The sequence below is a fragment of the Terriglobus albidus genome (assembly GCF_025685425.1).
Lineage (GTDB): Bacteria > Acidobacteriota > Terriglobia > Terriglobales > Acidobacteriaceae > Terriglobus > Terriglobus albidus.
The window spans coordinates 1-115,343 of the sequence record NZ_JAGTAS010000058.1; the positions used below are offsets into that span (position 1 = coordinate 1).

Annotated in this window: 95 protein-coding genes and 1 pseudogene (1 of these 96 running past the window's edge); 45 read left to right on the top strand and 51 right to left on the bottom strand. The window is 57.7% G+C overall.

Translation table 11 applies throughout. The annotated features are described in order from the left end of the window. Window positions 1-132 (top strand): annotated as a pseudogene (locus tag OHL21_RS19290) (IS481 family transposase); the annotation flags it as partial. On the opposite strand, the gene OHL21_RS19295 reads toward OHL21_RS19290, so the two are convergent. Next, window positions 129-377: a hypothetical protein gene (locus tag OHL21_RS19295; protein ID WP_263418937.1), complete on the bottom strand. Its 249-nt coding sequence runs from the start codon at window positions 375-377 to the stop codon at window positions 129-131. The pseudogene OHL21_RS19290 and the gene OHL21_RS19295 sit on opposite strands and share 4 nt — an antisense overlap. A 10-nt stretch (window positions 378-387) precedes the next feature. Beyond that, on the bottom strand, window positions 388-2,163 hold the full coding sequence (locus OHL21_RS19300) for a sodium:solute symporter family protein (protein WP_263418938.1): 1,776 nt from the start codon (window positions 2,161-2,163) through the stop codon (window positions 388-390). Window positions 2,164-2,438: 275 nt separating this feature from the next. On the opposite strand from OHL21_RS19300, the gene OHL21_RS19305 reads away from it, so the two are divergent. The 7 genes from OHL21_RS19305 to OHL21_RS19335 all read left to right on the top strand — a co-directional run bounded on the left by OHL21_RS19305 (window position 2,439) and on the right by OHL21_RS19335 (window position 10,451). Continuing rightward, window positions 2,439-2,834, top strand: coding sequence for a response regulator (locus OHL21_RS19305; RefSeq protein WP_263418939.1), 396 nt, complete (start codon window positions 2,439-2,441; stop codon window positions 2,832-2,834). 129 nt (window positions 2,835-2,963) lie between these two features. Beyond that, window positions 2,964-5,015: a heme lyase CcmF/NrfE family subunit gene (locus tag OHL21_RS19310; RefSeq protein WP_263418940.1), complete on the top strand. Its 2,052-nt coding sequence runs from the start codon at window positions 2,964-2,966 to the stop codon at window positions 5,013-5,015. A gap of 17 nt (window positions 5,016-5,032) precedes the next feature. Continuing rightward, window positions 5,033-5,533 (top strand): cytochrome c-type biogenesis protein, encoded by a 501-nt coding sequence (locus tag OHL21_RS19315; RefSeq protein ID WP_263418941.1) that lies wholly within the window; start codon window positions 5,033-5,035, stop codon window positions 5,531-5,533. Beyond that, window positions 5,533-5,799 carry a hypothetical protein gene (locus OHL21_RS19320; RefSeq protein WP_263418942.1) on the top strand — a complete coding sequence of 89 codons (267 nt, stop codon included), beginning with the start codon at window positions 5,533-5,535 and terminating at the stop codon, window positions 5,797-5,799. The genes OHL21_RS19315 and OHL21_RS19320 overlap by 1 nt, the downstream gene beginning before the upstream one ends. A gap of 402 nt (window positions 5,800-6,201) precedes the next feature. Then, window positions 6,202-6,567: a VOC family protein gene (locus tag OHL21_RS19325; RefSeq protein ID WP_263418943.1), complete on the top strand. Its 366-nt coding sequence runs from the start codon at window positions 6,202-6,204 to the stop codon at window positions 6,565-6,567. 194 nt (window positions 6,568-6,761) lie between these two features. Next, window positions 6,762-9,026 carry a penicillin acylase family protein gene (locus OHL21_RS19330; RefSeq protein WP_263418944.1) on the top strand — a complete coding sequence of 755 codons (2,265 nt, stop codon included), beginning with the start codon at window positions 6,762-6,764 and terminating at the stop codon, window positions 9,024-9,026. A gap of 156 nt (window positions 9,027-9,182) precedes the next feature. Continuing rightward, complete coding sequence (locus tag OHL21_RS19335) at window positions 9,183-10,451, top strand: carboxypeptidase-like regulatory domain-containing protein (protein ID WP_263418945.1); 1,269 nt, start codon at window positions 9,183-9,185, stop codon at window positions 10,449-10,451. A 235-nt stretch (window positions 10,452-10,686) separates the two neighbouring features. On the opposite strand, the gene OHL21_RS19340 is transcribed toward OHL21_RS19335, so the two are convergent. Then, a complete protein-coding gene (locus OHL21_RS19340; protein WP_263418946.1) occupies window positions 10,687-11,706 on the bottom strand; it encodes a metallophosphoesterase in 1,020 nt (339 codons plus the stop codon). 96 nt (window positions 11,707-11,802) lie between these two features. Here OHL21_RS19340 and OHL21_RS19345 point away from each other — a divergent pair, with 96 nt between their 5' ends. The 6 genes from OHL21_RS19345 (at window position 11,803) to nrdR (ending at window position 16,574) form a co-directional block, all read left to right on the top strand. After that, window positions 11,803-12,657: a zinc metalloprotease HtpX gene (locus OHL21_RS19345; protein WP_263418947.1), complete on the top strand. Its 855-nt coding sequence runs from the start codon at window positions 11,803-11,805 to the stop codon at window positions 12,655-12,657. Window positions 12,658-12,909: 252 nt separating this feature from the next. Next, a complete protein-coding gene (locus tag OHL21_RS19350) occupies window positions 12,910-13,428 on the top strand; it encodes a DUF4149 domain-containing protein (protein WP_263418948.1) in 519 nt (172 codons plus the stop codon). A 75-nt stretch (window positions 13,429-13,503) separates the two neighbouring features. Continuing rightward, window positions 13,504-14,229 (top strand): ZIP family metal transporter, encoded by a 726-nt coding sequence (locus OHL21_RS19355; protein ID WP_263418949.1) that lies wholly within the window; start codon window positions 13,504-13,506, stop codon window positions 14,227-14,229. Window positions 14,230-14,277: 48 nt separating this feature from the next. Further along, the gene (locus OHL21_RS19360) at window positions 14,278-15,054 is read left to right on the top strand and encodes a lytic transglycosylase domain-containing protein (protein ID WP_263418950.1); all 777 of its coding nucleotides are present in this window, start codon (window positions 14,278-14,280) and stop codon (window positions 15,052-15,054) included. Next, on the top strand, window positions 15,051-16,088 hold the full coding sequence (locus tag OHL21_RS19365) for a lysylphosphatidylglycerol synthase transmembrane domain-containing protein (RefSeq protein WP_263418951.1): 1,038 nt from the start codon (window positions 15,051-15,053) through the stop codon (window positions 16,086-16,088). Before OHL21_RS19360 ends, OHL21_RS19365 begins: the two co-directional genes overlap by 4 nt. 18 nt (window positions 16,089-16,106) lie before the next feature. Continuing rightward, a complete protein-coding gene (gene nrdR / locus OHL21_RS19370; RefSeq protein WP_263418952.1) occupies window positions 16,107-16,574 on the top strand; it encodes a transcriptional regulator NrdR in 468 nt (155 codons plus the stop codon). A gap of 51 nt (window positions 16,575-16,625) precedes the next feature. Here the strand turns inward: nrdR and OHL21_RS19375 are convergent, their stop codons facing one another. The 8 genes from OHL21_RS19375 to OHL21_RS19410 form a co-directional block, all read right to left on the bottom strand. After that, window positions 16,626-19,070 (bottom strand): hypothetical protein, encoded by a 2,445-nt coding sequence (locus OHL21_RS19375; RefSeq protein ID WP_263418953.1) that lies wholly within the window; start codon window positions 19,068-19,070, stop codon window positions 16,626-16,628. 67 nt (window positions 19,071-19,137) lie between these two features. Further along, window positions 19,138-19,803: a phosphate signaling complex protein PhoU gene (gene phoU / locus OHL21_RS19380; RefSeq protein WP_263418954.1), complete on the bottom strand. Its 666-nt coding sequence runs from the start codon at window positions 19,801-19,803 to the stop codon at window positions 19,138-19,140. Between the two features lie 113 nt (window positions 19,804-19,916). Beyond that, complete coding sequence (gene pstB, locus OHL21_RS19385; protein ID WP_263418955.1) at window positions 19,917-20,675, bottom strand: phosphate ABC transporter ATP-binding protein PstB; 759 nt, start codon at window positions 20,673-20,675, stop codon at window positions 19,917-19,919. Beyond that, a complete protein-coding gene (gene pstA, locus OHL21_RS19390) occupies window positions 20,676-21,545 on the bottom strand; it encodes a phosphate ABC transporter permease PstA (protein ID WP_263418956.1) in 870 nt (289 codons plus the stop codon). Window position 21,546: 1 nt separating this feature from the next. Continuing rightward, window positions 21,547-22,542: a phosphate ABC transporter permease subunit PstC gene (gene pstC / locus OHL21_RS19395; protein ID WP_317889996.1), complete on the bottom strand. Its 996-nt coding sequence runs from the start codon at window positions 22,540-22,542 to the stop codon at window positions 21,547-21,549. 86 nt (window positions 22,543-22,628) lie between these two features. Continuing rightward, window positions 22,629-23,672 carry a phosphate ABC transporter substrate-binding protein PstS gene (pstS, locus tag OHL21_RS19400; RefSeq protein WP_263418957.1) on the bottom strand — a complete coding sequence of 348 codons (1,044 nt, stop codon included), beginning with the start codon at window positions 23,670-23,672 and terminating at the stop codon, window positions 22,629-22,631. Window positions 23,673-23,685: 13 nt separating this feature from the next. After that, window positions 23,686-25,032: a sensor histidine kinase gene (locus OHL21_RS19405; RefSeq protein ID WP_263418958.1), complete on the bottom strand. Its 1,347-nt coding sequence runs from the start codon at window positions 25,030-25,032 to the stop codon at window positions 23,686-23,688. Between the two features lie 9 nt (window positions 25,033-25,041). Then, window positions 25,042-25,740, bottom strand: coding sequence for a winged helix-turn-helix domain-containing protein (locus OHL21_RS19410; protein ID WP_147647706.1), 699 nt, complete (start codon window positions 25,738-25,740; stop codon window positions 25,042-25,044). Window positions 25,741-25,876: 136 nt separating this feature from the next. Here OHL21_RS19410 and OHL21_RS19415 point away from each other — a divergent pair, with 136 nt between their 5' ends. Both OHL21_RS19415 and OHL21_RS19420 read left to right on the top strand, forming a co-directional pair. Continuing rightward, the gene (locus OHL21_RS19415) at window positions 25,877-26,269 is read left to right on the top strand and encodes a response regulator (RefSeq protein ID WP_263418959.1); all 393 of its coding nucleotides are present in this window, start codon (window positions 25,877-25,879) and stop codon (window positions 26,267-26,269) included. Between the two features lie 10 nt (window positions 26,270-26,279). After that, window positions 26,280-28,052, top strand: coding sequence for an ATP-binding protein (locus OHL21_RS19420; protein ID WP_263418960.1), 1,773 nt, complete (start codon window positions 26,280-26,282; stop codon window positions 28,050-28,052). A gap of 228 nt (window positions 28,053-28,280) precedes the next feature. Here the strand turns inward: OHL21_RS19420 and OHL21_RS19425 are convergent, their stop codons facing one another. Together OHL21_RS19425 and hemW are read right to left on the bottom strand one after the other, a co-directional pair. Next, on the bottom strand, window positions 28,281-29,318 hold the full coding sequence (locus tag OHL21_RS19425) for a threonine aldolase family protein (protein WP_263418961.1): 1,038 nt from the start codon (window positions 29,316-29,318) through the stop codon (window positions 28,281-28,283). A gap of 6 nt (window positions 29,319-29,324) precedes the next feature. Further along, on the bottom strand, window positions 29,325-30,461 hold the full coding sequence (gene hemW, locus OHL21_RS19430) for a radical SAM family heme chaperone HemW (RefSeq protein WP_263418962.1): 1,137 nt from the start codon (window positions 30,459-30,461) through the stop codon (window positions 29,325-29,327). A 67-nt stretch (window positions 30,462-30,528) separates the two neighbouring features. Here hemW and OHL21_RS19435 point away from each other — a divergent pair, with 67 nt between their 5' ends. After that, window positions 30,529-32,484: an ABC transporter ATP-binding protein gene (locus OHL21_RS19435; protein ID WP_263419908.1), complete on the top strand. Its 1,956-nt coding sequence runs from the start codon at window positions 30,529-30,531 to the stop codon at window positions 32,482-32,484. Here OHL21_RS19435 and OHL21_RS19440 read toward each other — a convergent pair. The 6 genes from OHL21_RS19440 to OHL21_RS19465 are packed head-to-tail and all read right to left on the bottom strand — an operon-like array spanning window position 32,459 to window position 38,628. Then, window positions 32,459-33,625: a threonine synthase gene (locus OHL21_RS19440; protein ID WP_263418963.1), complete on the bottom strand. Its 1,167-nt coding sequence runs from the start codon at window positions 33,623-33,625 to the stop codon at window positions 32,459-32,461. The two genes, OHL21_RS19435 and OHL21_RS19440, sit on opposite strands and share 26 nt — an antisense overlap. A gap of 6 nt (window positions 33,626-33,631) precedes the next feature. Beyond that, window positions 33,632-34,192, bottom strand: a complete 561-nt coding sequence (locus OHL21_RS19445) for an NUDIX domain-containing protein (protein ID WP_263418964.1) — start codon at window positions 34,190-34,192, stop codon at window positions 33,632-33,634. Between the two features lie 7 nt (window positions 34,193-34,199). After that, a complete protein-coding gene (locus OHL21_RS19450; RefSeq protein ID WP_263418965.1) occupies window positions 34,200-36,344 on the bottom strand; it encodes a CocE/NonD family hydrolase in 2,145 nt (714 codons plus the stop codon). 20 nt (window positions 36,345-36,364) lie between these two features. After that, on the bottom strand, window positions 36,365-36,592 hold the full coding sequence (locus OHL21_RS19455) for a CDGSH iron-sulfur domain-containing protein (RefSeq protein ID WP_263418966.1): 228 nt from the start codon (window positions 36,590-36,592) through the stop codon (window positions 36,365-36,367). A 45-nt stretch (window positions 36,593-36,637) separates the two neighbouring features. Beyond that, window positions 36,638-37,141, bottom strand: coding sequence for a hypothetical protein (locus tag OHL21_RS19460; protein WP_147647698.1), 504 nt, complete (start codon window positions 37,139-37,141; stop codon window positions 36,638-36,640). 11 nt (window positions 37,142-37,152) lie between these two features. After that, entirely contained in the window at window positions 37,153-38,628 is a 1,476-nt protein-coding gene (locus tag OHL21_RS19465; protein WP_263418967.1) for a sigma-54-dependent transcriptional regulator, read from the bottom strand. 331 nt (window positions 38,629-38,959) lie between these two features. Here OHL21_RS19465 and rph point away from each other — a divergent pair, with 331 nt between their 5' ends. Both rph and OHL21_RS19475 read left to right on the top strand, forming a co-directional pair. After that, entirely contained in the window at window positions 38,960-39,688 is a 729-nt protein-coding gene (rph, locus tag OHL21_RS19470) for a ribonuclease PH (protein WP_263418968.1), read from the top strand. 152 nt (window positions 39,689-39,840) lie between these two features. Continuing rightward, window positions 39,841-40,851 (top strand): tagatose 1,6-diphosphate aldolase, encoded by a 1,011-nt coding sequence (locus tag OHL21_RS19475; RefSeq protein ID WP_263418969.1) that lies wholly within the window; start codon window positions 39,841-39,843, stop codon window positions 40,849-40,851. 109 nt (window positions 40,852-40,960) lie between these two features. On the opposite strand, the gene OHL21_RS19480 is transcribed toward OHL21_RS19475, so the two are convergent. The 3 genes from OHL21_RS19480 to OHL21_RS19490 form a co-directional block, all read right to left on the bottom strand. Then, on the bottom strand, window positions 40,961-42,487 hold the full coding sequence (locus tag OHL21_RS19480; RefSeq protein WP_263418970.1) for a SulP family inorganic anion transporter: 1,527 nt from the start codon (window positions 42,485-42,487) through the stop codon (window positions 40,961-40,963). 11 nt (window positions 42,488-42,498) lie between these two features. Beyond that, window positions 42,499-43,155, bottom strand: a complete 657-nt coding sequence (locus tag OHL21_RS19485) for a carbonic anhydrase (protein ID WP_263418971.1) — start codon at window positions 43,153-43,155, stop codon at window positions 42,499-42,501. Between the two features lie 112 nt (window positions 43,156-43,267). Beyond that, entirely contained in the window at window positions 43,268-43,678 is a 411-nt protein-coding gene (locus OHL21_RS19490; protein ID WP_263418972.1) for a hypothetical protein, read from the bottom strand. Window positions 43,679-43,890: 212 nt separating this feature from the next. Between OHL21_RS19490 and OHL21_RS19495 the strand changes: the two genes are divergently transcribed. Continuing rightward, the gene (locus OHL21_RS19495) at window positions 43,891-45,165 is read left to right on the top strand and encodes a POTRA domain-containing protein (protein WP_263418973.1); all 1,275 of its coding nucleotides are present in this window, start codon (window positions 43,891-43,893) and stop codon (window positions 45,163-45,165) included. 201 nt (window positions 45,166-45,366) lie between these two features. Here OHL21_RS19495 and guaA read toward each other — a convergent pair whose 3' ends face one another. The 6 genes from guaA to OHL21_RS19525 form a co-directional block, all read right to left on the bottom strand. Continuing rightward, window positions 45,367-46,980 (bottom strand): glutamine-hydrolyzing GMP synthase, encoded by a 1,614-nt coding sequence (gene guaA / locus OHL21_RS19500; protein WP_263418974.1) that lies wholly within the window; start codon window positions 46,978-46,980, stop codon window positions 45,367-45,369. A 45-nt stretch (window positions 46,981-47,025) separates the two neighbouring features. Further along, a complete protein-coding gene (locus OHL21_RS19505; RefSeq protein ID WP_263418975.1) occupies window positions 47,026-47,196 on the bottom strand; it encodes a hypothetical protein in 171 nt (56 codons plus the stop codon). A gap of 60 nt (window positions 47,197-47,256) precedes the next feature. Next, complete coding sequence (locus OHL21_RS19510; RefSeq protein WP_263418976.1) at window positions 47,257-48,174, bottom strand: hypothetical protein; 918 nt, start codon at window positions 48,172-48,174, stop codon at window positions 47,257-47,259. 191 nt (window positions 48,175-48,365) lie between these two features. Then, entirely contained in the window at window positions 48,366-50,870 is a 2,505-nt protein-coding gene (gene leuS, locus OHL21_RS19515; RefSeq protein WP_263418977.1) for a leucine--tRNA ligase, read from the bottom strand. 108 nt (window positions 50,871-50,978) lie between these two features. Further along, window positions 50,979-51,911, bottom strand: coding sequence for a hypothetical protein (locus OHL21_RS19520; RefSeq protein WP_263418978.1), 933 nt, complete (start codon window positions 51,909-51,911; stop codon window positions 50,979-50,981). Between the two features lie 191 nt (window positions 51,912-52,102). Then, entirely contained in the window at window positions 52,103-52,969 is an 867-nt protein-coding gene (locus OHL21_RS19525; protein ID WP_263418979.1) for a deoxyribonuclease IV, read from the bottom strand. A 77-nt stretch (window positions 52,970-53,046) separates the two neighbouring features. Between OHL21_RS19525 and OHL21_RS19530 the strand changes: the two genes are divergently transcribed. Next, the gene (locus OHL21_RS19530) at window positions 53,047-53,478 is read left to right on the top strand and encodes a DUF6526 family protein (RefSeq protein ID WP_263418980.1); all 432 of its coding nucleotides are present in this window, start codon (window positions 53,047-53,049) and stop codon (window positions 53,476-53,478) included. A 318-nt stretch (window positions 53,479-53,796) separates the two neighbouring features. Here OHL21_RS19530 and OHL21_RS19535 read toward each other — a convergent pair whose 3' ends face one another. The 5 genes from OHL21_RS19535 to OHL21_RS19555 form a co-directional block, all read right to left on the bottom strand. Beyond that, window positions 53,797-54,945: a diflavin oxidoreductase gene (locus OHL21_RS19535; RefSeq protein ID WP_263418981.1), complete on the bottom strand. Its 1,149-nt coding sequence runs from the start codon at window positions 54,943-54,945 to the stop codon at window positions 53,797-53,799. Window positions 54,946-55,209: 264 nt separating this feature from the next. Then, entirely contained in the window at window positions 55,210-55,728 is a 519-nt protein-coding gene (locus tag OHL21_RS19540) for a porin family protein (RefSeq protein WP_263418982.1), read from the bottom strand. Window positions 55,729-55,825: 97 nt separating this feature from the next. Continuing rightward, on the bottom strand, window positions 55,826-56,257 hold the full coding sequence (locus OHL21_RS19545; protein ID WP_263418983.1) for a hypothetical protein: 432 nt from the start codon (window positions 56,255-56,257) through the stop codon (window positions 55,826-55,828). Between the two features lie 96 nt (window positions 56,258-56,353). Further along, window positions 56,354-57,454: a 23S rRNA (adenine(2503)-C(2))-methyltransferase RlmN gene (gene rlmN, locus OHL21_RS19550; RefSeq protein WP_263418984.1), complete on the bottom strand. Its 1,101-nt coding sequence runs from the start codon at window positions 57,452-57,454 to the stop codon at window positions 56,354-56,356. 21 nt (window positions 57,455-57,475) lie between these two features. Beyond that, on the bottom strand, window positions 57,476-58,663 hold the full coding sequence (locus tag OHL21_RS19555; protein ID WP_263418985.1) for a phospholipase D-like domain-containing protein: 1,188 nt from the start codon (window positions 58,661-58,663) through the stop codon (window positions 57,476-57,478). A gap of 118 nt (window positions 58,664-58,781) precedes the next feature. On the opposite strand from OHL21_RS19555, the gene OHL21_RS19560 reads away from it, so the two are divergent. Then, window positions 58,782-59,849: a hypothetical protein gene (locus OHL21_RS19560; protein WP_263418986.1), complete on the top strand. Its 1,068-nt coding sequence runs from the start codon at window positions 58,782-58,784 to the stop codon at window positions 59,847-59,849. Here the strand turns inward: OHL21_RS19560 and OHL21_RS19565 are convergent. From OHL21_RS19565 to OHL21_RS19575, 3 genes are all read right to left on the bottom strand, one after another. Continuing rightward, window positions 59,844-61,694 (bottom strand): ABC transporter ATP-binding protein, encoded by a 1,851-nt coding sequence (locus tag OHL21_RS19565; protein WP_263418987.1) that lies wholly within the window; start codon window positions 61,692-61,694, stop codon window positions 59,844-59,846. The two genes, OHL21_RS19560 and OHL21_RS19565, sit on opposite strands and share 6 nt — an antisense overlap. Window positions 61,695-61,735: 41 nt before the next feature. Beyond that, window positions 61,736-62,542 carry a hypothetical protein gene (locus OHL21_RS19570; protein WP_263418988.1) on the bottom strand — a complete coding sequence of 269 codons (807 nt, stop codon included), beginning with the start codon at window positions 62,540-62,542 and terminating at the stop codon, window positions 61,736-61,738. Between the two features lie 111 nt (window positions 62,543-62,653). Beyond that, window positions 62,654-64,093, bottom strand: a complete 1,440-nt coding sequence (locus tag OHL21_RS19575; RefSeq protein WP_263418989.1) for a sensor histidine kinase — start codon at window positions 64,091-64,093, stop codon at window positions 62,654-62,656. A 17-nt stretch (window positions 64,094-64,110) separates the two neighbouring features. Here OHL21_RS19575 and OHL21_RS19580 point away from each other — a divergent pair, with 17 nt between their 5' ends. The 7 genes from OHL21_RS19580 (at window position 64,111) to kdpC (ending at window position 71,993) form a co-directional block, all read left to right on the top strand. Next, window positions 64,111-65,241: a universal stress protein gene (locus OHL21_RS19580; protein WP_263418990.1), complete on the top strand. Its 1,131-nt coding sequence runs from the start codon at window positions 64,111-64,113 to the stop codon at window positions 65,239-65,241. Next, the gene (locus OHL21_RS19585) at window positions 65,238-65,936 is read left to right on the top strand and encodes a response regulator transcription factor (RefSeq protein WP_263418991.1); all 699 of its coding nucleotides are present in this window, start codon (window positions 65,238-65,240) and stop codon (window positions 65,934-65,936) included. Before OHL21_RS19580 ends, OHL21_RS19585 begins: the two co-directional genes overlap by 4 nt. A gap of 64 nt (window positions 65,937-66,000) precedes the next feature. Continuing rightward, entirely contained in the window at window positions 66,001-67,416 is a 1,416-nt protein-coding gene (locus OHL21_RS19590; RefSeq protein ID WP_263418992.1) for a porin, read from the top strand. 115 nt (window positions 67,417-67,531) lie between these two features. Next, window positions 67,532-67,618 carry a K(+)-transporting ATPase subunit F gene (gene kdpF / locus OHL21_RS24575; RefSeq protein ID WP_399259268.1) on the top strand — a complete coding sequence of 29 codons (87 nt, stop codon included), beginning with the start codon at window positions 67,532-67,534 and terminating at the stop codon, window positions 67,616-67,618. Next, window positions 67,619-69,382: a potassium-transporting ATPase subunit KdpA gene (kdpA, locus tag OHL21_RS19595; RefSeq protein ID WP_263418993.1), complete on the top strand. Its 1,764-nt coding sequence runs from the start codon at window positions 67,619-67,621 to the stop codon at window positions 69,380-69,382. It begins immediately after the preceding gene. 11 nt (window positions 69,383-69,393) lie between these two features. Further along, window positions 69,394-71,430 (top strand): potassium-transporting ATPase subunit KdpB, encoded by a 2,037-nt coding sequence (kdpB, locus tag OHL21_RS19600; protein ID WP_263418994.1) that lies wholly within the window; start codon window positions 69,394-69,396, stop codon window positions 71,428-71,430. Window positions 71,431-71,441: 11 nt separating this feature from the next. Next, window positions 71,442-71,993: a potassium-transporting ATPase subunit KdpC gene (gene kdpC, locus OHL21_RS19605; protein WP_263418995.1), complete on the top strand. Its 552-nt coding sequence runs from the start codon at window positions 71,442-71,444 to the stop codon at window positions 71,991-71,993. Between the two features lie 165 nt (window positions 71,994-72,158). On the opposite strand, the gene OHL21_RS19610 is transcribed toward kdpC, so the two are convergent. The 3 genes from OHL21_RS19610 to OHL21_RS19620 form a co-directional block, all read right to left on the bottom strand. Next, window positions 72,159-73,256: an aldose epimerase family protein gene (locus OHL21_RS19610; RefSeq protein WP_263418996.1), complete on the bottom strand. Its 1,098-nt coding sequence runs from the start codon at window positions 73,254-73,256 to the stop codon at window positions 72,159-72,161. 145 nt (window positions 73,257-73,401) lie between these two features. After that, complete coding sequence (locus tag OHL21_RS19615; protein WP_263418997.1) at window positions 73,402-74,991, bottom strand: ribulokinase; 1,590 nt, start codon at window positions 74,989-74,991, stop codon at window positions 73,402-73,404. 7 nt (window positions 74,992-74,998) lie between these two features. Then, window positions 74,999-75,685 carry an L-ribulose-5-phosphate 4-epimerase gene (locus tag OHL21_RS19620; protein ID WP_263418998.1) on the bottom strand — a complete coding sequence of 229 codons (687 nt, stop codon included), beginning with the start codon at window positions 75,683-75,685 and terminating at the stop codon, window positions 74,999-75,001. A gap of 145 nt (window positions 75,686-75,830) precedes the next feature. Between OHL21_RS19620 and araA the strand changes: the two genes are divergently transcribed. Then, window positions 75,831-77,291 carry an L-arabinose isomerase gene (gene araA / locus OHL21_RS19625; protein WP_263418999.1) on the top strand — a complete coding sequence of 487 codons (1,461 nt, stop codon included), beginning with the start codon at window positions 75,831-75,833 and terminating at the stop codon, window positions 77,289-77,291. Window positions 77,292-77,325: 34 nt separating this feature from the next. Further along, window positions 77,326-78,402, top strand: a complete 1,077-nt coding sequence (locus OHL21_RS19630; protein WP_263419000.1) for a LacI family DNA-binding transcriptional regulator — start codon at window positions 77,326-77,328, stop codon at window positions 78,400-78,402. A gap of 127 nt (window positions 78,403-78,529) precedes the next feature. Here OHL21_RS19630 and OHL21_RS19635 read toward each other — a convergent pair whose 3' ends face one another. Both OHL21_RS19635 and OHL21_RS19640 read right to left on the bottom strand, forming a co-directional pair. Then, the gene (locus OHL21_RS19635; RefSeq protein WP_263419001.1) at window positions 78,530-79,921 is read right to left on the bottom strand and encodes a sensor histidine kinase; all 1,392 of its coding nucleotides are present in this window, start codon (window positions 79,919-79,921) and stop codon (window positions 78,530-78,532) included. Continuing rightward, entirely contained in the window at window positions 79,918-80,598 is a 681-nt protein-coding gene (locus OHL21_RS19640) for a response regulator transcription factor (RefSeq protein ID WP_263419002.1), read from the bottom strand. Before OHL21_RS19640 ends, OHL21_RS19635 begins: the two co-directional genes overlap by 4 nt. Before the next feature lie 358 nt (window positions 80,599-80,956). On the opposite strand from OHL21_RS19640, the gene OHL21_RS19645 reads away from it, so the two are divergent. Together OHL21_RS19645 and OHL21_RS19650 are read left to right on the top strand one after the other, a co-directional pair. Continuing rightward, on the top strand, window positions 80,957-81,307 hold the full coding sequence (locus OHL21_RS19645) for a hypothetical protein (protein WP_263419003.1): 351 nt from the start codon (window positions 80,957-80,959) through the stop codon (window positions 81,305-81,307). 116 nt (window positions 81,308-81,423) lie between these two features. Beyond that, on the top strand, window positions 81,424-84,930 hold the full coding sequence (locus OHL21_RS19650) for a TonB-dependent receptor (protein WP_263419004.1): 3,507 nt from the start codon (window positions 81,424-81,426) through the stop codon (window positions 84,928-84,930). A gap of 134 nt (window positions 84,931-85,064) precedes the next feature. Here OHL21_RS19650 and OHL21_RS19655 read toward each other — a convergent pair whose 3' ends face one another. Genes OHL21_RS19655 through OHL21_RS19680 form a run of 6 tightly spaced genes read right to left on the bottom strand, consistent with a single transcriptional unit; the run spans window position 85,065 to window position 91,247 of the window. Continuing rightward, the gene (locus OHL21_RS19655; RefSeq protein WP_263419005.1) at window positions 85,065-85,850 is read right to left on the bottom strand and encodes a ThuA domain-containing protein; all 786 of its coding nucleotides are present in this window, start codon (window positions 85,848-85,850) and stop codon (window positions 85,065-85,067) included. A 54-nt stretch (window positions 85,851-85,904) separates the two neighbouring features. Then, the gene (locus OHL21_RS19660; RefSeq protein WP_263419006.1) at window positions 85,905-87,101 is read right to left on the bottom strand and encodes an MFS transporter; all 1,197 of its coding nucleotides are present in this window, start codon (window positions 87,099-87,101) and stop codon (window positions 85,905-85,907) included. An 11-nt stretch (window positions 87,102-87,112) separates the two neighbouring features. Further along, window positions 87,113-87,886, bottom strand: a complete 774-nt coding sequence (locus tag OHL21_RS19665) for a 3-ketoacyl-ACP reductase (RefSeq protein ID WP_263419007.1) — start codon at window positions 87,884-87,886, stop codon at window positions 87,113-87,115. Window positions 87,887-87,888: 2 nt separating this feature from the next. Further along, entirely contained in the window at window positions 87,889-89,256 is a 1,368-nt protein-coding gene (locus OHL21_RS19670; RefSeq protein ID WP_263419008.1) for a glycoside hydrolase family 88 protein, read from the bottom strand. Between the two features lie 9 nt (window positions 89,257-89,265). Continuing rightward, window positions 89,266-90,078: a sugar phosphate isomerase/epimerase family protein gene (locus tag OHL21_RS19675; protein WP_263419009.1), complete on the bottom strand. Its 813-nt coding sequence runs from the start codon at window positions 90,076-90,078 to the stop codon at window positions 89,266-89,268. Then, the gene (locus OHL21_RS19680; RefSeq protein WP_263419010.1) at window positions 90,078-91,247 is read right to left on the bottom strand and encodes a Gfo/Idh/MocA family protein; all 1,170 of its coding nucleotides are present in this window, start codon (window positions 91,245-91,247) and stop codon (window positions 90,078-90,080) included. The genes OHL21_RS19675 and OHL21_RS19680 overlap by 1 nt, the downstream gene beginning before the upstream one ends. Window positions 91,248-91,353: 106 nt before the next feature. Between OHL21_RS19680 and OHL21_RS19685 the strand changes: the two genes are divergently transcribed. Beyond that, window positions 91,354-92,427, top strand: a complete 1,074-nt coding sequence (locus OHL21_RS19685) for a LacI family DNA-binding transcriptional regulator (RefSeq protein WP_263419011.1) — start codon at window positions 91,354-91,356, stop codon at window positions 92,425-92,427. A gap of 22 nt (window positions 92,428-92,449) precedes the next feature. Here OHL21_RS19685 and OHL21_RS19690 read toward each other — a convergent pair whose 3' ends face one another. Beyond that, window positions 92,450-93,634 carry a Gfo/Idh/MocA family protein gene (locus OHL21_RS19690; RefSeq protein ID WP_263419012.1) on the bottom strand — a complete coding sequence of 395 codons (1,185 nt, stop codon included), beginning with the start codon at window positions 93,632-93,634 and terminating at the stop codon, window positions 92,450-92,452. 115 nt (window positions 93,635-93,749) lie between these two features. On the opposite strand from OHL21_RS19690, the gene OHL21_RS19695 reads away from it, so the two are divergent. From OHL21_RS19695 to OHL21_RS19705, 3 genes are all read left to right on the top strand, one after another. Further along, on the top strand, window positions 93,750-94,415 hold the full coding sequence (locus OHL21_RS19695) for a Bax inhibitor-1/YccA family protein (RefSeq protein WP_263419013.1): 666 nt from the start codon (window positions 93,750-93,752) through the stop codon (window positions 94,413-94,415). Between the two features lie 341 nt (window positions 94,416-94,756). After that, window positions 94,757-96,859: an alginate lyase family protein gene (locus OHL21_RS19700; RefSeq protein ID WP_263419014.1), complete on the top strand. Its 2,103-nt coding sequence runs from the start codon at window positions 94,757-94,759 to the stop codon at window positions 96,857-96,859. Continuing rightward, window positions 96,774-97,961, top strand: a complete 1,188-nt coding sequence (locus tag OHL21_RS19705; protein WP_263419015.1) for a glycoside hydrolase family 88/105 protein — start codon at window positions 96,774-96,776, stop codon at window positions 97,959-97,961. The genes OHL21_RS19700 and OHL21_RS19705 overlap by 86 nt, the downstream gene beginning before the upstream one ends. A 9-nt stretch (window positions 97,962-97,970) precedes the next feature. Here OHL21_RS19705 and OHL21_RS19710 read toward each other — a convergent pair whose 3' ends face one another. Then, on the bottom strand, window positions 97,971-98,648 hold the full coding sequence (locus OHL21_RS19710; protein WP_263419016.1) for a LamG domain-containing protein: 678 nt from the start codon (window positions 98,646-98,648) through the stop codon (window positions 97,971-97,973). Between the two features lie 811 nt (window positions 98,649-99,459). Between OHL21_RS19710 and OHL21_RS19715 the strand changes: the two genes are divergently transcribed. Continuing rightward, window positions 99,460-102,879, top strand: a complete 3,420-nt coding sequence (locus OHL21_RS19715; protein WP_263419017.1) for a TonB-dependent receptor — start codon at window positions 99,460-99,462, stop codon at window positions 102,877-102,879. Between the two features lie 219 nt (window positions 102,880-103,098). Further along, window positions 103,099-105,126, top strand: coding sequence for an SWIM zinc finger family protein (locus OHL21_RS19720; RefSeq protein ID WP_263419018.1), 2,028 nt, complete (start codon window positions 103,099-103,101; stop codon window positions 105,124-105,126). Between the two features lie 30 nt (window positions 105,127-105,156). On the opposite strand, the gene OHL21_RS19725 is transcribed toward OHL21_RS19720, so the two are convergent. Both OHL21_RS19725 and OHL21_RS19730 read right to left on the bottom strand, forming a co-directional pair. Beyond that, on the bottom strand, window positions 105,157-105,957 hold the full coding sequence (locus OHL21_RS19725) for a Nif3-like dinuclear metal center hexameric protein (RefSeq protein WP_263419019.1): 801 nt from the start codon (window positions 105,955-105,957) through the stop codon (window positions 105,157-105,159). Continuing rightward, the gene (locus tag OHL21_RS19730; protein ID WP_263419020.1) at window positions 105,954-106,889 is read right to left on the bottom strand and encodes a Nif3-like dinuclear metal center hexameric protein; all 936 of its coding nucleotides are present in this window, start codon (window positions 106,887-106,889) and stop codon (window positions 105,954-105,956) included. The genes OHL21_RS19725 and OHL21_RS19730 overlap by 4 nt, the downstream gene beginning before the upstream one ends. A gap of 303 nt (window positions 106,890-107,192) precedes the next feature. On the opposite strand from OHL21_RS19730, the gene OHL21_RS19735 reads away from it, so the two are divergent. The 6 genes from OHL21_RS19735 to OHL21_RS19760 all read left to right on the top strand — a co-directional run. Next, entirely contained in the window at window positions 107,193-110,978 is a 3,786-nt protein-coding gene (locus OHL21_RS19735) for a TonB-dependent receptor (RefSeq protein WP_263419021.1), read from the top strand. 142 nt (window positions 110,979-111,120) lie between these two features. Further along, on the top strand, window positions 111,121-112,428 hold the full coding sequence (locus OHL21_RS19740) for an MFS transporter (protein ID WP_263419022.1): 1,308 nt from the start codon (window positions 111,121-111,123) through the stop codon (window positions 112,426-112,428). A 182-nt stretch (window positions 112,429-112,610) separates the two neighbouring features. Then, a complete protein-coding gene (locus OHL21_RS19745; protein ID WP_263419023.1) occupies window positions 112,611-113,351 on the top strand; it encodes an SDR family NAD(P)-dependent oxidoreductase in 741 nt (246 codons plus the stop codon). Between the two features lie 38 nt (window positions 113,352-113,389). Then, window positions 113,390-113,806 (top strand): secondary thiamine-phosphate synthase enzyme YjbQ, encoded by a 417-nt coding sequence (locus OHL21_RS19750; protein ID WP_263419024.1) that lies wholly within the window; start codon window positions 113,390-113,392, stop codon window positions 113,804-113,806. A gap of 175 nt (window positions 113,807-113,981) precedes the next feature. Beyond that, complete coding sequence (locus tag OHL21_RS19755; RefSeq protein ID WP_263419025.1) at window positions 113,982-114,971, top strand: glycosyltransferase family 87 protein; 990 nt, start codon at window positions 113,982-113,984, stop codon at window positions 114,969-114,971. 277 nt (window positions 114,972-115,248) lie between these two features. Continuing rightward, window positions 115,249-115,343, top strand: the start of a protein-coding gene (locus OHL21_RS19760; protein WP_263419026.1) for an acyltransferase family protein. Its footprint extends 1,153 nt past the window's final position; 95 of the gene's 1,248 nt are visible here — the first part of the coding sequence; its start codon is at window positions 115,249-115,251; its stop codon lies beyond the right edge, outside the window.

Here is a 115,343-nt window from a genome sequence, read left to right on the forward strand (position 1 = left end):
CAGCGAGCACAACACCTCAGACCATGGATCCATCAGTACAACTGGCACCGACCTCATGCTAGCCTCAATCAAGCTCCACCCATCAGCAGATCCGGCCTCAAAGACAACAACCTGTTGAGACACCACATCTAGTGCGGGTATTGCGGCCGCTCCCACGGCCGCGGATTCACCGGATCGTTCTTCCAGCTCTGACGCTTGCCCAGGTACCACATCACGGCGCCGAACAGGAACATGATGATTCCCCACTGCAGGTTCAGATTGTCGCCCAGCGACTTCTGATAGATGGCTGAGCCACGGGTGAAGAATCCATAGACGGTCATCAAGCCACCGGTCACAAGAAACATCAGGCCTAGCGGAAAACGGATATCGAGTCCCATGCGTTCCTCCTTATGCGAATACCAGGTTGAGAATCACCAGCAAGACCAGCACAGCGATCGCGAGCGATGCCGGCTTCTGCCACCAGGAGAGGTGCTCCTCCACCGGCTTGGGTGTGAGCGAATAGACCAGACCGACGAGTTCGGGTTCAGGCCGCGGCTTCGTCATCAGGCTGATGGCAACAGTCACCAGCAGATTGACGGAGAAGGCCACAATTGCGGTCCAGAAGTTCTGCGCCATGTCGCTCGGATAAGTGTGGACGAGCTTGATCCAGGCACCATGGAGGCCGGGAGCCGCATCCTGCGGCAGTGTCAGACCATGATGCAGCAGAGCTGCACCGGTACCCAGAATCAGACCGCTGAAGGCGCCGTGTCCGGTAGTCCGCTTCCAGAACATGCCCAGAAGGAAGGTGGCGAAGAGCGGCGCGTTCACAAAGCTGAAGACCAGTTGCAGCGCATCCATGATGTTGTTGAAGCTAGTCGCTGCGTACGCCGCACCGATGGAGAGCAGAATGCCGCCGACAGTCGCTATGCGTCCCATCATCAGATAGTGAGCATCGGTAGCGCGTTTGTTGATGTAGCTCTGATAAATGTCGTAGGTCCACACCGTATTGAAGGCAGTGACGTTGCCGGCCATACCTGACATGAAGCTTGCCAGCAGAGCGGTGAGTCCCAGGCCGAGGATACCGGACGGGAAATAATGGAGCAGCAGGGCCGGAATGGCAAGGTCGTAGTTATAGACCGGCTGCCCCTTATCGTCGAGCATCGGAGCTCCGCTGACCGGGTTTACCTTCTGCGGAATAATCCCGAGACTCGTTCCCGCAGTGCTGGCGCCGACGAGATGGTTTTGCGCGGCATGCTGCACCGCAGGAACGCTGACCGCGATCAGGCCGGGCAGGATAACCAGGAAGGGAAAGAACATCTTCGGGATGGCTGCGATCAGAGGAACGCGGCGGGCGCTCTCCTCAGAGTTAGCCGCCATGGCGCGCTGGACAACGAGGAAGTCCGTGCACCAGTAGCCGAAGCTGAGCACAAAGCCGAGTCCCATAACCAGGCCGAACCATTCCACGCCGAGCGGGTTGGTATTGGCATGGGTCATACCCTGCCAGGAATGCGTCATCGGACCAGGCAGACGCTGCTGAATTCCATGCCATCCGCCGACATTCTTCAAGCCCACCCAGACCAGCGGCGCAAAGCCGGCCACGATCAGGAAGAACTGAAGCACTTCGTTATAGATGGCCGACGTGAGTCCGCCCAGGAAGATATAGGCCAGCACGATGACGGCGCTGAGAAGGATCGAGACATGGAAGATGTACTGGTCGGGAATAATGCCGTGGAACAGACCCAACGTCTGAATCAGCAACGCCATGGCATACATGGAGATGCCTGAGCTGAAGACGGTCATGATGGCGAAGCTAAAGGCATTGACCGCCCGGGTCTTCTCATCGAAGCGCAGCCGCAGGTACTCCGGCACGGAACGAGCCTTTGAACCGTAGTAGAAGGGCATCATAAAGATGCCGACAAAGACCATGGCAGGGACCGCGCCGATCCAGTAGAAGTGGCTGGTGGCGATGCCGTATTTAGCGCCTGAGGCGCCCATGCCGATGACTTCCTGAGCTCCCAGGTTGGCAGAAATGAAGGCCAGACCGCAGATCCAGGCCGGAATGGAGCGACCGGCAAGGAAGAAATCGTTGCTGGTCCGCATGTAACGCTTCAGCGTAAATCCAATGCCGAGCACGAAAACGAAATAGACCAGCATAATCAGCCAGTCGATGAAGGTCAGGGTCACGTATGCAATCCAGTCCTGACGATTTTGGGCAACATCGTCATCGCGCTCATTCTAACCGGATTAGTGATATCTCACGGAAGCCCTTTCCTGCGGGTGTCGGCAACCTTACCAAGGGGAGGTGCATCGTACGTCGTTAACCAGGAGAGTTCGGCTGCGTCGCGTGCCACTCGGGCGCGGGATGACGGTCAGGCTAATATGAAGCTCGGAGTCTCCCAGCGATCAGGGGCCCACGAAAGATTGCAGTACTTATGCTTCATTTCCTGCCGAACAAACGTATGCAACCGACGGTTCTCTTGATTGACGACAACGCGGTCCAGGCAGCCACGCGGCAGACGATTCTGAAGCGTGCCGGCTACTTCGTCATCCCCGCCCTGAATCCGCAACGCGCATTGGAGCAGTTTCGAGCCAATGAGTTTCCCGCAGTCATCGACTTGGTGATTACGGATCACATCATGCCCGGCATGACCGGGGCGGAGTTTGTGCGCGAGCTTCGCACCTTTGCCCCGACCCTGCCTGTGCTGGTTATTAGCGGCATGGAAGAGGCGGAGGATGAATATGTGGACCTGAACGTGAACTTTCGTCTGAAACCACTTTTGCCGGATAACCTTCTGGCCAGCGTCCACCAACTCATCCATCCAGGTAATGGCGGCGAAAAACGCGATATCGCCTAGCTGGAACCGGTCGGGACCTGATCGTGACATGGCGGCCGACGCGCGATCTTCGGCCGATCAGTCCGCTAACCGCGCAACCTCATTGCCCGGCATGCCTCTGGCCTGAGAAAATGAGCGGTGGAGCCCTTCATGCCGCACCCCATGCCTACCTTTGGCAGTTTCTCCCTGCTGCTGGCCCTCGTGCTTGCTGTCTATTCCCTGGCTATGGGAGGGGCATCGCTCTGGCAGATGGCAACCGGCCGCGCCGGTCGCATCGCCCCTGAGCGCCTTTCAGAGACTGCCCGCCGCGCCGGCATCATGACCTTCGCCGCAGTCTCCTGCGCGGCCTTCGCCCTGGTATGGGCGGCATTCACCAATGACTATTCGGTGGCCTATATCCTCCACCACACCAACCGCGACCTGCATCCGGCGTACAAATTTTCTGCATTGTGGTCCGGGCAGGAGGGTTCGCTACTGCTGTGGAGCTGGCTGCTGGCTGCCTACGGTTTTGTCCTGCGCCTCCGCCATAAGGTCGACGTACGGCTGACTGCGCACGCCTCTACGATCCTGTCCGGTGTTCAGGTCTTTTTCCTGCTCCTGCTGGTCTTCGCCGCGCCGCCGTTCTCCATCCAGCCGGGCGAGATTCCCCCGGACGGCTTCGGTCTCAATCCCCTGCTGCAGTATCCGGAGATGGTGATCCATCCCCCGATGCTTTACCTGGGTTATGTGGGCTTCACCGTTCCGTTCGCCTTCGCCCTCGGCGCGCTGATCATGCGCTACCCCGGTGAGAAGTGGATTCACATCACCCGTCGCTGGACAATGGTGACCTGGCTCTTCCTGACCGTCGGCATCTTCCTGGGCGCGCACTGGGCGTACTCGGTGCTCGGATGGGGAGGCTACTGGGGATGGGACCCGGTTGAGAACGCCAGCCTGATGCCATGGCTAACCGGTACGGCGTTCCTGCACTCCGTGATGATGCAGGAGAAGCGCGGCATGATGAAGAGCTGGAATGTCTGGCTCATCTTCTCCACCTTCATGCTTACAGTGCTGGGAACGCTGCTGACGCGCTCCGGCCTGGTGAGCTCCGTCCACGCGTTCGCGCAATCCAGCATTGGAAACTGGTTTTACGGCTTCCTCGTTCTCGTCTTCTGCGTCTGCCTCTTCGTCTTTGTACGGCAGCGCGATCACCTGAAGACAGAGAACAAGCTCGAATCGATCGTCTCCCGCGAGTCCAGCTTTCTTTTCAATAACCTCATCCTGCTGGTCGCCTGCTTCACAGTGCTATGGGGCACGCTCTTCCCGGTCCTGAGCGAGTATGTGCAGGGCTCCAAGGCTACAGTCGGAGCGCCGTTTTATAACCGCGTCGCTCTGCCGATCGGTCTCTTCCTTCTGTTCCTTACGGGTGTAGGACCATTGCTGGCCTGGCGCAGCACCACCCTGCGGACGATCCGCCGGAACTTTGTACTACCGTCGATTGCGACTGTCGCCACTGCTATCGGCCTGATGTTTGCGCATATCCGCCCTTGGGAAGATCAGTCTGAGCTCTACTCTCTCATGGCTTTCTCTCTCGGCGCCGGCGTCATCACCGCGATCCTTTCGGAGTTTCTGCGCGGCGCCAACGTCGTTCGGACGCAGACCGGTAAGAACCTCTTCGCCGCTTCGCTACAACTGATCCAGCGCAACACGCGTCGCTATGGCGGCTACATCGTTCACTTCGGCGTAGTCGTCATCATTGTCGGTATTGCGGGAGGAGCTTTCAATCAGTCGACCGAACAGGAGGTTGGTTTCGGCGACAAGATCAATATCGGTGGGTATGAACTGCGTTGCCAGTCCTACACGCAAGACTCGAACGCCAACTACGACACCGAGTACGCCCTGCTGGATGTTTATCGTCATGGCAACTACGTGACGCAGCTTGCGCCTGAACACCGTTTCTACAGCGCCAGTCAGACGAACTCTACCATCGTGGCGAATCGTTCAACCCTGCAGCACGACTTGTACGTCATCTATGAGGGCAAGAATCCGGAGACAGGCAAGCCAATTATCAAGGCGTTCCTGAATCCGTTGATCGCCTGGATCTGGATCGGGGTATTGATCATCATCCTGGGAACCTTCGTTGCACTCGCACCGGCCATCAAACCGGCGCTGGCAGCTTCTCGTGTAATGCATACAGAAGCCGTTGCGGTTGGGAGTGGTGACTAATGCAGATTTCTTCTTTCATGCATCGCCTTTTCGCACGCACGCTTCGGCATCGCATGGTGCAACTCGGCGCGGTTTTATTTGGAGCCGTTCTTCTGATGGCTGCTGCGGATGACAGCGGTACGCGCTTCAACAAGATTGGCCACGCCATGATGTGCGCTTGCGGTTGCGGCCAGATTCTGCTGGAGTGCAACCATGTGGGCTGCCCGGACTCTGACCGGATGATCGGCGAGCTACGGACACAAGTTGCGAGCGGCGGCGACGATACTTCGATCTTCAACTGGTTTGCCGCGAAATACGGTCCAACGATTCTTGCCGCGCCGATCCGCGGCGGCTTCGATACCGTGGCCTGGATTACTCCCGTAGCCGTCTTTCTGCTGGCAACGATCGGCACTGCTTTTCTGGTACGCACCTGGGTACGCCGCCGTAGAAATACTGTGACTACACCCGAGGGTATTCCGGTTCAGTTGCCGGAGAACGACGCGATGCGTGAGCGCATTCGCCGGGAGACGGAATACTGATGGGACTGGTTGCCGCTGCTGTTTTGACTCTTGCCTCGCTGACCTACATCTTCTGGCCGGCCGAGAACCCTTTTTCGCAGCGCGCTAAGTCGCGCCTCGACTATCTCCGCGAGCGCAAGGACGCCGTGTACGAGAACCTGCGCGACCTGAACTTCGAGTACAAGGCCGGAAAATATCCGGAAGAGGATTACGTCACCCAGCGGTCTCTGCTGGAGAATGAAGCGGCAGAGATCATGGGCGAAATGGAGCGCCTGGAACGCGCATAAGGCATTTTTTCCGCATCAGCAGTATTAGGGTGGTGTATCAGAATTTTTTGACAAAACGTTGTCATCCTGAACGAAGTGAAGGACCTGCTTTTCAACCCTTCGGAGGCAAAAGCTAAGGACCTGGGGACGTTGCCCCAGGTGATATAGAACGCGCCTTCAGCGCTTAGAGCCAGGGAACCTTTTGTTTCATTATTCTCATGTCTGCCGGGTGCCCACCCTTCGCGGTTCCCAACGAACTTGTTGTTGGAGTGAACGCTCGCAATGCTAGGGTGGGGTAGGGAATACCCCAATCTTCTGAAGAAACCGCACAAACAAATTGTCCGCCCCCGGGCGAAGGACTCCGGTTTTGACTATCCACTTCCCACCTCTCCCGCGCTACGATAGTGGCACCGCGGAGGGGATATGACCCAGTCGATCTTCCCGATGATCCATGTGCCGGACGTTCGAGCGACAGTGGAGTGGTACGTCTCCGTCCTCGGCTTCACCAAAACAGGCGAAAACATTGAATGCGGCGAGATGAACTGGGCGCGCGTGCGTTACGGCGCCAGCGAGATCATGCTGAACATTGGAGGCCACCCCAGTGAGGCCTTCCGGCGCGAATTCGATCTCTACCTCTACGCCTCAGACGTGGACGCACTATACGAGCGTCTTCATAAACGGGTCGACATCGTTGAGCCACCGCATGACACCGAGTACGGCATGCGTGAGTTCATCCTGCGGGATTGCAACCGCTTTTGGATCACCTTCGGACAGCCGATTGGGAATTGAAGAATTGAATGATTGAAAAATTGAATAAGGGCTAAGCCTTCGCTTGGGTACTTATACCGTACGTCTTCAACTTTCAACTTTTAACTTTCAACGTCCAGCAACGGGCTCTGCCAGAGCCATATTCACCTGATCGGCCACTGCCCCTCGATGTTACATTCCTTTTAAAGCCGCACAATCCATCCAGGAGTCCTGCTGTGAGTCTGCGCCGCACTGCTTTACTGGTTGTGTCTTCGCTTCTCTCCTCTCCGCTGCTGGCGGCCGGCCATGAGCCGCCAAAGTACACCCCACAGAAGGGCACTGAGATTCTGTGGGATACGTGGGGTGTTCCGCACATCTACGCGAAGTCCGTTGAAGATATGTTCTACGCCTATGGATGGGCACAGACAGCAGCTCATGGAAACCTGTTGCTCACCGTCTACGGCAATGCGCGCGGCAGAGCCGCAGAGTACTGGGGACTGAAAGGAAATCCCATCAGCCCAGCGGCGAATAATCTCAACAACGACACCTGGGTGTGGACCAACGGAATTCCGCAGCGCGGCGAGGAGTGGCTGGCGGCGCAGACGCCGGAGTTCCGTAAATATCTCGATGCCTTTGCTGCCGGCATTAATGCCTATGCCGCGGCCCACGGCGACACGTTGAGCGCGGAGGCAAAGCGTGTCCTGCCCGTAACGACGCTGGACATCATCACGCATGAAGAGAAGTTCGTGAACTTCACCTTCGTGGCAGGACCGCGCCTCATGTTTCCGGCGCGCAATGCGGGTACCTCCGAAGCCGCGTTAGAGCCTCGCATGGCTCCCTTTGTAGACGACGATCCCGCTGCTCCAAATATGGACATGGAAGACGGCTCCAACGGTTGGGCTATCGGTCCCTCGCACTCGGCCAGCGGTAAAGCCATGCTACTGATGAATCCGCACCTGGCCTGGGCCGGCGAACAGAGCTACTTTCAGGTGCAGCTCACGGCGCCGGGCATCGACCTCTCCGGCGCCACGCAGATTGGCCTTCCAGTCCTACGCTTCAGCTTCTCGCCTTATAATGCCATTACCAACACGGTGAATACCAACGATGGAGCCGACCTCTACAAGATCGTTCTCAAAGACGATGGGTATCTCTTCGATGGCAAGGTGCTTCCCTTCAAAGTAGAGACGCACACCCTCAAGATCCTGCAGCCGGATGGCAGCACCGAAGAGCAGGCACTCACGATCAAGTCTACGGTTCACGGCCCCATTATTCGAACCGACAACGGCTCACCCATCTCCCTCCGTGTCGCCGGACTCGATAAGCCGCAGATGTTGGATCAGTACTGGCACATGGACACGGCCCATACCTTTGCCGAGTACGAGGCACAACTCAAACGCCTGCAACTGCCCATGTACAACGTGATGTACGCCGACCGTGATGGACACATCATGTACTTCTTCGCCTCCACCCTACCCAAGCGTAGCGAGGGTGACTATGCCTTCTGGGGCGGCGTGGTTCCAGGTGACGATTCGAAGTATCTGTGGAACGAATATCTCCCTTACGAGCGGCTGCCGAAGCTGATCGATCCACCGTCAGGCTATGTACAGAACTCCAACGAACCGCCGTGGGATGCGGGCTGGCCGACGATGTTAGATCCGGCGGAGTATCCCCCCTACGTCGCTCCGAAGTTTCCGCACTTTCGCTCCGATCGCGGCCTGCGCATGCTTTCAGAGGACAAGAAGATCAGCTTCGATGCACTGACGGCCAGAAAGCTCTCGACTCATATGGAGCTTGCCGACCGCATGTTGCCTGAGCTTCTTGAAGCTGTGAACCAGTACGGCAGCGACAGGACGAAGAAGGCTGCCGATCTACTAAAGAGCTGGGACCGCAACGCCGAAGCCAGTTCCCGGGGAGCCCTGCTCTTCTATGTCTGGTCGCAGAAGTTCACCAATGCGCAGTTGACCATCTCCACCGCCTCCGGCTCACGAAACTTTGCTGTTCCTTACAAGGTGGAGGAACCGTTGACCACTCCACGTGGCTTGAAGGACCCGAAGTACGCTGTGCAGTTGCTCGATGAAGCGATCGACGAGACCATCAAAACCTATGGCGCGCTCGATCGCCCCTGGGGTGACGTGATGCGCTTCCAGATCAATGGCCAGTCGGACGGCAACACTACCGCGGAACGTGGCGCCCCCATTGACGGGGTGGACCTGCCAGGCAACGGAGGCTACGGCAATCTGGGCATCTTTCGCGTCGTCACCTTCGGGCCGATTGCGAACGGAATCAAAACACCGGTACACGGCGACACCATCACCATGGCGGTGGAGTTCAGCAAAGTACCGCATGCCAAGGTGCTGGTCAGCTATGGCAACTGCTCGCAGCCGGGCTGCAAACACCACACCGACCAGCTCCCGCTGATGCGCGACAAACAGTGGCGCGACCTGTGGCTGAGCCGCAAGGACGTGGAAGGGAACCTCGAAAAGCGCGACCCGCTGAAGTAAGGTATATCGGCAAATTCGTTTTGTAGTTTGTTAGTGATCCGGGGTATTCTTTGCCCCTAGCGTTGCGAGGGTGGGGCACCCGGCCAAGGAAAGTAACCGACGGCCCCGACTGTACGAATACCGTGCAGCCGGGGCCGTCCGTTTTATCCTGAAGAGGTGACTTCCTCTAAGTTTCAGCGCCTGTGCGCTTCCCTTCTCTTCGCGATTCCTGCCATTGCCGCCGCGCAGGGCACCATCACCGGCACCGTCATGAACTCGACGCGCAACAAGCCTTCCGCCGGCGACGAGGTAACGCTGATCCGCCTGCAGCAGGGCATGCAGGAGTCCACCAAGACTACTACCGACGCCAAAGGCAAATTCACGCTTCAGGTACCGGATGCCGGCATTCACCTGGTGCGCGTCACGCATGACAAAACGCCGTACTTCCGTCCCGCTCCTCCGGGAACAGAGTCCGTTGAGGTTGAGGTCTTCGACAGCGCTCCCAAGGTAAACGGCATCGAGTGGGAGGCAGACGTGATGCGTCTGCAGACCGACGAGAGCGGAAAGCGGATGCGCGTGGTTGAGAACTTCTTCGTAAAGAACGACTCCAACCCGAAGAAGACGCAGTACTCTGACCGGCCCTTTGACTTCTGGCTGCCGGCCGACGCGACTATATCCGGTTCTGCAGCACTTGGACCGGGCGGTATGCCGGTGCAGTCTTCGCCGATACCTCTGGAAGAAAAGGGCCACTACGCGTTTGTCTTTCCCATCCGTCCCGGCGAGACACGCTTCCAGGTCTCTTATGAGCTGCCCTATAACGGAACGCTGACGCTCGGACCCCGCCCGACGATGAAGACCGGCACTATCGCTCTGATGATGCCGAAGACCTTCAAATTCCAGGCAGCCGCAGGAGCGCAGTACAACCTTGTCGAAGAACTGAATGCACAGACGTATGTCGCGCGTGACATCGCTCCCGGCGCCAAGCTTGGATTTACCGTCTCCGGTACCGGCCAACTGCCGCGCGATGCAGCACAGACCAGCGCTGATGGCCAGCCCGCGGCGGCTGGCGGCGATAGCCAGGCAGCAGCGACAGGCGGATCGGCAGCGACTGATACCAAGCCGGGCGGTGGACTGGGAACGCCGATCGATACACCCGATCCATTAACCAAGTACAAGTGGTGGATTCTCAGCGGCTTGGCGTTGCTGCTCGCAGTTGCAGCAGGGTTCTTCCTCAGTGGCAAGCCCGTACAGCCCGCTGCCGCAACGGCTGGAGCTGCGCCAACCGCTCCCGCTGCACCGTCCGCTCCTCCCCTGTTGCAGACGCTTAAGGACGAGCTCTTCGCTCTCGAAACAGATCGTGCAACCGGAAAGTTGAGCGAGGCGGAATACACGGAACAGAAGGCCGCATTAGAGGTTGTACTCAAACGCGCGATCAACCGGTCGTAAATAACTTGAGGCTGCCCGCGGGCAGCCTTAAGTGTTTGGCAGTTTTACCGCGAAGGGTGGGGCCCCGGCGAACTTGTTCGCCGGGGCTTAGCGTTGGGGCATCGCGCTTCGCGCGACCTTTTTTGTCATCCCGAAGGGATCCTTTTTCTCTTACCCTGGTAGGAAACCTCGGTAGAAAAGCAGATTTCTCCGCTAACGCTCCGAAATGACAAATCAAAAGCGGGGACAATACGCCCTAGCTCAGAACCGTGAGCTTGCCTTCCGGCGTCTTCTCGATGGCGTGTAGCAAACGACCGTCTCCATCCAGATGCTGCAGCATCAGCTTCTTCGGTGTCACCGAGAGGTGACTGAAACCGTAGACCTTGTGTGCATACGGCCCGCGTACCGTGGGATCGACCTTGAGGTCATACAGGTCCGCACCGCCACCTCCTGACAGAAAGTAGGTCGTCGGATGCCCTTCGAACTCCAGATGCTGCAGATCGTGATCATGTCCCGCCAGATAGGCATGCACACCGTACTTGCGGAAGAGCGGGTCCCAGTCGCGGATCAGGATCTGATGGTCACCGTGCGGCCCGTCGGAGAAGACGGGATGGTGCGCGATCACGACCGTAAACGGAGTCTTGCGTGGCTTCTGGAGCTCAGCTTCAAGCCATGCGAGCTGTGCGACGCGCTCCTCTTCTGTCAGAGTGAAATCGATCGTCGGCTTGCCGTCCTTCCGCGGAGCGATCGGATGCGGCATGTTGCTGTCGAGCGCGATGAAGGTGATCAGCGGATTCTTCTTCGGGAACTCGAAGGTGTACCACTTCGCCGGCATGGTCCAGCGGCTGTGGCCGCGGCGAGCGTACTCCAGCTCTGCTTCGACCTTGCTCTTCGGAAAATACTGGTAGTCATGGTTGCCCAGCACAGCATATGCGGTGCAGTCGAAGACACTCTTCGGGTACATCTCTTCGAAACCGGTCTTCCAGCGCTCGGAGTCCACACCGCCCTCCAGTGCTTCGTACCAGTTATCACCCAGCATCAGCAGCGCCTGCGGTTTCAGTTTCTCGCGAAGCGTATAGTCGGCCATTCCTTTGGCGACAACCTGCTGTGCGGCGGGATTCAGATATCCCCAGTCACCCAGCATCAGCAACTCGGCTGCTGCCGGATCCTTCGGCATCACCTTGGCCAGGCCATGGCGCGAAGCCCACAGCGCCGTCGCGCTGAAAGCAAAACTCTGCCGCAGAAAGCGGCGACGATCGAGGTGGAGGTTTTCCATACGCCTGGTATATCACTGACGTATGAACGGCGGGTGACTGCCCAGCATCGTCGGCCGACCCCGCCACGTCTAATAGGCAGAAGGACGAAAACGCCTATGAATACGTTGAAAACCGCCATGTTGCTGACATCCCTGACCCTGCTGATGATGTTCGTGGGAGAGTACTTCGGCGGGCAAAACGGCATGGTACTGGCGTTTCTGCTGGCTGCCGTCATGAACTTCGTCAGCTATTTCTTCTCGGACAAGATCGCCCTGGCGATGTATCGCGCGCAGCCGGCGACCCGCGAACAGCTCCCGCGGGTGTATTCCATCGTGGAGCAGCTTGCCTACAAGCAAGGCCTGCCTATGCCGAAGATCTATCTCTTGCCTACAGAGTCTCCCAATGCCTTTGCGACCGGGCGCAATCCGAAGCATGCCTCCGTCGCCGTGACCGCGGGCATTCTGGATCTGTTGGATGACGAGGAACTGGAGGGTGTGCTCGCTCATGAGCTTGGACACGTACGCAATCGCGACATCCTGACCAGCTCCATTGCAGCGACGATCGCGGGAGCCATTACCTTGCTGGCGCAGATGGGCCGCTTTGCCATGATCTTTGGCGGCTATGGAGACCGGGACGGTCGTGAGCGCGGCGGCGGCAGCATCGGCGCGCTTCTGATGCTGATTCTTGCGCCCGTCGCAGCTATGCTGATCCAGCTTGCTGTCTCGCGCTCGCGGGAGTATGCCGCTGATGCCTCCGGAGCAGAGCTGACCGGAAACCCGTATGCCCTGGCGCGCGCACTACAGAAGATTGATGCATACTCACGCCGTCTGCCAATGGATGCAACGCCATCGACGGCACACCTGTTCATCTCTGCGCCACGCCTGCGCGCCAGCGATCTGGCGGGACTTTTCAGCACACATCCTCCGATGGAAAAACGCGTGCAGCGCCTCATCGGTCGTGATCGGATTTAGCAAATTCACCCTCACTGCAGAGTTATAGAGCGGGCCTTTCAGCCCTTTAACATCTTGTGGGCATCGAAACCTGGGGCGTTGCCCCAGGCTGGTATAGAGCGCGCCTTCAGCGCTTACCTACCCGGGTGCCCCACCCTCGCAACGCTAGGGTGGGCTCGAACGCCCCTAAATTCCTGACAAAGAATCAAATCGAATCTATCGACCATCGTGGCTAACTTGCCCCAAGCCCCTTGCTGCGACGACACTTGAAGCATGGTTGCCTTTCTTCGTTCCCTCCGGCTGCTCTCGCTTATCGCCTGGATGGGCGGCATCGTCTTCTTCGGCGCCATCGCCGCACCCGCGATCTTCTCTCCTCAGGTGCTGGAGATGACACAAGGCAACACACGGATCCCCGGCATTATCGTCGGACTATGCCTTACCCGGCTGCACTGGGTAGGTCTTGGCTGCGGCATTGTTCTTGCGTTGACCACGGTCCTGCTTTATCAGCGCAGCCATCGTAACCGGCTGCAGATGCTGGCCATCGTCAGCCTCACCGCGCTGATGCTGTGCCTGACGATGTATATCGGCTTCCACATCATGCCGCTGATGGAACATGATCGCCAGCTGGTGGGTGGTGATTTCACGAACCTCCCGCTCACTAATCCGGAAAGAGCCGACTTTGACCGCCTGCACCAGGTTTCCACGCGTCTGGAGCAGATTGTCCTCCTCTGCGCACTGGGAGTCACACTTGCCATGGCGAGCGAAGATTTGCCGCAAGACCGGACCGTGTAGCTGCTGCAACGTTTCCGCCCCGGCCCCATCCAATGAGAGACTATTGATTGGAAAGAATTTAACTGAACTCTCCTGATGTCTGCCTTTGCCCTAAGCCTTGCTCTCGGTACTGTCGCCGGTCTCGCCGACTTCTTCGGCGGCCTGCTGCTCGTACGCCGCTCGCCAACGACGCGCTCGCTGCGTTATTTCGTCGCCCTGGGTTCGGGCTTTATGCTGGCTGCCGCCGTTCTGGAGATGCTTCCCGAAAGCCTGAAACTGGCGCCGACCTGGGCTCCGCTGCTGGTACTGGTGGGCTACTGCGGCGTCCATCTGATCGAGCACACCATCACACCCCACTTTCACTTCGGTGAAGAGACCCATCATGACGAGTTCATCGCCCGCTACAAATCGTACTCAGTACTCCTGGGTCTGGGGGTCCATACGCTCTTCGACGGCGTGGCGATCGCCTCAGGCTTCCTGATCTCGAACTGGCTGGGCTACATCGTCTTTCTGGCGGTCTTCCTGCACAAGCTCCCCGAGGGATTCACGGTAGCTTCAGTCATGCTGGCCAGTGGACAGTCCCGAAAGACGGCCCTGAATGCTGCCCTTTCGCTGGGTCTGGCTACCCTCGCCGGGGTCTTTCTTATCAATATCTTCCCTTCATGGGTGCATATCGGCCTGCCGGTCTCTGCGGGTGTCACCATCTATGTAGCCGCCACAGACCTTGTCCCAGAGGTGAACCGTGAGCCCGGCATTCGCATGGCGCTTGTCTTCTTTGCCGGCGTCGCGATCTTCTTTTTACTTCGTCTCATCGCTGGTTAAGGGCTTTCTTAAGCGACGTTTCCCGCAAAATTCGGTAGGCTTAACCAAGTGTTTGTCCGTGTCCTAAGTCTCTGTCTGCTCAGCGCTACCGCCTTCGCTGCCGAGCACATCACACTGCGTACAGGCTTTACGCTGGACTGTGTCCGCCGTGAAGCAGCGGCTGAGCCTGGCCGGGTCCGGCTTTACACCAGCGAGCAGAGCTATCTGGAGGTTCCACAGGAAGCCATCGCTCAGGCTGAGTTCTTCGAGCTCCCGTCGCCGTCTATTCGAACGGAGCTGAAAGAGACGGTGACGAAAGACGAGACATCTTTAGAGCGTGCAGCGGCGTTTTCATTGCGGAAAACGCCCATAGATGCGGAAGCCCTACACGACACCCGCAGGGAAAATGCTCTAACCGCCTCTGAGCTGCACCAGTTGCTTGCCTCGGCTGGGGCAGCACATCGCGTTGACGCTGACCTTCTGGCCGCGGTAGTTCGTGCCGAAAGCAACAACCAGCCCGCTGCCGTATCCCGCGCTGGAGCGCAGGGACTGATGCAGCTTATGCCCGGTACAGCCCGCGAGCTCGGCGTACACAACAGCTTCCATCCCGGGGAAAACGTCAATGGCGGCTCAGCCTACCTGGACGCGCTGCTGACCCGTTATCACGACAATATGGCCATGGCGCTGGCGGCCTACAACGCCGGACCTGGAGCGGTGGATCGCTATCATGGCATTCCTCCCTATCGGGAGACCCGTGCCTACGTAGCCCGCGTCATCCGCGAATTCAACCGGCGTAAACTCGAGGCGGAGACCCGCAACGCAACGGCACAGGCCCAAGCTCAATGAAGGACAAGAAAACTCCGGCCTCCCTGGCAGCACTCGCAGTTCTTGCCATCCTGATCTATCTTTTTCGCTCGAAGATCCACTTCGATTTCGGCCTCTTCGTGCGCCAGCTTCGCTTAATCGACTACAGACATGTCGCTGCCGGCGTTGGCCTGATCTGGGGCACCTATCTTTTCCGTTCCTGGCGGTGGACCATTCTGCTGGGGAAACTCCGCAAGGTTTCGCCGCTCTCGCTGACGGGCTCGCACTTTATCGGCTTTACCGCGGTGGCCATCTTCGGGCGCCTGGCTGACCTGTCGCGGCCCTACATCATTGCGAGGCGCACCAAGACCTCGATCGCGCCTCAGATCGCGATCTATACCCTGGAGCGCATGTTTGACCTGGGATCGGCAGCCCTGGTCTTTTCGACCGCACTGCTCTTTCTGCCAAAGAACATGCCACACCACGAGACTTTTGTCCGGGTAGGTGCTTTCTCGCTTGCGGCGACCATGGCAATCGCCATCTTTGCGATTGCCATCCGGATCGCCGGTTCTGCACTGGCAGCCATGGCCAAAGCAATTCTTGGCAGGCTCTCTGAGGGGCTCGGTGAAACCGTGGCGGAAAAGATTCTTGGCTTTCGTGAAGGATTAGGTGCAATTCCCAGCGTTGGTTCACTCGTGGTCACCATCATTCTTTCCATCGTCATGTGGGCGATGATCGCCGGAGCGTACCTGGAGACGGGACATGCCTTTGTCCATACGCCGCAGCTGGGAACACTCACCTTTGCCAGTGTCATGCTGCTGATGGCTGCATCGCTCGGCGGATCGCTGCTGCAGCTTCCTGTCATTGGCTGGTTTACTCAGATTGCCGCCACAGCCGCCTCCATGCAGGCGTTTTATGGCGTGCCGATCGAGGCTGCCACAGCCTGTGGAGCGCTGCTTCTGATTGTGACCTCGCTCAGCATTATTCCCGTCGGCCTGGTCTTCTCCCGGATCGAAAGCGTCTCTATCGGTAAAGTTGCCGAGGCCAGTGAGCACGCAGCCGAGACATCCGCTTGATAAAATCAAATTATCCCGATGAAGTGTCCCTACTGCGGATTTACGCAAGACAAGGTCGTTGACTCCCGCGAAAGCAAAGAAGCCGACTCCATACGTCGACGGCGCGAATGTGAGCGCTGCAACAAGCGCTTTACCACCTACGAGCGCATCGACGAAATTCCCTACATGGTCGTAAAGAAAGACGGCCGCCGCGAGAAGTTCGACCGGCAGAAGGTCCTTTCCGGCATTCTGCGCGCCTGTGAAAAGCGCCCGGTCTCGGCTGCAAAACTGGAACGCGTCGTCGATGAGACCGAAGCCTATGTTGTGGACTCACCGGAGCGCGAGCGCACCACCTCCGAGGTTGGCGAACTCATCATGTCTCGCCTCAAAGAACTGGATACTGTAGCCTATATCCGTTTTGCCAGCGTCTACCGCGACTTCAAAGACGTGGGAGAGTTCAAAGAAGAGCTGGAACAGCTTCTTCATCGCGAGAAGCGCTCCTTTTGATTTATTTCCGGATACGTGAAGGGGCACGGTGTGGCCGTGCCCCTTCTTCGTTTAGAACTCCGGCGTTACCGGCAATGCGACTGCATTGACACCTTCGGGGTCGTCCAGCAGCTTGACGAAGAGCACGGTTCCGTACGGGCGTGGCACTTCAAGCTGGCTGTCACCGAAACCCGGTGGAACCTCTTTGGCATTGTCGAACTTGCTGGTCGCCGCCACAGATTTCAGCAAGTACAAACTGCTGCCAACCAGGCGGCAAGCCTTCGTGTCGTCCACCGGGCAACGAATCTCTTTCAGCGTCGGCGTTCTCACCAGCGTCGCCAGCGGCTGCCAATCTCCCTGAGAACCATCTGCCCCTACAGCGCGGAACTGCAACTTGCCGAAGGCCGAGGCTCCCAGCGCCTTCGATGGATCAAGGTTCGCAATCGCCGTAGATGCATCCTGCAGCACCAGCGTTCCATCGTCAAAGCTCAGCATCGTCTTCAAGGAGCCATCTTTGGTCGCAACCTCGATCTTCTGGCTGCGAGGAAAGGCGCCATTCGCCTTCAAAAAGAACGTGAGCTTATCCGAAAGAGGAAGATCGTCCTTATTCGATAACCGAATGGAAGGCGCGCCGCCATTGGGCGCTGTAATGTGCCGGTTCACCAGTGTGACGGTTGGACGCGCCTCCAGAATTGAGGCTTGAACATCAACCGTCCTTCCATCTCTCAGATGAGCATGCGCTGTCGTTGTCTCACCCGGCTTGACCTTCAGCGCAGGGGCATCCTTAGGCAGGCTTAGATTCAATATGCTGCCGGGCTCACCGGACGGCGTGAAGGTAGCGCCGTTTAGCTCTACGGACTGCACTTGATCCAGCGAGCTACCTTCCAATACTCCGGATGTGTCACCGGCGTGCAACTTGAACGAGGTAAGTTTCGCCGCTTCGTTGTACGCCTTGGTCTCCACCTCCTGTGGCTGCTGCTCACCGTACTGCTCTACTTCGATACGTAGATCGCCCGGATTCACGTCTTTAAGCATTGCCTTGGCCACAAGTTGCTTCGGCTGATCTCCGGGATGAAAGTCCGCATTGATCTTCTTCGGACCGCTGACGATTTGTACTTTCTCAACGCAACCGATACCCGTGGAAGCAAGCGCGAAGGAGTGTTCGCGCCCGACAATAACGCCATCTTCCGAGACCAGCTTCCAGCCCTTGCCGGGTTCGTCCTGCAGCGGGAGAGTTGGTCCGTCAAAGGAATCGAAGCCCCACTGCCCATGAACCGTGCCGGTCAGCCCCGCCCCTGGCGATGCGGGTTTGGATACCATTGACGTATCATCCGCCATCATGGAACGCCTGCCATCCTCTGCCGTGGAGGTCAGCACCAGCCCGCCCTTGGAGGCATCGGCTACCAGTGGAATATCTCTTCCTTCCGGAGTATTTACATGCAGCACCAGGTCATGCGCGATGCCGGTTGAGAAGACCAGCGGCGCATTCTGCAGGTGCAACACGACCTCCGGCTTGAGCAGGCAGGTCACTTCCTTTGGATTGCCCGGCTGTAGCGGAGGCAACTTCGTTGGCTGGATGCCTGGCAGGGCAATCACAATCACTGACTTCGGATTGTGAAACGAGGGAGCGGCATTGAGACGGAGATTGAAGTGATCCGTATCAGGAAACGCTACCGCAGGAATGTACTGGTATTGAGCGGTATGCATGTTCGTCAGCAGCTTGGTCAGATCGACTACCGCGCCGACATACGCACTATAAGCGCCACCGCCGAATGGAGCGGTCGAAGCCGCGGCGCCGGCCAGGTCGGCGCCACCATTGTTGGCTAGCTCGGTTACGATGCTGGCGCCGTGGCCATCATCGAGCAGGGTCTGGTTCCCGCTCTGCGTCAGACAGACGACCTGCTGATCCGCGGGCTGGTTGAAGCAATCGGAGTTGGGCTTGAGAGCGAGTGTCCGCGCCAACGCCTCTGAGCGGTCCGAGAGCAGCTTGGCATCGTTCGTCGCCGGAATCTGGCGCATCCCAGCCAGGTAACGCTCAATACGGGCCTGCTCGAAGCCAAGCTCCGTCAGGTCCTGCGAGGCGCGTACAAAGATGCCGGGGCGGCCGCGCACAGCCGACTTCAACGTTCCGAAGTCCCCACCCGTCTCAGGAGCGAGAAAGAGCAGCGCCTGCTGCGCCTCTTTCGGCACAGTGACGAAGACGCCCTCTTCTTTAACCTTCTTGTTCCAGCTTTCGATCTTGGTGAACCAGTCATCTGGCGGCGGGTTGGTGGTTCCCCGCAGAAAGGCCGCAATCAGCAGCAGATGCACCGACTGAGATTCCGGCAGCTCGGGACGTAACCAGAGCCGGTCCCCAGGCTGCAGGTTCGCAACCTGCGCAATCGGGAGCGTGCGGCTGCCGCGTGTAACACGGATATCGACTTTGGGTCCCGTGAGATCGAAGCGGGCAGGGTCCGCCTGAACCGCGGTAGCAGCACAGAGTGCGGCAAGAGAGAGGAGTCGAACAAACAGGCTCATCGTTCTAGGTTAGATCGACCAGACCCTCGGATGGTTATCCACATGGAACTTGCACAAAGCAAGTCAGTTAGCTTGCTACCGAACCTTTGTGCCGAACGTCGGCGCCCCGTACCCAGAAAATCACGTCTTCGGCAACATTGGTTGCGTGGTCCCCAACCCGCTCCAGGTTGCGCGAGATGATCAATGCATTCAGGGCCTGCGGTGTCAGTTCTGGCTGACGCTTGATGAGCGCGCTCAACGCGGTGAAGGCCGCGTCGTTCATCGCATCCACCTCGTCGTCCATCGCGAGCACCGAACGCGCCAGTTCAGCATCGCCTTCGATAAAGGCCTGCAGAGCCTTGCGGACCATGGCCGAAGCGAGGGATGCGGCACGCGGAATGTCCACCGGCAGGTCGACATTCGAATAAGCCCCCATCTCTCGGACGCGGACAGCGATGTTCACGGCCTGGTCACCGACACGCTCCAGATCCGCGTTGATACGAATGACAGAAAGAATGAACCGAAGATCAATGGCCATGGGCTGTTCCATCGCCAGCAGATCGAGTGCTGCCTGGTCGATCTCGCGCTCAAGCCGATTGATGGCCGGCTCCGACTTGAAAACCAATTCGCAGATCTCCAAATCACGCGTGCGATATGCCTCGATGGCACGCTGAATCGCCTGCTCAGCCATGCCCGCCATGACCAGCAGCTTTTCTTTTAACTCATCGAGACTCTGATGAAACCGAATACGCATTGGAGCACTTCTCCTAATACTGTAACTTTGGATAAACCTGCGAATGCCGTTTTCTTCGCGGGAAAACGGCGCAGACAGTCATGCCTCCGTTCTGCATCTTTAGGAGAAATGCTCTAGCCGAACCTGCCCGTGATGTAATCTTCGGTCCGTTTGTCGCTCGGGTTTGTGAAGATTTTGTGAGTCGAATCGAACTCGACAAGATGTCCGCTTAAGAAGAACCCTGTTTTCTCTGCCACACGCGCCGCCTGTTGCATATTGTGGGTCACGATGACGATGGTGTACTCGTCTTTCAGTTGAAAGATCAAGTCCTCAATCTTCGCGGTCGAGACCGGATCAAGCGCAGACGCGGGTTCATCCATCAGCAACACTTCAGGATCAACGGCAATCGCCCGAGCAATACAGAGACGCTGCTGCTGACCGCCGGAGAGCGAGGCTCCGCTTTTGGACTTCAGATGATCCTTCACTTCGTCCCACAGCGCCGCCTGTCGCAGCGAACGCTCCACGACCTCATCAAGCACGCGTTTATTGCGGAAGCCATTCAGTTTCAGACCGCTGGCAACGTTGTCGTAAATTGACATCGTCGGGAAAGGATTCGGCCGCTGGAACACCATGCCAATGCGGCGGCGAATCTCAACCGGAGAAGCATCCTTGTAGACATCAACATCGCCGACGCGAACAGTACCTTCTGCTCGAGCGACAGGATTGGTCTCATGCATGCGATTCAGGCAGCGCACAAAGGTGGACTTACCGCAGCCGGACGGCCCGATGAGCGCCGTCGCCGAGTTGGCGGGAATCTTCAGATTGATGCCCTTCAGCGTGTGCGTCTGGCCGTACCACGCATTCAGGTCTTCGACTTCAATACCGACGCCCACTCAGTGCCCTCCCTTGAGCATGCCACGCCCGGCCACCACCCGGACCAGCGTGACGGAGACCATAATCATCACAATCAGCACCAGAGCCCCGGCCCAGGCCAGACGGTGCCACTCGTCATACGGCGAGACGGCATAGACAAAGATCTGGAGCGGCAGTGCTGCAATCGGCTCATTCAGGCTGGTGGGCCAGAACTGGTTGCCGAAGGCAGTAAAGAGCAGAGGCGCCGTCTCGCCGGCAACACGCGCAAACGCAAGCATGCAACCGGTGATGATGCCGGGAGAGGCCGTCTTCAAACTGACCGTGATCACCGTGCGCCACTTGGGGATACCTAGACCCAACGCTGCTTCGCGAACCGCATTGGGCACCGTTGCCAGCATCTCTTCGGTAGTACGCGTTACCGTCGGCACCATCATGATGGCCAGCGCCACGCCCGCGGCAAATGCCGAAAAGTGCTTTTGCGGAACAACAATCAGCGAATACGCCGCGATGCCCATCACGATGGATGGCACGCCATTCAAGACATCGGCGGTAAAGCGGATCGCATTTGCCAGAGTCTTGCCGCCGCCATACTCATGCAGGTAGATACCTGCACCGATACCAACCGGGATCCCAAGAAGACTGGCCAAGCCCAGAATGATGCCCGACCCGACGATCGAGTTGGCCATACCGCCTCCGGGCTCTCCTACAGGCCGCGGCAGATGCGTAAAGAACGCGAGGTTAAGTGAACGTACCCCTTGAAAGAGCAGATACACCAGGATGGCGAACAATGGAGCGATCACCAGCACCGTGCTCAATATCGCCAGAACGGTAAACAGGTGGTTGGCCGCCTGCCGGCGGCCAACATTCGCACGCGATGGACGAAGAGGCACCTTACACCGCCCTCGCAGTGTTGCCGCGCGTCACCATGAAGACGAGCAGGCGGGCAATGGCATTTACGACAATGGTGACGAGAAAGAGCGCCAGGCCGATCTCAATCAGCGCGCTCAGATAAAGGTCGCCTGTCGCCTCAGTAAACTCATTCGCGATAACAGAGGCCAGCGTATAGGCGGGCGCGAAGAGACTTTTTGGAATTGCCGCATGGTTCCCGATCACCATCGTGACCGCCATCGTCTCGCCGAGAGCGCGGCCAAGTCCAAGGATCACGGCCCCGACAATCCCGATGCGCGCATTGCGCAACACACCGATACGCACCATCTCCCAGCGGGTGGCTCCCAGCGCCAGCACACCTTCACGCTGTGTGTTGGGCACCGCCTTCATGACGTCGCGCGCGATGGAGGAGATGACCGGCAACACCATGATCGCCAGAATGATGCTGGCCGTCAGCAGACCGATGCCGAAGTTCGGGCCATGAAAAAGACCTGTCCAGCCGAAAAACTTCTTCAGAAACGGGCCGATACTGCGGCGCATGATTGGCACCAGCACGAAGATGGCCCACAGACCATAGACCACTGAAGGAATCGCAGCCAGGAGCTCCGTAAGAAACGCAATCGGCGTGCGCAGAGCACGGGGGCACATCTCGTTGATAAAGATCGCCACCCCGAGCGCCAGCGGCACTGCGATCAAAAGAGCCAGGAAGGCTGAGGCCAGCGTTCCCCATATAAACGGAACCGCACCGAAGCTGCCACGCACCGGATCCCAGTCTGAACGCAGAAAGAAACTGAAACCGAACTCATGCAGGCTGAGCCTGGAGCGCAGGATCAGAATTCCCAGGATGAGGGCAACGATAGCAAAGATGCTCAACGCACAACCCAACATCAGAGCCGCAAAGGTGCGGTCAGCCACAGCACCACTACCCCGCTGCATCAAAAAGCGGCGTATCTCAGAGGCAGCCCGTGCCTCCTCCATCTCTGAGTGTTGTGTCGTCACCCGGCTCTTCCCGATCCCCTTCCTAGAGTATCTGGAATATGTGTGAACGCGGAATGAACAGCTTGATTAATAAGGCTTTGCGTCTATTACCGGATACTGGCCACAACATTTTTTAAACGCTCTGCTACAGGGCGAGGCAAAGGAGCGTAACCCATAGCAGCGGCCTCCTGCTCTCCCTCCGCGAGCATCCAGAGCAGGAAGTCATGCAGCTGTCTGCCTTTGGCAGGGTCAGCCGACTGCTGTGGAACGAGCAACCAGGTAAATGAGCAGATGGGGTAGCTGGCCGTTCCGCCGGCATTCGCCAGGGAAACCCGGAAATCAGCAGGAATCGTATCCGCCTGGGCCTCAGCGGCGGCTGTAACCGCCGCTGGACTGGCTTTGATCCATTGCCCTGCAGCATTCCGTATCAGGCCGAAGGTCATGTGGTTCTGCAAGGCATAGACAAGTTCCACATAACCGAAGGCGTAAGGCGCCTCACGCACCATGCCGGCAACGCCCTCATTGCCCTTCTGTCCAATGCCGGCCGGCCACTTCACCGAAGTAGAGTTACCCACCTGCTGCGCCCAGGCCGGGCTCACCTTGGCAAGATAATCAGTGAAGATGAAGGTCGTGCCGGAGCCATCGGAACGATACACCGGGAGAATCTCTTCATGCGGAAACTTCACACCGGGATTATCGGCAATGAGCTTCGGGTCGTCCCAGTAGGTAATCGAACCGAGATATATCCCCGCCAGTACCTCCGGAGAAAACCGCACCTCCGCGGAGATGCCAGGCAGGTTGTAGACCGGGACTACTGCTCCGAGCACAGTCGGGATATGCAGCAGTGGATGGGACGATTGCTGCAACTGGGCATCGCTCATAGGACTATCGGACGCGCCGAAATCGATGATGCCCTGAGAGACCTGCCGGATACCACCTCCGGAGCCGATCGGCTGGTAGTTGATACGTACGCCCGGATGCAGCCGGCCGTACTCGGCAAACCACTTTGAGTAGATGGGGTTGGGAAAGCTGGCTCCAGCGCCATTGATCGTCAGCATGCCTGGGTCTGCAGCAGGAGCACCCGTCTGCTGCGGCGATTTGCAGCCAGTCAGCAGGGCAAATGTGAGCAGAATGGGTACAGCGGAGCGCACACCCCTCACCATATCAGCCCTGCACCGCAGGCAGGGTGAACGCAAAGGTGCTTCCCTGGGTGAGGCGGCTCTCCACCCAGATATTTCCGCCATGCTGCATCACGATATGGCGCGCGATGGCGAGCCCGAGACCGGTACCACCCGTCTCGCGGGAACGGGCTTTGTCTACACGGTAGAAGCGCTCGAAGATGCGCTCATGATGCTCTGAAGCGATGCCCGCGCCCCAGTCCCGGATGCGGAACTCCGCATAGCCCCCTTTTTGTTCCACAGAGACCTCAATCCGTGCCGGCTCTCCGGTTGTAGCGCGGCCATACTTCGTTGCGTTCTCGATCAGGTTGGAAAGCACCTGGGTCGTGGCGTCGGCATCCGCCATGACATTGACATCGTCCATGACGCCGAGATCGAGCTTGGCACCGGCATCGCGCACAATCCCGCGGACAGAGGCGACAGCGTCACGAACCATTTTTTCGGCGGAGACCACCGCCGGATGGATGGGATTCTCACCGCTCTCGACCCGGGCCAGGACCAGAAGGTCCTCGGTCAGCCGGGTCATACGAGTGGCGTTTTTCAGAATCGTTTCAAGAAACTCCCTGGACTGAAGAGACAGTGACCGCTCAAAGTCCAGAAGGGTCTCGACGTAACCAGAGATGGAGGTCAGCGGAGTGCGCAGTTCATGAGAGACATTGGCAATGAACTCACGCTGCGTACGCTCCACCTGTTCGATGCGGGTAAGGTCGTGTAATACCGCAACAGCGCCGCCACCGGGGATGGGACCCGCGTTGACTTCAAAGATGCGACCTGGCTTGAGTGAGGTAGATCGGCGCTGTGTCACCAGGCCATCGTCGAGCGCCACCTGAAGGCAGAGCAGCACCTCAGGATCGCGGATAGTATGGACAATCGCCTGTCCGTGGCGGACCGCACCTTCGAGCTCACGGCGCATGGGTTCATTCGCCCACTGGATGCGCCCTGCCGAATCTACAGCGACGACAAGGTCCTGCATAGAGTCCAGGACGGCTGCGAGTTTGGCCCGTTCTTCTTCAACCGCTGCAATCTGGGAACGAATCTTCTGCCGAGCAGCGTCAAACGCAGGCCAGAGATCCTGAAAATCCCCCAGATCAGGCCGATTGGACTGCTGTTCCGGCGTGGACGCCACAATAGCCAGACGAAGGCTGGAGGCATCTCTTCGCAGCGCACCGCTGATAATTGCGATGGCAACCAAAGAGATGCCCAGCATAATGGCAGCGAGCGTGACAAAGCGCAGCCACACAGGCGAGCCGGACAAAGCCCAACCAGCGCCAAATGCGGCCAAAGCCGTAACCACGCACAGCAGCACCGCAATTCCAGTGATGGTCCGCTTCAAGGCGTTCCCTCAGACGGTCTTCGGCATTTCGAAACGATAACCGGCGCCGCGCATGGTTTTAAGGTAACGCGGGTTTTCCGGATCAGCCTCAATCTTCTCGCGAATTCGCCGTACATAGACGTCGACGGAACGCGGGGTGACGAAGCGGGCGTCGCCCCAGACAGCATCAAGCAACTGGTCGCGGGTGAAGACACGACCTGGGTGGCGGGCCAGATAATCCAGCAGACGAAACTCGGTAGCCGTCGTCGTCTGCAGGTGACCGCCTACCTTCAACTGCATGGCAGCCTGGTCAATCTCAATATTGTCGAAGCTGACGATGCTTGGCGCGGTAGGACGTTCAAAGCGACGCAATACGGCCTTCACACGAGCCAGCAGTTCCCGGGTGCCGAAAGGCTTCGTGATGTAGTCATCGGCTCCCAGCTCCAGACCGAGCACACGATCGTTCTCGCTGGCGCGCGCGGTGAGGAAGATGATGGGAATCGTCGACAGCGCGGGGTTGGAACGCAGACGACGGCAGAGGTCCAGACCGTCACCGCCGGGCACCATGATGTCCAGCAGGAAGAGGGCCGGAGGTTGCCGCTCAGCGTCAGAGGCTACGTTGGTAGCCGCGTTGAAAGCCCGGACGATGAAGCCCGCAGCCTCCAGATGGTACTGCACCAGCCGCTGGATATCGAGATCGTCTTCCAGCAGAAAGATGGTCTGGCTCACAGAGCGTTTTTCTCCTGTGTTCGGCCTTAGGCTATCGCAACCGAGGGCCTGGAATGCAAAAATAGTGTGAATCTGCTCAGCTGATCTGTTGATTCGCAACGGATTTACAAGCCATCTACGAAGGCGATGGTGTAGTGTGGGCACACAGGTCCACTTGATGCAGAGCTCGCCTTTAATTCTATGCGTCGATGATGAAGCCGTTGGGCTTCGCATTCGAAGCATGCTGCTGGAACGCGCCGGTTACCGTGTGCTGTGCGCTCCTGACGGCCCCTCCGGTCTATCTCTCCTGGAGGCTTATCCCGTGGATGCTGTGATTCTGGATTACTCGATGCCGGGCATGGATGGAGATGAGGTAGCACGGCAGATGCGGGCTATACGTCCCGACCTTCCTATTTTGCTACTCTCTGCCTATGTTGGTCTGCCGGCAAACGCAACCGCGAATGTCTCGCTTTATATGACCAAAGGAGAAGGCGCGCCAGCATTGCTGGCGAATCTGAAGCGCCTGTTCTCGGAACGCAGTCCGCAATAGGTGCCGCTCATTGGACATTCGTGAATTTCGACGGATCCTTCTCCTGACATTTCTGCTGCCGATTGCTGCATTGTTGATCGTCAGCGGAGTGCTGTCGTGGCAGATCCGTTCGGCCAACCTGGCGGTGAACCAGCTACAACTGATCGACCGAAACCTGCAGCGGTTGGGGCAGGCGCAAAAGCTCATCCTCGACCAGGAGACTGGACTCCGCGGCTACCAGATCACGCATGACGAACGATTTCTCGATCTCTATCGCGGCCACGAGGACGAGATTATCCAGCGCTTGAATGACTTTGAGAAGACCCCCGGTCTCAGTTCGCCTCAGACCACTCGTATCCGCAATCTTCGAAACTCGTATCTGCAATGGAAGCACGGCTTCGCCGATCTCCAGATCGAAGCTATAAGAACCGGTAAGGCTGAAAACCCGATTGAGGTAAATCTGCAAGGTAAAGCGCAGATGGACACCATCCGCAGTCAGTTTTCCGAGACGATGCGGACGACCAGCGTTCTGCGGGAGCAGAGCGTAGAGGTTTGGCAGGAGCGCGCACGCGTCACCAGAATCTACCTGCTTGTTCTTTCGCTTCTGACCGGAACATTGATCGCAATCTACATGAACCATCAGCTCAACCGTGTCTCTCTCAGCTTCCAGACATCGGTGACGTCACTGCAGGAGCGAGCCGATCAGCTCTTTGCATCAGAGCAGCGGCTGCGAACGACATTGGTTTCCATCGGCGACGGCGTAATCGTTACTGACGGACATGGGCTGGTGACCATGCTGAATCCGATTGCATCGGAGCTAACCGGATGGACGATCGATGAAGCTTTCGGCCAACCTATCGAAGAGGTCTTCGACATTGTCAACGAAGAGACCCGGCTACCCCTCGAGAGCCCGATCTCCAGGGTCAAACGCATGGACCGTGTGGTTGGGCTTGCGAACCACACCATCCTGCGACGGCGTGACGGGACCGAGGTTCACATCGACGACTCAGGAGCGCCCATCCGCGATGCAGAGGGATTGATGGTAGGCGTGGTGATTGTCTTCCGCGATATCACCCATGAGAAGCAGACACAGCGGATTCTTATCTCCAATGAACGGCTTGCCGTCACCGGAAGGCTGGCGGCCACCATCGCGCATGAGATTCATAACCCTCTGGACTCAGTGGCAAACATTCTCTATCTGCTGCGCACCGACTCCTATGAGGAAGAGGAACGCCGTCACCTGCTGGAAATGGCTGACCAGGAGCTATCGCGGGTTACACAGATCAGCCGCGCCATGCTCTCTCTCTATCGCGAATCCCGCACGCCAGTGCCCGTAGAGCTACGGGAACTGCTCCAGGATCTCATCACGCTCATCGCATATAAGATTCAGCGAGCCCAGGTGACACTGGAGCAGATATTGCCAGAGACGGCAATGGTAGAGGGATATCCCGCGGAACTGCGCCAGGTCTTCACCAATCTCATCACCAATGCCTACGAAGCCGCAGACCCCGGAGGAACCGTCCGCGTGGAGCTGGTCCCGCTGAGCGATGGGGCGCGGGTCACGCTAATCAACAGCGGACCGGCGATCGACGAACAAACCCAGCGAAATCTCTTTCAACCCTTCTTTTCGACAAAGGGGGAAAGAGGCACAGGTCTTGGTCTATGGGTCAGCCGCGGCATTCTAAGCAAGCATGGAGGACGGATCGAGCTCGAAAGCCCCGCCTTCCCCGACGAGACCGGAGTCAAAGTGACCGTAACCCTGCCGCGGAAGTTCGTCGTCCAGGCACCGGCAGAGACTGCCTAAGCAACGTGGCCTTTATTCTGATTCGAAAGAAAGGCCCAGGGCCAGCGGGCTGAAGCCTGCTGCTCCCACCCAGAAAACAATTCGCGCGCTGCGCGAATCTCCCACTCATCGCGTTGCGATGAATGGGGTGCCCAGTGCAGCAAAGCTCGAATTAGTGGGAGACGTGGGTTTCAGCCCACCGTTATTCGCTCTAGAAGAAATGGGCTTTTAGCCCTGGGTTTTCTAATTTCAAAGCTCTTCCACAATCAACCTTGCCGCAGTCTCACACTGCGCGTGCGAGACATCGTTATGCGTGACCAGCCGCAATGCGTGTGGACCGATGGCGCTGCAACGAACACCCTTCGCTTCCAGGCGGCGAACAAGGGCTGCGGCGTCCCCGTTGCCGGCCAAACGGAAGATCACAATATTGGTCTGCACGCCTGAAAGATCCATCTCCGCGGCTGGAGAGGTTGCAATCGCCTCCGCCAGCAGACGAGCGTTCGCGTGGTCTTCCGCGAGCCGTTTGGACATCTCCTCCAGGGCAATCAAGCCCGCAGCGGCGAGCACGCCGGCCTGACGCATGCCACCACCCAGCATCTTACGGATAACGCGTGCACGGTCGATGGAGGCGCGGCTGCCGACGATCATCGATCCGACAGGCGCACCCAGGCCTTTGGAGAGGCAGAACATGACGGTATCAAAGCCACTGGTCAACCGTGAGACGGAAACGCCAAGCGCGGTAGCAGCATTGAAAACACGGGCTCCATCCAGATGCGTCGGAATGCCGCACTCCTTGGCGCCGGCCCAGATCTCCTCAAAAACATCGAGCGGCGTGACTGTTCCCCCTGCCATGTTATGCGAGTTTTCCAGCTCGATCAGCCCAGTGCGCGCGCGATAGTATGCCGCCGTGTTGAGAACGATCTTCTCGCGGATCTGAGACCAGGTCAGTACGCCGCGGTCTCCAAAGATAGTGCGCGGCACAGTTCCGGCAACGGAAGCCATCGATCCCATCTCCCAGTCGAGAATATGGGCGCGCGATTCGCAGATAACCTCCTGCCCCGGCCGTGTGTGGACCATGATGGAGGTGAGATTGCCCATCGAGCCGGTGGGAACAAAGATGGCAGCTTCTTTACCGAAGACCTGTGCGGCTCGAGCTTCCAGCCGGTTGACCGTTGGGTCTTCCCCATAGACATCGTCGCCGACCTCGGCGGTAGCCATAGCATGGCGCATAGCGGCGGTGGGTTTGGTGAACGTGTCGCTGCGAAGCTCGATCATCTCCATGCCCATATTGTCTCAGGCAGTGGCTCCAAGAAGCTCAGTGAAGACGTCGTTCGAAAGGAGGCGCCCCTTTGGCGTCAGAGCGACCCGGTCTCCCTGAACCTGCATCAGGCCATCCCGAACCAATTGCCGCAGCACATGAGCGATCGGCCCCTCTTCCGGAAGAGCAATCCCCTCATTCAGCCGCAGCCCGAGAAAGAGCTCTTCCTCTGAGGCCTCATGCGGCGAAACGGAGACCGGGTCCGGCGATGCTTTGCCTTCGAGATAAGCGTTCAGATCATCCGTGTTCTGGAAGCGCCAATCGCCCAGCATGGAATGTGCATCCAGCCCCAGACCAAGATATGGAAGACGTTTCCAATACTTAAGGTTGTGGCGGGAGGCGTGGCCAGGGCGGGCGAAGTTCGAGATCTCGTATTGAGGGATGCCATCGTTCCCCAGGAACTCACAGGCTTCCAGATACATCTCCGCCACCAGGCCATCATCGGGCACATGGTGGGCGTGATAACGCACACCGCCGGCGATGAGTTCCCTTCCCAGCCGGGATTCCTCGTCAACCTCCAACATGTAGACGCTGACGTGAGGCACATTTGCCGCGACGGTCTGCTCCAGAGAGATACGCCAGCTCTCGTGGGTCTGGTGCGGCAGGCCCGCGATGAGATCGACATTGATCTCCTGCACCCCGGCGGAGCGTAGACGGGCGATCTCGGCAAGGCAGACATCCCTTGTATGAAACCGGCCGACGGCACGTGACTCCTGGTCAACGAAGGACTGCACCCCGAGGCTGACACGGTTAAGGCCGTGACGAAGCAGCTCCGCGAGGGTCTCGTCCGCAAGCTGCCCCGGAGCGCATTCGAGCGTGAACTCCATCTCACTCTGCAGCGAGAAAACGGTCCGCAAAGCTTCGAAGATGCGCTGAAAGCGCGCCGCAGAGAGCAGGCTCGGCGTCCCTCCGCCGAAATAGACCGAATCTACCTCCCGGGGCAGCGTCGCGCCGATAGCGGAAGCCTTTGCCGGTGCCTGAGCGATCTCCTCGGTAAGGCGGTCCACATAGGCATCCATCCGGGCGGGGCCGAAGGCGTCGGAGGCGAAGTTGCAGTAACTGCACTTAGCACGGCAGAACGGGACCGAAAGGTAGAGACCGACAGGGGGCATCTTCCCTATTCTTTCACCGGAAAGGGTGAACCGGAGACGGGTGGCTCCGCATCTACAATCTATCCAGATGGCGGCTAAGGCAGAAGATAAGAAGAAAAAGTCGGCACATGACGACGACCCGGCAGGTAAAGCATTCGATTCACGCCTGATGCGGCGTTTGCTGACCTATCTGCGGCCATACACGGGCCATGCCCTGATCTCCGCTTTGGCGATCTTGTTGAAGGCTGGAGCAGATGTCGCAGGGCCGTTCCTGGTCAAGGTCGGCGTCGATGCCTACATGTCTCCCGAGCCGGGCCACAAGCCTGCCTGGATCGTCCGTTATCTGAGCCATGACCCCATCACCGGGATCTCGCAGCTCGCGGCGCTGTATCTCATCGCGCTGCTGGTGAGCTACGGTCTGGAGTTCATGCAGACCTACCTGATGCAGTGGACCGGGCAGCGCGTCATGTTCGATATGCGCAGCCAGATCTTCCGGCATCTGCAGCGCATGGACGTCAGTTTTTACGACCACAACCCTGTGGGCCGGCTGGTCACGCGCGTCACCGGCGATGTCGATGCCCTGAACGAGATGTTCACCTCGGGCGTGCTGGCTATCTTCGAGGACGTCTTCGTCCTGCTGTTCATTGTGATCGTGATGGTGCAGATGAATCCCCTGCTGGCGCTGATGACGCTCTCGGTGATCCCGGCCATCATCTACTGTACAAAGCTGTTCCGCGATCACGTCCGGAACAGCTACCGGCGCCAGCGCGGCGCCACCGCGCGCATCAACTCCTTCACGCAGGAGTACGTCTCCGGCATGGCGGTGGTGCAGATGTTCAATCGCGAGAAGCGTGCCTTCCGCGACTTCTCCGCCGTCAACGATGAAAACAAACAGGCATGGACCGACGCGATCTTTGCCTATGCGCTGTATTATCCGGCCGTCGAACTGCTCTCAGCGACAGCCATCGCACTGGTGATCTGGCGCGGCGGAGCCGGCGTACTCTCCGGTTTTGTCACCATCGGCGTACTGATCGCCTTCATGCAGTACGCGCAGCGCTTCTTCCGCCCCATCCAGGACCTCAGCGAAAAGTACAACATCCTGCAAGCCGCCATGGCTGCCGCGGAACGTATCTTCAAGCTGCTGGATACTGCTCCCGCGATCCAGTCGCCTGCACAGCCGATTGCGGGCGACAACTCAGGCGCAGTCGAGTTCCGCAACGTCTGGTTCACCTACCAGCGCCTGACCGAGGCGCAGCAGATCTTCGTCTCCTCCGCGACGGACGAAGAGCTGGCCGCCGACACCCAGATTGAATGGATTCTGAAGGGGGTCTCCTTCATCATCGCTCCTGATGAGACCGCCGCCATCGTGGGCCACACCGGTGCGGGCAAAACGACCATCACCAGTCTGATGATGCGCTTCTATGACGTGCAGCGCGGCGAGGTGCTGGTTGATAGTGTAGACGTGCGGCTACAGGATCTGAATCGCCTGCGCAGACGCTTTGGCGTCGTACTGCAGGACCCATTCCTGTTCACCGGCACGATTGCCCAGAACATCCGCCTGGGCAGCGAGTGGATCACCGACGAACAGCTCCAGCAGGCTGTCGAAGACGTCAATCTCGGAGCCTTCATCCGCAGCCTCTCCAACGGACTCCAGGAACCCGTCGTGGAGCGTGGAGCCACCTTCTCCACCGGCCAGAAGCAACTGATCTCATTTGCCCGGGCGCTGGCTCACCGGCCCGGCATCCTGATCCTGGATGAAGCGACCAGTTCCGTCGATACCGAAACAGAGCTGCTGGTGCGCTCCGCAGTCGACCGTATGATCACGGGACGCACTTCGGTGATGATCGCTCACCGGCTCTCCACCATTCAGAAGGCTGACACCATCCTGGTGATGCACAAAGGCCATCTGCACGAACAGGGCACGCACCAGCAATTGCTGGCGCATCGAGGCCTGTATTGGAAGCTCTACCAGTTGCAGTACAAGGATCAGGAACTGGGGGACACTGCCCCCAGCAGTGTTATCCCAACCCCAGCCGCTGGCTGATGACGTCGGTGTACTTGTTCCCCGAACCGGTATTGAAAAGCACCACCTCATCCTCCGGCTTCAGGAAGCCCGTCTCGATCAGGTAGTCATAAGCCGCCATCGACGAAGCGCCTTCCGGAGAGAGCAGCAGACCTTCATTCTTGCCCCAATCGGAGAGCGCGGCAAAGATCTGATCGTCAGTCCGCGAAACCACAGTACCGCCGCTGGCGCGAACGATGTCGAGAATCAGATAGTCGCCATATGGCTTCGGCACCCGCAGGCCGGAAGCGAAGGTCTGGGCATTGGGATACATCACCGATGATTTTTCGCCGGCTTCATAAGCGACCGTAATCGGCGCACAACCCGCGGCCTGCACCGCAATCATCTTCGGACGAGGCCCGGAGACCCACCCGAGCTCCTCCATCTCCTCAAAAGCCTTCCACATGCCGATGAGCCCTACACCACCACCGGTGGGATAAAAGACAGCTGCGGGATAGCGCCATCCAAGCTGTTCCACCAGCTCGTAGCCCATCGTCTTTTTGCCTTCGATGCGATAGGGCTCTTTGAGCGTGGATAGGTCGAACCAACCCTCGGCGTCTTTGCGTTCTGCGACGATGCGGCCGCAGTCTGAGATCAGACCGTCCACCAGCGTGAGGTGCGCGCCGTGAATGTGGCATTCCACCTGGTTCGACAAGGGAACATCTTTCGGCATGAAGATGTGAGCTTCCAGCCCGGCGGCGGCAGCATAGGCCGCCATGGCTCCGCCGGCATTGCCCGCGGAAGGAGCCGCGACCTTGCGGATGCCCAGATGCTTCGCCATCGAGATAGCCAGCGCCATGCCACGCGCCTTGAAAGTCCCAGTGGGATTGGCGCCTTCTTCCTTCACCCATACCTTGCCATAGCGGCGGCTGGGCAGCATGGGCGTCCAGCCTTCACCGAGGGAAACCGGCGTGACCTCCGGCAAAACCTCGCGATAGCGCCACAAACCGGTGGAACGCGGATAGTCCGCTGTTACACGATTGCGAGCAGCAAGCCCTTTCGCCGCCGAGAGATCGTAACGGACATAGTAGGAGCCTGCACACTGCGGGCAGACGTTCTGTGGAACGGATGCGCTGGCCGTGTGGCCACAGCGCGAACATTCAAGATGCTTGATCGACGGCATACTTCCTTATTTTGGGCGCGGGTTATGTTCACGCCAGACTTTGTAGGCGCCCCACGCGGCGAGAGTGCAGTTGTCCTGAATCTCGTTACGTAGGATCATCTGTTCGAATTCGGCGACGGAGACACGAAAGATCTCGAGGTCATGCTCTTCCGGATCCCGCTCCGTTGCACCCTGCTTCAGTTCCTCCGCGAGATAGAGATAGTGCCGCTGACGCATCACGCCATAGGCAATCCACATCTCGTTGAGAAGAGTCATGCGGCCCGCAATCAGGCCGGTTTCTTCGCTCAGTTCCCCATGTGCCAGCTCCTCGGGAACGATATCTTCGGTCTCCCAGCCACCCTGGGGAAACTCCTTGAACCGCTCGCCGATGGTGTAACGATACTGCTCCACCAGGTAAACGAACTCTCCTTCAGGCGTGCGCTCCAAAGGAATGATGATGCAGGCCGGGTCTTTCTCGATGACGCCATAGACACCCCGCACGCCCCCCGGGCGCTCGATGATGTCTTCCCGTACGCGGGTCCAGGGATTGCGATAGACCTCGCGGGAGGAGATGGTCTTGATCGACATGAAGCTCCTACTCGGCGGGGACCAGCACTTCGAGGTGCGAAGGATGGGCTGCCGAGAAATAGATGCTCTGCGTCTGCGGCTTATACGCATCCGCGGGAGCGGTCATGATGTTTTCCACGAAGGTCTGCGGATTGCGGTCGTAGAGCGGGAACCACGAAGACTGCACCTGCACCATAATGCGGTGGCCTTTCTTGAAGGTGTGGTCCGCTCCATGAAGACTCCACTTGAACTCGGTGACCTGATTTGGGGTGATTGCCTGAGGCTTCTCGAAGCTCTTGTTGTAACGGCCGCGGAAGATCTCATCAACGATCATGAGCTGATAACCGGCCATCGGCGCCGGAGCATCGTCCGGATAGACATCGATCAGCTTCACAACCCAGTCCGCATCGCTGCCGGTCGTGGAAGCGAAAAGGTCAGCGACGATATCACCGGCGATGGTCGTATCTTTATCGAGCACAGGCGACTCGAAGACCGCTGTATCGTTACGGCTGGTTACGAAACGCTGATCTTCCACCAGCCACTGCCGCCACTTCGATCCATTGCCATAGGTGGACTGGATAGGCCGGGCGCGATACGGAACAGGATTCGCGGGATCGGCGACATAGGTGACGACCGAGGACTTGTCATCTCCCTTCGGAGCTGCGAAGCTGACGCTCTTCTGCGGAGCCAGATAGAGCTTCGCCGTCTTGAAGCCGGTCTTCGGCGGCCAGACATCATAACGATGCCACTGATTTTCGCCGGTGCGGAAGCTCGCAGTATCCTTTAGATCGAAGCCGGGTTTGTCCTTCAGATAGAGCTCGAAGAACGGAGCTTCGATGGTCTTACGGTATTGATCGCCAGCGGGTGCTCCAAAATCGACGGCGCCCAGATGGCGTGAAGTGAGACCCCAGCCGCCATGGTTCCACGGCCCGAGAACCATGAAGACAGCATGCTGCTTATCCTTCTTGCTGTCGTGCGGACGAAGCGCAGCATACTCCGCCTGCGTGCCCCACATATCTTCCTGATCCCACCAGCCGCCGACTTCAAGAGTCGGGACTTCGATCTGAGTCAGACGTGCCTGCACGGCCATGTCCCGCCAGAACTTCGTATAGCTCGGCTGAGTCAGAAACGCCTTGGCCGTCGGCAGGTGGTCCATGCCGGCTGCCTTTGCGGCGCCCTCAAAGTTCCGGTTCTTCAGGAACCACTCAAAGAGATCGTCGTTCATGGAGACACGCTGATCGTCTTTGGCGCGTTCCAGCTGCTGTACATAATCGAAGCCGTAGGTCTCGCGGAAGGCTCCGTTGTGGAAGAAGTCGTCTCCCATCCAGACATCCGTCATCGGGGCCTGGGGAGAGATCGCCTTCACCGCCGGATGATGATCGACGCCGGCCATCATGGCGAGGAAGCCCGGATACGAGACACCCAGAACACCGACGCGGCCGTTGTTGTTCGGCAAGTTCTTTACCAGCCATTCCACCGTGTCGTAGGTATCGGAACTCTCATCCACGAGCTTGGGATCGGTGCGATCTCCGTACTTATGGACAACTGGGCGATTCATCACGAACTGGCCCTCGGAGCCATAACGGCCACGGATGTCGGCGTATACGAAGATGTAGCCGCTGGCAGCCAGCTCCGGCTTCGATCCGTTCACCATGTCCGAGCTTCCGCCCGCGCCATAGGGCGTACGCGACATCAGGACAGGCAGCGGCTCCCCGGATTTCTCAGAGCCTTCAGGCCGCAGAATTACCACGTGCAGCTTGACTCCATCGCGTGCGGGAATCATCGCCTCGGTGCGAGTGTATGGACGATAGTGGCTAACCGTGACAGGAGCGTCACCGATCTTGTCGTACGCCACATGCATGTTGCCGCGCGCGACGGTAAGGCCTGTGACCTTTCCATTGGAGTCACGCGTGAATTCGACGGCCTGATTACTGCCCTCAGTGGTGAAACTGCCACCCTCGGGCTTGAGGGCGACACGGCGGGCACGCTCGCCCTCCATGGTGAGGGTGTTGCCGGAGAGGCGAACCGCTACCTGAACATCAGGCTCAGACCGTTCCGCATACTGCCCCACCGCCGCCTTCAACAGCGCCTCGTCGGCGTTCTGAGCGAGTACAGGGGCAGATACGGCAAGCAGAACAAGGCTACGAAGAGCGTACGAACGCAGCACCATCATCGGCAGACTCCGAAAGGAAATTAGGTCAGATTCCCGGCTGGGCTGGCCGCACACTGGAAGCCCACTCGGTTATGCGAACCATCACAGAATGGGCGCTTTTCACTGGCGCCGCAGCGGCACAGCGAGACGGCTGGCTTCCCGGTCAGATCCCACTCTTTGCCATCGGCATCCGTGAGAACGATAGGGCCTTCCACACGCAGGGGGCCGTTGGGGCGAACGGTGATCTTGACGGGCGATACTTCTGACATTCCAGATAGCTCTCCTTGAGGTAGTTGGAAAGCTCAGGATATCAGTTAGCTGGAAGGCTCCGGACGTAGGCGGTCGCGCAACGAGATGGCGAGCTCTGTCAGGTGGCGCAAACGGCGCTCCAGAACCGGTGAAAGCCCGGGTTCGCGGAGGGCGAGTTCGGACTCCAGCAGAATACCGGTCACTGACGACTTCAGCTCAGCCTCAAGCGATGCCGTAACGGCGCGACGTGCGAGCTGTTGCTCCCGTTCGCGGCGTGCCAGACCGGCACGAACCTCACGAAGCAGCACAGAGCAGTCTTCCGCCGGCATACGGAACAAGATCGGCAGGGCAAGGCCGGAGTGCTGCCAGAAGAGATCGGCTCCGTCGGGATACTGCATCGCCAGATCGGCGTCGACCATTACAACCTGGAACTCATTACGCCGCAGCGTCGCCAAAGCCGACCGGCGGTTGGCGACAATCTCAATCGACGCATTGAGGCGTTTTGACAGGAACGACGCGCAGCCTTCCGCCTTTGCCGAAGCACTGACCAGCAGAATCGTTGCTTCCATCGGTCTCTCCCTTAGATGTGCTCGATGCCGTACTCTTTCAACTTGCGATAAAGGGTCGTCTTGCCGATACCGAGCAAGCGCGCTGCCATCAATTTATCGCCGTTGAGTTGTTGAATCGTGTTGAGAATGGCCTGCTTTTCAAGCTCAGCGATGGAGACGATACCCGGCGACTGATGGTTCGCAACAGTTACATGCTCGGCCGGCGGAGCCGCCGCGATCACTGAGCCACCGCGCGCTGTCTGGGCCCGGAACTCCTGTAACTGCGTTGGCAGCTCCGCCATGGTGAGGACAGGTCCGGAAGAGATGGCGCAGGCCCGCTCAATCGCGTGTTCCAGCTCCCGTACATTACCCGGCCAATCGTACTCGTGCATCACACGAAGCGCTTCGTCGGAGACGACATAGTCGACCCCATCTTCGCGGCGCATGCGCTCCAGAAAGTGGGCTGCGAGCAGTGGAATATCGTCGCGGCGCTGACGCAGCGGCGGAACCCGCAGATTGACGACGTTCAGCCGGAAATAGAGATCCTTGCGAAAGGACCCTTGTTCGACCATCGACGCCAGGTCGCGGTTGGTGGCTGCCAGGATACGGGCATGGACGGCCACCGGCTCGGATGCGCCGATCGGACGGACTTCCTTTTCCTGAAGAGCGCGCAGAAGCCGCGTCTGCATATCAAGAGGAAGATCACCGATCTCATCCAGAAAGACCGTGCCATCGCCCGCAGCCACCAGCAGGCCGTCCTTGGCTTTGTCGGCGCCGGTAAAGGCGCCTTTCACATAGCCAAAGAGCTCACTCTCAATAAGGCTCTGCACCAGGGCGCCGCAGTCCACGGCGAGAAAGGGACGGTCAGCGAGAGCGCCCCCCTCATGGACGGCGCGCGCAACCAGTTCCTTGCCGGTTCCGGTTTCTCCCAGTATGAGTACCGGGTGCGACGACTGCGCCACCTTGGTGATCATGCGCGAAAGCTGTTGCATCGCGGGGGTATTGCCGATCAGCAGACTCGACAGTGAACGCGACTCACCGGTCCCCTCGCGCAGACGGCGGGCTTCCAGCTCAAAGGTCCGGCGTCGCCGGGCCCGGTCAAGAACCTGCATCAGTTCTTCCAGAGCAAAAGGCTTGGTCAGATAGTCCGATGCGCCGTTACGCATCGCTTCTACCGCAGAAGCGACGGTGGCAAATGCAGTCATCAGGATGACGACCAGTTCCGGATGCGCCGAACGGGCACGTTCCAGAAGATCGAGACTGCTGCCGCCAGGCACGCGAAGGTCGAGCAGGACAATATCGATCGTCTGTTCATTGAGAATCGCTTCGCTCTCGGCGATGGTTCCTGCGGCAAAGATCTGGAATCCGGCGCTCTTACCGATTTCGCAACAGGCATGACGAACCGCGGAGTCGTCGTCGACGACGAGCAGATTCATGCCATTTGGCGGGGCAACGACAGAGCGGGCGGCGGGCTGGGCAGTTTTCCAGCGGGGGGCGGGAGTTGGCATAGGCGCTTGACTTCTCATCTCAGCCCTCCATGAGAGGAGAAAAGACGGAGGATTTGTATATGGTTGGCGGAACAGCTCAACAAGATCGCCCGCATTGGCAGACACCTCCAGAGAGCTTGCTTATACCACGACAATATGGATATTTTCACATTCCTTGTACCATTTTGGTAAGTGATTCAAAACAAAATAAAAAAGTTTTGCAAATGGGTTCAAATGCCGAGTAAGAGCAGGATCGCCCCCAGGTTTTCCCGGAACATGGTCCAGGCACTCCCAAAATGGTCCAGAATTCGGCTTCTGAACTGAATGAGCCAACGCCTCTTACAATCGCTCCATGGCAACTCCGTTTCTTCGTCCTGGCGATCGTAAGACCGATCAGCTTCGCGTCACCTCCCTTACCCCCGGTTTCGTCGGCATGGCGGAAGGGTCGGTTCTGATTGAGGCCGGCTATACCCGTGTGCTGTGCAACGCCACCATTGAGAACGGCGTTCCTGGGTGGCTGCGCAACTCCGGGCGCGGATGGGTAACGGCTGAATATGGCATGCTGCCGCGGGCGACCCTCACGCGCACCCCGCGCGAGGCAGAGAGAGGCAAGATCGGCGGACGCACGCATGAGATCCAGCGACTGATCGGCCGTTCCCTGCGCTCGGTGGTGGACATGACAGCGCTCGGCGAACGGACTGTGATTCTGGACTGTGACGTTCTGCAGGCTGATGGCGGAACCAGAACGGCAGCAATTACAGGCGCGTGCGCTGCGCTCGCAATTGCCCTGAACAAACTGGTGGAGGCAGGCACGCTGCCGCAGAACCCCATGCGCGAACTGGTCGCCGCCACCAGCGTCGGCATCGTGGAAGGCAATGTACTGCTCGATCTTTGCTACGAAGAGGACTCACAAGCCGAAGTGGATATGAATGTCGTCATGACTGAAAGCGGCGGCCTGGTGGAGACCCAGGCGACGGCGGAACGCCATCCTTATACACGGGAACAGTTGGGCACGATGCTGGACTTTGCCGAGATCGGCATTCGGCATCTTTTTGAGCTGCAGCGACACGCTGTCCGATAATCGCATGTTTCCGCGATTATCGAACGTTTGTTGTACAGTGGTAAGCACGAATTCGACAGGAGTCTTCGGGCTCGTTTAATGTCAACACCGCAGTACGAAGATTCCATTCGAACACCAACCGATCACAAAGGAACAGACAAGCAGGAGAGCTTATGACCAAGCCCACACCCGGCAAATTGGCAGGTTTGAAGGCGGTATCGGATAAGCGCGGCGTCATCGCAGCCGCGGCCATGGATCAGCGTGGATCGCTGCAGAAGTCCATCGCCAAAGAGCGCGGATCGGCCGCCACTGCCCACGACCTGGAGGAGTTCAAGGTTCACGTCACTTCGGTGCTGACGAAACATGCCTCGGCCATCCTTCTGGATCCGGAGTTCGGGCTTCCGGCGGCGAAGCAGCGCAATAACGCCGGTCTTCTGCTGGCCTATGAGAAGACTGGTTACGATGCCAATACTCCGGGCAGATTGCCGGACCTGCTGGACGTTTGGAGCGTCCGCCGCCTGAAGGAGGCCGGAGCCGATTGCATCAAGATCCTGCTCTACTACACCCCTTTCGAGGACAGCACTGTCAACGACCTGAAGCATGCCTGGGTGGAGCGTATCGGCGATGAGTGCCGCTACCACGACATCCCTTTCTTTCTGGAGACGGTGGGGTACGACGAGAACGGCGGCGGAGAAAAGACGCTGGCGTACGCGAAGAAGAAGCCAGAGGTCGTTTCCGGATCCATGGCGGAGTTCGGCAAAGAACGCTATGGCGTTGATGTGCTGAAGGTCGAGGTCCCCGTCGAGATGGCCTTCGTAGAAGGCACACGGGCGTTCAAGGGTGAGAAGGCATACTCCCGCGCGGAAGCGTTGCAGCACTTCCGCGATGCGGAATCGATGACCCACAAGCCTTTCATCTACCTGTCGGCCGGTGTCACCAACCCGGTGTTTATCGAGACGCTGGAACTTTCAGCGGAGTCAGGCACGAAATTCAACGGTGTACTCTGCGGGCGCGCGACCTGGTATGACGGCATCTCCATCTTTGCCAAGCAGGGCTCCAAGGCCTTTGAGGACTGGTTGAACACGACGGGCGTGGAGAACATCAACAACGTCAACAAGGCGCTGCAGGCAGCCACACCCTGGTACGTAAAGTTCGGCGCCAACAGTCTGGAAGAGCTCGGCTAAGAGCCTCAACAAGGAAAAGAAAAAGGGCCCGCCAAGTTGGCGGGCCCTGCTCTTTGCTTTGAATGGCGCCAGTCCTCTGGCAGAACCGGCACACAGCAAAAGAGCAAACTTATGCGACGCTGCGGCTCACCGGCGTGTGGTAGCGGCGATGCAGCATCTCAACCTCTAAATGGACGATACTCCCACGCTCCTGGTGGCGCTCGACCCAGCTTTCGATCACCTCGATGCACGCGTGATCGACATACCGCAGAGAGTGTGTATGGACAACCACAGGTTTGTCTACTGAGACTTGATCGAGTGCTGCTGTAATCTTCGGAATCGCCAGGAAGGTACCCACGCCGGAGAAATGAATCTCTGTCAGCTCGTCTTTCTCCTCGACATGGGTCTCAAGGTGCGTCACCTTCCAGAGTACGCGCAACAGCGAGAGACCGATGCCAACCAGGACGCCGGTCAGCAGATTGGTCGCCACAATGGTCCCCATGGAGAGCAGGTAGATGCCAACCGGAGCCCAGCCGAAGCGGCGAAGATGCAACACGTCCTTCGGCTTCACCAGCTTGATGCCCGTAAGCACCAGCACAGCGGCAAGGCTGGCGGTAGGAATCATGCGTAGAGCGAACGGCATCGCCAGCACAAAGAGCAGCAGCCAGAGGCCGTGCATGATGGTGGACCTGCGGGTCTCAGCACCGGCCTGTACATTGGCGGAGCTGCGCACGATGACACCAGTCATCGGCAGAGCGCCAAGGAAGCCGCAGAGCATGTTACCGACACCCTGGGCGGCAAGTTCCTTGTCATAGTTCGCCCGCACTCGCGTCTGCATCTTGTCCACTGCCGCAGCAGAAAGCAGCGTCTCTGCGGAAGCGATAAAGGCGAGCGCGGCAGCCGTGCCGATCATGCTGAACCAGTTGCCGGATGCCATGGCTGAAGGGCCGGTAAGGCTAACCATATCGCTCAGGTTTGAAGGGACGTTGACGCGATTCACACCGAGATGGAAGACCTGTGCGACGGCGGTTCCGACCGTGATTCCCAAAAGAGCGCCGGGAATCAACTTCAGCTTCGCAGGACGGAAACGTTCCCACAGAAGCATCACGACGAGGGTGATGATGCCAATCAGCGCAGCAGCCTCCTCCTTGCTTCCGTTCAGCGGGAAGAGACCACCGAAGATTGCCTCTCCCATGGCTAGAATGTTTGCAGGACCATTGGATTTCGGAGCACGGTCCAGGACGACATGGAACTGCTGAATCACGATCAGGACGCCAATGCCGGCCAGCATGCCGTGAATCACTTCGGGCGAGATGGCGCGGAACCAGCGGCCCATCTTGAGCAGACCTGCAATGAGCTGCATGGCTCCGGCCAGGATGAGGATCGGTCCAAGAGCGGAGATACCGTGCTCATGGATGAGTTCAAAGACAATAACGGCCAGTCCCGCAGCCGGGCCGCTGACCTGCAGCGGTGAACCGGAGAACAGACCGACGACGATACCGCCGACGATGCCGGTAACAAGACCGCGGGCCGGCGGAACGCCGGATGCCAATGCGATGCCCATGCACAACGGCAGGGCGACGAGAAATACAACCAACGACGCTGAAAGGTCTTTCACCAGAGCGCCGTTTGCCGGCTGCGAGACTGTGTTCTTCATGATGATTTCCTTTATGCGATACGACGGTTTTCGTCAGTGGCGCCCACCGTCAGTGGAAGGAAAGCGCCAGATTCATTGTCGAGAGCGATAATCTCGCCGGTTGCGATGTCATAGACCCATCCATGCAGACGGACTGTGCCGTTCGCCAGGCCTTCGGCTACCGCAGGCTGCTGAGCCAGATGGTTGAGCTGGGTCATGACGTTGGCCTGAATGAGGAGCTCGGTCTGCTTCTCAAGAGAAATCGCGCCTGCCTCTTCAAACAGGCTGCGCAGCCACTTGGCGGAAGGGCCGGCATGACGAAGCCATGCGTGGACGAGAGGCAGATCCTCGACGTGCTTGCGCTCCAGAAACTCCTTCATCGCGCCGCAGCCGGTGTGACCGCAGACCACGATATCGGTCACCTTCAGCGCCTTGACGGCATACTCCACGGTTGCAGTGACACCGCTGTGCGATTCTCCCGGAGGCGGCACCAGGTTGCCCGCATTGCGGATGGGGAAGATCTGGCCGGGCTCGCACTGCAGAATCATCTCCGGCATCACGCGGGAATCGGAGCAGGTGATGAAGCAGACTTCCGGTTTCTGTCCGCGAGCAAGCTGGGCAAAGAGCGAGGAATGATGGGGAAAAACTTCGTTTCGAAAACGGGCATACCCGTCGAGAAGGCGTTGCATCGTTTGCAATCTCCTAAATGGTGCACATCGATAAGCGAGTGCGTCTGCGAAAACGCCCAGCGTGCAGATACACGAAGGCGCTCACAAACACAGGGCTTTGCAAGCGGAGAAATTAAGCGATGGGAGGTGCACGGGAGCCGCCCGGCGCTCGTGGAGCGGAACCGGCGGCAATCTCATTGACCTGAGCCAGAGGCTCGGAGATCATCTCGGGCTGAAGAAGCAGGCCCTGATACGGCAGAGCGACAGCCGGCGTTACGACCACCGGATCGATCGGCTTCAGCTTGGCAACGACGGTAGCCTCGGCCACCTCGGGTGCGTGATTATCGGCGGCTGCGACACGCAGCGTGCGTCCACTGCGACCGGTAGGCCGGTGCGATCCATGTGGCGGAACGTGCGAATAGCTGATGCGCGAACTATGAGGCGCCCGGCGGCCATGCGCGACATCCACGTACGAAAGCAGGTTCATGCCGAGGGCGAGAGCCATCAGCAAGGCCGTTCGTACGAGGTGACGAGTTTTACGCATGGCTTTGGTAAATTGTGCCACAGAATGTACGTACGTCAGCCGGGAAGGTGAGCAACTTTTAAAGCATTTCCCTGTTGCTGGGTTTCCCGGAAGAGGAGTGCAGCGGCGTTTTCGTTGCGGAAAACGCCCATAGATGCTCCAGCCCTACTCTACACCCACAGGGAAATGCTTTATTGCGTCCCATTTCGGGGCGGGATAGCATCGCCGTATCCATGCGCTCACTTATCCGCATAATTGCTTTGCTTTTCGCTGTTTCTGCCGCCGCCAACGCACAGTACACCATCAAGAAAATCGTCTTCGATGGTCAGAATCTTTATTCTCAGACGGAACTCGAAACCGCTTGCGGTCTGAAACCGGGACAGACTCTGAACAACGAGGGCCTGCAGGCTGCGGCGCAGCGACTGGTCGACACGGGAGCCTTCGAGGACATGCAGGCAACCCTGGATGGCCCGATGAAGGCTATTTCGGTGATCTTCAAGGTGAAGCCGGTAGATCCCTCGAAACTCCTGCACATCTCTTATGCCAACTTTGCCTGGTGGTCCCCGGAAGAGCTGAAGACAGAGATCAGCCACCGTGTTCCTCTGGCGGGAGAAACAGTGCCCGAGGCTGGCGGATTGCAGACTTCAGTGCAGATAGCACTGGAGGCGATGCTGCACGAAAAAGGCCTCGCCGGAGCCAAGGTAAGCGAAGAAGTACTGGAGCCCCGGCCTGGAGTTCCCTTCCGTGTCGCTGCCTACCGCATCGTGTCGCTGGAGGTGATGATGGGGAGCGTGCGTGTGGATGGTGTCTCGCCCGCGATGCAGGCCAGTGTGCAAAAGATGACTGCTGCCCTGGCAGGACGACCATACAACGAAGGTCTTGGTGGGCAAGATATCACCGCTGCCCTGCAGGCCATCTTTCGCGATGCTGGCTATCTGACGGCGAAGCTCACACCGCTGCAACGCACCATCAACGGAGCGGGACCGGTGCAGGTCTCGCTATCGACAACGGTGCAGGAGGGAGAGGCGTACAAGCTCGGAACAGTTTCATGGGCTGGGGCACCCTGGATGACGGAACAGCAGTTCCTGACCGGGGTGAAGTTGCAGCAAGGTTCAGTGGCCTCACAGCGCCTACTGCAAAGCGCACTGGCAGTCGTTCAGAACAGCTATCGCCAGCATGGGTATCTTGATGTCACCGTCGATGCACCTCCGGCCCTGGACGATGCAACCCACATAGCGAACTTCACGGTGCAGGTGACTCCGGGTGAGATCTACCACCTGCAGGAGGTCCGCGTTACCGGACTCACACCGGCGCAGAGAAATGTATGGGATCAGGACTGGAAGCTGAAGCCGGGCGATATATATGATGCCGGAGCTCTCGGTGAATTCTTGAAGTGGCATATCGCCAATGGGCCGTTTCAAGGATCGAGCAGCGCGTTCAAGCAGACGGTCGACCCAACGTCGAAGACCGTTGTCCTTGAGGTGAGCTTCAAAAAGATGGGAGCATAACTCCTAACGAACAAGCTCCAGGTCAAGCACGCGAAGAAGCAGATTTCTTCGCTGCGCTACGAAATGACAAACAAAGAAAAACGGATCGAGCTTACACTCGATCCGCCTATATACGCTTCGCGTATCTTCACCCAACGAGCGAAGCCCGTTGAGGGCCTTGATGTCAATTATCAGACTATTCAGTACACCTCTAGCTCGTTGCTACTCCCACTCAATCGTGCCAGGCGGCTTTGAGGTGATGTCGTAGACAACACGGTTGATGCCGCGCACCTCGTTCACGATTCGACTGGAGATAGTCTTCAGCACCTCATACGGCAGCGGAGCCCAGTCCGCGGTCATGCCATCTTCGCTGGTGACTGCGCGAATCGCGCAGGTGTAAGCATAGGTGCGCTGGTCGCCCATTACTCCTACTGTCTTCACCGGGAGCAGTACAGCGAAGCTCTGCCAGAGCTGGCGGTAAAGGCCTGCGGCCTTGATCTCTTCGACGACGACGGCATCTGCTTCCTGCAGGATAGCGACGCGCTCCGGTGTGATCTCGCCCAGGATGCGGACAGCAAGGCCGGGGCCTGGGAAGGGCTGGCGTTCCAGGATCTCTTCCGGCATGCCGAGATCACGGCCGATACGGCGGACTTCGTCTTTGAAGAGATCGCGCAGAGGCTCAATCAGCTTGAGCTTCATGTTCTCCGGCAAGCCGCCAACGTTGTGATGGCTCTTGATGGTCTGCGATGGGCCTTTTACTGAAGACGACTCGATGACGTCGGGATACAGCGTTCCCTGCACCAGCCAGGCGACTTCATTGCCTTCAGCGTCATGTTCGGCGACGCCTTTAGTTTCGAGGTCCTTCAGGATCTTCTCTGCCTCATCGTCGAAGACCGCGATGAACTCGTTGCCGATGATCTTGCGTTTGGCTTCGGGGTCCGTGATCCCGGAGAGGCGCGAGAGGAAGCGCTTGCCTGCATCAACAGCAATGACTTTCAGGCCGAGCTTCTCGCGCATCGTGGCCTGCACCTTGGCAAACTCATCCTTACGCAGGACGCCGTTGTTCACGAAGATACAGGTGAGGCGATCGCCGATGGCCTTGTGGACCAGAACGGCCGCGACCGATGAGTCCACACCACCGGAGAGACCGCAGATGGCGTGCCCTTTGGGACCGACCTGGGCTCGTACACGCTCGACGGTGGACTGGATGAAGTGTTCCGGAGTCCAGTCAGGCTTGGCGCCGCAGATGTCGATGACGAAGTTTCTCAGCAGCTCGCTTCCCTTTTCCGAGTGGTTGACCTCGGGGTGGAACTGCACCGCCCAGATGCGCTTCTCTTCGTTAGCAATGCTCGCCAGCGCGCTGGAGGTCTGCGCGGTCTGGGTGAAGCCCTCGGGAAGGTTAACCGCGGAGTCGCCATGCGACATCCACACATTGATCTCCTGCGGCAGGCCGGCGAAGAGCCGGTTGTGGCTGGCGATCTGTACGCGGGCGTGGCCGTACTCGCGCTTATCCGCCGGATGAACCTTTCCGCCGAGATGATGGGTAATGAACTGCAGGCCGTAGCAGATGCCAAGGATCGGCAGGCCGGTGGCCAGCACCTTCGGATCGGCAGCGGGCGCATCGGCGTCATAGACCGAGCATGGGCCACCCGAAAGAACGATGCCCTTCGGATTCAGGGCAAGCACGTCGCTCAACGGAGCGGTGCAGGGCAACACCACGGAGAAGACATTGAACTCGCGGATGCGGCGAGCAATGAGCTGGGTGTACTGCGATCCGAAGTCGAGAATGACGATGGTGGAAGTCGATGCGGCGTCAGCGGCGATTTGGGAGTCCACGAACCTATTTTACGATGTGGCCCATCGGCGCCCAAGGACGTCGGTCTAGGCTGGATCTTTGTGTCGCGTATTCTTGACGCCCGTCAGCACGCCGGCGCCGGCCAAAACCAGAATCAGCGCAAAGATCCAATGCTGCGGAACGTGCGCCAGATGGGCCGCATAGGCAACACCAGCAATGAAGAGAAGATAGCCAATCAGATACAGGGCAAAGGACATGCTCTTCCTCCGTGCTGCAGCAGTAGGATGCAGCGACAAAGAGCGGCGTTGTGCCCTGCATCACCCGGTAGAGCGCCGATAGAGCTGGAGGTAAGCCACCGTACGCGCTACGTGGAAGAAATCTGAGGCGATCAGATAAGCGACCGTGACACCGGCCCACCACGTGTGCAGGAAGCTCTCTGTCGTTACTTCCTGGAAGGGTAGCGGTGTCGCCGAGAAGACCATCGCGAGCACGATGAGCGCAATTTTGACGATGCCCATCACCAGGTTGATCTCGACCAGCTTCTGCCGGAGTGCGCCCAGACGGAGAGAATCACGGATGGCCTGTGCAGCCGTGAGCTGCCGCACCACAGCAAGCAATGGAGCTATGGAGAAGACCCAGCTCACCACCCCCCACAGAACGAAGACACCCATGGAGAAGATGATGAGCAGCGCACAGTAGCCGACGAGGTTTGGTTCCCTGCCCTGCGCGATGGGATTAGCAATGGTAATGGTGGACGACCAGAGCAGCGAACGCCACCACACAAAGAACGCAAACGCCAAAGCGGTAAGGCGCAGTAACGTGAGCAGCAGAAAGGTAGCCGGGCGCGGCATCAGCTCCGCGTCGATACGATGCAGCACAATGGTGCGGCCGATGGTATGCGCTGCTACCCAGGTGAGCATCAACAGCGGAAGCAGCCACGTGAGTGCTTCCGTGACCGGCGCTGCGAGTACAGCGATGATTGCCCCGGCAACATCGGCTGCATGCATGGGATCGAGCAGCGAGACATGCTGGAGTGCGTTCCAGTCGACGGGATACTGATCGAGGATTCGCTTTGCGGTGCGCGCCGTGAGCCACAGCGCGGGAATGCCCCAGAGCCAGCGCCAAAGGATCTCCAGACCCACCAGGAGAGGATGTTTCCAAACCCACGACATCGTGCCGACAAAGCTTTGGGTACCGCGAATGGTCTTACTGGACTGGCTCTGGTAGGTGGACAAGAGTCTGCTTCGCCTTCCTTGGTTCCAGTTTAAGGCCTGGGTGGGAGCAGCGGCTTCAGCCCGCTGAATGGCAGATCAAAATAATAAAGGCTTTAGCCTTGGGCCTTTCACGTATCCGAGTAGAAAGCCCAGGGCTAAACGCCCAAATTCTTTCTGGCGATAACCGCGGGCTGAAGCCCGCTCCCACCCAACTACTTCACGACGATGTTCAGCAGCTTGTTGGGCACGTAGATGATCTTCGCAACGGTCTTGCCGGCGATACGTGCTGCCACCTTTTCATCGGCGAGTGCCGATTCCTTGATGACATCTTCGCTGGAGCCGGCAGGCACCTTGATCACGTTCGCGAGCTTACCGTTGATCTGGACCGGAATCTCCAGCTCATCTTCTCTGGCGAGCTCTTCATCCGCCTCGGGCCATGCATGACGGAAGACAATTCCGGAGTGCCCCAATACCTCCCACAGCTCCGCTGACAAGAACGGAGCAAACGGAGCGAGCAGCAGCACGAGGGCAGTAAAGACCTCCTTCTGCGTTGCGGTCGAGACTTCGCCGGAATCCATCGCCGGCTCGGCATCGACAATCGCGTTCACCAGCTCCATGACTGCGGCGATGCAGGTGTTGAAGGTCCAGCGGCCGGAGAAGTTCTGCGAGATTTTGGCGATGGTCTGGTGCAGCTTGCGCAACAGCTTCAGGCCCGCAGGCGTGAGTGCCTGGTTCGCACCTGTGTCTTCGATCGTCGCAATTCCAGGAGCGTACTTGGTGGTGAGGCGATAGACACGCGAAAGAAAGCGGCTGATGCCGGCGACGCCTTCCTCCTGCCACTCCAGGTCACGATCCGGAGGCGCAGCGAAGAGAGCATACATACGGGTTGCATCCGCGCCGTACTGCGCGATCATGTCGTCGGGCGAAACAACATTGCCCTTCGACTTGGACATCTTGGCGCCGTTTTTGATGACCATGCCCTGGGTAAACAGGCGAGTCGCCGGCTCATCGTTGTCGATAAGGCCGAGATCGCGCATCACCTTGGTCCAGAAGCGCGAGTAGATCAGGTGCAGGATGGCGTGCTCAACGCCGCCGATGTACTGGTCAATCGGGAACCAGTAGTTTGTAGTGGCAGAGTCAAAGGGAGCACCGTCGTTCTTCGCGTCGGCGTAGCGGTAGAAGTACCAGGACGAGTCCACGAAGGTGTCCATGGTATCGGTCTCGCGCCGTGCCGGGCCGCCACACTTCGGACAGGTAGTATTGACGAACTCCGCGACTTTGCCGAGGGGAGAACCGCCCTGCTGTGTGATCTCGATGTTGTCAGGGAGCAGGACCGGGAGCTGATCATCGGGAACAGCGACGATACCGTCTTTCTGGCAGTAGACAACCGGAATCGGGGTACCCCAGTACCGCTGACGACTGACACCCCAATCTTTCAATCGCCAGGTGACCGTAGCCTTACCGAAGCCGTGTGCCTCCGCGTGCTTTGCCATCTTCTGCTGCGCTTCGAGCGCGGCTTCGCCGGTGAACTCACCAGAGTCGATGAGTACAGCATCATCTTCCACCGTATACGGAAGCTCGGGCTGCTCGGCCATATCGACATTCGGGGCGAGCACTCTGCGGATGGGCAGGCCATACTTGGTCGCGAACTCGAAATCGCGCTCATCGTGCGCCGGAACGCTCATGATGGCGCCGGTGCCGTAGTCGGCCAGGATATAGTTCGCAATCCAGATCGGCACACGCTCACCGTTGTAAGGATTTACGGCGAAGCGGCCGGTTGGATAACCATGCTTCTCGATGTTGCCGATGTCACCGGTCTCGCGCGCCGCCTGCTGCTGAGCGAGCAGCTCCTCGATCTTCTTCGCCAGCTCCGCATCTTCCGCAGCAAATGCCTTGGCAGCCGCGTGTTCCGGTGCGACCTGAACGCTGGTGGCTCCGAAGATGGTGTCCACACGCGTGGTGAAGACGGTGATCGGGCAGTCGTGGCCTTCCACAGCGAAATCGATGAGAGTGCCGTCGCTGCGGCCGATCCAGTTGCGCTGCATGGTGCGCACCTTCTCGGGCCAGCCGGGCATGCTGTCCAGCCCTTCAAGCAACTGGTCAGCATAGCGGGTAATGCGGAAGAACCACTGATCCATCTCGCGCAGTTCCACGATCTGGTCTTCGTGCCGCCAGCAGCGACCGTCAATGACCTGTTCGTTGGCCAGCACGGTGGCGCACTGCGGGCACCAGTTGAGCTTGCTGCTCTTCTTGTAGGCGAGGTCCTTCTCGAACATGCGGAGGAAGAACCACTGGTTCCACTTGTAGTAGTCGGGCAGGCAGGTGGTGACCTCGCGCCGCCAATCGTAGCTGAGCCCCATGCGCTTCATCTGCTTGCGCATCTCGGCGATGTTCGAAAGCGTCCACTCGCGCGGCGGCGTATTGTTCTTCAGCGCGGCGTTCTCGGCAGGAAGCCCGAAAGAGTCCCAGCCCATGGGGTGCAGCACGTTGTACCCGCGCATCCACATGAAGCGCGCCAGGGCGTCGCCAATGGAGTAGTTGCGGACGTGGCCCATGTGCAGTTTGCCGCTGGGGTATGGCAGCATCTCCAGCACGTAATACTTGGGCTTGCCGCTGCCTGCAGGCTCGGCGGCGTAAAGGTTGGGATCCGCGTCCCAGCGCTGCTGCCAGCGCGGTTCAATCTCAGCGGGGTTATAACGCTGCTGCTTTTCTTCCATGGACATACATCATCGATTGTAAAGAAAAGGACAAACCCGGCAGTTTTTGGCGCAATAGAAAGCCCGCCGATGAACTGGCGGGCTTGAGGAGAAACGAGTCGAACCGGCTTATTCACCGGCCGGGGGCTGCTGCCCACCCTGCGGAGGAGCCATCGGTCCCTGCTGACCGCCAGGTCCGCGGCGAGGTCCGAAGTCATGGCCGGCGCCCCTTCCGAAGCGGGGTTGATCCTGCTGGACGGTGTAGCCCTCAGGCGCCTTGAAGAGCGTTGCCGCAGGCTCATTCCGGGACAGGTTCGAGGTCACAAGGGTGTGGTTTCCGGAGAAGGGATTAGTGTCCGTCTCCGAGATCATTACCTTCAGGTCGGGCGAGAACCAGCTCTCGTGGGAAATGACGATCTCTTTGTCGTTGCCCATAACGCCGGGGGCGATCGTCCGGGTGACCTTACGGCCGCTCAGCGACAGGCCGTCCACCGTCTTGTAGCCGAGGTCGGTGGAGGCGAAGCTTACGCCCTCGCGCTCGCGGCCGGGACGGTCAAAGCCCGCCGGACGGGGACCAGCCTCGGGTCCGCCCCGCGGGCCTGCCCCAGCAGGGCCGAAACCAGGACCACGGTGACCACCCTGTGGAAGAGTCATGACATGGGCGATCTTGTTCTCGTTGTTCCAGCGGGTGACCGTCTGGGCGACCGGGTCAAAGACAACGACCTCGGTCTTTTTGGTTGCGGCAGCGCCCTTCGCTCCACGGCGGGGCTCGAAGGTAATCTCTTCGCGCAGGCGGCCCTGGGTGTCACGGGCGACGGTGCGGACGGTGGTGTGGGTCAGAACAGAGCCGTCCTGAAGCTTCTCGGTACGGGTGTCAGTGAAGGTAGCGCTGTACGGAGCGTTGCTGACCACCTCATGGTGCATTCCCATGCCGCGGCCCATCGGTCCATGTCCGGCATGCATTTCCGGTCCCTGCGGACCTGCCTCAGGACCCGGCTGCTGTGCGATCGCGACGCTCGCCAGAGCAAGCGCGCCACTCAATGTGATGTAACGAAGCTTCATGTGATCGTCCCCCGTTTCTTCTACCCCATCTAGACGGGCGAAGTCGCGCAAAGACGACGAACCTGGCAAGTTTTTTAGACTAGAGCATTTTCACTGCAGGTGTACCCAGAGGATCAGCATCTATGGGCGTTTTCCGCAATGAAAACGCGCTGCACGCCTTTTCCGGGATACCCAGCAACAGTGAAAATGCTCTAACCGGCTGCCAGAGTCCAGAGCGCCGAGACATTACGCAGGGTGTCTCCTGGCTCATCCACCGGGGTTTCCGCCAGGAAGGCGCAGTGGGCAAAGCGGGCATCGCGCAACAACCGGCGGAAGGCCGGAGCTCCGATCATTCCTTCGCCAATATGTTCATGGCGGTCGAGTTTCGATCCTCGCGCGGCCTTGGCGTCGTTGCAATGCCAAACCCTTACGGTCTCAAAGCCGACGGTAGTCTCAATCTGCTTCATGGTTTCGGCGTAGCCCTCTTCACTGACGATGTCATATCCGGCGACGTGAACGTGACAGGTATCCAGGCACACGGCAACCGGAGCGCAGGGACGAAGCGTCTCGACAAGTTCCGCGACCTGCTCCAGAGAACCGCCGAGGGAAAACTCGGCTCCGGCGGTATTCTCAATCAGAATCCGGAAGTCGGCGCCCTGCCAGGGCAGACCATCGATGGCCTTCTCAATCGATTGTGCGGCCAGCCGCAGGCCCTCATCGCGGGTCAGGCCCTTCCAGCTTCCCGGGTGCAGGACCAGAAACTCCGCTCCCAGAGCCAGGGCGCGCTCTACCTCGCCACGAAAAGCGGCAATGGAGTTGGCCCGCACACTCTCTGTTTGCGAGCACATGTTGATCAGGTAGCTGGCATGAATCGCCATGGGGCCGATGTCGTGCTGCTTGCGCAGTTCCTTGAGCCTGGCCGCATCGGCCGGCTTCACCGGACCGGCCTTCCACATACGCGGACTGGCGGAGAAGATCTGGAAGGCGTTGGCGCCGCATTCGACGGCGCGGGTAACGGCTGTGTACACACCGCCGGTCGTGGAGAGGTGAATGCCGATACGCTTCTTTGCAATTGCCATCTCTTCAGCATAACGGCGATGGTGTAGTGTGAAAGTCGTCTTCCCTTCCACTATTCCGCTAAGGAGCCTGAACGGCAATGGCTGCACCTCAGACTTATAAGAACCATGGACGGCTAGATGCCCCCTTCCACCTCTTTCTCTTTCCACTGCTGGCTATCCTCTCGATCGTCGCCATTGTGCACGCGTTCCTCTTCCCAAACGATCTGCACATCTTCCTGGCAGTACTGACGCCGCTGCTTGCCTTCCTTGCCATCAAGACACGGCTGTATTCCCTCAAAGTGCAGGACCGCATCATCCGGCTGGAGGAAAAGCTCCGCCTGCTCGCTCTGCTGCCGGAGAGCGAGCGAGAAAACATCGCCAAATTGAACGAACGGCAGCTGATTGCGCTGCGGTTCGCCTCTGATGAGGAGCTGCCGGCGCTAGCTGCACGGACATGGACCGAAAATCTGTCCCCGCAGCAGATCAAGCAGGCGGTTGAGCGGTGGCGGGCAGACCACTTCCGGGTTTAGAAGGCGATCTAAAGCAACAAGGCCCGGAGAGAGATCACCTCTCCGGGCCTTGTTTCGATTAGGACAACTCTAAGCTTATCGGCAAGTTCGAATGATCTGAGACGGTCAGAGTGTGTCTGAAACTGGTGGGAGCAGCGGGCTTCAGCCCGCTGATAAAGGCGTAAGTGAATGGGCTTTAGCCTTGGGCTTTCTCTTTGCATCACGAAAAGGCCCAGAGCTAAAAGCCCATTTCTATATTGACCAATAGAGCGTGGGCTTAAAAGCCCACGGCTCCCACCGGTTCGAGCTTCGCTCGAATAGTCACCCCAGCGCAGCGTCTTAGTAGACGTCGCGCTGATAGCGCTTCTGCTTCTTCATCTCTGCCAGATAGGCATTGGCATCATCGAGGGTGCCGTGCTTGCCCAGGGCGATAGCATCCAGCAAGGCATTCTCGACATCCTTGGCCATACGACTGGCATCGCCGCAGACGTAGAAGTACGCGCCTTCTTCCAGCCACTTGTACAGCTCGGCGGCATGCTCCCTCATGCGGTCCTGCACGTAGACCTTCTGCTTCTGATCGCGGGAGAAGGCCGTGTGGAAGTTATTCAGCAGGCCGTCCTTGTGCCATGCTTCCAGCTCGCTCCGGTACAGGAAGTCCGAAGACTGACGTTGCTCGCCGAAGAAGAGCCAGTTCTTGCCCTTTTGGCCCAGCGCCTGGCGGTGCTGCAGGAAGGCGCGGAAGGGCGCGATTCCGGTGCCGGGGCCGATCATGATGACCGGGGCATTGGAGTCTTCGGGAAGGCGGAAGTTCTTATTCTCGTGCAGAAAGACCGGCATCTTGTGCCCCTCAGGAGCACGCTCGGCAAGGTGTCCACTGCAGAGTCCCTGGCGCTCGCGGCCATGAGTGTCATAGCGAATGACGCGAACGATGGTGTGTACTGCGTTCGGATTCATCTCCTGGCTGGAGGCGATGGAGTACATGCGCGGCGTCAGGCGCTGCAGTACGGTAAAGAGATCCTGCGGATTCTTGATGATGCCGGGAAATTCGGTAATCAGGTCGATAAACTCGCGGCCCCAGACATACTCTTCGGCGAGGGAACGGTTCTCGGGAAGGGTGTACTTGCGGAGCTCGTCCGCCTTGGGATGGCCGTCAGCCATCTTGGCCAGAGCGGTTACACTGCCGCGGGACAGCTTGCCGATGCCGAGGCGGGTGCGTATGGCCTCGTGCAGGGAGATCTCAACCTTGTAGTGGTCCAGAACGCGCTCTTCGCCGGTAAATCCAAGGGCTTCCAGCACGTGGTGCACGGCTTGGGGACGGTTCTCAGGAAGAATGCCGATGGCATCGCCGGGGGTGTAGTGCATGCCGGGCTCAAGCTCCAGCTCGTAGTGCCGTGTCTCCTTCTCGGAGTCGGCAAGCGTCATGCGCTGATTGACGAGGACGCGCGAATGGTAAGGATTATTGCGGGTGTATTTACTGTCTGTGCTCATGGGTCCGTCTTCTATTTTAGAGCGTTCCCCTGTCGCTGGGTATCCCGGAAGGGACCTGCAGCGGCGTTTTCATTACGGAAAACGCCCATAGAATGGGGACGCCCCCACGGCACCCGCAGGGGAAAACACCCTACCGGAGACGGACCCGATGGAGCATTTTCCCGGTTACCGGGTATCCCGGAAAGGGCCTGCAGCGGCGTTTCATCGCGGAAAACCCCATCGATGCGGGAGCCTACATTAGACCTACGGGAAAATGCTCTCGCCCTAAAAACGCAGCGCCAGGCCTGTGCTGAGGTTGACCGGATGGTAGGTGGTCGAACCGGTGGAAAGGTTCTGATACCCGAACTCGATGACGCGCCAGTCGATGTGCGGCAGCAATGTCGTTTCCAGACCGGCGTCGAGCTGGTAGCCAAAGTCGGTGTGATCAACATGGGTGGAAGAGCTGACCGAATAGTTAGTAAACCCAATTTCAGCCTGGCCGTAGATCTTGAACGGAACCACATGCGGAACGAACGAGAGACGTGGACCGATCATGAAGTTCTTGACGCTGGTCGAACCTTTGGAAAGGAACTGACCGCGCGCATCCAGACCGATGTGGGCCGGTAATACGCCACCATGATCGAAGTAGACGCCAACTGTCGGGCCAAAGACCCAGTTGTCACTCGCAGAGTTGCTGATGCGGGATGCTGTTCCTTCGACGTACACCGCCTGCGCGTGCGATGACCTTCCAGAAACGGAAAAAGTTAAAAAAAGAGCTGCAAAAACAAGCAGACGGGGCTTCATCTCGTATCCCATCCTCCGGGGAGGTATTCATACAACTTACGTCCGGTTAGATGCCGAAATAGCGATCCACAGGAGTTGTGTACCGGAACGGTTACCCCTATTGCACCTCGTCAAGCGCGCGCTGGCCCCGCCGATGCTGCCGCATCCGCTCGATCTGCTGCTCTTCCAGTTGGGCGTACTGCTTCTTCTGGTCATCGCTGAGGATGGCGTTGATCTTCTTGTCTTCATCCTCGCGAATCTGTTTTACCTGGTGGAGGCGCTGACCTCTCCGCACTGAGCTGTCGTTGCGCAGGGCGGTCAATCTTTGCTGCCGCTCTTCCAGCAGAGGCTTCATCTGTGCCTGCTGATCCGGGGTGAGATTCAGCTTTTTCGTATAGAGCGCCAGCATACGGTCGGTCGACGGTTCGGGGCCGGGGACCTGTTTATTCATGACCTGCTCTTCCTGCTGTTGAGCAGCCACAGCCATCACGACAGGTGTTACGACCATGATGGCGAAGAGGATGGCGAGATAAACCCGGGTGGTCTTCATGGAAGATGACCTCCTTCAAGAATTCGCGGTCAGGACGCGACGTTCATCTAATCAGAGCCAGCCTGCCCCGGATAGTTGCGGGATCCAGACCATAAATCAACCAATAGCGACCAGTTCCGGCTCCTCCAGCGTCCGCTTGAGCTGCCCGCAGGCAGCGTAGATATCGCGGCCACGGGGACGGCGGGTAAAGGTCGGCATACCGTTATCGACGAGAATGCGATGGAAACGGGTGACATCGGCCGGCTCCGGCTGGCGGTAGGCGATCCCCGGGCCAGGGTTCCAGACGATGAGGTTGACCTTTGCCTGGACGTCTCGCAGCAGCTCCAGCACCTGCAAGGCGTGCTCGGGCTGATCGTTAACTCCTCCAAGAAGGACATACTCCACATTGATCCAGCCGCGCTTGCCGAGCGGGATGGTCTTCACCGCTTCGAGCAGCTCGGCGATCTTCCACTTGCGATTGATGGGCATCACCTGCTCGCGGACGGCGTCGTTCGGAGCATTCAGGCTGAGGGCGAGATTCGGCCGGATGGTTTCGGTTGCAAAACGGCGAATTGCCGGCTCAATGCCGCTGGTGGAGACGGTAATACGCGATGCCGGGATGCCGATTCCCCGCACGATCAGGCCGATCGCCTTCATTACAGCGTCATAGTTCAGGAAGGGCTCGCCCATGCCCATCAGAACAAGGTTGATGCGGTCAACGCCGACACGAATCTGGTGCCGGTTGAGCACGGCCGTCACCTGCCCAGCGATCTCTCCGGCAGTGAGATTGCGTTTCACTCCCAGCTTTGCCGTAAGACAGAACTGGCAATTGACCGCACATCCCACTTGGCTCGAAATGCAGATGGTGGCGCGCTGATATCCCCGGTCAGCAAGACGGCCGCGATTGCGAAAATCGCGTCCATCAAAGTCATCGGCGTCTCCTTCGGGCATCCAGACGGTTTCAATGGTTTCACCGTCCGAAAGGCGCATCAGGTAACGTTCCGTACCGTCGACGGAAATCGCCGTCTGCGCAATGGTGGGTAAGCCCACTTCAGCGCCGCCGGGCAGCAGCGCCCGCAAACGTGTGGCAAGTGGGTCGAGGGTGGCGATGCGGTCGCGGTAGAGCGCCCGCCACAGTTGCCGCGCACGACGGGTGTCACCCCCAACCGTGGAGGTCAACTCATCCAAATTCTGCCCGAAAAGCGGTTCCGCCCGCATACTGCCTTTAAGGATAGCGGGTTAAGCGCCCGAAGAGGACTTCGGATGGCTGTTCCTTTTGGGGTTTGAGGCCGTCTCCTTTTCGGGGCCGGGATCGTCTGGAGCGGTTCCGATGCAGTCCAGGGCGAGATTCCGTAACGCCTCAGCGACAGCCTCCTGGACCTCCTGCCGGACGGCGTCACGGACGGTCTGTACGACCTCGTCCGGCTCGAACGGAGCGTCTTCACGGATATCCATCACCCGGTCCAGTACCTTCTCGACCACCGGTTTGACGGAGATCTTCTTTGCAAGCTCCTTAGCGACCTTCTTCGCCGGAACATCAAAAGCGGCTTCCACCGCATTCTCGGGAATGATCGGCTCGGACTTCTTCCAGTCATGATCGAAGACTTCTTCGATCTGATGAACGACCTTGGCATCCTTGAAGATGACACCGACCTCGCGCCGGGCTTCCAACTCGAGCTTGCGCAGGCTCTGGCTGCCAATAAAGGCCGAGGCCGAATCCCGCAGAATGACTCGTGCATGCAGACGCATCGCAATCTTTCGGACCGGGAGAATATCGCTCTTGGCAGAGGCGCGGGAGAGTACGCGAACCTCCACCCCTTCCGCGATCTTCTTCTGCAACAGGCGAATAAACTCAGCATCACTGATCTTCATCTCATAGATGTAGAGCCGCTTCTTCGCCTTGCGAATAAAGTCAGTCAAGCGCTCACGAGCATTGACGGGACTGATAACCAGTCCTGAGTTCTTTGACTTCGACTTGAATGCCACACGATGAGCATCCGCATCAAAGAGCTCGATCGCCTCTTTCACCGTGGACACCGTCTTAATCGCAACACCGAACGACCGGCTGAGGTCGATATCCATGTGGGTGTAGTTGTAGGCGAAGATATAAAGGTCCTTGTCGTCGACGATCATCATCTTGCCGTGATACCGCACCAGATCGTTAGCGGTACGACTGACCGTGATGCCCCGCTCGAGAAGCTGCATCTCCAGCTTGCGCAGGTTCTTCTCTTCCCCACGATTCGTGTAGGCGATCAGCGCCTGAACGGTGACGCCTCGCTCGACGGCCGCGACCAGAGCCTTCTCGATCTCGAACCGGTCAAAACGAAAGATGAGGATTCGTATGTTTTTCTTTGCCTTGTTGATGGCGGCGAGAAGAGGCTTGATGCCGTCGTCGGGCTGGACAAGGAGCTTCACTGGAGTGCTCACAAAAGACAGATGCTTTTCCTGACTGCTTGGATGTTTTCTATGCATACCATACCAACGGAGGCACCGAATTCTGCTTCCAATAGTTAAAAGGGCAAAACAATCAGTACGGAGATCGTCCATGCCTCGCCTTGCAAGCCTTGTACTCAGCCTTAGCCTGCCGCTTCTCTCTTTTACGGCTCTCTCACAATCAGCGCCATTACCCGGGCCGACCGCGTCTAAATCGTCTCTGTCCAAGCCGGCAGCAGCGAAATCCTCCAGGAACGCTCCGCTGCCTGATTCGGCGATTCACAATCCGACCTTATGGCACAATCCCGGAAAGATTGAGGCACTGGATCTCTTTGGAGGTCAGGGTGGAAGAAGAAAGGCTCCCGTCGAACCATTCACGTTCCTGAATGAGGATACCGACGGCACCAACCCCAAGTTCGACGTGCGCGACGCCCGGGGTAAGAAATGGCGCGTGAAACTAGGCGAGGAAGCTCGGCCGGAGGTGGTTGCATCGCGCCTGCTGTGGGCGGTGGGCTACTACGTCAACGACGATTATGTTCTGGAGGCCGCTGATATCCCCGGCATCAGGCTTTCACGGGGGGGTGATGACACCAAGAAGGGACACATCCGCGAGGCCCGGTTCTCGCGCAAACCGGGCGGACAGGACAAAATCGGTACCTGGAAGTGGGGGGAGAATCCGTTCACGGGCACACGCGAGTTCAACGGCCTGCGGGTCATGATGGCGGTGATGAATAACTGGGACCTTAAAGACGAGAACAACTCGGTTTATTCGGACAAGAAATCCGGCAAACAGATCTTCCTGGTCAACGACGTCGGAGCAACCTTCGGCACCAACGGTCTGAGTTGGACCAAAGCCCGGTCGAAGGGCAACATCGGCAGCTTCCGGGAATCGAAGTTCATCACCCGCGTCAGCGATACCGACGTCGACTTCGCAACGCCGAAACAGCCGAATTTCCTGATCGGCGCCGTCAACCCTAAGCAGTATGCGATGCGCATCGATCTCGACTGGATCGGTAACAAGATTCCCCGGAATGATGCTCGCTGGATGGGAGAGATGCTGGGTAGGCTGAGCCACAAGCAATTGAGGGATGCTTTCCGTGCGGGACACTTCCCCACCGATCAGATCGACGCATACGTGGAGATTGTCGAAAACCGCATCCACGAATTAAAGGAGTTATAAAAATTTAGAGTTTAGGGCCGGCGTTTCTTGGGAAAGACTGGCGCCCTCTGCTTCTTCGGAGAACTGAATGTCGTGCAGCTTGCGGAAGACGCCGTCTTCGCGTGCCATAAGCTCTTCCTGCGTGCCTGATTCAACAATGCGGCCGTCGTCGACCACATAGATGCAGCGCGCCCTGCGGATGGTGGAAAGCCGATGAGCGATCACGATGGCGGTCTTGCCCTCCATCAAACGGTCGAGGGCATCAAAGACCAGATGCTCCGACGCCGCATCAAGACCCGAGGTCGGCTCGTCGAGAATAAGGATGGGCGCATTGCGAATGATTGCACGGGCGATGGCGATGCGCTGACGCTGTCCTCCACTCAGAGTCATGCCGCGTTCGCCGACGAATGTATTGAATTTATTCGGCATCTTCTCAATAAATTCCATGGCGTTGGCGGCTTCGGCGGCACTGACAATCTCGGCCTCGGTTGCATCCGGCCGGCCATAGGCAATGTTGTCCCAGATCGTTCCGCTGAATAAGACCGTATCCTGCAGCACAAAGCTAATCTGGCAACGCAGCGATTTCTGCTTGAACGTACGGATATCGACGCCGTCGATTTTCACGACACCGTGCTCCGGCTCATAGAAACGCGCAATCAGGTTGACGATCGTCGTCTTGCCCGAACCCGTAGGACCAACGAGCGCCACCATCGTCCCGGCCTCCACGTGCATATTCACGCCGCACAGGATCTTCTTCTGGTCGTTATAGGAGAAGTCGACGTTCTCCAGATCGATCTGACCGTGGAACGATGGAGCAACTCGGGCGCCGGGAACATCCAGAATCTCCTCGTGGCTGGTAAGGATCTCCTGGACACGTTCGTATCCGACCTCCGCCTTAGAATAAGCGTCCATGGTCTTGGAGATCTCCTGCATGGGCTTGTACATCTTGCCCAGGTAGAAGATGAAGACGACCATGGAGCCGGCGCTAAGGTCTCCGGTCAGAACCATGCGGGCGCCGAACCACAGGACCGCACACGTCCCAACCGCGGTGATGATGTCCACCATCGGCACAAGTCTCGCCTTCAGGGTTCGAGCGATGAGCGCCGCCTGCACGGTTTCCAGGCTTTCCCCTTCGAAACGCCTGACTTCGTAGTCCTCCCGTGAGAACGCCTTCACCACACGCACCGAGTTCACCACCTCGGAAACGATAGAGATGAGACGGCCTTCCTTTTTGCGGACCTCGCGGGAGGCCTTCTTCACCTTGCGGGTATAGGTATAGACGATGCTGAAAAGCACAGGCACGACCGCCAACGCGATGAGCGTAAACTCCCAGTTGATGTAAAACATCACGCCGATCATGCCCACCAGCGTGGCGACGTTCACGAGGATGCCGAGCAGACCGGAAACGATGAAGGTCTGGATAGCATCGATATCACTGGTGACGCGGCTGATAAGGTCGCCGGTCGGCTGCTGATCGTGATACGAAAGCGAGAGCCGCTGTACCTGGGTGTAGATCATACGGCGCAGGTCGTGCGTTACCCACTGGCCGACGCTGGTGGTGAGGTATTTTTCTGCATAGCTGCAGCCCGCATCCATGACTGCAATGACCAGAACGGCAACGCAGGCAAAGGTGAGCATCCCCTGCATGGACTGACCGGAAGTGAAATGAACAAACCGGTTGAGCCAGCCGCTCATATCCTTGCCTTTGAAGATATTGTCGAGAACGATCTTCAGAGGCCAGGGTTCAAGCAACCCCGCAATACTTTCGCCCGCGATTGCGAGCAGCCCAAGCCAGAGCTGCTTTTTGTAGGGTGAAAGCAACCCAAGGATGGTAAGCTCGCGCGTCTCGGATGCAACGTTCGGCATATGAGTTCGATGCGAGGGTACTCCAGCCCGGTCCCTATTTTCTACTTCTTACGACGAATCATGGCAATAGCATCGGCCATAAATTCACGCAGCTCATTCGTCGCCGCACCAGTGACGAATGAGTCGCCGTAACTACGCAAAGTCGGATTTAAGCCGGTATCGCGCTCAGGATAGTAGAGATTCGTTATGGCGGCCGATCCGGCCATACCGCAGATCCGTGCCCAGTTGATGCTCGGCTGTCCTGCGTCGGTCCGAGTAATAACGATGCGCGACGCGGCATAGACCGCCCGTTTCATGAATGGGTAGCTCTTGCCCTGTCTGTAGTAGCGCGGATCTTCGTGAAACAAACTGGCAAAGACACCGAATACCAGGATTGACTGCGTGCCCTGCTTTAGCGCCGCGGCCCCCAAACGCTCACCAAAAGCTCCACTGTCAGTTCCATAATGCGGACGTCCATCCCTGAGATGACTTAAGCCAGCAGAAAGAACCCAATTTACGGGAGACATCGGCCGGGTCTGGTTTCGGATGGAAAAAATCAGCTTGTCACCGGCCGTAAGAGGCTGCGCTTGCTGGCCTGGCTGAATGATACGGGCATGCTTAGGTGCCAAATTGGTTTTGATAATCGGAGCATCATCTCCCATTTCGAGGGTGTTTGTATGCTCTGGCGGGGTCTTCAAAGCAGCAGAACGGACAAAACCAGGGCTGTCGGGTAGCAGCGACACGGCACTTTCAGCCAGCAAGAACTCAGCAGAAGCGGGCTGGATGGCTGGTTGCGCGACAGACGCAAGCGGCAGCAGGCAAAAAAGAGTGCCTGTCAGAAAAAATCGGCTAATTCCGTTTATTCGCATGAGTGTATGAAGATCGGATGAGGTTGACCAGCAACCAGTTGCTTTTCCTGAGTTTAGATCAAACAGGAGATGACGTGTCCCACCCTTTGGGGTCGGCGCCTGCGGGATTTGCTACGTGGCTAGAGGAATGGTGAAGGTAAAGACGGATCCCTCACCTGGACGGCTGACGACATCGATAGAACCTCCATGCGCCTCTACGATGGACCGGCTGATCGAAAGCCCCATACCCGTACCGGAGATCCGCTGGTTATGAATCGGAGCACGATAGAAGCGGTCGAAGATCAGACTCTGTTCATGCGGATCAATGCCGATCCCTTTATCAGCCACGCTGACTGCCAGCTTGTTTCCTTGCACCTCGGCCGTCAGAACGATAGGGCTGCCTTCTGCGGAGTATTTCGCTGCGTTTTCGAGGAGATTGCCCAGAACCTTCTTTAGAAATTCGAAGTCAGCGCGTACAGGTTCTTTTTGCTGGATCCGTACGTCGATGGGATTTCTTTCCTCCACCCAGCTAACGTCCTTGATAGCGCCGGAGATGACCTCGTCGATATCCACCGGCTCAAAGGTCATATGGACCTGGCGCGCGTCCAGCTGTGCCATCTCCACCGCCTGAGAGACGAGGCGATTGATGCGGTCGCTCTCCTGATCGATGATGGTTAACAGTTCACGTCTGTCTTCGTCTCTCTGGATCTCATCGGAGAGCAGGGCGCTTGCCGCTCCTTTGATCGAGGTAAGTGGTGTACGCAACTCATGGGTGATGGAATCAATCATCAGACTGCGAAGGCGCTCGCTCTCTTTGGTAGCTTCACTGTGAGCCACGTTCTCAAGCGCCTTGGCACGATCGAGCGAAACGGAGATGATGGTGCCGATCGCTTCAAGAGCGCCATCGGAGAGAACGGCTCCCCGCAGCATGAGTATGCCTCGAGGCTTCACGCCAACCTTCAACACAACCCTGAGTTCATCTCCGGTTCGGTTTATTCCATTGCCATCCCGAGCCTCCTGGCGAAGATAGAGCCGCTCGTGTTCAGAGAGCAGTTCCGTACCTGCCTGAAATATAAGGTCCTCATCCAGCAGGTACAGGACAGCGGAACGTGCCTTTGTCGTCGCCACCACGGCACGCGGGATGCCATCGATGAGGGCAGCAACATTATCGGTCGCCAGCATCTCGCGGCTGAGGGCAAAGAGAGTTTCGAGCTCTCTCTGGCGGCAGCGCGCGTCTTCCGCCTCATCCCGGGCTTTCTGAGAGAGCCGGCTGCCGATCAATGCCGTGCTCAGAAAGGAAAAAAGCGCAAGCCAGTTCTGCGGATCCGCAATGGTTAGCGTATTGACCGGTGGAAGGAAATAGAAGTTATAACCCAGCGTGGCCAACACCGAAATAACGATCGCCAGCCGCAGGCTCCAGAGGGAGGCAAGCACAAGGATGTATAACAACAGCGTGAGCGCGACCGTAGTCGGATTGACGTGGAGCCAGCGCCGGTACACAAAGATGATTCCCGCCAATGCGACAATGGAGAACGTCCAACGCGTGATGGCGACGATCCTGCGCGAGTTCATGAGGAGCATTCTAAGCCTTGTCTGACTATCGCAAGTCACCCGAAGAGTGGCTGAAGACCAGCGACACCGAAAAAAAACGTGGGCGCTTCAAGGTCTTTCTTGGCTACGCTCCCGGAGTCGGTAAGACCTACGCCATGCTGAGCGAAGGAGTACGGCGGCGCAGCCGTGGAGAAGACGTCGTCATCGGGGTTGTGGAGACCCACGGGCGTGCCGCTACCCTGGAGATGGCCGGCAAGCTGGAGCAGATTCCCCGCAAAGAGATCGAATACAAGGGCACCCTGTTCACCGAGATGGACGTCGATGCCATCCTGGCGCGTATGCCGCAGGTAGCGCTGGTGGACGAACTGGCCCATACCAATATCGAAGGCAGCCGTACCAAAAAGCGCTATGAAGACGTTCTGCTGCTTCTGGAAAACAAGATTGATGTGCTATCGACCATCAATATCCAGCATGTTGAGAGCCTCAGCATGCGGGTGCAGGCGCTGACCGGAATCAAAGTGCACGAGCAGGTTCCGGACTGGGTACTGGATCAGGCGGATGAGATCGTCATCAGTGATCTGACGCCCGAGGCCCTGATCACGCGCATGCGCCGCGGGGATATCTATCCTTCAGAGCGGGTCGAGCGAGCGCTCTCGAATTTCTTCCGTCAGGGGAATCTGATTGCCCTGCGCGAGATGGCATTGCAGCGGGTAACCCGCGCGGTAGACCGTACGCTTGACGATTATGTCAAACGCAAGCGTTTAGGCCCGCAATGGACCGTAGCGGAGAGGATTGCAGTTTGTATCAGCGCAAATCCCGAGGCTCGCGATCTGATCGGCCGTGGCGCCCGGCTTGCCGAAGCGTTGGATGGAGAGCTTTACGTCCTGCACGTCGACAGCGAGCGAGACAAAGAGCCTGAGCGCAAAAAGACCCTGGAATCTCATATCCAGTTCGCCACGAATCTAGGAGCGACGGTGGTTCATCTCACCGGCAGCAGTGTTGCCTCTGCCACGGCCGCCTTTGTCAAGGAACAACGCATCACGCAGGCTCTGTTCGGACGCTCAGCCCTGCACGGCTTGAAAAAGTATCTGTACTATCTGGCGATTCAGAAGTTCATGTCGGAAGCGCCGCATGTGGACCTGCATATCATCACCCAGGAGTCTCGATGAGCGCCAACATTCTGATCGTGGATGACGATCCCCAGATCCTGCGCATGCTGCGTACCTCTCTCCAGGCCAGCGGATACACCGTTAATACAGCTCTAAGCGGAGGTTCCGCGCTATCAACCATCGCGCAGACAGTACCCGACCTCCTGATTACGGATATCGCCATGCCGGGCATGGATGGCATTGAACTGACAAAGAGGGTTCGCGAGACCCATGCGTTACCAATCATTGTGTTGAGCGTGCGTGACAACGATGAGTCCAAGGTGCGTGCCCTGGACGAGGGAGCGGACGATTACATCACAAAACCCTTCCGTACCCCGGAACTGCTGGCTCGCGTTCGGGCACACCTGCGCCGCAGCCAGCGGGTGGAAGACGCGCCACACCCCGTGCTGCATGTCGGCCACTTTGAGATCGACCAGGACAGCCATACTGTTACGCTGCGCGGTGAACACATTCATCTCTCACCGAAAGAGTTTGACCTGTTGCTGTTGCTCGCGAAATCCCCACAAAAGGTACTTACTCACAAGAACCTGTTGCGAGCGATTTGGGGCGTCGCAGGAGCCAATCAGCCGGAGTACCTGCGCGTATTGGTGGCCCAGCTTCGGAAGAAGATCGAGACGGAAGACTCCAAGTACATCCAGAGCGAGCCCTGGGTCGGCTACCGTTTCAATCCGGAAGGCCGGGATGAGCTCTTATGACTTTTTAACGCTTTTCCTATGAATTTCATACGGACCCTGACCGTTGAATCTATTCAGGGTTCACATGAAGATTCTTGTCAGTACCGTAACGCTCCTCCTCCTCGTAGCAGCCTTTCCGCTGACGGCCCAATCAACACAGGAACCTTCAGCCGCACGACGGGCTGAGATCGCCGAGCTGCGGGCAGAGCTTGCCCGCCTCGCTGCCCGGCTGGATGCCCTGGAAAAGACAGAAGCCACTTCGGCAGCAGAACCTACGGCATCCGCCAACGGAGCTCCGGCCCCGGTTTCGTCGTTGCCCTCCTCTTCGAGTTCGACTACGGCTTCGACAACGGCCCCAGCATCCGCAGCGGCTCCTCCTACCGTGGACGACTTCCTGCACGGCACAACGCTCGGCTTTGGCCTTGACGGCTACTACGGCTACAACTTCAACCAGCCCATCGGACGCGCCAACCTGCTGCGTGTCTACGATGTCACCAGCAATAGCTTCAGCATCAACCAGGCGTCTCTGGTCGCAGAGCGGATTCCCACCACCGACAGCCGCTTCGGGGGACGCCTGGACCTCCAGTTCGGCCAGGCAACAGAGACGCTGCAGGGTTCGTATGCGAACGAGCAGCGGGCGCAGGTATGGCGCAACTTGTTCCAGGCGTACGGCAGCTATCTTGCCCCGGTCGGAAGCGGACTCCAGATCGACTTCGGTAAGTTCGCCAGCGCCCTGGGGGTAGAGGGGAACTACACCAAGGATCAGATCGCCTACTCCCGCTCATTCACCTTCAACTATCTGCCCTATTACCACATGGGCGTCCGCGCAAATTACAACATCACTCCGAAGATCAACGTCACGTATTGGCTGGTGAACGGCGCGCAACAGACGGAAGACTTCAACGGCTTCAAGTCACAGGCATTCATTCTGAACTTCAAGCCTTCTTCTACTGTGTCCTGGAACGTGAACTACTACTTCGGTCAGGAGCAGCGGGACGTCCTGCCGACAGATAATCCGGGAGCGCCGACGTCCCCTACGCAGCCGGGCCTTCCCACCACCAACATCACTCCGGCGCCGAATGGACGGAATCACATCTTCGACACCTACGCGACGTGGAATGTAACACCGAAGCTCACGCTGGTAGGCGAGGCGGATTATGTAATCAGCCGGGTGCAGCAGCAGTCGAACCCCGCGCATACAGCCATCGGGGCAGTTTACTTCCGCTATGCGCTTCCGAAAGACTGGAGTATCGGCAGCCGCTTTGAGTACTTCGACGACCGGGGAGCCCTGTTCAGTGGAGAGACACAGGCGCTGAAGGAGTTCACCTTCGTCGCCGACCGCAAACTGGCTCCAGGCATGCTTGCCAGGGCTGAGTACCGCAGAGATTTTTCCAACCAAAACTTCTTCACCACAGACAGAGCCGGCGTACTCGTCAAGCAGCAACCGACAGCGACGCTCGGCCTCATCTTCTGGTGGGGCAACAAACAGGGCCAGTGGTAACTGGCCTTAGGAGAGACACCGTGCCCGATGTCTTCGCAGGCATTACGCTCATCCTTCTTTTTCCGCTCAGCCTTCTGTATGTCCATGGCTGCGCGCGGCTGAAAGGAAAGAACCAATGATTCTCAACTGCGTTCTTCTCGCCATTGTCATTTCCCTGATGGCGTATCTCGTCTACGCATTGCTTCGCCCGGAGAAGTTCTAAATGTCTCTCAATGGCTGGCTTCAGATTGTCGTCTTCTTTGCCGCAGTCTTGTTATTCACAAAACCTCTCGGCGTCTACATGGCGCGCGTCTTCCAGAAACAACGTACACGGCTCGACATTATCTTCGGCCCATGTGAGCGTTTACTTTACCGTCTGACCGGAGTTAATCCTGACGAGGAGATGAGCTGGGGCGTTTACGCCACGGCCATGCTGGTCTTCAGCGCCGCAACCCTGGTGCTGACTTACCTGGTGGAGCGGCTACAGCATGTTCTGCCGTTGAATCCGCAGCATCTTCCAGGAGTAGCGTCGGACCTCGCACTGAACACCGCGATCTCGTTCACTACGAATACAAACTGGCAGTCGTATGTTCCCGAGTCCACGATGAGCTATCTCACCCAGATGTTGGGTCTGGCCACGCATAACTTCTGGTCCGCAGCAGTCGGCCTTGCACTCGCAATCGCCTTCATTCGCGGCATCGCACGGCGCGAGATGAAGACGCTGGGTAACTTCTGGGTTGATCTGACACGGGGAACCTTGTGGGTGCTGCTTCCGCTATCCGCGCTCTTCGCCATGGTGCTTGTCTCTCAGGGTGTGGTCCAGAATCTAAAGCCCTATGACACGGTCAAACTGGTCGAGCCGCAGGCGGTTACCGGTACAGACGGCAAGCAGACGACTGTCACGACACAGACCATCGCTCAGGGCCCGGTTGCATCGCAGGAAGCGATCAAGATGCTGGGCACCAACGGTGGTGGATTCTTCAACGCGAACAGCGCGCATCCGTTTGAGAATCCGACACCTCTGTCCAATTTCCTGCAGATGCTGGCAATCTTCCTGATTCCCGCGGCGCTGACAGCGACCCTTGGCCAGATGGTGGGCTCTCCGAAACATGGTTGGGCTGTCTTTGCCGCCATGGCACTATTGTGTTTTGTCGCCGTACTTACCTGTTACTGGGCGGAAGCTCACGGCAACCCGCTGTTGCATGGAGTTGATCAGCACGTCTCCGCATTGCACTCCGGTGGCAACATGGAAGGCAAAGAAGTGCGCTTCGGCATCGCCAATAGCGCATTATTTGCCACCGTCACGACAGACGCGAGTTGTGGCGCCGTGAACTCCATGCACGACAGCTTTACGCCGCTTGGCGGCATGGTGCCCATGGTGAATATCCTGCTCGGCGAAGTCGTCTTCGGCGGAGTCGGAGCGGGGATGTACGGCATGCTCGTCTTCGTGATTGTCGCTGTCTTCATCGCGGGCCTGATGGTAGGCCGAACTCCGGAGTATCTCGGAAAAAAGATCGAAGCTTACGATGTACAGCTTTCCATGCTGTATGTCCTGATCTTCCCCCTCCTGATTCTCGGGTTTGCGGCCGTCACGGTGCTGATGCCTCGTCTTGGCCTGAGCGGTCTTGCCAACCATGGCCCTCACGGTCTGTCAGAGATCCTCTACGCCTACACCTCGGCGACCGGCAACAATGGCTCAGCCTTCGCGGGCTTGAATGCCAACACGCACTGGTACAACTACACGCTGGGCATTGCGATGTTCTTCGGGCGTTTCATGATGATTATCCCGATGCTGGCGATTGCGGGCAATCTTGCCGGCAAAAAGATTGTCCCGGCGTCGTCCGGTACATTTCCGGTCACCACACCGCTGTTCACGATTCTGCTGACCGCAGTCATCGTGATCGTCGGCGCACTGACTTTCTTCCCTGCACTTTCACTGAGTCCGATTCTTGAGCACCTGCTGCTCGGCGCCGGACAGACTTTCTAAGGAGACCGGAGATGTCGCACGCAAAACGCCGCTCCATGTTTGATCGCAAAATCGTCCGCCGCGCCTCGGTGGATGCACTGCTGAAGCTTTCACCAAAAGTCATGATGAAGAACCCCGTCATGTTCGTGGTGGAGATCGGCAGCGTACTTACCACAGTGCTGCTCATTCTGAATCTCACCACCAGGCGTGGACACTTCCAGTTCGACCTACAGATCACGCTCTGGCTCTGGTTCACGGTCCTGTTTGCAAACTTCGCTGAAGCCATGGCGGAAGGCCGCGGAAAAGCTCAGGCCGATGCTCTGCGCCAGGCGAAGTCAGAGACGACAGCCTTCCGCGTTGGCAAAAATGGCATCGAGCAGATTGCCAGCTCGCAACTGCGGTCCGGCGACGTCGTACAAGTCAGTGCCGGACAGATGATTCCAGGCGATGGCGAAGTCATTGAAGGCATCGCTTCCGTCGATGAATCGGCCATCACCGGCGAGTCTGCTCCGGTAATCCGCGAAGCAGGCGGTGACCGCTCCGCTGTTACCGGCGGAACACGCGTGCTCAGCGACGTGATCACCATCCGCATCACCTCCAACCCCGGTGAGACCTTCCTCGATCGCATGATCGCTCTGGTGGAAGGCGCGGAACGGCAGAAGACGCCGAACGAGATCGCACTGAATATCCTGCTCGCGGGACTGACCATCATCTTCCTGCTGGCGGTGGTGACGCTGCAACCCTTCGCCATCTACTCGGCCGCACCGCAGACAGTCTTCGTTCTGGTCTCGTTGCTGGTCTGTCTGATTCCGACAACGATCGGGGGCCTGCTGTCCGCTATCGGCATCGCCGGCATGGACCGCCTGGTGCAGCACAATGTGCTGGCAACCTCTGGACGTGCCGTTGAAGCAGCCGGTGACGTCAACACGCTGCTGCTGGACAAGACGGGAACCATCACCATCGGCAACCGTCAGGCATCGGAGTTCGTACCGGCGCCCGGAGTAAAGGCCGAAGTTCTTGCGGACGCTGCTCAGCTCTCATCGCTGGCGGACGAAACTCCGGAAGGACGTTCCATTGTTGTTCTCGCGAAGGAGAAGTACAACCTTCGCGGACGCGAACTGGGTCAGATGCATGCGGAGTTCGTTCCCTTCTCCGCAACCACACGCATGAGCGGCATCGAGGTAGAAGGTAGAAGCATCCGCAAGGGAGCGGTTGACGCCATCGCCCGCTACCTGCAGGAGCACAGCTCACAGATGCCGGCCGAGGTGCGCGAAGCCGTGGAAACGATCGCCCGCAGTGGCGGCACTCCGCTGGTCGTTGCGGAGAATGGCAAGGCTCTCGGCGTCATTCACCTGAAGGACGTGGTCAAAGGTGGCATGCGCGAGCGCTTCGAGCAGCTCCGCGCCATGGGCATTCGCACCGTCATGATCACCGGCGACAATCCGTTGACCGCCGCGGCCATTGCGCGGGAAGCGGGCGTCGATGATTTCCTTGCTGAGGCAAAGCCGAAGGACAAGATGGACCTGATCAAACGCGAGCAGGCGGAGGGCAAGCTGGTGGCCATGACCGGCGACGGCACCAACGATGCTCCCGCACTCGCGCAGGCCGATGTGGGTGTCGCCATGAACAGCGGCACGCAGGCGGCGAAAGAGGCAGGCAACATGGTCGACCTCGACAGTAATCCGACGAAGCTGATCGAGATCGTCGCCATCGGCAAACAACTGCTGATGACCCGAGGCGCTCTGACCACCTTCTCCATCGCTAACGATGTGGCCAAGTACTTCGCCATCATCCCAGCAATGTTCGCTGGGTTCTTCCCGGTGCTGAACGCGTTGAACATCATGCATCTGCATAATGCAGAATCGGCCATCCTTTCGGCCATCATCTTCAACGCGGTCATTATCATCGCCCTAATCCCCCTGGCACTACGCGGAGTCAGCTACCGGCCCATGTCCGCCGCCGCCCTGCTGCAGCGCAACCTGCTGGTGTATGGACTGGGCGGCATCATCGTACCGTTTGCCGGTATCAAGCTGATCGATATCGTCATCGTCGCCATGCATCTTGCATAGAGGAACTCACCATGAAGAAACATCTCATTACCGCAACCCTCTATACCCTGGTTACCGCCGTGCTGCTGGGGATTGTTTATCCGCTGGCGATCACCGCGATCTCACAGCTTGTCTTTCGGGATAAGGCGAATGGGCAGCTTGTGACCCGGAAGGACGAGCTGATCGGTTCAAAACTGATTGGCCAGCCCTTCACCGGGCCCACTTACTTTCACAGCCGGCCTTCAGCGGCCGGCACAGGGTATGACGCATCGGCATCCAGCGGATCAAATCTCGCTCCCACGAACAAGGCGTTCGTCGATCGCGTGGCGGCCAGCGTTGCCGCGGAGAAGGTGAACAACGTGCCGGTGGATCTGGTCACGGCGTCAGGATCGGGTCTTGATCCTGACATCTCGCCCGCCGCCGCTCTGGCCCAGGTATCGCGGGTTGCGGCGGAACGTCATCTGGACGAAGCCAAATTGAAAAGGTTCGTGGAAGCCCACATTATCGATCGTCAGTTTGGTCTGCTGGGAGAACCTCGCGTGAATGTGCTGGCGTTGAATCTGGCGCTGGATGCTGGGATCTAGTGCCCATCGGGAACAGTTCGTCTCTGTTAGAACTTTGGGATTACCCTGCCCACCCTAACGTTGTGAGGTGGGGCACCCGGGCGGGACCGATGACATAAAAACATCCAAAAGTTGCAATGGCCAGACACCCATCGGCGTCTGGCCATTGTTTTAGCTTCGCGATAATTAGTGAGCGACGCCGAAGGTGAAGACCGTTGACGAAGTACGTACTTCGCCGGGATTCAACAGCGTCGTCGGGAAGCCTGGTTTGTTGGGTGAGTCGGGATAGTGCTGTGTCTCCAGGCAGAGGCCCATGCGCTTGGTGTACTTCACACCGCCGCGGCCTGTCAGCGAGCCGTCCAGGAAGTTGCCGGAGTAAAACTGTACGCCCGGCTCGGTAGTGGTTACCGTCAATGTGCGTCCGCTCTTCGGTTCAACCACCTCAGCAGCAAGCTTCATCACGCCGTTCGGCCCGTTCAGAATCCAGTTATGGTCATATCCACCGGCAAAGGTGAGCTGCTCGAAGTTGGCGCCGATACGCTCGCCGATCGCATGAGGGGTACGGAAGTCCATCGGTGTCCCCTCGACGACATCCATATTGCCTGTCGGGATCAACGTCTTTGAGGTGGGCGTGTAATGGTCAGCATTGATACGGATCTGATGTCCGAGGATATCTTCCGTTCCACCCGTGAGATTGAAGTACGTATGGTTCGTGAGATTCACGACGGTGGCTTTATCGGTGGTCATCCTGTAGTCGATGCGGAGGGCATTCCCTTTCAGCGTATAGGTGACCTGCGCGGTCAACTTGCCGGGAAAACCCATATCACCGTCAGGAGAGATGAGCGTCAGCTCCACGCCGTTCGGCACCTGTTTCGCCGTCCACAGCTTCTTATCAAAGCCGACCGGGCCGCCATGCAGCGCGTTGGGACCATCGTTCGTGGGAACCTGATAGGTCTGGCCGTCGATGGTGAACTTACCGAGAGCGATGCGGTTGCCATAGCGGCCGACCACAGCACCGTTGTAGGTCTTATCCTTCAACCACTCGGGAAGCGTATCGAAGCCCAGCATCACGTCGGCGACCTTGCCGGAACGATCAGCCGTCTTGATGCTGATGAGCTTCGCTCCGTAGGTCATCACCTTCGCTTCGACCTGCGGGCTCTTGAGGGTGTAGACGTCTACTCCCTGTCCGTCCGGCATCTTGCCGAAAGCCGCCTTTGTTACCTGGCCCATGGCGTGCAGCGCCATTCCAGTCATCATCACAGCCGTCAACCACCGCTTGAACATCCGTTTCTCCTCGTGTGCTTCAGGCGTTGCCTGTTATGTCCATCGCCAGAGCATTTCTCCTAAAGGTGTAGAGCGAAGCTTTGACTGTTTGCGCCGTTTTCCTGCGAGGAAAACGGCATTCACAGATTTATCCAACACTACAGTATTAGGAGAATTGCTCCAGACTCTCCCGGGCGATCTCGCGAAGCTGGGGCAGAACATCTCCCAGAACCGCCGCCGATGCATCCGGACGTCCAAAAGCAAAGTACACCTTACGGTAGAGCGCGTACAGGCGCTCGTAGACAGCCGCGGCCTTCGCCTCTGGCATGTAGGTCTTGAACGGCAGGCAGAGTGCGGCCTGCGCGGCTTCAATAGAGGGATAAACCCCGGCAGCTACCAGTGCAATGATGCCGGAACCGAGGCTGGTCGGTACGCCATCCGGAACAAGCACCGGCTTGTTCAGCACATTCGCATAGATCTGGTTCAGGGTTGCGTTGTTCTGCGGGATGCCGCCTCCATTGATCACGCGTTCGACGGGTACCCCATACTCTTCCATGCGTTCCAGGATGATGCGCGTGTGGAAGGCTGTGCCTTCAATGGCGGCATGCAGCTCATCCTGTGCAGTATGAATGAGGTTCCAACCGAGCGTGATACCACCCAGCTCCGGGTTTACCAAAACGGTGCGATCTCCGTTGTCCCAGCTCAGGCGCAGCAAACCGGTCTGACCTGCACGATAACTCTCCACGCCTTGGGCCAGTTCTTTCACGTTCTTCCCGGCGCGCCGCGCAATCGCTTCGAAGATATCGCCGACCGCGGAGAGCCCCGCTTCAATACCGGTGAGCTGCGGATCAACGCTGCCTGGAACCACACCGCAGACACCGGGGACAAGCTGCGTCTTCTCCGCCATCGCGATGATGCAGGTCGACGTGCCGACGACATTGACGACATCGCCCTCCTTGCAGCCTGCTCCCAATGCGTCCCAATGCGCATCGAAGGCGCCCACTGGAATAGGAATACCCGCCTTCAGCCCCATGCGCTCGGCCCAGTGTGAATGCAGGCCTCCGTAAATATGATCGGAGGTCAGGTATTCGCCGCCAATCTTCTCCCGTACGCCTGCGAGCAATGGATCAACTTTGACCAGGAACTCCTCCGAAGGCATGCCACCCCACTTCGGATTCCACATCCACTTGTGCCCCATGGCGCAGACGGATCGTTTGATCTTTGCGGGATCACTAACCCCCGTAAGCGTTGCCGCCACCATGTCACAGTTCTCGATTGCGGTTCCGAACCGGCCGCGCTCCTCCGGAGTGGCATGACGCAGCCAGTGCAGCAGCTTCGCCCATCCCCACTCGTGGGAGTAGACGCCTCCACACCATTCGATCGCTTCCAACCCGGTCGCGTGGGCCAGTTCGGTAATCTCACGGGCCTCGCGGTGTGCGCGATGATCGCACCACAGGTAGTAGGGCCCGATAGGCTGCATCGCGCTGTCCACCATCAGCACGCTGGAACCGGTCGTATCCAGCGCCATCGCAGCGACATCCTCGCCACGGGTGCCAGTCTGCTCCAGTACCTGCCGCGTCGCCCGAACCAGAGCTTCCATCTGGTCATCGTGCGACTGCGTGGCATAATCCGGATCTTCGCGGCGGCGGTGCAACGGATACTCGGCGACCGCTGTACCAAGTCTTCCCTTTTCCGAATCCAATAAGGTCACACGAACGCTGAGCGTTCCAAAATCTGCGCCTGCAACAATAGCCATCTTTTCCTTACCTCTGTCCGTAGGTGGCGTTCGCGCCATGTTTGCGGAAGTAATGCCGGTCCAGTAGTGCCTGCGATACGCCGGCAGCGGAATTTAAGAGGACGGTCATAAAAGCCATCTTTGCCACCGCCTCCAGAACAACCGCATTGTGAGCTGCATCCATCGGATCGCGACCCCAGGCAAAAGGCGCATGTCCAGCCACTAGAACCGCGGGAACAGCCAAGGGATCGATGCCCTCGAAACGCTCGGTGATGGCGTAGCCGGTATTCAGCACATAATCGCCGTTGATCTCGTCGTCCGTCAGCTCGCGTGTACACGGGACGGGACCATGGAAGTAGTCGGCGTGCGTGGTTCCAAGCGCCGGAATCTCGCGGCCAGACTGAGCCCAAGCCGTAGCGTTCTCCGAATGGGTGTGCACGACCCCACCGATAGAAGGAAAGGCTCGATACAGCTCCAGGTGCGTCTTCAGATCACTGGAGGGCCGCAGATCGCCCTCCCGGATATTACCGTCGAGATCGCAAACTACCATGTGTTCCGGGCGAAGCGCGTCATAATCCACGCCGCTGGGCTTGATGACCACCAGACCGCTCTCGCGGTCGATACCGCTGGCGTTGCCAAAGGTGTAGAGCACGAGGCCGCGCCGTACGAGGTCAAGGTTGGCTTCGAGCGTTTTCTCTTTCAGTTCCTGAAGCATGTCGCACCTTATGTGGAATGCGGTGAGTATACGTTTTCTGAAGAAGCCGGAACAAGTAGAGACCAGCAGGCAATCTGGGCTCCCTTGCAACTCTTCGGGTAAACGATTACCGTGAAGGGGGCAACCCCGAAAGGAAAACGTATCGATGGCATCGACAGCTTCTCTGGAAATCTGGTTTGTGACCGGCAGCCAGCACCTCTATGGTCCTGAAACCCTGGCAACGGTAGCGGAGAATTCTTCGAAGATTGCCGTCTCGCTCGACAGCAGCGCGGCCATTCCTGCCAAGGTGGTCTGGAAGCCGACACTCACCTCTCCCGAAGCGATTCGAGACCTGTGCCAGGAGGCCAATTCCAGCAAGATCTGCATCGGCCTGGTGCTATGGATGCACACGTTTTCTCCAGCCAAGATGTGGATCGCCGGTCTGTCGCTGCTCCGCAAGCCGATCCTGCAGCTCCATACCCAGTTCAACCGCGAGCTGCCATGGGCGACCATCGACATGGACTTCATGAATCTGAACCAGGCCGCCCATGGCGACCGCGAGTTCGGACACATTACCGCGCGGCTCCGCCTGCCCAGAAAGGTCGTTGTCGGTTACTTCGCCGATCCTGAAACCGTCGCCGAGATTGGCGTCTGGAGCCGTGCTGCGCTCGGCTGGCACGAATCCCAGAACCTGAAGGTCGCCCGCTTTGGCGATAACATGCGCCACGTCGCCGTCACCGAAGGCGACAAGGTCGAGGCCCAGCGCGTCTTTGGATACACCGTCTCCGGGTATGGCATCGGCGATCTTACGGATCGCATGGCACAGTTCAGTGACCAGGAGGTCGCCAGACTGGTCAGCGAATACCGCGAGAGCTACTCGATCGCAAGCCAGCATGACCGGGCCGACTCACTGACGGTAGCCGCCCGCATTGAGCTGGGTCTGCGCGCGTTTCTGACCGAAGGCGGCTTCGGTGCGTTTACCGACACCTTTGAAGACCTGCACGGGATGGGTCAGCTTCCCGGTATTGCCACGCAGCGCCTGATGGCTGATGGCTATGGATTCGGCGGCGAAGGCGACTGGAAGACGGCCGCACTGGTTCGCGTGATGAAGGTGATGGCGCAGGGTCTGACAGGCGGAACGTCGTTCATGGAGGACTATACCTACGACTTCTCCGGCACACCTAAGGTGCTGGGATCGCACATGCTGGAGATTTGCCCCTCCATTGCTGACAGTAAACCCTCGCTTGAGGTTCATCCTCTCGGTATCGGCGGCAAGGCGGATCCCGTCCGTCTGGTCTTCAATACGCCTGCCGGGCCTGCTATCGTTGCCAGTGTTGTCGACATGGGCGACCGTTTCCGTATGATTGTCAACGATGTGGATGTGATTCCTGCGGAGCACGATCTGCCTCGCCTGCCGGTAGCACGGGCCGTCTGGATTCCCCGGCCGAGCCTGAAGACAGCGGCAGCCGCGTGGATCTATGCCGGAGGAGCGCACCACACAGGTTTCAGTCAGGCGCTTACGATGGAGCACATGGAAGACTTTGCAGCGATTGCCGGAATTGAGCTGATCCGCATCGATGCCGAGACCAGGCTGCGCGATATCCGCCAGGCATTAACGCGCGGCTAGAGTCGTCGCCGGGCAGAGACGAGGATCGATCGGTTTGAAAAAACGCAAGCGGTCAGACGCCAGGAGTGCAAAGAGCCGTCTGGATATTCGCACCGTAGCACACGCGGCCGGAGTTTCAGTGGCAACTGTATCGCGTGTCATCAATAAGGTCCCGTCTGTCGATCCGGCCCTGGCCAAGAAGGTCTGGGAGTCCATTCAAAAGCTTGGGTATGTTCCCAATACCCAGGCTCGCGCCCTGGTGTCAGGACGCAGCAAACTACTCGGCGTCATCATCTCCGACATCACCAACCCCTTCTTCCCGGAACTGATTCAGGGCTTCGAGGACAAGGCCGTCGAGGTCGGCTATGAGACCCTCATCGGCTCGACTAACTATGACCTGCAGCGCATGGAGCTGTGCATACAGCGCATGCTGGAGCGCAAGGTCGAGGGCGTTGCCGTGATGACCTTCGGCATCGAAGAGCCTCTTCTGGATCGTCTGGCATCCCAGGGCATTCCCATGGTCTTTATCGACCTGGCCCCCAAAAAGAAGGGGATTTCGACGATCCGGGTGGATTACCAGAAGGGTATCTACGAGGCAGTGCAACATCTGGCCGTGCTCGGACACCGCAGGATTGCGTTCATCTCCGGACCGGAGCGTCTTCACTCTGCGGTGGCCCGGCTGCAGGCCTTTCGCAACGCAGTCGACGACATCGGATTGCGTGTGCCGGAGAGCTACGTCTTCTACGGAGACCATACGGTGGAAGGCGGCGAGCGTGGCGTAGAGCACCTGCTTACCCTCAGCAGACCACCCACCGCCATCATGTGCTCGAATGACATGACCGCCATCGGCGCCATGCATGCGCTCTCGCGGGCCGGATTGTCGATTCCCAGAGATATCTCCCTGATCGGATTCGACGACATCCGTATCAGCGAATATATGCTGCCCCCACTGACCACGATCCGCATGTCCGGGAGAGATATCGCCGCCAGTGCCGTAACGGCGCTGCTCGACTCTTCCACGCCTCCGCGAGATGTGGAAACGAAGCTGGTGGTGCGTCAGACAACGACGGTGCCGGCCGGTACACTCGCCGACCTGCGCAAAAAATCGGGGAAGGCGCAACGCGGCCGTTAAACAGGAAGAAAGTTTTTGCTTTTCATTTCGTGGCGTCGGGGTTCCCAGACAGCTTTGCTGGGTCGGTGAAGGACAGCGGAGAAATCTGCTTCTCTACCGATCTACTCAGACCGCGAAAAGTACCTCCTTAGGCTTCAGGATTCGACACAGGAAGCTTTACCGTGACGATGGCGCCTCCCGCCTGATGATTGTCGATCTCGATGCTTCCGCCGGCACGGTCGCAGATCGCCTTGCAGATCGAGAGGCCGAGACCCGTTCCCCCGCTCTTCCGGCTGCGTGACGGATCGCCGCGATAGAACGGTTCAAACAGGTGAGGACGATCTTCCTCCGCAATTCCTTCGCCATGGTCGCGAATGGTCAACGTTGCCGTCGTTCCATCAGACCGCAGGGCGATCTCGACCATCCCATGATCGGGACTATGCTGCAGGGCGTTCACAATCAGATTCGAGCAAAGAAGCGCCGCATCTCTCGCATCCACGGGAACGAAAACTGGCGTCACGGGAGAGGCTGTCAAAATGACTTTCTTCAGCGAAGCAAACGAGGCGCTCTGGGTAACGTTGTCCTGCAGGACCTGGTGAAGCGCACATCTGGGCGCGAGGGCATCGGCAGGCTGCTCCAGGCGTGCAAGCGTCAGCATTTGCTGTACCGTCTCTTCCAGACGGGTGAAATCTTCAAGGGCGATATCGAGGCCTTTTCCATACTCCTCGACGCTCCGCTCCTTCATGGTGAGTAACTGGAGCGAGGATTTAACGATAGCGAGGTCTGTCTTCAGTTCATGCGCCGCATCGCGAGTGAAACGCTTCTGCTGCTCGAACGAACTCTGGAGCCGGTTGACGGTCCGCTCAATCGCAGATGCGAGCGGCCGCAGCTCCACAAGGTGCATCGCTACCTCCGGAGCGGTAAAACTCCAATGCACGGAGTTCACCTTGTCTGCCTCGGATGCCAGCACATGAATCGGAGCCAGCAATCTGCGAATCATCCAGACGAGCAGAACCGCCGTGACTCCCAACAAGATCGCGGTGGCGACCATGAAAAAGCGCGTCGCCTCCCAGATCTCGTGCCACACACGGCCATCCGGCTGTCCGTAGAGGATGTGTACCTGATGGACTACGGCACTTGGGGTTCCGGGATCGACGACCCGTTCTCCGTCTAGAGCAAAGAAGCGATAGGAGTGACCGTGGATTTTGACGCGCCGAAAAGAATCGGGTTCGATGGTGAGCTGCGGTACAGGCCCTTCGGTACCGAGGATGTGCCCTTCACCGTCGGTCACCTGATAAATTGCGTGCGGCGTCCGCGGAATCCTTCGCAGATCGAGCCCAATGTTGGGGGAAGAGTCTTCCGCTTCCTGGACGGCGCCGAGAAAAGCGTTTGCGGAGGCCCTGAGGTTGGCATCGAAGGCACTGTACTCATCCTGATGCTCGTTGACGATGACAGCGACGATCAACAGAACTGCGGCGAGTCCTTCCAGAAGCAACACAGCGGTAATAAGCCGCCGCGTAATCGAACTGCCTTTGTTCACGACGAAGCTTCCTCGCTCAACCTGTATCCGCGGTGCCGCAGAGTTTCAATCAGAGGCTCTGTTCCTTGAAGGTTCAGCTTGCGGCGGAGATTGGAGATATGAGCCTCAATAACGTTGGAGTGATGCTCCCACTCGAAGTCGTAGAGATGTTCAAGCAGCTCCTGCTTCGAAACGATTGCACGTGGGCGATAGGAGAGGTACTGCAGGATGCGGTATTCCATGGGAGAGAGATCGATCTCCTGCCCGCGCCTCTTTACCGTCTGGCGAACGGTATCAATCTCCATGTCGGCAACCTGGATGATGGTGGACGAAACACCCTTCGCACGGCGGATAAGCGCCTTAACCCGGGCCAGCAGCTCGCCCAGGTCAAACGGCTTAGCCAGATAATCGTCTGCTCCGCTGTTAAGGAGGTCGACGATCGTCTCTTTGCCCTCGAGTGCCGTCAACACCAGAACAGGTGTACGGGACTTCGTCTGGCGAAGCTCGGTCAGTACCCGCTTGCCGCTTTTCCCCGGTAGCATCAGGTCCAGGATGATGGCGTCGAAGATGTCCTGCACCGCCATGTGAGCCCCGGTAATGCCATCGGCCGCATGATCGACCGCAAAACCGGCCTCGCGAAGCGCCTGGGCGATATTCTCCGCGAGCCGTTTTTCATCCTCAATGATGAGAAGACGCACTCTTATACCTCATCCATATTGTCTCTGCCATGGCTTAATACCGGCTGAATAGCACACCGTATCAGATTTTGTGTCGCACGACCTGAATGCGTTCTTCCCGCCTTGCCTCCCAACGGCAACAGGAGTAGCCAAGATAGCGGTAACAGAAGATATATCGGTATATCGCTTGGCAACCAGTCACTTCTTCCGGGATTCCAACTAGGACATTTGACTGATGTTCATCCATAGCCGGGACAAATAAGCTTGCCCGCAAGCAAAAAAACTGAGCTTTTACGCCATAAATGCGCAAAAAGCCTGTAAAAATCCATCTGGTTTGTTTGGCTTCTCCGTTTTCCTAGTTCCCCCGTGGAGTATGGCAGTGAAACTAAGCCAGCACGTAATCGTTCTGTTCTGTTGTCCTGTCGGTTCGGCGACTCATTCCATCGTTGCCCAGAGGGCTGGCGAAGGTCTGTGGGAACGTACGACTGACGTGACAGGATCTGTCGTGGCGAAAGCTGCTATCAAGCAGCGTCCACCACAGCCAACACTGACAGCAGAACCGGGTGCCCTCTTTACCCCACGGCAAAGTTTGGATTCATCGACCGCGCACCTTCACCTGTGGTCGATTCGCCACGATCTCGCCCAAACATACATTCACTTCGATCTTCCGCCGGGCAAGATGCAGTACCGGAAGGTCAGCTACAGGTACTTGCTCACAACAAAGAAGTAGAGAAAAGCAGCACCTTCACGCAGTACCAACACTTTTAGGAGACACCGATGCGGCAACGAATTCGATTCTTTCGATTCATAGTCATGATGCTCCTGGCTGTCTGTAGCAGCTTTGCTATGGCCCAGACAATCACCGGCAGCATCAACGGTACCGTGACCGACGCTTCCGGCGCCGTCATTCCAAACGCCAGTGTCGTCGCAACGAACGTAGATACCGGAGTTGAGACTCCGACCACAACCAACAGTGAAGGCATCTACAGCCTTCGCTTCCTGCAGATCGGCACCTATAAGGTGACGATTACCTCTTCCGGCTTCGCCACCACAACGTATGGCCCTTTCGTCCTGGAAACGGGTCAGAATGCGAAGATTGATGGCAAGCTGGGGGTTGCAAATGAGACCCAGAAGGTCACGGTCGAAGCTGAGGTCGCTCCTCTGCTCAATACGGAGAGTCCAACCCTCGCCACCACGCTGGATACACGCGCTATTGAGAACCTTCCTCTGGTCAGCCGAAATCTCAATGCCCTGACAATGTTCCTTCCCGGCGCGATCAGCACTTCGCCGAACAGCTTCGTCAGCAATGCTTCCATCTCGGGTCCGCTCAGCGGCAACAACCCGGCGAATGCCAGCAGCAACAGTTCCGTCTCCATCAACGGCAACCGTCAACAGACCAACCAGTACCTGCTCGACGGTATGAACATCAATCAGACGTTGGATGATACTCCAGGCTATAACCCCAGTGTCGACGCAATCGGCCAGGTTCAGGTCATCTCCGCCAACGCACCTGCGGAGTACGGGAATGTGCTCGGCGGCGACATCATCTATCAGACAAAGAGCGGCACGAACCAGTTTCACGGCAGCGCCTTCTACTTCCTTGGCAATCACCTGCTGAATGCCAACACCTGGGCCAACAAGCACGGTACGACTCTCGTTCCAAGGGCCACCTTCACTCGCAGCATCTTCGGAGGCACGTTTGGCGGGCCTATCTTCAAGGACAAGCTCTTCTTCTTCGGTGATTACCAGGGGGGCCGTTATCATTCCGGTGGCTCCGCGACCGCAACTGTGCTAACGGACAAGATGCGCAACGGCGACTTCTCTGAACTACTCGATCCCGGCCTCATGTGTTCCGGCGACTTGGGCGGAGTTTGTGTTGGCCCCTCTCGTCTGATTGAGTTGTATGACGCCACGACCGCGGGCAATCCGAGATATGCCAATAACCAGATTCCTATCCTCAATCCCGCGGCGCAGTATCTGCTGGCCCACCCTGAGATTTATCCGCGGGCCAACCGTGCACCGGACCGCAGCAATAGCCCGGCTCGCAACAACTACGTTGGTCCAACCAAAGCTCGTAACTATGGCAATCAGTTCGATGTCAAAGTGGACTGGAAGGCTACGCAAAGGGACAATCTAGCTGTCCGCTTCTCGTATGCGAACCAGGGACAGACAACACAAAACGTCCTTCCTACCAGCTTCGCCAGTGCTCCTACCTTCCCGGTACGCGGCGTGGCTATCAATGAGATCCATAGCTTCAACTCAGCCATGGTCAATGAGTTCCGCGCCGGTTACACTCGCATTCAAAACAACGGTGCAGTGCTTCTTGATCCTACCGGCGTCTTTGGCCTGCGGGGTGATAGCATTCTTGGTATCGGATCCAGCAACCCTGTCAATCAGCAATTCGCGGGCTTCTCCGCACTTGGCTTCACCAACTCCAATAGCCCACAAGGTTTTTCCGTAACAAACGGAAACGAGTACACCACTCTCGGCAACCAGAACACCGGCACAAATTACACCATCAATACCTTCCTGTATGGTGACAACTTCACCTGGCTCAAGGATCGCCACGCCTTCAAATTTGGTGTGCAGTTCCTTCGTCAGCAGCAGAACAACTTCTACCCGGGCAATGACGGCTCACTTGGGGGTTTCTTCTATCTCGGACCTGGAACCGCCAGTGGCACCCCGCTTGCCAACGGGCACAGTACTGGTTATACCGCTGCTGACTTCCTCCTGAACCGCGCTGGCTTCAAGAGCATCGGCGGCGTTGCCGGTCCGGTTGGTATGCGTCAATGGCGCGATGCCTACTTCATCCAGGACGACTGGAAGGTTCTTCCCACCCTTACCCTCAACCTCGGTGTCCGCTACGAATACTCGCAGCCGATCTATGAGGTTAACCACAAGATGTCGACCATCGATCCGGCGAATCCCAGCAGGATCATCATCGACGGCAATAACACCTCGGTTTGCCAACCGTTCGGTCTGCCCTGCATCACTGCCAGTGCTGCAGGATATGGCCGCGGACTGGTTGATCCGTACTATGGCAGCATCATGCCTCGCGTTGGTTTTGCCTTGTCGGTGAATCCTAAGTTCGTCGTTCGTGCCGGGTATGGCCTGCAGAATTATATGGAAGGTACTGGTGCAAACCTCCGTATGACCACAAACCTGCCCTTCCAGTCTGCTTCTCAGCTGAGCGGTAATCAGCCTGGCCCGGGCAACACTGCCGGCTCCTTCTATAACGTACAGGGTGGCTTTGGCAGTGCTTCGGCGTTGTCTAATGTCTATAACGTCTGGAACAAGAAGATCAAGCCGGCATTCATCAGCATCTACAACCTGACTGTCGAGTATCAGTTCAGCAATTCCGCTTCTCTTCAGGTCGGTTATGCCGGCGAATCTGGCCAACATCTGGTTACCGCAAACCAGCGCAACCAACTACATAATCCTTGCGTCATCGGCAGCACGGTGCAAACCGTCAATGTACCCAACCCTCCAGCGGCTTGCCTCACCCTGGCTCCGGCGCCTTTCTATACGACTCCAGGCGTTGGTTATAACGGGGTAATTCGTTATACAGACTCCAATGCCTCGATGAACTATAACTCCCTGCAGGTCAGCTTCCGCCAGCGCGCATGGCATGGTCTGCAGTACACCGCTAACTACACCTACAGCAAAGGCCTCACTAACAGCACTGGTTTCTATGGTGTCCCCAGTGTTACCGTGGCCAGCGCATATGCAGAGAATGTCTACGATCTCCACTCGGAGTGGGGCCCTGTTGGACAGGACATCCGTCACGCTCTCAATTACAACCTGGTATATGACCTGCCAGTCGGCCGCGGCCGGATGCTGGGTAGAAATATGCCGCGAATTCTCGACGAGATTATTGGCGGGTGGAAGACGGGCATGACAGGTATTGCGTATACCGGATTCCCCGTGAACATCAGCGCAAGCAACAACTCGGGAGTCAATGGCAACTCACAACGCGCAAATCACTATCGGCCGTTGAAGATTGTCAACCGTTCCATCAATAACTGGTTCGGCACCGATCTTTCCGCGAAGCCATGCACTGGCGTAGACAATGGTACTTGCGCTTATGGCCAGCCGTTACCTGGAACCTTCGGTACTGCGCGTCCTACTTCGGAACGCGCACCGGGCTTCCAGACCTACGGAGCATCTGTGACCAAGGACTTTACCATCTGGAACGAGCATCAGATCAACTTCCGCGCTGATGCCGATAACGTCTTCAATAGTGCCTATTGGTCTAATCCAACCAGCAGCGTAGCAAGTGCGACCTTCGGCCAGATCACGGCTGTCCGCAACAACCCTCGTAACATGCAGTTGTCAGTCAAATACCACTTCTAAGCGGCTGCAAGATTCCGCTTAGCATCCCAGCAATAGGAAAGGCCCGGCATAAGCCGGGTCTTTCCTATTGACCATACCGTCCGCTGGATGTGATCGGTATCCCACCTTCCACCCGCCCGACGCTCGGGGCCGGATCAACGCATCTGTTCCACTCCACTCGCCCACTGAATCCCATGCCGAATGAGGTTAAGGATCATCGGATCCTCATAGTCTTCCTTATTATGTCCAAGCGCGAGATAAAACTCCCGGCCACCATCGAAGGTGTGATACCAGGCCACCGGCAGCACCTCAGGATAGCTGTTGAGATCCAGCTTCATCTTCTGCGTGTTGATGAGTGTTGACCGCCGAACGCCTAGTAGAGGATGAATGTCAGGATTCATCAGCGTAAAGAAATAGCACTCGTCCTTGTGCTGTAGCTTGGCGGCCATTCCCTTGGTGAAGGGAGTGTTGGGGTCCAACACTTCGACCGTCAATTCCTGCTGCGGTGGATGCTCGACAAATCTGCCTCCAAGCACCGAAGCAAAGTATGGCCAAGAGCGTTCCGAGCCGGAAGCCGAATGAAGTCCGAGGAATCCGCCGCCGTGTTCGATATAGCCCTTGAAGGCGTCTCGCTGCTGGTCCGTGAGGAAGGCTTCGTTGTTGGTATTGGCGAAGACGAGAACAGCGTAACGACTGAGGCGTGCCGGCTCAAAATATTCCGGATCGTCGGTCACATCGACCTCAAGCCCAGCCTCCGTGCCAAGTTTCTTAACGGCGGCTACACTGGCGGCTATATTGTCATGCACGTAGCCCTTTCCATTGCGGGTATAGATCAACATCCCGTGCCGGGCATTCTGGGCGCTCGCCACATTGGGGGTCAACGCGGCGGCAACGAGGGCAACCGCCGCTAGATAAAGGCCGATCTTCTTTTGTTTTTCCATCGTTACCCTCCAACATTCATCACAAACCTACATCCTGAAAGGGGTGCGGTGAGCCTAGATGCTGGCACGCATCAGTTCCCTGCCTCGTTGTTCTCTGCGCACCGTAAGTGCAGCCGCCAGCAGCGCGAAGGTAATGAGCTCAAAGACAGCCAGGGCTCTTGCGTATCCCAACGAATCGCGCAGCGCATACTCCACCATCACGCACGGCGCTCCGAGCAGGACACCAAACTGGTAGACAAGTCCGGGAAAGAGTCCGCGGGCGCCTTCCGGAGCGAGCTCATTGAGATGAGCCGGAATCACACCGAAGGCTCCCTGTACGCCAAACTGCATGAGAAAAGCTCCTGCGGCAAGCCACGCGACCGATCCTCCAAATGCCCATGCTGGTACGGCCATCAAACAAATGAGCAATGCGAGATAGATACTGTTGCGCCTCCCTAACCAGTCCGAGATACGGCCAAAGACGACTGCCCCCAGAACCGCTCCTACGTTATAGAGAATCGCCATATTGGCAGCCGATCGCAGGCTGAATCCATGCACCACTCGGAGGAAATCGGGATAGAGATCCTGGGTCCCGTGAGAGAGACAGGTAATCAGGGTCATCAGACCCGTAAGCAGGACGAAGTTGCCCCAATGGGCGCCGATCGTACGCAGAAGATCAGGACGAGTTTCCGTGGATACCCGGCGATAAGTGTCAGGGGAGAAGAGAATCAGCAGGACAATCCAGACCGCAAGGCATAGCCCGCTCCAGAAAAGCCATTGCCATCCAACCGCTGGAGCGAGTGTGCGCGCCATCACCGCTGCGAGAAGATATCCCAGCGAGTAACCTGCCTGCAGAATTCCAGAGAAGAGACCGCGTAGGGATACAGGGCAGCTCTCCATCACCAGTGCTGCTCCGACGCCCCAGTAACCGCCCATGCCGATGCCATAAAGCGCGCGCAGCACGAGGAAGACGGAGTAACTAGGAGCTAACGGGGTCAGCGCAGTGATAAGGGAGAAATAAAGCACGCAGCAGAGTAGAGGAATACGCCGGCCCCAGCGATCGGCACAGTAGCCGAAGAGGAACGCGCCTAGAGGACGCATGACCAGCGTGGCAGTAATCGTGGCGACAATCCGCCCCTTGCTTACGCCAAAGTGCGCTGCAAGCGCATTCATGACGAAGACGAGGATAAAGAAGTCGTACGCATCAAGCACCCAGCCAAGGATGCCGCTCGCTACCGCAAAGCCCCACCGTCTGTTTCCTGTTGCGATCAATTCACACGCTCCTATAGCCGCGGTACAGTCAGCCCACCATCCAGATGCAGCACAGAGCCGGTTGCATAGGGAATCTCACCCCGCGCCAGCACACTCACGGCCCGCCCAATATCTTCGGGAGTCCCCCAACGTGCCTCAAGCAGAAGACCACCCTGGATGAGGCGGTCGTATTTGTCTTTCACAGCACTGGTCATATCGGTGGCAATAATGCCGGGACGAACCTCGTAGACCGAAATGCCATGCTCCGCCAGGCGCACTGCCCACAGGCGGCTCGCCATCGCGATGCCCGCCTTCGAGACGCAATAGTCGCCGCGGTTGATGCTCGCAACTTCAGCCGAAACGGAGCCCACATGGATAATCGCTCGATGCTCTCTGCTCACGGCCTGCTGGCGGATCATCCATTGTGCGGCGGATTGCGTAAGGAAGTATGGACCCTGCAGGTTGGTGCGGATCAATTCCTCAAAGCTTGCCTCATCGGCTTCAAGGATATCGGCGCGACGGCGCGGCGCCATGCCGGCGTTATTCACCAGAACATCGAGACGGCCGAATGCCTCTTCCGTAGCTTGGAGCAGCGCCTCGCGATCGTCACGAGACGCAACGTCCGCGCGAAGATAGCGGACAGTTGCACCCCCCTGTTCCAGCGACGTCAGGAATGGATCAATCTCTTCCTCACTGCGCCGGCCTGCCAGCATCAGGTCAAAGCCATCCGCAGCCAGGCGTTCCGCTATACCTGCTCCGATGCCTCGTGTTCCCCCGGTAATGAGTGCAACATTCCGTGTTGTCATGGTTACTCGAAGAAGGTGTAGTAGCTTCCGTCTGCAATCCGTGTCATCAGAAGGGCCAACTCAAGCAGGTGATAGTCGCCCCACATACTGGACTCGCCATGTGGCGCCAGACCAGGCACAGGTACGTGATCCCAACCATTGGGGCGGTGATAGATGGTATGCAGCAGTAATCCCTCATGTTCCACGGAGCTGGAGAGATAGCGCGACTCGAAAAGCGTCTGAGCGACGGTCAATCCGGCAGAGGTGTAGTGGGTTCCTGCATCTCCAAGAAGATGCCCGAGACGCAACAAGCCCTGCGCGGCGATTGCACTCGCCGAAGCATCCACCGGCTCAAACCGGTTTTGCGGCTCGGCATCGCGGTCTCTCCACTCCAGAAAGGACGCCAGTCCGGGCGCACCGGTATCCCAATAGCAGATTCCGTCACGTGCCGTCGCACAGCCTATGTAGAAGTCGCAGGTGGCGCGTGCCGCCTTGTGAAGCACCTCCAGTGTTTCCTGATAAGCGCTGTGATTCTGCCGTTGGTCTTCAGACAACGATTCCAGAAACTCGATCTGTTCCGTTGTTCCCAGCATCGCCCAGGCGAGACCGCGGGTCCATGTTGAAAACGGGGAATACCCCTGCTGCGTAGACGGACAACGAAAGGCGCCGCTGGCGGGGTTGAAGATCGCTTCATGCACCGTACGGCCTCGATCTTCGGGAAGGTCATACGAATCGCGGCCTTCGCCGTAGTAGATGTTGTAGTGGGCCGATGTCCGGGCATGCATCATCATGCGATCGAGGAGGTCGATTCGTTTGTCCTGTTCCCCTGACAGAAGATGACCGAGCACATGAGAAAGCCCGCAGATACGCAACGTGCGGAAGGTATCGACAAAGAGCGAATGGTTTCCATTGAAGGAGTAGATATAGCCGGAATCGTTTGAAAGCTGCGTCCAGCGATGGGCCTGCACTGCCCCACTCACCTTTAACGCCATCTCGCAGGCAGCCAGATCGCCGCTGCTGTCCGAGATGCGGCCGGAGCGTATCAGGCGGCGAAGGTTTCCATACGTAGAGACGCAGTTGAAGCCGTGATCGTGGACGCCAGTGTGAGTGAGATGAACCGGCATCTCACGCCGAATATGTTCGCGGGCCAGGTCGACGAGACCTTCGTCTCCACCGATCTCGAAAGCGAGCAACGCGTTTCCGAACAGGAATCCATGGGTCCAGTTCGTCCAACTGCGCGAGGTGTACTTCCCATTGACCGTGATAACCGGCGCACCATCTTCGCTCTTCCAACGACCGAGCAGCGTCCGCGTTTTATTGGCCGCAAGCTCTGCCGCCGTGAGAGCCTTTGCCTTGAGATCAGCCGCGCGAATGGTTGAATGGATCTGCATGTCGTGTCTCTACACCAACTCCAGAAATCGCTGCTTTGTTCGTGTCAGGACGGCATCCGGATCTTCATCCCAGATGGCCTGATTGAAGATCTCCACCTCGATAGGCCCGCTATATCCAGCGGCATCAACCGTGGCGCGCAACGTTCGGAGATCAATGATGCCGTCGCCCATCATGCACCGTCCCAGCAGCGTGTCGGGTAAAGGCACAGGCCAGTCCGAGACATGAAAGCCCATGATCCTGTGCGAAGCTGCAGCGATCTGCTGTAGGACATGGGGATGCCACCAGATATGGAAGACATCGAGCACCACACCGACACGATCTTCGGCGTACGGAGCTGCCAGTTCCAGCGCCTCATCCACAGTGGTTAGCACAGAACGGTCACCGGCAAACATGGGATGCAATGGTTCCAGCCCAAGTTTGACGCCTGCCTGCTCAGCATATGGAACGAGCGCAGCAAAACCATCCCGCACCATTTCTCTTGCTGCGACAATTCCTACCGGAGCCGCGCCACCTACCACAAAGACAAGGACATCGGCATTGAGCGCGGCAGCTTCATCGATAGCACGGAAGTTACCTTCGATTTTTGCTCGGCGCTCGATTGCATCAGGAGCAGGAAACATGCCACCACGGCAGACACTCGATACATGAAGACCGGCATCGCGTACGGCTTGTACGCTTTGCTTCAGGCCAAACTCGCTGATCTTATGCCGCCACAGAGAGATGCCAGGCACGCTATGCCGCACGCAGGCCTCCGCCGCCTCGCCAACGCTCCATGCCGGAGTCGTGATCTGGTTCAGTGACAACCGTGAGAGCTCTGCCACTAGTGCGCCGCCTTTACAGGCACGATCGGCGGCACCTGCATCCACCGTTTCTCTTCCCATGACTGCAACGCCAGCTCCGCCAGTTGCACACCACGCGCGCCGTCCCAGAAGTCATGCGGAAACGGTTTCCCCTCGGCAACAGCTTTCAGATAGAGCTCCCACTGCACCTTGAAGGCATTCCCGTACTCCATGTTGTCGGGCACGTCCGTCCAACTGTCGCGGAAGGGTATGGGGTTCGCAATATCGGGATTCCACACCGGGCGCGGCGTATTGACACGATGCTGCACGCGGCATTCACGCAGACCGGCAATCGCGCTGGCTTCGGTGCCGTCGACCTGCATGGTGAGTAGTTCATCCCGATAGACGCGGGTTGTCCATGAAGAGTTGAACTGCGCAATGATGCCGCCTTTCAGAAGAAACGTCCCGTAGGCGGCGTCGTCCGCAGTACAGTCGTAGGTCTTCCCTGCCTCATCCACACGGGTTGGGATGTGTGTTGCTCCCAGACAAGAGACCGCTTCCACCGGCGCAAAGGTGTGGTCCAGCACGTACCGCCAGTGCGCGAACATGTCGAGGATGATGCCTCCATCTTCTTCTTTGCGGTAATTCCATGAGGGCCGTTGCGCCGGAAGTCCCCAGTCGCCCTCAAAGACCCAGTATCCGAACTCCCCGCGGATGGAAAGAATGCGACCGAAGTAACCCGAAGTAATAAGGCGGCGCAGCTTCCGGACGCCGGGAAGGAAGAGCTTATCCTGCACAACGCCATGACGGACGCCAGCGGCATCCGCGGCCGCAGCGAGACGCGCAGCGCTGTCAGCGGTCGTCGACAGCGGCTTTTCACAATAGATATGTTTTCCGTGCTCGATGGCGCGCATCACGCTTGCCTCGCGCATTCCTGTCAGACCCGAGTCGAAGTAGATCGTGTCCTCCGGATTCGCCAGGCAGGCCTCAAGGTCCGTACTCCAGCGGAGGCCGCCATGCTGTCTGCTGATCGCTTCGAGCTTCTGCGGATTGCGTCCCACGAGAATTGGATCGGGCATGAGCCTCCGCCCGTCAGAAAGCAGAACTCCGCCCTCGGTACGGAGCTGCAGGATTGATCGCACCAGGTGCTGGTTCAATCCCATGCGCCCCGTGACACCGTTCATGATGATCCCAATTCGTTCCGCCATCATCTCCCTACCCGTCTACACTTCGCCGAACGCATGATTCTCCCTTATTGGGAGCGCTAACAATCTAGTTACCGCGTCTTCAGCTTGTCAACGCCGGAAGCATAAAAAGATGCCCGACTTCCCAATCGGCGGCTATGATGGAGGCTCCGTGTCCGTCTCTCGCCCCATGGGTCGCGTGACCCTTGCCGACGTCGCCAAAGCAGCAAGCGTTGCCACCATGACAGTGTCACGTTATCTGCATGGCAATCCGAATATTTCGCCGGCAACCGCACGTAAGGTGAAGGCTGCCATCGATCGCCTTGGCTATCGGCCAAACTACGCGGCCCGCGTGCTGATGGGCCAACCGTCCAAGGTCATCGGGCTGATCCTTCCCAACCTTGCCAACCCATTCTTCTCGCTGATCGCGCATTGCGTGCAACAGACGGCTCACGGGCGAGGCTATCTTGTCTGGATTGCCGCAACCAATGACGATCCCACCAGCGACCTCGAACTGATTGAGCGGATGCGCGATCATCATGTCGACGGCCTACTGCTCGCATCCTCCCAAGGCAGCAACATTCCGCAGGAGAAGATGGGAGGGATTCCGACAGTGGCGATCGACCGGCCATTGAGAGGCGCCGGCGTAGACTTTGTCACCGTCGACGATCGGGCCGCAGCCCGCGAGGCGGTCTCTCATCTGCTGCAACACGGGTACAAGCGGATTGCGATCACCGGGATCGATGCCCAGATCAGACCAATCCAGGAACGGATCCTCGGGTATCAGGATGCTATGCGCGCTGCCGGTCTGCCGCCCCTTCCCTACATCCGCTGCGACGACCACGCCTCCGCATTACAGATCTGTAAAACACTAAGAACCGGTAAACGGCCCGTAGAGGCTCTCTTCCCTCTCAATGGAGATACCTCGGTGCTCTTCCTGGAGGCTTTCGAAGAACTGCGTATCTCGATACCGCGCGACCTGGCATTTTTTTCCTATGGCGACATCCCGCTGTCGCGCGCTATTCGCCCACGTTTAAGCGCCGTGCAACAGCCGATCGAGGCCATGGCTGAACAGGCGACTCTCCGTCTGCTGGAGCAGATCGAGCAGAAGACAAAGCCATCTCGCGCTCGCATCAAGATTCCGGCTTCCCTTGTCATTCGCGAGTCCTGCGGATGCACACGGAGCCGTTCTTCGAGAACGTCATAGGAGGTGTTCAGGAAGGGAGCAACTACTTTGCACTTCCCTTCACTGGCCAGGTTGTTAAGCCCCCTTTGCGATAAGCGAGATTGCCGATATGCCCGGCATTGGCGGCTGCAACTCCGGCCTCGACCGGCGCGTTCGGCTCCTGGCGGCTCACAATGCAATCGAAGAAGTTGCGCATATGGGTAACCGTACCGTCGATAAAGCTGTCTTCCTTCAGCACGGGATTTTCATTTGACTTCACGCTCTCTCGCCACAGGCTCATACCGGACCGCTTGAGCTTCAGGGTCGCCTCCGTCCCTCGGAACTCGAGACCTCCATCATCGATGGAGGAGCTCATCATGCCCTCGTAAACAACATCGAAGCCTGGGTAGCGAAAAGCCGCCTGAATGGTATCGGGGCAGTCCCACTGCTTGAAGACGTATTTGTCACCGAGCATCGTCGCCATGGATGGCTCATTCGCCTTCATCGCCCAATGCACAACATCGATCCAGTGACTGAAGAGATCGGTCATCGCACCTCCGCCAAAGTCCCAGAACCAGCGCCACCGGCTAAACTTTTCCAGATCAAACGGCTGCTCCTTTGCTCCGCCGAGCCATTGCTTCCAATCGAGCTGAGCAACATCGACCGGCTTAGGAACCCAACTCACGTCGTAGTTTTGCCACCAGTAGGTCCGCACCTGTGTCACCCGGCCCAGCGCCCCTCCCTGAATCAGGCTGACAGCATTACGGAAGTGTGACCAGCTCCGCTGCTGAGTGCCGCACTGCAGGATCTGTTTGCAGGAACGAACGGCTTTCAGCAGGACAGCCCCTTCTTCCAGAGTGTGCGTCACCGGCTTTTCAAGATAGACATCCTTTCCGCTGGCTAGCGCCGCCTCCGCGATACGGACATGCCAGTGGTCTGGAGTCGCGACGATAACGGCGTCGATCGTGTGATCATCGAGCAGTGAGTGATAGTCGTGGTGTATGGTAGCGTCCGCCGCTCGCGACCTCTGCTTTACCTCTTCGCACCGAGGCGCGTACACATCGCAAACCGCGGCAATCTCGAAGGGAACTCCGGTTCTCTCGGCCGCATCGAGCAGGCCGCGCATACGGCCACCTGCTCCAATCACCCCAAGCCGCAATGTTTTGTTCGCTCCAAGAACGCGGGTCGCGCTCAAAGCGGTCATTCCTCCGGCGATAAGAAAATTGCGACGGCTGATTCCAGTCTCCACGGACACTCCTTTTCTGGTGCGCAACCGTTTTACCATTCCTTCCGGCGTCAGGGCATCTCCACATGACAAATTCCCCGGAAAGGCGTCCAATATGGTTGGAACAGAAAATATGCCCATGAACGATTACCGTCTGAGCAACAGCTACCCCACCATCATCGACGTCCCGCGCGAGAGCGCCTCTGCGCTGCTGGCTAAGGTGCTCGGAATTACAGCACTTGGCTTTCTGATCACGGCATTCGGCGTGGCCACGGCTCCGGCCGGTGGAAGCTTTATTGGCTTCATCGCCGTCTTCGGTCTTATCTTCGCCATCAACTTTGCCCGCCGCGGCAATCCGGCGCTGGCGCTTGGGTTGTTCCTTTGCCTGGCCTACTTTATGGGCTGGGAGATCGGCCCGCTAATCCATCGCTACATCCGAGCCTTCGGCTCGACGCTGGTCTTCAACGCCGCCGGCACCACCGGCTGCGGCATGGCGGTGATGGGCTGCGTTGCCTACCTATTCAACATCAACTATCGCCGCGTCGCCGGAATCGGCCTCGCGGCCCTCTTGCTCCTGGTGATTGCCGGCATCGCGAGCATGTTCTTCCACTTCATGGCGCCGGATACCTATAGCTGGCTTGCACTCGGCATCTTTTCGCTGCTCACAGTGGCAGACTTCGCACGCATCCGCGCCGGCGGCGACGGAGCCTCGGCTGTCTCGCTTGCGCTCTCTATCTATCTCGACGGCATCAATATCTTTATGGCGGTGCTGCAGTTGATGGGTGGCCGCCGCAGCCGCGACTAATCTCTTACATTCGAACGGAGAAGCCTCTCTTCGCGAGAGGCTTCTCCGTTTAAGGCTGATGCTCCGCGCATGCGCTTGAAGACTGGAAGGCGTAACGTGCTCTGAGTACGAAAAGGTGGCTCTTGCCGGACGCTCAATCCAAAAGACTTATGCTCGTATCGTCGGGCTGAACTGTTCCGAACGTTGCCAAGTTGATCTTCCAGCCACAGACTTTGCGCGTATGTATTTTCGAGGATGCTTCAAGGCGATCCCAAATGTTGTACGGGCCAAGAAACGATGACAGTCATCCAGGACGACGCACTTCTCCTTCTCCGTGTCCAGTCGCATAGCAGGTACCAGCATTGACACGGCGAGAGTTCCACCAGGTCCTGCTCAGCGCAGCGACAACCTTCCTCGGCCCCAGAATAGGCAACGCAAAACAAGGAACGTTCAAAGCGTTCGTCCACCCTGGGATTCTTCATACAACCATCGACTTTGAACGGATGCGGCACGGCATTCGGAACAATGTCGAGCCACTGGTTCAGGGCTTTGAAAAGCTCCGGGAGCATCCGTCCTCCCAGGCCAGCTACAAACCGCATCCATTTGCCGAAGAGATCGGCCGGAATCCATCGGCCAACTTTGCCGAATTCGACTCCGATGCAAATGCCGCCTACCAGTGCGCTCTGATGGCCGCGATCACCGGGGAGAACCGATACGCGGTCCTGGCCGGCGAGATCGTACGCGGGTGGTCAAATTCGATACAAGGCGTCTCCGGGGCAGATGCCGTATTGATGGCCAGCCTCGGTCCTTTCAAGTTTGTAAATGCCGCTGAGATTCTGCGCTGGCTCGGTGAGTTGAGCCCTTCTGACTCGGCGGCATGTAAGGCGATGCTGCGACGAGCTATCCTTCCCGCCATCTTTGATTTTGCACCGTTCGCGAATGGCAACTGGGATACCGCAGCCATCAAGACCATGCTGGCGATCGCTGTTTTTTGCGATGATCCGGTTCTGTTCGAGCGAGCAACCTCTTATTACCTCCATGGCGATGGTGATGGCAGGCTCACTCACTACATCTATGAGAACGGCCAGTGCCAGGAGAGCGGCCGTGACCAGCAACACACGCAGCTCGGCCTGGCGCACATGGGAGATGCCTGCCAAATTGCCTGGAACCAGGGTTGGGATCTTTACGGTGCCCACGACAACCTGCTCCTGCGCGGATTCGAGTACACAGCCTCCTACAATCTCGGGAGAAAGGTGGACTTTCAGCCTGATCTGGACCGCACCGGCAAATACAAACATAAGGCCATTTCAGAACCAAGTTCTCTGCGCCCGATCTACGAACAGATCTTTGCGCACTATCATGTGGTCCGCGGACTTCCAACACCAAATCTCGCCAAAGCTGTGGACCGATTAAGGCCAGAGGGAGCAAGCCAGGGAGCCGACCATACGGGATTTGGCACCCTCCTCTATGCGCGCACGGCACAGGACTCCGATACATCAGCGCCGGATGTCGCTCCAATCTCCCTCCATGCCAAGCACACAGCCCACGGTATTCAGCTCGACTGGCTGACGCCGCGGACGAAGAGGACCTTCGATCTACAACGAGCCGGAATGCGCTGGCCTGTTCCAGGCGGGACAACGCACTACACCGACACGCACGTTGGTGAGGGGCAGCTCTATACTTACCGTTTCTCCGCCCCCGCAAGCGGTGGTTTTTCGCCACTCCCGGCGATGGTCGCAGCCGGGCTTCCTGCCGGGTGGAGAACCCAGCCTCTTGGACCCTCATCAGGTGCGGCGGATACACAGTTCGACGGCAAGGTTTTTACCCTGCTCACCGCAGGCAAAGGCCTGCTGCAACCCATAGACGACGGCTTGTTCGTGGCTGCGCCAGCCTCTGCAACTCACCTTACCGTCCGTTTTATTCCCCAGGTTGCCTCTCAAAACGTTACGTTTGGACTCAGCTGCCGCACTGGTTTCGAGCAAAACGCCCCCTGCGTCGTCTTGCTTCTCGCCCCAGCGTTGGGTGATCCCGAGAGGCACGGCTGGGTATTGCAATGCTCCATGCGTGATTTCTCCGGAGGGATAACATCCATCTCGCGGATGGAATTACCTGCGCCAATCGTTCAATATGGACGGCTGATGAAGCCTGTCTGGCTTCGCATGACCCGTCGAGACTCTTCTGTGATCGCCGCTTACTCGCTCGATGGCCAGGTATGGAAACTGGCGGGCGAAAGCCGAATGATGCTTCGCGGCCGGGTTGGATTGATCGGAGCTTCAGGCCACGCTCAAATCTCAACAGCCCTGCGCTTCGAGCTCGTCGAAGAGCCATCGCACGAATCATTGCAAACTGCTCCTCTTTTAGGATCACGTGAAGATGCTCATGAAAAAGCCAGGAACTCTCGCTCTCTTCTTCGCCATAGCGCTATCGAGCCTCGCAGGATCGCAGGCCGAGGGACAGCTGACTGAAAATGAGAAGAAGGCCGTCGTAGGCGACGCTCCAACCGAGCCTGGAAGACTTGCGTCTGATCTCTCCCCCGCCCTGCGGCATGCGGAGATCCAAAAGGCTATGAGGAAGGTTGCGGACTGGCAGAACGCGCGAATCACGGACTCGCCCAGCCAGGATTGGACCTTCGCCACTCTGTATCTGGGAATGCTTGCCGCATCGAAAACCCTGCATGATCCGAGCTATGAGAACACGGTCCTGAAGGTTGCGGAACACTATCAGTGGACTCTTGGACCTCGCCAGACACATGCGGACGATCAGGCGATCGGCCAGGTTTATCTGCAGCTCTATCGCCAGAGGCCGGATCCCGTCCGGATTGCACCACTGCGCACGCAGTTCGATCGCATCATGCAGATCCCTGACGATCCGGCCAGGCCCGTCTGGTGGTGGTGCGACGCTTTGTTCATGGCGCCGCCGGTCTGGGCCGGCCTGTCATCGACAACCAACGATAGTAAGTACCTTGAGTACATGGATCACGAGTGGCACATCACGGCCGATTTACTCTGGGATCCTCACGAGAAGCTGTTCTCCCGCGACGCCAGCTATCTCACCAAGCGGGAAGCCAATGGGCGGAAGGTCTTCTGGTCGCGCGGCAACGGATGGGTGATGGGCGGACTGGCTGGAGTTCTGCAGGCTCTCCCGGAAGGAGATCGCAGACGCGCATTCTATCTTCAGAAGCTCAAAGATATGTCAGAGTCGGTCGTCACTCTTCAGGGAGATGACGGACTGTGGCGTGCCGGCCTGCTCGATGCCGGCGCTTATAGGCGTCCTGAGATCTCGGGATCGGCCTTCTTTGTTTATGCCATGACATGGGGTGTAAGGAATGGCATCCTTGATCGCAAACGCTATGAACCTGTCATCGCGCGCGCATGGGCTGGAATCCTCAAACACATCTACGCCGATGGCCGGCTGGGTGATATCCAACCCGTCGGCGAGGCGCCCGGAGCCTATACCCCTGGGGCCAGCTATGTGTTTGGAGTAGGCGCATTTCTGCTGGCAGGTTCAGAGCTTGACCAATGGTCCGCGGAGCAGAAGTCCATCGGCAAAACGCCCCAAAGAAGATAAGTGTCTTCTTTACGGAGCCGCCTTAAAAGACAAGCCGCTGAAATGGCCTTCGGTACCAGGACCAATCCAAAGCGCGATGCCCCCGGAAGAGTCACCCAGTTTAAGATCGTTCACAATCAGACACGGCTGGCTGGCCCCGTTCACATAGAGACGCGCCTTCGTACCCTCCACGGTGATGCGGTAATGGATCCATACCCCGGGTTCAATATCCACATAACTCTCATACTTCTCCGGAGCTTGTTTGCGAGATTCGGCGAAGCTGAAATCCGGGTAGGAGCTGTACTGCGTCGTATGGTTGCGACGCACCTGGTCATCGGCACGGCCGTTGGTGGGGCGCAGATAGATGTACTCGAAGTGATCGTTTTGGAGATGGAACGCTATCCCAATAAAGCCACGCGCTCCCTCGAGAGCTCCGGGGGCCGGAGCGCCGGCAAGGTCCACCTCGATGGAACCGTTGTGCAAAGCAGCGTCTTTCACAACAGCGTATGCCTCACCATTAGGGACCTGGCTATCCTCTGTGACTTTGATCGCATGCCTGCCGCGATATTCGACTGACGCCAGCTTCACCCTGTGAGGAACGAGCTGACTGAGCGTTTGTGCGGACGCAAAAGATGTGAAAGCAAACGGTACGGCGACGGAAACCCACAAAACAGCCTTAGAGACACTCATCATCCGTATTTCCTTCATAGCTCCCCCTCCTCTACCTTTTCGACTATGACTGATCCTTACGAAAGAGCGTCCGGGATTGTTCCCACGAGCGGTCCTCCAGTAAGAACCGATCGCAGTGACCTCGATTCCATTGGAGCACGGCGTTCATCGAGTCAGGGAACCTTCTGATTCAAGCCTACCTTAAGGTTCCCTGCATGACATAGCGCAGACCAAAACGTTTCGACTTACTTTCATCTTGACAAATAGAACGTGTACTGAATATATGTGTACTGTCCTTTCCAATGAACGCGGGATTGTCCTGAATGTGTATTCGCAACTCCGGTCCAAACGAAAAAGCCACGGCCGCAATGGCGGTAGAAGCCGTGTTTCTCTCATAGCGCAGAAGAAAGGCGGTAAATATCTCGCACGCGCATGCGGACTCGGGCCCTAGGTGAAACCAGGACCGCAAATATCTGAACTAAATCAGTACGCAGTTACAACCATACAAGATCAGTTATCACCGCACCTCGCATACGTGCGTGCATGCAGGTGTATGCATCTTTGATGCCTTGAGATAGAAATTTACCACTTACCTGAGACCCATATCTCTCATTGGCAATCAAGTCACAGCAGTTACCAGAAACACACACGTAACCCGGTTGAGACGACAAAAAGTAACTATGGTTTACGCGCTGTACCGAATAACTTCGGCAAGAAAAATCGATGAATTATTCATAGACAAATCGAATTACTGCCTGCTATGTTTCGACTCCTCACAAGACAAAACGTGAGGAGACCACACTTTATGAAAGTACCAGCAGATCTTCTGGCTATATTCCGGGGCGTGCAAATGAATCTAAAAAAATCACCAAAACAACTTCTCTACTTGTTTCTTCTAATTGTTGCATCCACATTCACCACTCGTATCACTGCACAAAGTACGAGTACAGCCGACATCCTCGGCAACGTTACGGACCCCATGGGAGCATCTGTCCCAGGCGTAACAGTCACCCTGACGAATCTCGATACACAGGACTCACGTTCGCTGACGACGGACGGCAGTGGATCGTATGTCTTCCCCAACTTGAACCCGGGGCGCTATAAGCTGGTCCTGGCCGGCACGGGCTTCTCATCACTCTCTGTACCGGAGGTCGTAGTGGCTGCGGGTGACCGGCGCCGTCTTGATGAGCAACTGAAGATCGGCGGCTCGACTGAAACCATCGAAGTCAGTTCCGTGGCGCCTGTCCTGCAGACGGACAGCTCCGCCATTGCAAGCACCGTGACAGAAAAAGCGGTACAGGACCTGCCGCTGAACGGCCGCAACTACATCCAGCTCGTGCAAATCACGGCAGGTGCTAACGAAGGTACGAATAACGGATTAGCCAGCGGCAATCGCCCGGACGATCGCCGTCAAAGTTCATCGATCTCGGTGAACGGTCAGTCCGACATCATCAACAATCAAGAGATCGACGGCCTGGACAACAATGAGCGCATCATCGGCTCCATCGGCGTCCGCCCATCCATCGATTCCATTGCCGAAGTCCGCATTCTCACAAATAGCTACACAGCAGATATCGGACGAAGCGCAGGCGCGGTCGTCAACATCATCACCAAGAGCGGTACTAACACCTATCACGGGTCGATCTATGAATATTTCCGCAACGATGAACTAAACGCCTATGCTTTCCAGTTCGGCCAACACTTCCGCAAACCGGAGTTGCGTCAGAACCAATTCGGCGGCAGCCTGGGTGGTCCTATCTTCAAAGACAAGACTTTCTTCTTCGGAGATGTAGAGTTCTTCCGTCTGATCGCCGGCACCAACTTCAGCGTCGCCAATGTTCCGACGGCGTACGAACACAACAATCCAGGCGACTTCTCTGACACGCGTACAAACTTCGCAGGATCCGGAACCTATGCCGCCGGACCGGCCGGCTTTGATGCTTATTGTGCAAGCGCGAATGCATCGTTGACGGGCTATACCGTTGGTTCTGGAACGGTGAACCCCAATATCACCCCCACGGCACAAAAGAACGGTTGCGTCTACGACAGGTACAGCGGCCAGTACATCCCCGGCAACGTTGTACCGGTCTCGCAGCGTGATAAAGCGGGTCTTCTGTATTTCTCTCTCTATCCCTTGCCGAACTCACCCAGCAACGCGGGCCAGTACATTGGCAATCGCAAACGCAATCAGTTCTCTACTGTCTGGGATGTTCGCCTGGATCACAGGTTCTCAGATAGAGACTCCATCTTCGGCCGTTATACCAATAATGATGTGAGCAGCCTCGCTGCCACGTCACCGCTGCCAGTCACAACGGCAGCAGGCATGACGATTGATCCACAAAGCGGTTTCGCCGGGAGCGCACCAGGACTGGCGCGTAACGGGCAGATCAACTATACCCATGCCTTTACGCCACGCCTGCTCCTCAATGCGAGCGTTGGCTATCTCTTCGTCAACCTTGCTTCCTTCCCGCTGAACTATGGTTTGAATCCCAATGCGGCCTTCGGCCAGGCAAATATCAACATTGGTCCGCTAACCTCAGGTCTGGGCCAGGTCAACGTCACCAACTTCACATCGCTGGGCAACGGCGGATTCTTTGTACCGCTCACCAACCACGACTCTACCTACCAGGGCACAGCCTCGATCATCTACTCACGCGGCAATCACTCCTATAAGGTGGGCTCCGCGCTGATCCGCAGGCATGCGGCGTTGACCCAGGACAATGCCGGAGAAGGTCTGTTCGGATTTACCGTAGGGCTTCCCGGTCTGGTCTCCGGCTTCTACTCGTCAGTGACACGCAACAATTCGCTCTTTATTCCTCACTATCGTCTCTGGGAGATCGCGGGATACGTAGCCGATGACTGGCACGCAACTCCGAAGCTCACCCTTAACCTTGGCGTCCGCTATGATGTCTTCACGCCGTTCACTGAAGAGAACAACCATATCTCCAACTTCGATGTGGATACGGCAACCATCGTGCAGGCGGGACTGAACGGCGCCAGTCGCACAGCCAACGTGAAGACCGATTTTCGCAACGTGGCTCCACGTGTCGGCTTTGCCTATTCCCTTACTCCCAAGACAGTCATCCGCGGCGGCTTCGGCCTTGCATTCTTCCCGGAAAACTTTACCTCTTCCTCAAACCTCAAGAACCAGCCCAACAGCGCTCTCTACGGCACCTGCACCTCCGTTACCGCGCAGACGGGAGCTTCGGGCTGTAACCCCAGCTACCGTTTCCTGGGAGACGGACTACCGGTCGCTGTCGCGGCCAGCGCAACAAACCTCGCGGGCAATATCCCAGCCGCGGAGGACTACAACTTCCGCAACAGCTACCTCGAACAGTTCAATCTCGCCGTACAGCGGGACATATTCGGAAACACGGTGACAGCAGCGTACGTCGCCAGCCTTGGACGTTTTCTCTACAACAACGTGGCCGATATCAACCGTGCTCCGCTCGGCTACACCACAGCAGCCGCGGCTACAGTGAACCGTCGTTTCTATTCGAAGATCCCGAACATCACCACGATCAACCAGCTTCAGTCGAATGGTTCTTCGTCGTACAACGCGCTGCAGCTCTCAGCAGAGCGTCGTTTTGCCGGAGGCCTTGGCTATAGCGCAAATTACACACATGCCAAGAATCTCGATAACGTCTCCACGCCCTCCGGCGGTGGAGGCGGAGGCTTGAACCAGGTGCTTGCCACGCATGGCCGCGACGATTGGGGGAATGCCGATCTGCAGCAGGCAAACCGCTATGTTATCTCCCTGAACTACGCGCTGCCTGGAAAGGACTTTACCGGATATAAGGCACTGCTCGCGAAGGAATGGCAGGCAAACCTCATTCAGGTGTGGGGCAACGGTCTTCCCATCAACGGGATTAATAGTAGCAATATCTCCAACACCAGCCCGAATGGCGCGGCAGACCGGCCTAGCCGAAATCCAGGTGTAAGCCTGGCGCCGGTCGGAACAAAAAGCATCACCAACTTCTTTAATCCAAATGCCTACGTAGTACAGGCTGCCGGAACGATGGGCAACGCACATCGTAACGACATCATCGGACCGAACTACCGCCACCTCGACATCTCGGTGTTCAAGGGATTCGATGTCACGGAACGCGTCAAGGCACAATTCCGTGCCGAGATGTTCAACCTTGCCAACCAGGCAAACTTTGCCTCGCCGAATGTCACGATGGGCACCAGCACCATTGGCACCATCACCGCCTTGAGCAACAACTACAACCCACGGCTAACGCAGTTTGCGCTTCGGTTCGATTTCTAGAGCCGTACTGCATGAAAGGTGAGGGAGAGATTGCCGGCAATCTTCCCTCATCCTCACTTTTCGGTCGGCTCCAAACAATGAGCGTGACCAGGCCTCTCGAATATCGAGACGCTTTTTCTTTATAGCTGTGCCCTCCGGCAATTCTCTGGGACTGAAGTGCGTCCTCAGAGATACCACGCGAGCAAGCCCGCCATTTAGGATGCTTTTAAGGAAGCATCCATGGCAACCAGATCAGCGCACACAACAAAGGCAAATGCTCCAGCGGAGCCGGAGTCACTACGATCCAAATGGGCCTCCGTCACCTGGGACGATTTTGAGACTTGGGCTGGAGTGTCGTCGGTAGAACGCGGACGAACCTATCAGCGAGCCGGCCGTGTGCACTCCCTCGCAGTCTCGCCGGATGGCAGGCTGCTGGCGACGGTTGTTGGCCAATACCTATATACAACCAGTGTCTGGTGGGAAGCAGATGCCCTTCAATCGCAATGCAATTGTCCCGTCGGCTCGCGCTGCAAGCACGCAATCGCCGTTGCTGCAGCTTATCTCGCCATGCTATCGAAAAACGCCTCCGTTCCGGTAGCAGACGCGAACGATAGCCGGTGGGAAAAACTCACAGTCAATACCCCTCAAGCCCCACATCTCCAGTCCGAAAACAGTGATGAATCGGCAGACAATTCAACTTCTCGTCAGCGAAGTGGAAAACGTGACATCGAGGACGAAAAGATTCGCAAATACATTGATGCGAAGAGCCGGGAAGAGCTTGTCGAACTGGTTTGGTTACTCACGGAACGGCTGCCGGAGTTACGGGAAGAGCTCCGCGAGCGCATTGCCGTGGACGAAAGTGATGTCGGCCACCTGCTTGCCAATGCACGCAAAGAACTTCGCAAGGTAACCTCAGAACCTGGCTGGATGGATTACTGGGGCGATGACGGCTATACTCCAGATTTCAGCCGCCTGACTCGTTATCTGGACCGCATGATCGACTGCGGCCAGGCAGACGCTGTAGTGAAACTGGGTCAGGAGATTCTTGGGCGGGGCACGGACCTGATTGAGCAATCCAACGATGAGGGTGAAACGGCCCTCGCGTTCGCGAAGTGCCTGCCGTCAATTTTCCGGGCAATTACGGTCTCGACCCTGCCCTCTGTCCAGAAACTGCTCTTCGCAATTAGCGCTGACCTCGTTGACGAATTCGATGTAATCGATGCGGAGATGGTCAATTCCGTCATCGAGGGCAATATAAGCCACTCCGATTGGTCCGCCGCAGCCGAAAACCTGGACGGGCTCTTAAAGTCGTTACCGAGCGGAAGCGAATTTGAACGCGAGCGGGTCTCCAAGTGGCTTATGCAGGCGCTCAAACGCGCTGGACGCGAAGATGAAATCGTGGCTATCCGTGAGCGGGAGGCGCGCATCTCTGGTAACTACATACCATTCATCTCGTTCCTCATTCAGCAAAACCGATATGACGACGCTCAGCGATGGGCGATGGAAGGAATTCAGAAGGCGGTTCGAGAGAGTCCAGGCACGGCGCACCAGCTTGCGAGCGCAATGTGCGAGATAGCGCGGCAACAACGGCAGTGGGACGTAGTCGCCGCACATGTCGCGCGGGAATTCTTCGATCGTCCCAGCCCGGAGAGCTTCAACGCATTGGTAGCCGCCGCCGAGCAAGCGGGATGCCGGGAAGCAGTCGTGCGACTGGCCATGGAATTCCTGGAAACCGGAAATCCGCCTTTCTCGATCGGTGTCCGGAAAGACGGTGTCCACCAGGCCATTTGCCGCACCGACTGGCCCTTGCCACTTCCTGACTATTTAGTCCCCCTATCGCAGACCCTCAATCGTCATCCACACTACGACGTCCTCGTTGATATGTCCATTGCCGCACACCGGCCGGACGATGTGCTGCAGTGGTACGACAAATGGCACGCAGCGCAGGGCGATGTCTGGTACTTCAGAGCCGGACGAGCCGATAAAGTTGCCGCGGCGATTGCGGAGTCGCATCCCGAGCGCGCTTTAGAGATCTATCAAGACCTTGTCAATAAGAACCTGCAGCGGGCAGAGATCCCGGCCTACGAATTGGTAGCAGCGAATCTCAAGAAGATGCGCCCCATTATGAAGTCGCTGGATCAGGGTTGGCGATGGAATGAACTGGTAACCGAGATACGTATCAGATATCGCAACCGACGCAAATTGATGGAAATTCTCGACCGCCTGGAAGCGCGGCCCATCCTTCAAAAGTCAAGCACGCGGAGATGAAGCCGGCTGGACAAGACACTGTGTCCACGATCATTTCGGCGCCCAGAACGGTTCCTCCGAGCGAACAAGCTGAACCGGAACTTCAGGTGTAAATGACTTGATCCACTGGGCCATCTCGAGCATTCCTTGCTCTTCCGAGATATTATGTCCGAGCATAATCCATCCCTTAGGAATGCCCAGGGTGCTAGCATCAAGCACGTACGCCGGACTATCTAGGAAGCCATCGCTCTCCTGCTGTTCCCCACTGACAATCACATCCACATCGGGAGCGTTAATAGCGGGTGTGGCATAGCCCACACCGAGCTGCACACGGCTTACTCTTGCCTTCGGATCTCCCACGACTCTTAACGCTCTATCCCCTAGCTTCTTTTGAAATCCGGCGGCCAGTTCGCCGAGCGTTGTCTCCGGCAAGGTGAAGTGGTGTGATTGCGGAGCTGTTTCATATTTGCTCTCCAGGCCGAGAGCACGTGCGGCACCAACGTAGATAAAGTCGGGCTTCTGCGCATGCATGTGATCGTGCATGCGAAAGACAACGATATCGTGTTCACGCATGAAATCTCTCTTCAACTTGTAAGTCGGATCCCCAGCGACCAGATCAGTCTTATCCGGATCGTTCCAGTACGTATCTTCATGCGGGATGATCATGTTGCATCCCTGCTCGGCTGCGCGACGGATCATGTCATAGGAGCAGAACATCGTCGTGGCGATTCCTTTGACCACCGTCTCCGGTCCGCCGAATTTGAAGGTGTCGCGATAAGTAGTTGTGCGCCACGGGAAGCCAAGATTGGTCTTGATACGGGCAACGACATCGCCTGCGGTCAATGGGCTCATAGCGTCGGCCTCCAGTAGGGATCTCCGGCGGAGATCCATGTTGATGAAACCTCTGGAACAATCGTCTTCAGCCACTGCGCACAGGCCTGCATGCCAGGATCTTCCGAGACAACACGACCGACGAGAATCAGCGATTTCTTTCCACCCAGTGCGACGGTGTCGCGCACATATTCGACGGTCTCCCACTCGCGCACTTCGCCGGCGATGATGGTATCTACCTCCGGCAACGTCTGGATTGCAGCCTGAATCGGTGTCGATCCTGGAAGAAAAGCAACCTTACGAATACGCAGGCTTTGGTTCCCTACGATGCGCATGCCACCGCGGGACTTCAGCGACCTCTTCACGTGTGAGGCGAGGGCATCGAGGGATGTCTCCGGTATGGTGAGATGAGCCGGATCTCCAGAGGTGATGAACTTTGACCACCCAAGGTCAGTCGCGAGACCCTGCGCAAACGGATCGGGTTTGCGCAGGCGCCAATGATCACTCAGCCGCAGCACAACCAGATTGTGCTTCTTCAGGAATTCGGCCTTGGCCGTGAATACAGGATCGGCAGGCGGCGGAGCACTGGAGGCCTCATTCTGAGGCATCCCGGGAATGCGGCGAACCGGTGGAGTCGGTGAATCGGCCTTTGAGAAGAAGGTGGGTTCGCAGGTAACGATCATGTTGGCTCCTGCCTTTACCGCGGCGTTGAGCACATTCAGCGACGCGAGCGCCGTGGTGACGATTCCCGTAACGGCCGTAGCCGCATCTCCTGCCTTGAAGGTGTCGACCGTATCCGGCTTCCATTCGACACCGACATTCTTCCGTATACGATCAAAGATCTCCTGCGCAGTGACACTGCCTTTGATCGTACGCGCCATGGATGCCAGCGGGGCCGATGCAACACTGGTTGCTGTCAGAGCGACAAACTTACGTCTTGAAATAAGGTGCATAGAGTTCATCTCGTGCCCCATCGGGAAAACTCCCATTGTGGCTCTTTTGAGAGGCGAACAACATCATAGCCTTACCCATGCCTCAACCGGGGCACGATCTCCGATCGGAGATATTTGTTACGAAACCTTTTCTAAACGCTTGCAAGAAGTTCATACGTCTGGTGTATTTAATCCAGTTTCAAAATAACGGACGTATCCCCTTTTGGTCTTCTCCCCGATGTTCCAGCTGCACTGACTGATGCGCAAAATCACAACTGAATAGCGAACAAACGATTACTTCCAATACTTGCGGAGGCAGTACTGATGCGACCTTCTAAGTTCTGGCTGGCGGTGGTGTATGTATGCTTGCTCTCGACCCTGGCATGGTCACAGGGAGCAACCACCCAATTGCGAGGAACGGTGCTCGATCCGTCCGGGGCAACCGTAAAAGGTGCGGCCGTGCACCTGGTCAACCAAGCGAACTCACTCGCGTTCGATACGGTGACCAGTGACGCCGGAGAATATACCTTCCTGCAGATTCCGCCTGGAGACTATCAGATCACCTTCTCGGCTGCGGGCTTCGGCCGGCAGGTCATAACAGCGAAGCTCCTGGTAGCGCAGCCTGCTACTGTCAATGCGACACTCGCAGTGAGCTCGGATTCCGTAACGATTGAAGTCGCCAGCACCAGCCAGGTGATCAACACAATCGACGCGACGATCGGCAACTCAATCGCAGCCGAAACGATCACAGCGCTCCCGAGCGAAGGCCGTCACGTGGAAGCCTTGATGAGCCTGCAGCCGGGAGTGAGCTTTATCGCCGATCAATCGGACTCGACAGAAAGCCGCAATGGCACGGTCTCCGGGGCGCGCTCGGACCAGACGAATCTTACGTTGGATGGTGTCGACAATAACGATCAGATCTTCCCGGCGGCATTCTCCGGGGCTCTGCGTACGCCGATCGACTCCGTAGCCGAGTTCCGCGTGGTGACCTCAAACGCTAACGCGGATACTGGACGCAGTTCGGGCGGACAGGCGAACGTGGTTACCAAGTCCGGTGGCAACACACTACACGGCACACTGTATGAGTACAACCGCAGCAGTCTCGGACAAGCCAACGAATGGTTGGTGAAGCAAGCGCAGCTAGGCTCGGGTGAGCCAAACCGGCCGGGTAAACTGATCCGCAACACCTATGGAGCGTCACTTGGTGGTCCACTGAAGAAGGATAAGCTCTTCTACTTCGGCAACTACGAGGGGCAGCGCACCAACGAAGGTGTTCCTGTGACGCGGACCGTTCCCAGTATGACCTTGCGTGCCGGCCAGTTGAAGTATGAGGATGTAAACGGCGGCGTAACGACGCTTTCGGCCAGCCAGATTGCAGGCATGGATAGCTGCACGTCCACCTGCTCCTGGGGTCAGGGTCCGAACCCGAATGTTCTGTCAACCTTTGCGCTTTACCCTGTGCCCAACTCGAACACATCGAGCGATGCCTATAACCTGGGAACACTGACCTTCTCTTCTCCACAGCCAACGATCCTCAACACCTATGTAACGCGTATCGACTTCAATCTGAACGATCACAGTCAGATCTTCGCGCGCGGGACCATGATGAATGACCGCTCCTCCAGCCTGCAGTATTATCCTGGCAAACCGGTCGGCAATTCGACGAACAACTCTAAAGGATTGGCGATCGGTTACACGTGGACCCCGCTGGCATCGGTTGTAAATAATGTTCGATTCGGCTTTACCCGGCAGAGCTATGCCACGATTGGTGTCGGGCAGGGCGCCTACGCAAGGCTTCGCAATATCGATCTTCCTGAGTCGAACTCCCGCTCCACAAAGACGAACGTACCTGCCTTCAACGTCATTGATGACTACAGTTATGCGAAGGGCCGCAACACCATTCAGTTTGGGGCAAACTGGCGGCACTTCAACTACAACAATGTGACCGATGCAAACTCCTGGGATGATTCGCTGGCGAACGCATCCTATCTGACGGGCTCCAGCATTGCGAATACCGGCGGCCCACTTGATCCTGCGGCATATGGATACGCTGCGGTGACTGATGATTTCTCCACCAACTACGACTATGCAGCGACGGCGTTGATGGGCCTGATGTCACAGACGACGAATCGTTATAACTATAAGGTTTCGGCAGATGGAAAGACGGGATCGGCTCTCGGACAAGGCACACCGGTAGCACGAGACTACCGCACGAATGAGTTCGAGTGGTATGTCCAGGACACCTTCAAACCCATTCCCAACCTCACCATCACCGCCGGACTCCGCCACACCATTCTGCAGACTCCCTACGAAGCGAACGGCCAGCAGGTGCAGCCGACCATCGATCTGCATCAGTGGTTCGTCAACCGTGGTGTCGGCGCTCTCACAGGCCAAAGCATTCAACCGGACTTCACCTTTGCCGCTTCCGGAAAAGCGCATAACGGCAAAGCCTTTTACCCGATGAGCTGGAAGAACTTCGCTCCTCGCTTCTCGCTCGCATACTCCCCCGCGACAGAAGAAGGTACGTGGATCCATAAGCTATTGGGTGGCGCGGGCAAGAGTGCGATCCGCGCCGGCTTCGGCATGTACTATGACCACTTCGGCCAGGGGATCGTGTCTAACTTCAGCCGCTACGGCTCGTTCAGCTTGAGCACGGCGCTTACCAATCCGGCAAGCCAGTTTGGGGTCTCCGATTCACCGCGTTACACCGGCCTCCACAGTATTCCCTCCGGAATTAACCCGATCCCCGCTTCAACCTTCAGCTATCCACAAGGGCTTGATCCGGGCAGCTTCGCCATCACGTACGGCCTGGACGATCACCTCAAATCGCCCTACTCAGAGGTGGTGGACTTCTCTCTGCAGCGTGAGCTGAAGGGAGGGTTCACGCTTGAGGCGGCGTATGTCGGCCGCTTCGGCCGGCACATGCTCCAGCAGATGGACCTGGCCCAGCCCCTGAATCTGGTCGATCCCAAATCCGGCATGGATTATTACACCGCTGCCACCCAGTTGGCGATGTACTCCGACCAGAAGCGTGTTTCCGTACCCACCATCGCTTACTGGGAGAATATGTTTCCGGATGCGAAGGGCGTCGGCGCTTATGGCGACGGTGTTCCAGGCGCCAGCGCAACCCAGAACATCTACAACGACTTCTTCACGGACGACGGTGGAACCAATAGCGCCTCGAATCTTTATTTCGGTCCGTTGCAATCCCGAGGCAATGAAACCAACATGCTCTATTTCTTTGATCTCGCGTGCTATCCCGGATGCGGAAATGCGGCTAAACCCCGATTCTGGCCTACGCAGTACTCATCACTGTATGCATGGTCTTCGGTCGGTTCCGCCTCCTACAACGCTGCGCAATTTACGCTGCGCCATCCCATGTCCCATGGCATTGCCGTGGATTTCAGTTACACCATCTCGCGATCGATTGATATGGGCTCGGACTCAGAGAGCAATGCATCTTCGGGTGGATTCAACTACGGCGTGATCTACGATGCCTTCAACCCCAGTAAGAACCGTGCTATCTCTGATTTCGATGCGACCCACATTATGAACGCCGACTGGGTACTCGCATTGCCCTACGGCCGCGGACGCAAATTCGGTAATCAGATCTCCCGTCCCCTGGACCTTGCATTCGGCGGATGGCAGCTCACGGGAATTACCCGCTACTCCAGCGGCCTTCCTTTTACGATCTACGATGGCCAGGGTTGGACGACGAACTGGGAGTGGGAGTCGGCGATGGTGCAAACCGGTCCTATCAAAATGCGGAAGCATATCGATAAGAACGGAAACGTACAGGCCTTCGATAATCCGATAGCCGCTCTAAGCAATATGCGGCTTCCCTATCCTGGCGAAGCCGGTCAGCGAAACAAGTTCCGGGGCGACGGCTTCTGGGGCATGGATGCAGGCTTACACAAAACGTTCCCTGTCACCGAGAAGTCGCGCTTTGAGCTGGCATGGGAGACCTTCAACGTCACGAATTCAGCCCGCTTTGACCCACACAGCATCTCCGCTGAATCAACGGACGGATCCCAGACGGGAGTCTACGGAGCGACCTATTCGCCTCAGCAGGCACGCAAGATGCAGTTCTCTGGCCGATTTTCTTTCTGACGTCCACAATGCAACGAAAAAGGCCCGGCTTATCGCCGGGCCTTTTCGTTGTGCTTGCGTTACCGCGAGGAGCGGTTGGGCGTATTGTTGGAGTGCAGCTTCGCCAAATGTATAGGAATTCCATCCACCTAAGAGGCCGGCATTGAACTTATCGCTCGCAGCCCTCGGCACCTCCGATCCCGCCCTGAACCGTGCGACGTCACGAACGGTAAAACGGCTGGTTCCCTTCCTGATGCTGATGTACGTGGTGTCATTTCTCGACCGCTCGAATGTTGGTTTTGTAAAGCAGGTTCTGGAAACGTCCGAAGGCATCTCCGAGAGTATCTATGCTTTGGGAGCAGGTCTGTTTTTCGTCGGCTATTCGTTATGCGGATTCCCCAGCAACCTGATCCTCCACAAAGTAGGTGCGAAAAAGTGGCTTGCCATCCTGATGGTGGGTTGGGGAGCCGTATCGATGGCGACCATGCTCGTGAGGGGTCCTGCATCGTTTTACTTTTTACGTTTGCTGCTTGGCGTGCTGGAGGCAGGTTTTTTCCCAGGCGCGATTCTCTACCTTACCTATTGGTTCCCTAATGGCATTCGCGGCCGGATTCTTGGGCTGTTCTATCTGGGTGTTCCACTGGCACTCATCTTCGGCGGCCCGCTCTCGGGTTTGCTGCTTGAAATGCCCCCATTCTTCGGGCTTCAAAGCTGGCAGTGGATGTTTCTCGTAGAAGGCTTCATGGCAGTCGTTCTCGGTCTTTTCGCCTTCTGGTATCTGGACGACAGGCCGTCCAAGGCTTCGTGGCTGCCGGCCGAGGAGAAGCAGGCGTTGGCGAATACATTGATGCGTGAGGATGAGGAACGGCGCTCCGCTGGGCCAACGAAACTCCTCCCCATGTTTCGCGATCTTCGGGTCATGCACTTCCTGTTGATCTATGCCCTCATTCAGACCAGTACGTATGGCGCGGTCTTCTATCTCCCTGCCGAAATCTCAGCCCTTATGCATCGACCCGTGGGGATCGAGGTCGGCGTGGTGTCGGCCATACCGTGGATCTGCACGCTAGCTGCCGTCTATTTCCTGCCGCATGTCGCCGATAGGTTCCACAAACATCGACAACTCGCAACGCTGGCCTTAATGATCTCCGGCTGCGCAAGTTTTGCATTTCCTAGTTGCGGAGCGGGGATGGGACTGGTGATGCTCTCGCTTGCAGTGGCCGGCTTTATTGCCGTGCAGCCCCTTTTCTGGACCTTTCCAACCGGATACCTGGCTGACCGCGCTGCAGCCGGTGGAATTGCTGTCATTGGAATGGGAAATCTTGGGGGATTCCTTGCTCCCAATCTGAAAGTCTGGGCCGATACGTACTTCGGTTCGCAACACGCAGGCTTGTATCTTCTGGCGGCGCTTACGGTTTTGAACGCGGGTCTGATCGCACTTGTGAAAAGCCGCCCCGCCCAAAGCACGACCTAGAGCATTTCACTGTAGATGTACCGCAGGGCTACCATATCTATGGACGTTTTCCGCAATGAAAACGCCGCTGCACGCCTCTTCCGGAATACCCAGCAACAGTGAAAATGCTCTAAAACCCCGCTTGATGACAGAATATTTTCGCGGGACTGTGAAGAGGTCAAGCCCGCTGCAGGAGCACTGAAATGTTTGAACTCAAAGGACAGACGGCCATCGTCACGGGTGCAGCCACCGGTATTGGCGAAGCAATTGCAACGCGTCTTGGAAAGGCCGGTGCGACCGTCGTAGTTGCCGATTTGAATCTCGAAGGGGCAACGAGTGTTGCCACACGCATCGATAACGGAGCCTTTGCTCTCAAGGTGGACGTCAGTGATAAGTCTTCGATTCAGGCGTGTGTCGCCGAGGTGGTTAAGCGCGCCGGACAGATCGATATTCTCGTGAACAACGCCGGTATTGCCGGCCCTGCAGGCCCCATCTGGGAACAGACCCCAGAGACCTGGGAGAAGGTCGTCGCCGTCAACTTGAGCAGTATCTTCTACTTCTGCCGTGCCGTGTTGCCACACATGCGCAAGCGCAGGTATGGCCGCATTGTCAATATCGCTTCGATCGCAGGTAAGGAAGGTAATCCTGGAATGGTGCCCTACTCAGCGACGAAGGCTGGTGTTATCGGATTAACGAAGGCGCTCGGCAAAGAGGTTGCAACCGAGGGTATTTGCGTCAATGCGATCAGTCCCGCAGTGGTACAGACGAAGATCCTGGAGCAGCTTACGCCGCAGCAAGTGAGTTATATGACGGACAAGATCCCGATGAAACGTACCGGCAAACCGGAGGAGATCGCTGCTGTAGCGCATTTCCTCGCCAGCCCCGATTGCTCCTTCGTAACCGCACAGTGCTATGACGTAAGCGGTGGGCGCGCTACCTACTAGAGATGTGTCATCGATCTGAAGACAGAGAGGCAAGAATATTGAAGCAGGCAGTACACAAGCTTGAAATCTCAACGCGTGGCCAGGGGCTATACGAATTTACGTCAACCATCAACGAATGGATGGCGCACCAGAAGATGCAGACCGGCCTTCTGACCGTATTTTGCCGGCATACTTCAGCTTCGCTTCTGATCCAGGAGAATGCCGACCCTACGGTGCGCCGGGATATCAAAGCCTATTTCGACCGTCTCGCACCAGAAGATGGCCCGTATGAACACAACTACGAAGGGCTCGACGATATGCCCGCCCATCTGAAAACGGCACTGACTCAAGTGCAGCTATCGATCCCGCTCGTGAATGGCAACCTTGTATTAGGGACCTGGCAAGGCGTCTACCTTTTCGAACACCGGGTACACCCTCATCGACGGCAGATCGTGCTGCATCTGATCGGAGATTAGAGCATTTTCCCTTCACCGTGCTAGAGTGGAGCCCTCCCCGCGACAGCCTGAGGACTGTCAAACGATGGCGAGCACGATTGCTGAAATTTCTCAGCCACCGGCGGCACTGCATTCACGCCTGGCCCGATTTTGCGGATGGATTGTTCTTCTAGGAATAGTCTTTATTTTTGGTCTCGTGCCCAGAGGTCCAGGCAAGTACGCCGTCTTCGGAACCTATTGGGAGAGCGGCCATGCAGCGATTCACGGCCTCAATCCATACGCCACATATCCGGAGACCGGCAGGGTTGACTACTCCTTATATGGCGGTGATACGGCAACACCCGATGTCAATCTCAATCCGCCAGTCCTGCTGCCCTACTTCCAATTCTTGGCGCATCTGACCATCCGCCGGTTCATCGTGCTGCAAATCGTCATTTCGGCGCTATGGTTTGCCGCAGGCACGCTGCTTATCGGTCCTGGTCTGCAAGGCCGGCAAGTGATCTGCCTCCTGGCGTCGGTTCCGGTTATCGGAGCCATTTCTTCAGGTCAGATCTATGGACTACTGTTCTTTCTCTCCGCGTTGGCGTGGTACCTCCATCAAAAAGGTTGGCTGGTCTGGTGTGCCGCATGCATCGGACTGCTCGTGGCAATCAAGCCTACGTTTTTGCTCTGGCCGGTGATTCTGTTCTTTGCCGGCCATCGCAAGCCCGCGCTGCTTTCCGTGACTGCATCGGCGCTGTTCTCGGCTGCGCCCCTGCTGCTCTATGGGCCGGGAGTGTATCGCGACTGGCTTGCAGCCCTTGCCCATGATCCGCACTGGATCGATCGCCAAAATGTCGCACTGGTGCCATTCTTCACCCGGCTCGGACATACCACCATCGGCGTTACTGCAGCCGCGGTCATCGCTGCTGCTCTGTTGGCCTACGCATGGAAGTATCGTCCTGACTTCGACACAGCCAGCGGCATTGGCATTGCTGCTGGAATCCTGTGCGCTCCGCTGGGATGGTACGCCTATGTCCTGATTCTCGCGCCGTTCTTTGTAGCACGCAGGTGGAACTGGTTCGACACCCTTGCAGCCTCGATCTTCTTTGTCCCGCTGTCGCTTGGAGAATCCGCAAATGGCATCGCTTATTTGCTGCCGCTGCTCCTGATTCTCAGCCACTTCTTACGAATTCGTCCTGCGTGACGAGAGCAGTTCTTCTAAAGGTGAAGAGTGAAGTTTTGGCAGTTTGCGCCGTTTTCCTTCGAAGAAAACGGCATTCACTGGTTTATCCAACACTACGGTATTAGGAGAATTGCTCTATTCTCTTCTCGCAGCGAATAGAGCATTTTCCCTGTTGCTGGGTACCCCGGAAGGGGCGTGCAGCGGCGTTTTCTTTGCGGAAAACGCCCATAGATACGGATGCTCCGGACTACACCGACAGGGAAAATGCTCTAATGGATATCCATCATGGTGGTTTCGTATGAATATCGCCGGCACTCTTCCCGTGACCGTTTCACATCTGTCCAGCACGCCCAAAACGGTGGGCGAAGAAAGCATCAAACCCGTTGTCCGGAA

What these genes read in the sequence shown, in the direction of transcription:
- OHL21_RS19295 (WP_263418937.1), bottom strand. Translation starts at nt 377, where the DNA reads ATGGGACTCGATATCCGTTTTCCGCTAGGCCTGATGTTTCTTGTGACC.
- OHL21_RS19305 (WP_263418939.1), top strand. Translation starts at nt 2,439, where the DNA reads ATGCAACCGACGGTTCTCTTGATTGACGACAACGCGGTCCAGGCAGCC.
- OHL21_RS19310 (WP_263418940.1), top strand. Translation starts at nt 2,964, where the DNA reads ATGCCGCACCCCATGCCTACCTTTGGCAGTTTCTCCCTGCTGCTGGCC.
- OHL21_RS19315 (WP_263418941.1), top strand. Translation starts at nt 5,033, where the DNA reads ATGCATCGCCTTTTCGCACGCACGCTTCGGCATCGCATGGTGCAACTC.
- OHL21_RS19320 (WP_263418942.1), top strand. Translation starts at nt 5,533, where the DNA reads ATGGGACTGGTTGCCGCTGCTGTTTTGACTCTTGCCTCGCTGACCTAC.
- OHL21_RS19325 (WP_263418943.1), top strand. Translation starts at nt 6,202, where the DNA reads ATGACCCAGTCGATCTTCCCGATGATCCATGTGCCGGACGTTCGAGCG.
- OHL21_RS19340 (WP_263418946.1), bottom strand. Translation starts at nt 11,706, where the DNA reads ATGGAAAACCTCCACCTCGATCGTCGCCGCTTTCTGCGGCAGAGTTTT.
- OHL21_RS19345 (WP_263418947.1), top strand. Translation starts at nt 11,803, where the DNA reads ATGAATACGTTGAAAACCGCCATGTTGCTGACATCCCTGACCCTGCTG.
- OHL21_RS19350 (WP_263418948.1), top strand. Translation starts at nt 12,910, where the DNA reads ATGGTTGCCTTTCTTCGTTCCCTCCGGCTGCTCTCGCTTATCGCCTGG.
- OHL21_RS19355 (WP_263418949.1), top strand. Translation starts at nt 13,504, where the DNA reads ATGTCTGCCTTTGCCCTAAGCCTTGCTCTCGGTACTGTCGCCGGTCTC.
- OHL21_RS19365 (WP_263418951.1), top strand. Translation starts at nt 15,051, where the DNA reads ATGAAGGACAAGAAAACTCCGGCCTCCCTGGCAGCACTCGCAGTTCTT.
- nrdR (WP_263418952.1), top strand. Translation starts at nt 16,107, where the DNA reads ATGAAGTGTCCCTACTGCGGATTTACGCAAGACAAGGTCGTTGACTCC.
- OHL21_RS19375 (WP_263418953.1), bottom strand. Translation starts at nt 19,070, where the DNA reads ATGAGCCTGTTTGTTCGACTCCTCTCTCTTGCCGCACTCTGTGCTGCT.
- phoU (WP_263418954.1), bottom strand. Translation starts at nt 19,803, where the DNA reads ATGCGTATTCGGTTTCATCAGAGTCTCGATGAGTTAAAAGAAAAGCTG.
- OHL21_RS19425 (WP_263418961.1), bottom strand. Translation starts at nt 29,318, where the DNA reads ATGGGCATGGAGATGATCGAGCTTCGCAGCGACACGTTCACCAAACCC.
- hemW (WP_263418962.1), bottom strand. Translation starts at nt 30,461, where the DNA reads ATGCCCCCTGTCGGTCTCTACCTTTCGGTCCCGTTCTGCCGTGCTAAG.
- OHL21_RS19435 (WP_263419908.1), top strand. Translation starts at nt 30,529, where the DNA reads ATGGCGGCTAAGGCAGAAGATAAGAAGAAAAAGTCGGCACATGACGAC.
- OHL21_RS19440 (WP_263418963.1), bottom strand. Translation starts at nt 33,625, where the DNA reads ATGCCGTCGATCAAGCATCTTGAATGTTCGCGCTGTGGCCACACGGCC.
- OHL21_RS19445 (WP_263418964.1), bottom strand. Translation starts at nt 34,192, where the DNA reads ATGTCGATCAAGACCATCTCCTCCCGCGAGGTCTATCGCAATCCCTGG.
- OHL21_RS19450 (WP_263418965.1), bottom strand. Translation starts at nt 36,344, where the DNA reads ATGATGGTGCTGCGTTCGTACGCTCTTCGTAGCCTTGTTCTGCTTGCC.
- OHL21_RS19455 (WP_263418966.1), bottom strand. Translation starts at nt 36,592, where the DNA reads ATGTCAGAAGTATCGCCCGTCAAGATCACCGTTCGCCCCAACGGCCCC.
- OHL21_RS19460 (WP_147647698.1), bottom strand. Translation starts at nt 37,141, where the DNA reads ATGGAAGCAACGATTCTGCTGGTCAGTGCTTCGGCAAAGGCGGAAGGC.
- OHL21_RS19465 (WP_263418967.1), bottom strand. Translation starts at nt 38,628, where the DNA reads ATGCCAACTCCCGCCCCCCGCTGGAAAACTGCCCAGCCCGCCGCCCGC.
- rph (WP_263418968.1), top strand. Translation starts at nt 38,960, where the DNA reads ATGGCAACTCCGTTTCTTCGTCCTGGCGATCGTAAGACCGATCAGCTT.
- OHL21_RS19475 (WP_263418969.1), top strand. Translation starts at nt 39,841, where the DNA reads ATGACCAAGCCCACACCCGGCAAATTGGCAGGTTTGAAGGCGGTATCG.
- OHL21_RS19480 (WP_263418970.1), bottom strand. Translation starts at nt 42,487, where the DNA reads ATGAAGAACACAGTCTCGCAGCCGGCAAACGGCGCTCTGGTGAAAGAC.
- OHL21_RS19485 (WP_263418971.1), bottom strand. Translation starts at nt 43,155, where the DNA reads ATGCAACGCCTTCTCGACGGGTATGCCCGTTTTCGAAACGAAGTTTTT.
- OHL21_RS19490 (WP_263418972.1), bottom strand. Translation starts at nt 43,678, where the DNA reads ATGCGTAAAACTCGTCACCTCGTACGAACGGCCTTGCTGATGGCTCTC.
- OHL21_RS19495 (WP_263418973.1), top strand. Translation starts at nt 43,891, where the DNA reads ATGCGCTCACTTATCCGCATAATTGCTTTGCTTTTCGCTGTTTCTGCC.
- OHL21_RS19505 (WP_263418975.1), bottom strand. Translation starts at nt 47,196, where the DNA reads ATGTCCTTTGCCCTGTATCTGATTGGCTATCTTCTCTTCATTGCTGGT.
- leuS (WP_263418977.1), bottom strand. Translation starts at nt 50,870, where the DNA reads ATGGAAGAAAAGCAGCAGCGTTATAACCCCGCTGAGATTGAACCGCGC.
- OHL21_RS19520 (WP_263418978.1), bottom strand. Translation starts at nt 51,911, where the DNA reads ATGAAGCTTCGTTACATCACATTGAGTGGCGCGCTTGCTCTGGCGAGC.
- OHL21_RS19525 (WP_263418979.1), bottom strand. Translation starts at nt 52,969, where the DNA reads ATGGCAATTGCAAAGAAGCGTATCGGCATTCACCTCTCCACGACCGGC.
- OHL21_RS19530 (WP_263418980.1), top strand. Translation starts at nt 53,047, where the DNA reads ATGGCTGCACCTCAGACTTATAAGAACCATGGACGGCTAGATGCCCCC.
- OHL21_RS19535 (WP_263418981.1), bottom strand. Translation starts at nt 54,945, where the DNA reads ATGAGCACAGACAGTAAATACACCCGCAATAATCCTTACCATTCGCGC.
- OHL21_RS19540 (WP_263418982.1), bottom strand. Translation starts at nt 55,728, where the DNA reads ATGAAGCCCCGTCTGCTTGTTTTTGCAGCTCTTTTTTTAACTTTTTCC.
- OHL21_RS19545 (WP_263418983.1), bottom strand. Translation starts at nt 56,257, where the DNA reads ATGAAGACCACCCGGGTTTATCTCGCCATCCTCTTCGCCATCATGGTC.
- rlmN (WP_263418984.1), bottom strand. Translation starts at nt 57,454, where the DNA reads ATGCGGGCGGAACCGCTTTTCGGGCAGAATTTGGATGAGTTGACCTCC.
- OHL21_RS19560 (WP_263418986.1), top strand. Translation starts at nt 58,782, where the DNA reads ATGCCTCGCCTTGCAAGCCTTGTACTCAGCCTTAGCCTGCCGCTTCTC.
- OHL21_RS19565 (WP_263418987.1), bottom strand. Translation starts at nt 61,694, where the DNA reads ATGCCGAACGTTGCATCCGAGACGCGCGAGCTTACCATCCTTGGGTTG.
- OHL21_RS19570 (WP_263418988.1), bottom strand. Translation starts at nt 62,542, where the DNA reads ATGCGAATAAACGGAATTAGCCGATTTTTTCTGACAGGCACTCTTTTT.
- OHL21_RS19575 (WP_263418989.1), bottom strand. Translation starts at nt 64,093, where the DNA reads ATGAACTCGCGCAGGATCGTCGCCATCACGCGTTGGACGTTCTCCATT.
- OHL21_RS19585 (WP_263418991.1), top strand. Translation starts at nt 65,238, where the DNA reads ATGAGCGCCAACATTCTGATCGTGGATGACGATCCCCAGATCCTGCGC.
- OHL21_RS19590 (WP_263418992.1), top strand. Translation starts at nt 66,001, where the DNA reads ATGAAGATTCTTGTCAGTACCGTAACGCTCCTCCTCCTCGTAGCAGCC.
- kdpF (WP_399259268.1), top strand. Translation starts at nt 67,532, where the DNA reads ATGATTCTCAACTGCGTTCTTCTCGCCATTGTCATTTCCCTGATGGCG.
- kdpA (WP_263418993.1), top strand. Translation starts at nt 67,619, where the DNA reads ATGTCTCTCAATGGCTGGCTTCAGATTGTCGTCTTCTTTGCCGCAGTC.
- kdpB (WP_263418994.1), top strand. Translation starts at nt 69,394, where the DNA reads ATGTCGCACGCAAAACGCCGCTCCATGTTTGATCGCAAAATCGTCCGC.
- kdpC (WP_263418995.1), top strand. Translation starts at nt 71,442, where the DNA reads ATGAAGAAACATCTCATTACCGCAACCCTCTATACCCTGGTTACCGCC.
- OHL21_RS19610 (WP_263418996.1), bottom strand. Translation starts at nt 73,256, where the DNA reads ATGTTCAAGCGGTGGTTGACGGCTGTGATGATGACTGGAATGGCGCTG.
- OHL21_RS19615 (WP_263418997.1), bottom strand. Translation starts at nt 74,991, where the DNA reads ATGGCTATTGTTGCAGGCGCAGATTTTGGAACGCTCAGCGTTCGTGTG.
- OHL21_RS19620 (WP_263418998.1), bottom strand. Translation starts at nt 75,685, where the DNA reads ATGCTTCAGGAACTGAAAGAGAAAACGCTCGAAGCCAACCTTGACCTC.
- araA (WP_263418999.1), top strand. Translation starts at nt 75,831, where the DNA reads ATGGCATCGACAGCTTCTCTGGAAATCTGGTTTGTGACCGGCAGCCAG.
- OHL21_RS19650 (WP_263419004.1), top strand. Translation starts at nt 81,424, where the DNA reads ATGGCCCAGACAATCACCGGCAGCATCAACGGTACCGTGACCGACGCT.
- OHL21_RS19655 (WP_263419005.1), bottom strand. Translation starts at nt 85,850, where the DNA reads ATGGAAAAACAAAAGAAGATCGGCCTTTATCTAGCGGCGGTTGCCCTC.
- OHL21_RS19665 (WP_263419007.1), bottom strand. Translation starts at nt 87,886, where the DNA reads ATGACAACACGGAATGTTGCACTCATTACCGGGGGAACACGAGGCATC.
- OHL21_RS19670 (WP_263419008.1), bottom strand. Translation starts at nt 89,256, where the DNA reads ATGCAGATCCATTCAACCATTCGCGCGGCTGATCTCAAGGCAAAGGCT.
- OHL21_RS19680 (WP_263419010.1), bottom strand. Translation starts at nt 91,247, where the DNA reads ATGATGGCGGAACGAATTGGGATCATCATGAACGGTGTCACGGGGCGC.
- OHL21_RS19685 (WP_263419011.1), top strand. Translation starts at nt 91,354, where the DNA reads ATGCCCGACTTCCCAATCGGCGGCTATGATGGAGGCTCCGTGTCCGTC.
- OHL21_RS19695 (WP_263419013.1), top strand. Translation starts at nt 93,750, where the DNA reads ATGAACGATTACCGTCTGAGCAACAGCTACCCCACCATCATCGACGTC.
- OHL21_RS19705 (WP_263419015.1), top strand. Translation starts at nt 96,774, where the DNA reads ATGAAAAAGCCAGGAACTCTCGCTCTCTTCTTCGCCATAGCGCTATCG.
- OHL21_RS19710 (WP_263419016.1), bottom strand. Translation starts at nt 98,648, where the DNA reads ATGAAGGAAATACGGATGATGAGTGTCTCTAAGGCTGTTTTGTGGGTT.
- OHL21_RS19715 (WP_263419017.1), top strand. Translation starts at nt 99,460, where the DNA reads ATGAATCTAAAAAAATCACCAAAACAACTTCTCTACTTGTTTCTTCTA.
- OHL21_RS19720 (WP_263419018.1), top strand. Translation starts at nt 103,099, where the DNA reads ATGGCAACCAGATCAGCGCACACAACAAAGGCAAATGCTCCAGCGGAG.
- OHL21_RS19725 (WP_263419019.1), bottom strand. Translation starts at nt 105,957, where the DNA reads ATGAGCCCATTGACCGCAGGCGATGTCGTTGCCCGTATCAAGACCAAT.
- OHL21_RS19730 (WP_263419020.1), bottom strand. Translation starts at nt 106,889, where the DNA reads ATGCACCTTATTTCAAGACGTAAGTTTGTCGCTCTGACAGCAACCAGT.
- OHL21_RS19735 (WP_263419021.1), top strand. Translation starts at nt 107,193, where the DNA reads ATGCGACCTTCTAAGTTCTGGCTGGCGGTGGTGTATGTATGCTTGCTC.
- OHL21_RS19745 (WP_263419023.1), top strand. Translation starts at nt 112,611, where the DNA reads ATGTTTGAACTCAAAGGACAGACGGCCATCGTCACGGGTGCAGCCACC.